The 115343-nt window shown below is 51.7% G+C and carries 107 protein-coding genes, 1 rRNA gene and 1 riboswitch (1 of these 109 running past the window's edge); of the genes, 79 read left to right on the top strand and 29 right to left on the bottom strand.

Features of this window, described 5'->3' with window-relative positions:
- Positions 1–199 carry the 3' portion of a hypothetical protein gene (locus D3P08_RS10425; RefSeq protein ID WP_119599637.1) on the top strand. The gene continues 107 nt to the left of window position 1, outside the view, so 199 of the gene's 306 nt are visible here — the last part of the coding sequence; its start codon lies off the left edge, out of view; it ends in the stop codon at positions 197–199.
- 2 nt (positions 200–201) lie between these two features.
- Here D3P08_RS10425 and gerQ read toward each other — a convergent pair whose 3' ends face one another.
- Positions 202–786 (bottom strand): spore coat protein GerQ, encoded by a 585-nt coding sequence (gene gerQ, locus D3P08_RS10420; protein WP_240647410.1) that lies wholly within the window; start codon positions 784–786, stop codon positions 202–204.
- A 458-nt stretch (positions 787–1244) separates the two neighbouring features.
- Between gerQ and cyoE the strand changes: the two genes are divergently transcribed.
- Together cyoE and D3P08_RS10410 are read left to right on the top strand one after the other, a co-directional pair.
- Positions 1245–2102, top strand: a complete 858-nt coding sequence (gene cyoE / locus D3P08_RS10415) for a heme o synthase (protein ID WP_119599636.1) — start codon at positions 1245–1247, stop codon at positions 2100–2102.
- Positions 2103–2133: 31 nt separating this feature from the next.
- Positions 2134–2742 (top strand): SCO family protein, encoded by a 609-nt coding sequence (locus D3P08_RS10410; RefSeq protein WP_119599635.1) that lies wholly within the window; start codon positions 2134–2136, stop codon positions 2740–2742.
- Here the strand turns inward: D3P08_RS10410 and D3P08_RS10405 are convergent.
- Complete coding sequence (locus tag D3P08_RS10405; protein ID WP_119599634.1) at positions 2739–3110, bottom strand: ribonuclease M5; 372 nt, start codon at positions 3108–3110, stop codon at positions 2739–2741. The genes D3P08_RS10410 and D3P08_RS10405 overlap by 4 nt on opposite strands.
- 349 nt (positions 3111–3459) lie before the next feature.
- Positions 3460–4623 (bottom strand): MFS transporter, encoded by a 1164-nt coding sequence (locus D3P08_RS10400; protein ID WP_119599633.1) that lies wholly within the window; start codon positions 4621–4623, stop codon positions 3460–3462.
- A 271-nt stretch (positions 4624–4894) separates the two neighbouring features.
- Between D3P08_RS10400 and D3P08_RS10395 the strand changes: the two genes are divergently transcribed.
- The 16 genes from D3P08_RS10395 (at position 4895) to D3P08_RS10320 (ending at position 22295) form a co-directional block, all read left to right on the top strand.
- A complete protein-coding gene (locus tag D3P08_RS10395; protein WP_119599794.1) occupies positions 4895–5344 on the top strand; it encodes a hypothetical protein in 450 nt (149 codons plus the stop codon).
- A gap of 40 nt (positions 5345–5384) precedes the next feature.
- Positions 5385–7505 (top strand): peptidoglycan D,D-transpeptidase FtsI family protein, encoded by a 2121-nt coding sequence (locus tag D3P08_RS10390; RefSeq protein WP_119599632.1) that lies wholly within the window; start codon positions 5385–5387, stop codon positions 7503–7505.
- Positions 7506–8209: 704 nt separating this feature from the next.
- Positions 8210–9133 (top strand): metal ABC transporter solute-binding protein, Zn/Mn family, encoded by a 924-nt coding sequence (locus D3P08_RS10385; RefSeq protein ID WP_147381798.1) that lies wholly within the window; start codon positions 8210–8212, stop codon positions 9131–9133.
- Between the two features lie 32 nt (positions 9134–9165).
- Positions 9166–9990: a metal ABC transporter ATP-binding protein gene (locus D3P08_RS10380; RefSeq protein ID WP_119599631.1), complete on the top strand. Its 825-nt coding sequence runs from the start codon at positions 9166–9168 to the stop codon at positions 9988–9990.
- A complete protein-coding gene (locus D3P08_RS10375) occupies positions 9983–10921 on the top strand; it encodes a metal ABC transporter permease (protein WP_119599630.1) in 939 nt (312 codons plus the stop codon). The genes D3P08_RS10380 and D3P08_RS10375 overlap by 8 nt, the downstream gene beginning before the upstream one ends.
- Positions 10918–11802 carry a metal ABC transporter permease gene (locus D3P08_RS10370; RefSeq protein ID WP_119599629.1) on the top strand — a complete coding sequence of 295 codons (885 nt, stop codon included), beginning with the start codon at positions 10918–10920 and terminating at the stop codon, positions 11800–11802. The genes D3P08_RS10375 and D3P08_RS10370 overlap by 4 nt, the downstream gene beginning before the upstream one ends.
- A gap of 203 nt (positions 11803–12005) precedes the next feature.
- Positions 12006–12761 (top strand): Cof-type HAD-IIB family hydrolase, encoded by a 756-nt coding sequence (locus tag D3P08_RS10365; RefSeq protein WP_119599628.1) that lies wholly within the window; start codon positions 12006–12008, stop codon positions 12759–12761.
- Between the two features lie 37 nt (positions 12762–12798).
- Complete coding sequence (locus tag D3P08_RS10360; RefSeq protein ID WP_240647409.1) at positions 12799–13293, top strand: DUF456 domain-containing protein; 495 nt, start codon at positions 12799–12801, stop codon at positions 13291–13293.
- Between the two features lie 32 nt (positions 13294–13325).
- On the top strand, positions 13326–14051 hold the full coding sequence (locus tag D3P08_RS10355; RefSeq protein ID WP_119599627.1) for a ThuA domain-containing protein: 726 nt from the start codon (positions 13326–13328) through the stop codon (positions 14049–14051).
- 15 nt (positions 14052–14066) lie between these two features.
- The gene (locus tag D3P08_RS10350) at positions 14067–15743 is read left to right on the top strand and encodes a putative polysaccharide biosynthesis protein (RefSeq protein WP_119599626.1); all 1677 of its coding nucleotides are present in this window, start codon (positions 14067–14069) and stop codon (positions 15741–15743) included.
- Positions 15744–15915: 172 nt separating this feature from the next.
- Positions 15916–17508: a copper amine oxidase N-terminal domain-containing protein gene (locus tag D3P08_RS10345; RefSeq protein ID WP_119599625.1), complete on the top strand. Its 1593-nt coding sequence runs from the start codon at positions 15916–15918 to the stop codon at positions 17506–17508.
- A gap of 33 nt (positions 17509–17541) precedes the next feature.
- Positions 17542–17889: a thioredoxin family protein gene (locus D3P08_RS10340; protein WP_119599624.1), complete on the top strand. Its 348-nt coding sequence runs from the start codon at positions 17542–17544 to the stop codon at positions 17887–17889.
- A 177-nt stretch (positions 17890–18066) separates the two neighbouring features.
- A complete protein-coding gene (locus tag D3P08_RS10335; RefSeq protein ID WP_119599623.1) occupies positions 18067–19002 on the top strand; it encodes a COX15/CtaA family protein in 936 nt (311 codons plus the stop codon).
- Positions 18999–20762: a UbiD family decarboxylase gene (locus tag D3P08_RS10330; protein WP_119599622.1), complete on the top strand. Its 1764-nt coding sequence runs from the start codon at positions 18999–19001 to the stop codon at positions 20760–20762. Before D3P08_RS10335 ends, D3P08_RS10330 begins: the two co-directional genes overlap by 4 nt.
- Positions 20763–20776: 14 nt before the next feature.
- Positions 20777–21490: a Cthe_2314 family HEPN domain-containing protein gene (locus D3P08_RS10325; protein ID WP_119599621.1), complete on the top strand. Its 714-nt coding sequence runs from the start codon at positions 20777–20779 to the stop codon at positions 21488–21490.
- 19 nt (positions 21491–21509) lie between these two features.
- Positions 21510–22295 (top strand): SDR family oxidoreductase, encoded by a 786-nt coding sequence (locus tag D3P08_RS10320; RefSeq protein WP_206098948.1) that lies wholly within the window; start codon positions 21510–21512, stop codon positions 22293–22295.
- A 58-nt stretch (positions 22296–22353) separates the two neighbouring features.
- Here D3P08_RS10320 and D3P08_RS10315 read toward each other — a convergent pair whose 3' ends face one another.
- Positions 22354–22599 carry a NifU family protein gene (locus tag D3P08_RS10315; protein ID WP_087570549.1) on the bottom strand — a complete coding sequence of 82 codons (246 nt, stop codon included), beginning with the start codon at positions 22597–22599 and terminating at the stop codon, positions 22354–22356.
- Between the two features lie 97 nt (positions 22600–22696).
- On the opposite strand from D3P08_RS10315, the gene D3P08_RS10310 reads away from it, so the two are divergent.
- Positions 22697–22966, top strand: coding sequence for a YuzB family protein (locus D3P08_RS10310; RefSeq protein WP_119599790.1), 270 nt, complete (start codon positions 22697–22699; stop codon positions 22964–22966).
- Between the two features lie 3 nt (positions 22967–22969).
- On the opposite strand, the gene D3P08_RS10305 is transcribed toward D3P08_RS10310, so the two are convergent.
- On the bottom strand, positions 22970–24037 hold the full coding sequence (locus tag D3P08_RS10305) for an NAD(P)/FAD-dependent oxidoreductase (protein WP_119599620.1): 1068 nt from the start codon (positions 24035–24037) through the stop codon (positions 22970–22972).
- Between the two features lie 63 nt (positions 24038–24100).
- Positions 24101–25204: an aminofutalosine synthase MqnE gene (gene mqnE / locus D3P08_RS10300; protein ID WP_119599619.1), complete on the bottom strand. Its 1104-nt coding sequence runs from the start codon at positions 25202–25204 to the stop codon at positions 24101–24103.
- Positions 25205–25422: 218 nt separating this feature from the next.
- Between mqnE and erpA the strand changes: the two genes are divergently transcribed.
- The 5 genes from erpA (at position 25423) to D3P08_RS10275 (ending at position 31253) form a co-directional block, all read left to right on the top strand.
- Positions 25423–25785: an iron-sulfur cluster insertion protein ErpA gene (gene erpA, locus D3P08_RS10295; RefSeq protein WP_119599618.1), complete on the top strand. Its 363-nt coding sequence runs from the start codon at positions 25423–25425 to the stop codon at positions 25783–25785.
- A 784-nt stretch (positions 25786–26569) separates the two neighbouring features.
- On the top strand, positions 26570–27307 hold the full coding sequence (locus D3P08_RS10290) for a response regulator transcription factor (protein ID WP_119599617.1): 738 nt from the start codon (positions 26570–26572) through the stop codon (positions 27305–27307).
- Complete coding sequence (locus D3P08_RS10285; RefSeq protein WP_240647408.1) at positions 27304–28401, top strand: sensor histidine kinase; 1098 nt, start codon at positions 27304–27306, stop codon at positions 28399–28401. The genes D3P08_RS10290 and D3P08_RS10285 overlap by 4 nt, the downstream gene beginning before the upstream one ends.
- Before the next feature lie 124 nt (positions 28402–28525).
- Positions 28526–29302, top strand: coding sequence for an ABC transporter ATP-binding protein (locus D3P08_RS10280; RefSeq protein WP_119599615.1), 777 nt, complete (start codon positions 28526–28528; stop codon positions 29300–29302).
- Positions 29277–31253 (top strand): ABC transporter permease, encoded by a 1977-nt coding sequence (locus D3P08_RS10275; protein ID WP_119599614.1) that lies wholly within the window; start codon positions 29277–29279, stop codon positions 31251–31253. The genes D3P08_RS10280 and D3P08_RS10275 overlap by 26 nt, the downstream gene beginning before the upstream one ends.
- Before the next feature lie 23 nt (positions 31254–31276).
- Here the strand turns inward: D3P08_RS10275 and D3P08_RS10270 are convergent, their stop codons facing one another.
- From D3P08_RS10270 to D3P08_RS10260, 3 genes are all read right to left on the bottom strand, one after another.
- Positions 31277–32023: a metallophosphoesterase gene (locus tag D3P08_RS10270; protein WP_162848424.1), complete on the bottom strand. Its 747-nt coding sequence runs from the start codon at positions 32021–32023 to the stop codon at positions 31277–31279.
- Between the two features lie 114 nt (positions 32024–32137).
- Positions 32138–33496 (bottom strand): sensor histidine kinase, encoded by a 1359-nt coding sequence (locus D3P08_RS10265; protein WP_119599612.1) that lies wholly within the window; start codon positions 33494–33496, stop codon positions 32138–32140.
- Entirely contained in the window at positions 33493–34191 is a 699-nt protein-coding gene (locus tag D3P08_RS10260; RefSeq protein ID WP_119599611.1) for a response regulator transcription factor, read from the bottom strand. The genes D3P08_RS10265 and D3P08_RS10260 overlap by 4 nt, the downstream gene beginning before the upstream one ends.
- A gap of 158 nt (positions 34192–34349) precedes the next feature.
- Between D3P08_RS10260 and D3P08_RS10255 the strand changes: the two genes are divergently transcribed.
- Together D3P08_RS10255 and D3P08_RS10250 are read left to right on the top strand one after the other, a co-directional pair.
- On the top strand, positions 34350–35828 hold the full coding sequence (locus tag D3P08_RS10255) for a multicopper oxidase family protein (protein WP_119599610.1): 1479 nt from the start codon (positions 34350–34352) through the stop codon (positions 35826–35828).
- A gap of 22 nt (positions 35829–35850) precedes the next feature.
- Complete coding sequence (locus tag D3P08_RS10250) at positions 35851–36063, top strand: DUF5957 family protein (protein ID WP_119599609.1); 213 nt, start codon at positions 35851–35853, stop codon at positions 36061–36063.
- Positions 36064–36095: 32 nt separating this feature from the next.
- Here D3P08_RS10250 and D3P08_RS10245 read toward each other — a convergent pair whose 3' ends face one another.
- Positions 36096–37244 carry a metallophosphoesterase gene (locus D3P08_RS10245; RefSeq protein WP_119599608.1) on the bottom strand — a complete coding sequence of 383 codons (1149 nt, stop codon included), beginning with the start codon at positions 37242–37244 and terminating at the stop codon, positions 36096–36098.
- 189 nt (positions 37245–37433) lie between these two features.
- Between D3P08_RS10245 and D3P08_RS10240 the strand changes: the two genes are divergently transcribed.
- From D3P08_RS10240 to sda, 3 genes are all read left to right on the top strand, one after another.
- Entirely contained in the window at positions 37434–39599 is a 2166-nt protein-coding gene (locus D3P08_RS10240; RefSeq protein WP_119599607.1) for a DNA topoisomerase III, read from the top strand.
- Between the two features lie 167 nt (positions 39600–39766).
- Entirely contained in the window at positions 39767–40441 is a 675-nt protein-coding gene (locus D3P08_RS10235) for a YheC/YheD family protein (RefSeq protein ID WP_119599606.1), read from the top strand.
- 295 nt (positions 40442–40736) lie between these two features.
- A complete protein-coding gene (sda, locus tag D3P08_RS10230) occupies positions 40737–40880 on the top strand; it encodes a sporulation histidine kinase inhibitor Sda (RefSeq protein ID WP_119599605.1) in 144 nt (47 codons plus the stop codon).
- A gap of 334 nt (positions 40881–41214) precedes the next feature.
- Here sda and D3P08_RS10225 read toward each other — a convergent pair whose 3' ends face one another.
- Positions 41215–42216 (bottom strand): NAD(P)/FAD-dependent oxidoreductase, encoded by a 1002-nt coding sequence (locus D3P08_RS10225; RefSeq protein WP_119599604.1) that lies wholly within the window; start codon positions 42214–42216, stop codon positions 41215–41217.
- Between the two features lie 335 nt (positions 42217–42551).
- On the opposite strand from D3P08_RS10225, the gene D3P08_RS10220 reads away from it, so the two are divergent.
- The 5 genes from D3P08_RS10220 to D3P08_RS10200 all read left to right on the top strand — a co-directional run bounded on the left by D3P08_RS10220 (position 42552) and on the right by D3P08_RS10200 (position 45397).
- On the top strand, positions 42552–43745 hold the full coding sequence (locus D3P08_RS10220; RefSeq protein WP_119599603.1) for an NAD(P)/FAD-dependent oxidoreductase: 1194 nt from the start codon (positions 42552–42554) through the stop codon (positions 43743–43745).
- Positions 43745–44002, top strand: coding sequence for a hypothetical protein (locus D3P08_RS10215; protein ID WP_119599602.1), 258 nt, complete (start codon positions 43745–43747; stop codon positions 44000–44002). The genes D3P08_RS10220 and D3P08_RS10215 overlap by 1 nt, the downstream gene beginning before the upstream one ends.
- Before the next feature lie 144 nt (positions 44003–44146).
- Positions 44147–44728 (top strand): TetR/AcrR family transcriptional regulator, encoded by a 582-nt coding sequence (locus D3P08_RS10210; RefSeq protein WP_119599601.1) that lies wholly within the window; start codon positions 44147–44149, stop codon positions 44726–44728.
- A 13-nt stretch (positions 44729–44741) separates the two neighbouring features.
- On the top strand, positions 44742–45083 hold the full coding sequence (locus D3P08_RS10205; RefSeq protein ID WP_119599600.1) for a DMT family transporter: 342 nt from the start codon (positions 44742–44744) through the stop codon (positions 45081–45083).
- Entirely contained in the window at positions 45083–45397 is a 315-nt protein-coding gene (locus tag D3P08_RS10200; protein WP_119599599.1) for a DMT family transporter, read from the top strand. The genes D3P08_RS10205 and D3P08_RS10200 overlap by 1 nt, the downstream gene beginning before the upstream one ends.
- 90 nt (positions 45398–45487) lie before the next feature.
- Here the strand turns inward: D3P08_RS10200 and hemQ are convergent, their stop codons facing one another.
- On the bottom strand, positions 45488–46234 hold the full coding sequence (hemQ, locus tag D3P08_RS10195; protein WP_119599598.1) for a hydrogen peroxide-dependent heme synthase: 747 nt from the start codon (positions 46232–46234) through the stop codon (positions 45488–45490).
- A gap of 198 nt (positions 46235–46432) precedes the next feature.
- On the opposite strand from hemQ, the gene D3P08_RS10190 reads away from it, so the two are divergent.
- From D3P08_RS10190 to D3P08_RS10160, 7 genes are all read left to right on the top strand, one after another.
- Positions 46433–46744: a YuiB family protein gene (locus D3P08_RS10190; RefSeq protein WP_119599597.1), complete on the top strand. Its 312-nt coding sequence runs from the start codon at positions 46433–46435 to the stop codon at positions 46742–46744.
- 114 nt (positions 46745–46858) lie between these two features.
- Complete coding sequence (locus D3P08_RS10185) at positions 46859–48379, top strand: replication initiation and membrane attachment family protein (RefSeq protein ID WP_119599596.1); 1521 nt, start codon at positions 46859–46861, stop codon at positions 48377–48379.
- A gap of 19 nt (positions 48380–48398) precedes the next feature.
- Positions 48399–49355 (top strand): primosomal protein DnaI, encoded by a 957-nt coding sequence (gene dnaI, locus D3P08_RS10180; protein ID WP_119599595.1) that lies wholly within the window; start codon positions 48399–48401, stop codon positions 49353–49355.
- Between the two features lie 358 nt (positions 49356–49713).
- Positions 49714–50835, top strand: a complete 1122-nt coding sequence (locus D3P08_RS10175; RefSeq protein ID WP_119599594.1) for a sulfate ABC transporter substrate-binding protein — start codon at positions 49714–49716, stop codon at positions 50833–50835.
- A gap of 33 nt (positions 50836–50868) precedes the next feature.
- Positions 50869–51705 carry a sulfate ABC transporter permease subunit CysT gene (gene cysT / locus D3P08_RS10170; protein ID WP_119599593.1) on the top strand — a complete coding sequence of 279 codons (837 nt, stop codon included), beginning with the start codon at positions 50869–50871 and terminating at the stop codon, positions 51703–51705.
- An 18-nt stretch (positions 51706–51723) separates the two neighbouring features.
- Entirely contained in the window at positions 51724–52587 is an 864-nt protein-coding gene (gene cysW / locus D3P08_RS10165) for a sulfate ABC transporter permease subunit CysW (protein WP_119599592.1), read from the top strand.
- Between the two features lie 12 nt (positions 52588–52599).
- Positions 52600–52842: a YezD family protein gene (locus tag D3P08_RS10160; protein ID WP_119599591.1), complete on the top strand. Its 243-nt coding sequence runs from the start codon at positions 52600–52602 to the stop codon at positions 52840–52842.
- 73 nt (positions 52843–52915) lie between these two features.
- Here the strand turns inward: D3P08_RS10160 and D3P08_RS10155 are convergent, their stop codons facing one another.
- The gene (locus D3P08_RS10155) at positions 52916–53062 is read right to left on the bottom strand and encodes a YqzM family protein (protein WP_119599590.1); all 147 of its coding nucleotides are present in this window, start codon (positions 53060–53062) and stop codon (positions 52916–52918) included.
- Between the two features lie 187 nt (positions 53063–53249).
- On the opposite strand from D3P08_RS10155, the gene uvrC reads away from it, so the two are divergent.
- Positions 53250–55082: an excinuclease ABC subunit UvrC gene (gene uvrC / locus D3P08_RS10150; RefSeq protein WP_170160266.1), complete on the top strand. Its 1833-nt coding sequence runs from the start codon at positions 53250–53252 to the stop codon at positions 55080–55082.
- Here uvrC and D3P08_RS10145 read toward each other — a convergent pair.
- Together D3P08_RS10145 and D3P08_RS10140 are read right to left on the bottom strand one after the other, a co-directional pair.
- Positions 55048–56685, bottom strand: coding sequence for a CPBP family intramembrane glutamic endopeptidase (locus tag D3P08_RS10145; RefSeq protein ID WP_119599589.1), 1638 nt, complete (start codon positions 56683–56685; stop codon positions 55048–55050). The genes uvrC and D3P08_RS10145 overlap by 35 nt on opposite strands.
- 136 nt (positions 56686–56821) lie before the next feature.
- Positions 56822–57715 (bottom strand): LysR family transcriptional regulator, encoded by an 894-nt coding sequence (locus D3P08_RS10140; RefSeq protein ID WP_119599588.1) that lies wholly within the window; start codon positions 57713–57715, stop codon positions 56822–56824.
- Between the two features lie 204 nt (positions 57716–57919).
- On the opposite strand from D3P08_RS10140, the gene D3P08_RS10135 reads away from it, so the two are divergent.
- The 5 genes from D3P08_RS10135 (at position 57920) to D3P08_RS10115 (ending at position 63476) form a co-directional block, all read left to right on the top strand.
- Positions 57920–58591: a succinate dehydrogenase cytochrome b558 subunit gene (locus D3P08_RS10135; RefSeq protein WP_119599587.1), complete on the top strand. Its 672-nt coding sequence runs from the start codon at positions 57920–57922 to the stop codon at positions 58589–58591.
- A 24-nt stretch (positions 58592–58615) separates the two neighbouring features.
- Positions 58616–60373, top strand: a complete 1758-nt coding sequence (gene sdhA, locus D3P08_RS10130; RefSeq protein WP_119599586.1) for a succinate dehydrogenase flavoprotein subunit — start codon at positions 58616–58618, stop codon at positions 60371–60373.
- A 2-nt stretch (positions 60374–60375) separates the two neighbouring features.
- Entirely contained in the window at positions 60376–61140 is a 765-nt protein-coding gene (sdhB, locus tag D3P08_RS10125) for a succinate dehydrogenase iron-sulfur subunit (protein ID WP_119599585.1), read from the top strand.
- A 177-nt stretch (positions 61141–61317) separates the two neighbouring features.
- Complete coding sequence (locus tag D3P08_RS10120) at positions 61318–62904, top strand: MDR family MFS transporter (RefSeq protein WP_119599584.1); 1587 nt, start codon at positions 61318–61320, stop codon at positions 62902–62904.
- A gap of 5 nt (positions 62905–62909) precedes the next feature.
- A complete protein-coding gene (locus D3P08_RS10115; RefSeq protein ID WP_119599583.1) occupies positions 62910–63476 on the top strand; it encodes a PadR family transcriptional regulator in 567 nt (188 codons plus the stop codon).
- A 60-nt stretch (positions 63477–63536) separates the two neighbouring features.
- On the opposite strand, the gene D3P08_RS10110 is transcribed toward D3P08_RS10115, so the two are convergent.
- The 6 genes from D3P08_RS10110 to D3P08_RS27860 form a co-directional block, all read right to left on the bottom strand.
- Positions 63537–63845: a winged helix-turn-helix transcriptional regulator gene (locus D3P08_RS10110; RefSeq protein WP_119599582.1), complete on the bottom strand. Its 309-nt coding sequence runs from the start codon at positions 63843–63845 to the stop codon at positions 63537–63539.
- Between the two features lie 360 nt (positions 63846–64205).
- A complete protein-coding gene (locus D3P08_RS10105; protein ID WP_119599581.1) occupies positions 64206–65051 on the bottom strand; it encodes a DMT family transporter in 846 nt (281 codons plus the stop codon).
- 182 nt (positions 65052–65233) lie between these two features.
- Entirely contained in the window at positions 65234–66043 is an 810-nt protein-coding gene (locus D3P08_RS10100; protein WP_119599580.1) for a histidinol-phosphatase, read from the bottom strand.
- 10 nt (positions 66044–66053) lie between these two features.
- Positions 66054–66956 carry a LysR family transcriptional regulator gene (locus D3P08_RS10095; protein WP_119599579.1) on the bottom strand — a complete coding sequence of 301 codons (903 nt, stop codon included), beginning with the start codon at positions 66954–66956 and terminating at the stop codon, positions 66054–66056.
- 89 nt (positions 66957–67045) lie between these two features.
- Positions 67046–67981, bottom strand: a complete 936-nt coding sequence (corA, locus tag D3P08_RS10090; protein WP_119599578.1) for a magnesium/cobalt transporter CorA — start codon at positions 67979–67981, stop codon at positions 67046–67048.
- 63 nt (positions 67982–68044) lie between these two features.
- Positions 68045–68170: a hypothetical protein gene (locus D3P08_RS27860; RefSeq protein WP_276311144.1), complete on the bottom strand. Its 126-nt coding sequence runs from the start codon at positions 68168–68170 to the stop codon at positions 68045–68047.
- Positions 68171–68367: 197 nt separating this feature from the next.
- Positions 68368–68474: riboswitch (SAM riboswitch) on the top strand.
- Between the two features lie 105 nt (positions 68475–68579).
- Between D3P08_RS27860 and metA the strand changes: the two genes are divergently transcribed.
- From metA to serC, 19 genes are all read left to right on the top strand, one after another.
- Positions 68580–69503: a homoserine O-acetyltransferase MetA gene (gene metA / locus D3P08_RS10085; protein WP_119599577.1), complete on the top strand. Its 924-nt coding sequence runs from the start codon at positions 68580–68582 to the stop codon at positions 69501–69503.
- A gap of 47 nt (positions 69504–69550) precedes the next feature.
- Positions 69551–70708, top strand: coding sequence for an aminotransferase class I/II-fold pyridoxal phosphate-dependent enzyme (locus tag D3P08_RS10080; RefSeq protein WP_119599576.1), 1158 nt, complete (start codon positions 69551–69553; stop codon positions 70706–70708).
- A 1346-nt stretch (positions 70709–72054) separates the two neighbouring features.
- Entirely contained in the window at positions 72055–73188 is a 1134-nt protein-coding gene (mqnC, locus tag D3P08_RS10075; RefSeq protein ID WP_119599575.1) for a cyclic dehypoxanthinyl futalosine synthase, read from the top strand.
- 146 nt (positions 73189–73334) lie between these two features.
- Complete coding sequence (locus D3P08_RS10070; RefSeq protein ID WP_119599574.1) at positions 73335–74270, top strand: putative sporulation protein YtxC; 936 nt, start codon at positions 73335–73337, stop codon at positions 74268–74270.
- Between the two features lie 398 nt (positions 74271–74668).
- The gene (thrS, locus tag D3P08_RS10065; RefSeq protein ID WP_119599573.1) at positions 74669–76603 is read left to right on the top strand and encodes a threonine--tRNA ligase; all 1935 of its coding nucleotides are present in this window, start codon (positions 74669–74671) and stop codon (positions 76601–76603) included.
- A gap of 66 nt (positions 76604–76669) precedes the next feature.
- Entirely contained in the window at positions 76670–77209 is a 540-nt protein-coding gene (locus D3P08_RS10060) for a 3D domain-containing protein (RefSeq protein ID WP_119599572.1), read from the top strand.
- A gap of 72 nt (positions 77210–77281) precedes the next feature.
- Positions 77282–77431 (top strand): hypothetical protein, encoded by a 150-nt coding sequence (locus D3P08_RS27280; RefSeq protein WP_162848423.1) that lies wholly within the window; start codon positions 77282–77284, stop codon positions 77429–77431.
- 121 nt (positions 77432–77552) lie between these two features.
- Positions 77553–78950, top strand: a complete 1398-nt coding sequence (locus tag D3P08_RS10055; RefSeq protein WP_119599571.1) for a methyl-accepting chemotaxis protein — start codon at positions 77553–77555, stop codon at positions 78948–78950.
- Positions 78951–79139: 189 nt separating this feature from the next.
- Positions 79140–80165, top strand: a complete 1026-nt coding sequence (liaF, locus tag D3P08_RS10050) for a cell wall-active antibiotics response protein LiaF (RefSeq protein WP_119599570.1) — start codon at positions 79140–79142, stop codon at positions 80163–80165.
- 7 nt (positions 80166–80172) lie between these two features.
- Positions 80173–81207: a sensor histidine kinase gene (locus D3P08_RS10045; protein ID WP_119599569.1), complete on the top strand. Its 1035-nt coding sequence runs from the start codon at positions 80173–80175 to the stop codon at positions 81205–81207.
- Positions 81204–81869, top strand: coding sequence for a response regulator (locus D3P08_RS10040; protein ID WP_119599568.1), 666 nt, complete (start codon positions 81204–81206; stop codon positions 81867–81869). The genes D3P08_RS10045 and D3P08_RS10040 overlap by 4 nt, the downstream gene beginning before the upstream one ends.
- 75 nt (positions 81870–81944) lie before the next feature.
- Positions 81945–82358: a YugN family protein gene (locus D3P08_RS10035; RefSeq protein ID WP_119599567.1), complete on the top strand. Its 414-nt coding sequence runs from the start codon at positions 81945–81947 to the stop codon at positions 82356–82358.
- Between the two features lie 169 nt (positions 82359–82527).
- Entirely contained in the window at positions 82528–84048 is a 1521-nt protein-coding gene (locus D3P08_RS10030) for a S1C family serine protease (RefSeq protein ID WP_119599566.1), read from the top strand.
- A gap of 75 nt (positions 84049–84123) precedes the next feature.
- Complete coding sequence (locus D3P08_RS10025; RefSeq protein ID WP_119599565.1) at positions 84124–84816, top strand: response regulator transcription factor; 693 nt, start codon at positions 84124–84126, stop codon at positions 84814–84816.
- A gap of 2 nt (positions 84817–84818) precedes the next feature.
- Positions 84819–86333, top strand: a complete 1515-nt coding sequence (locus D3P08_RS10020) for a sensor histidine kinase (RefSeq protein ID WP_338068715.1) — start codon at positions 84819–84821, stop codon at positions 86331–86333.
- 42 nt (positions 86334–86375) lie between these two features.
- Positions 86376–87344 (top strand): 4-hydroxy-3-methylbut-2-enyl diphosphate reductase, encoded by a 969-nt coding sequence (locus tag D3P08_RS10015; protein WP_119599564.1) that lies wholly within the window; start codon positions 86376–86378, stop codon positions 87342–87344.
- A gap of 180 nt (positions 87345–87524) precedes the next feature.
- Positions 87525–88589: a 3-deoxy-7-phosphoheptulonate synthase gene (gene aroF / locus D3P08_RS10010; protein WP_119599563.1), complete on the top strand. Its 1065-nt coding sequence runs from the start codon at positions 87525–87527 to the stop codon at positions 88587–88589.
- A 242-nt stretch (positions 88590–88831) separates the two neighbouring features.
- Positions 88832–90256: a type I glutamate--ammonia ligase gene (glnA, locus tag D3P08_RS10005; RefSeq protein WP_119599562.1), complete on the top strand. Its 1425-nt coding sequence runs from the start codon at positions 88832–88834 to the stop codon at positions 90254–90256.
- A gap of 253 nt (positions 90257–90509) precedes the next feature.
- Positions 90510–91595 (top strand): 3-phosphoserine/phosphohydroxythreonine transaminase, encoded by a 1086-nt coding sequence (serC, locus tag D3P08_RS10000; protein ID WP_119599561.1) that lies wholly within the window; start codon positions 90510–90512, stop codon positions 91593–91595.
- A 72-nt stretch (positions 91596–91667) separates the two neighbouring features.
- Here serC and D3P08_RS09995 read toward each other — a convergent pair whose 3' ends face one another.
- A complete protein-coding gene (locus D3P08_RS09995) occupies positions 91668–92387 on the bottom strand; it encodes a response regulator transcription factor (protein ID WP_119599560.1) in 720 nt (239 codons plus the stop codon).
- Positions 92388–92509: 122 nt separating this feature from the next.
- Here D3P08_RS09995 and trmL point away from each other — a divergent pair, with 122 nt between their 5' ends.
- From trmL to D3P08_RS09980, 3 genes are all read left to right on the top strand, one after another.
- Complete coding sequence (trmL, locus tag D3P08_RS09990) at positions 92510–92974, top strand: tRNA (uridine(34)/cytosine(34)/5-carboxymethylaminomethyluridine(34)-2'-O)-methyltransferase TrmL (RefSeq protein ID WP_119599559.1); 465 nt, start codon at positions 92510–92512, stop codon at positions 92972–92974.
- Positions 92975–93093: 119 nt separating this feature from the next.
- Complete coding sequence (locus tag D3P08_RS09985; RefSeq protein ID WP_206098947.1) at positions 93094–93342, top strand: AbrB/MazE/SpoVT family DNA-binding domain-containing protein; 249 nt, start codon at positions 93094–93096, stop codon at positions 93340–93342.
- A gap of 392 nt (positions 93343–93734) precedes the next feature.
- Positions 93735–94928 (top strand): aminotransferase-like domain-containing protein, encoded by a 1194-nt coding sequence (locus D3P08_RS09980; RefSeq protein WP_119599558.1) that lies wholly within the window; start codon positions 93735–93737, stop codon positions 94926–94928.
- Here the strand turns inward: D3P08_RS09980 and D3P08_RS09975 are convergent.
- On the bottom strand, positions 94912–95631 hold the full coding sequence (locus D3P08_RS09975; RefSeq protein WP_119599557.1) for a DUF2161 family putative PD-(D/E)XK-type phosphodiesterase: 720 nt from the start codon (positions 95629–95631) through the stop codon (positions 94912–94914). The two genes, D3P08_RS09980 and D3P08_RS09975, sit on opposite strands and share 17 nt — an antisense overlap.
- A gap of 239 nt (positions 95632–95870) precedes the next feature.
- On the opposite strand from D3P08_RS09975, the gene D3P08_RS09970 reads away from it, so the two are divergent.
- Together D3P08_RS09970 and D3P08_RS09965 are read left to right on the top strand one after the other, a co-directional pair.
- Positions 95871–97766 (top strand): PrkA family serine protein kinase, encoded by a 1896-nt coding sequence (locus D3P08_RS09970; protein ID WP_119599556.1) that lies wholly within the window; start codon positions 95871–95873, stop codon positions 97764–97766.
- Between the two features lie 126 nt (positions 97767–97892).
- Entirely contained in the window at positions 97893–98453 is a 561-nt protein-coding gene (locus tag D3P08_RS09965) for a YhcN/YlaJ family sporulation lipoprotein (RefSeq protein ID WP_119599555.1), read from the top strand.
- 61 nt (positions 98454–98514) lie between these two features.
- Here the strand turns inward: D3P08_RS09965 and D3P08_RS09960 are convergent, their stop codons facing one another.
- The 5 genes from D3P08_RS09960 to D3P08_RS09940 form a co-directional block, all read right to left on the bottom strand.
- A complete protein-coding gene (locus D3P08_RS09960; protein WP_147381793.1) occupies positions 98515–99045 on the bottom strand; it encodes a WGxxGxxG family protein in 531 nt (176 codons plus the stop codon).
- Between the two features lie 140 nt (positions 99046–99185).
- A complete protein-coding gene (locus tag D3P08_RS09955; RefSeq protein ID WP_119599553.1) occupies positions 99186–100280 on the bottom strand; it encodes a GerAB/ArcD/ProY family transporter in 1095 nt (364 codons plus the stop codon).
- A gap of 5 nt (positions 100281–100285) precedes the next feature.
- Complete coding sequence (locus tag D3P08_RS09950; RefSeq protein WP_119599552.1) at positions 100286–101473, bottom strand: Ger(x)C family spore germination protein; 1188 nt, start codon at positions 101471–101473, stop codon at positions 100286–100288.
- Positions 101460–102980 carry a spore germination protein gene (locus D3P08_RS09945; protein ID WP_119599551.1) on the bottom strand — a complete coding sequence of 507 codons (1521 nt, stop codon included), beginning with the start codon at positions 102978–102980 and terminating at the stop codon, positions 101460–101462. The genes D3P08_RS09950 and D3P08_RS09945 overlap by 14 nt, the downstream gene beginning before the upstream one ends.
- Before the next feature lie 289 nt (positions 102981–103269).
- Entirely contained in the window at positions 103270–104721 is a 1452-nt protein-coding gene (locus D3P08_RS09940; protein WP_119599550.1) for a SpoVR family protein, read from the bottom strand.
- A gap of 182 nt (positions 104722–104903) precedes the next feature.
- Here D3P08_RS09940 and D3P08_RS09935 point away from each other — a divergent pair, with 182 nt between their 5' ends.
- The 6 genes from D3P08_RS09935 (at position 104904) to D3P08_RS09910 (ending at position 113659) form a co-directional block, all read left to right on the top strand.
- Positions 104904–106172: a sensor histidine kinase gene (locus D3P08_RS09935; protein WP_119599549.1), complete on the top strand. Its 1269-nt coding sequence runs from the start codon at positions 104904–104906 to the stop codon at positions 106170–106172.
- Between the two features lie 163 nt (positions 106173–106335).
- Positions 106336–107844, top strand: a complete 1509-nt coding sequence (arfA, locus tag D3P08_RS09930; protein ID WP_119599548.1) for an arabinosylfuranosidase ArfA — start codon at positions 106336–106338, stop codon at positions 107842–107844.
- Positions 107845–107943: 99 nt separating this feature from the next.
- Positions 107944–108852, top strand: coding sequence for an ArsR/SmtB family transcription factor (locus D3P08_RS09925; RefSeq protein ID WP_420819029.1), 909 nt, complete (start codon positions 107944–107946; stop codon positions 108850–108852).
- A gap of 55 nt (positions 108853–108907) precedes the next feature.
- Positions 108908–110641, top strand: a complete 1734-nt coding sequence (locus D3P08_RS09920) for an ABC transporter ATP-binding protein (RefSeq protein ID WP_119599546.1) — start codon at positions 108908–108910, stop codon at positions 110639–110641.
- On the top strand, positions 110634–112481 hold the full coding sequence (locus D3P08_RS09915; protein ID WP_119599545.1) for an ABC transporter ATP-binding protein: 1848 nt from the start codon (positions 110634–110636) through the stop codon (positions 112479–112481). Before D3P08_RS09920 ends, D3P08_RS09915 begins: the two co-directional genes overlap by 8 nt.
- A 113-nt stretch (positions 112482–112594) precedes the next feature.
- Positions 112595–113659, top strand: a complete 1065-nt coding sequence (locus tag D3P08_RS09910) for an S-layer homology domain-containing protein (protein WP_119599544.1) — start codon at positions 112595–112597, stop codon at positions 113657–113659.
- A gap of 38 nt (positions 113660–113697) precedes the next feature.
- Here D3P08_RS09910 and glsA read toward each other — a convergent pair whose 3' ends face one another.
- Complete coding sequence (gene glsA, locus D3P08_RS09905) at positions 113698–114654, bottom strand: glutaminase A (RefSeq protein WP_119599543.1); 957 nt, start codon at positions 114652–114654, stop codon at positions 113698–113700.
- 424 nt (positions 114655–115078) lie between these two features.
- On the opposite strand from glsA, the gene D3P08_RS09900 reads away from it, so the two are divergent.
- A 16S ribosomal RNA gene (locus D3P08_RS09900) occupies positions 115079–115343 on the top strand; the annotation flags it as partial.

Raw genomic sequence — 115343 nt, 5'->3', positions numbered from 1 at the left:
CGAGGGAACGGATCAGCCTGGGTTATTCGTAGAAATCTGGCACGCGGATAATGAGGAGGAAGCGGAGCGGGTGAAGGAAGAACGTCTTGACGAACGTTCTCCCTGGTCCGCGCTGTCGCAATGGATATCGGGGGGGACGGCTAAGCTCCACGTATGGACCTTCAAACCGGTGTTGCCCAAAGCGACATTGGAATCGTAAGCTTAACCGCCGACTGGTGTGGATTGCGTCACAACCTGGCCTTGGAACGGATATTCGTAAGCGATAGGCTCATCAAATGTGACGTAATCAAGATTTAGCATGAGCAGAAGGAAACGCGTGCCCGTTGCGGGGTCGCTAATAATGATATGATCCCTGCCTGCCGCCTCAATAATTCCTTTGAAAATTTTGGCGTTCCATTCGCGATTGTTTTCATAGGTCATGTAGAATGTGGCGAGCTTACCGCGGTTGAGGCGCAAAATATTTTCGACGTAGGATTCTTCAATGGCCGGGAGCGTAGTGGCCATGCCGCCGCCCGGTGTAATTGCTCCGCTTGGCATTTGCGGAGGCGTAGCCGCTTGAGCCGCTTGGAAAGTGCCGCCCATTGCTCCCATTTGCATAGGAACCTGCCCTGCCTGAAATGCGCCTCCCATTCCTCCCGACTGTGTTACGGCAGCCGCGGCTGCAGGCAAAGCGGAGATCGTCGCCGCCCGCTGGTTGTCGTAAGGCAGCTCATAAGGATAATATCCGCCTCCGAAGCCGTAAGTGTGCGGTGTTTGAAGCTGTTGATTAAATCCATAATTCGTCATGCTGTTAATCCTCTCTTTCACGCGTGTGAGATGTTCCGTGAGGTGCACGGAATGTAAGAAACGGCTGGACAATCGCTTGCTGCGGGAATGTAGAAGCAGTGAGACTTAAAGCGGCCGCTTTTTCGTTAGATAAGGATTTCGCTCCACCAAGTCTTCAAAGAGCGTATGTTTTTTTCCGTATTCGCTATTATGACGGCCGTTGATAAGATCCCTTCACTTCCCCTCGCGATCCGTTTAATCAAGTAGGCGTTCGCCACATGGTTATTGTATTGACTGGGCGGGCGTTTGGTTACTAAAGAAATACAAATGAATTGTCACAATTTGAGTGTCGAATTATTGAACAAAGACGGCGAACGTTGTCACCGCTTTGTTTTTTCGGTATGATTAGATTCGATTCATCAATGAAATGGAAGACGTGCGTTCAGCGCGTCTTGTCGCATACTTAGGAGGCTTGCTTTGTGTTTAAGGATTTGATCGCGTTAACAAAACCGCGGCTCCTTCGTCTAAATATGTTTGCGGCGCTTGGCGGTTTTTGGGTGGCGTCCAAATGGGATCTTGATTATATGCTAATGATATGGATGCTGATCGGCTCGACCTTAACCATGGCATCCGCCACCGTCGTGAACAACTATTGGGACCGTGAATTGGATCAAAAGATGGAGCGCACCAGAAATCGCACGCTGCCGATGGGCAGAATGAAGCCTGGTGCCGTTTTGACATATGGCCTCGTGCTCGGAGTCGTCGGGATTGCCGTATTGTTCTTGCTCGTCCATCCGATTACCGGCTGGCTCGGCTTGCTGGGCTGGTTCGCCTATATCGTAATTTATACGATGTGGCTAAAGCGCTCCTCGACGTGGAGCACGTCGATCGGAGGCATTTCGGGCGCAATGCCTCCGGTTATTGGCTACTGTGCCGTAACGGGCGAGGTTGATGCAGGCGCTTGGATCTTATTTGCTTTCTTGTTTCTATGGCAGCCTGCGCACTTCTGGTCGCTCGCGATACGCCGCGTTGAGGAATACCGGGAAGCCGGGTTTCCGCTGCTGCCTGTCGTAAAAGGCGTCAAGCGGACGAAGCTGCAAATGATTCCGTATGTGCTGCTGCTGCTTCCAACCGTAGTGCTGCTATACGTGTACGATTATGCGGGCATTTACTTTTTGATCATATCCGCTGCTCTTAGCATTCTGTGGCTGATTCATACGGTTAGCGGAATATCGGCTAAGGATACGGAGAAATGGGCTAAAGTCAATTTTCTGATTTCTGTCAATTACCTGATGATTGTGTTTATCGCAATGATCCTTGATACGACAAGGGGCTAAACAGACATTCGTGAGGGAGGAAACAAGGGGAATGAGTTTTTTGAAGAAGCACGGCTTCAAAGTTGCCGTACTCGCTTTATGCGCGGCAATGGGCATTTATTTATTACTTACTTACGTTTGGAAACCAGAGGAACCGCTGCCGGTCGAGATGGCCGCGCCGGCTTTCGAAATGAATGATATTGACGGCAATCCTGTTTCATTAGAATCGACCAACGGCAAAGTCCGTATTATCTATTTCTACTTCGCCAATTGTCCGGATGTCTGCCCGCCGACCACTTTTATGCTGTCCGAAGTGCAGGAGAAGCTGAGGGAGCAAGGCAAGCTTGGCGATAAAGTGGAGCTTATCTCGATTACGTTCGACCCCGAGCGGGACACGCCTGAGGTGATCCGGGAGTTCGCGGAACGGACGTTTGTTGAATTCGACGGCTGGAGATTCCTGCGCGGCGAAGAGGAGGCTACGATAAAGCTCGCCCAGAGCTACGAGGTTCCTGTTATTAAGGATGAAGCGAGCCAATCGTTCAGCCATTTCAACGTCATTACGCTTGTCGACCAGGAAGGACAAATTCGCAAATGGATTAACGGCAGCGGCGAGGAGACGACAGCAGATTATATTGTAGAGCAGATCAACAGGCTGCTTTAAAATTCATCTTTGTTCCACATGGAAGCGGGATCCGGCGCAGGATATACAATATGCGCGTCGAGTCCCGCTTTTTCTAATTGCTGGATCAAATATTCCTCCGGCGTATGCTCCACGCCCGCATAGCCTCTTCGGGTATAGATATGCTCGGCATCGGGAAACACGTCGCGCAGCATGCCTCGAATCCGTTTGCCCGAGGAATCGTTGTCGGTGAAAATAAAGACGTCTCTGTCTCCGACCTCTCTGCGCAATTTCTCCAGCTGATCGGTTCCGGGCGTTCCAAATGTGCAGAAGATGGCTACGCCGTCGTCCAATACGCGCCGCAGCTTGCTTTTATCGTTTTTTCCTTCGACTACAATAACGTACTCCATCTTAATGACCCTCCCGTCACCAGTATTGTACCACCAAACCGCTAGCTTCAAAAATAAAACGGCCCGCATCGGCGGGCCGCTTCTATAAAATATAATCTCAATTAAAGGCTCACCAGAAGCCAGCGCATGCAATTACGACGAGCAGAATGAACAATACTAGGATCCCGACCACATTGTTGCCATGGAATCTGTCGGCAAAGTTTACGCCTGACATATTGGAGTCACCCCTCTCACAAATCATTCGACCTCAAACAGCTGCGCGCCGGTTAACCGGGCGGATTGCACTAGCCATTTGACACTATCCATACTATGAGCGGAGAGGATGTGTGCCCTGTGCGCTTACCTATTCTTATGAAAAATGGGTGTTTGGCGCCATCCGTCGCAGCCTGTAGAACGGAAGGAACATGAGCGCAAGCATCAACCCCAAAAATGCGATGTAGTAAGGGGATACGAAGTCTCGCAGCTGACCGGCTAGCATAGGTCCCAAAAAAGCGCCGACAGACGAGGCGATCGCCAGTATGGAGAAGGTTCGTCCATAGCGGGCGCCGCCGCTTAATTCGATCAGCAGCGTGGATAACGCCGGGAGCACGATTCCTTTCATCATTCCGATGCCAAGCAGCATAACGGGCAGAGGGAGCGGAACACCGGCCGCAATGCCGAAGTAGAGGATGGCCAAACAGACGGATCCGAGCGCCGTTCGGAAATAAGAAGGAATCCGGTTCAGAAACATCATGCTCAGCGTAATTAAGGCGCCAATGCTGATGACCGAAAACAAAAGGCCTGTCGTCATCATGGCTTCCTCGTTTTTTGCGAGCAGGGGCAGCTCGAATGATAAAATACCTTGGGCGCAGCTCAAGCCGACCGGCAGCAGGAAGACCGTCCAAGGGACCGTTTTCGCAGGCTCGGATTGGACAGGCTGCAGGGGCTGCGCAGCGGCATCTTTGATCGGGTTCCGATCCAGCTTACGGTTAATGTCCTTGATGAAGAAGAGCGCGCATAAAGCGGTTACGACAAGAACCCAACCCAGCAGGGTAAAGGCGACGCCAAAGCCGATTTTGGCTACGAGATAGGCGCCGGCCGCGGGAGAAACGACCGACGCAAGCGTATGAACGAGACCGTTGCCCGCCATCAGCTTGCCCTGCTGGACGCGGTCATCCGTAAGCCTCGCGAGCAGGGCGAGACAAGCGGGAGAGAGAAAGGCGAGAACGAAGCCGCTGATTGAGCGTAATAGAAGCAATTGCCACGGATCGGTCACATGAGATTGGAAGAGCAGCACGATACCTGCCGCAAGCAAGCTGAACACGATAAACAAGCGGCTTCCGAACCGGTCCACGCCATAACCGGCAATAAGGTTGCCGGGCAGATGCGTAATGGAGTACATCCCCATCATTAAGCCGATGAAGGAAGGCGCCGCGCCGATCGAGATCGCAAAAGGCGTTAAAATCGGATATTGCGCATGCAAATCAAAAAAAGCGACAAATAGAAATAAATAGAGCCAAACGGCGGTTCTCACAGGCGATCCTCCCAGCTTTTACCATGTCCACTTCAGAATTACAGGCTATCGAGCATACCTCGAACGTACAATTCTAACGGGCGATAGATCCAACCTCTTAATGCAATCATTCAACCTTTAATTTGCTGCGCTAGAGGTTATTATTACTAGTACGTGGGAATGGGACAGGATATACCTTCCTGACTTGGAAGTGAACGTTTACGGCCTATCTTTACTAGGCTATAATGTTTGATAATAGGACGCAGAAGGAGATATAATGGAGGGGTACATCATGGATTTTTTGGATTTTACGTCGTATGACACGGAGACGTGGACGACATTTTTGAAGGATAATTGGCTGGTCCTTGCGATCGGACTTATTGTATTGCTCATCGTTGTCCGGATTGTAAAGACAGTTATGAAATGGGCGATCGTTGCGATTGTTGTCATCGGCTTGGTGCTGTACAGCGGTTATTCGCTTGACGACGTGAAGGAAATCGGGACCAAAGTGATGGATAACGTCAAGGAAGAAGCGATCAGCGCGATGGTTGGCGACGCGGCGGAAGCGGAATATACCTTAAATGATGACGGCACGTATACCGTTAAATCGGACAGCATAGAACTGAAGGGTGAAGTCGGCTCGAGCGAGGTGCAGGTATCGCTGCACGGATCGCCGTTTATTACGCTTCAGCTGGAAGGCGTCATTCAGACCTTTATCGATCAAGCAAAAGAAAAAAGTTAGGCTGCAGGCTTAAAGCCTGCATGGGTGGGGAGTGAACGGCATGCAGGACGATCCGCAAAAGCGGGAGATTGATAACCGGCGGAATTTCTCGTTCCGTCTGAACTTTTTTTTCTTTATAACATTTGCGTTATTCAGTATGCTAATCGTCAGATTGGCTGTGTTGCAGTTTGTTGAGGGGCCTGCGCTTAATGCAAAAGGCGTCACGATCAGCACGCGGAATGATCAGATCCCTCCGATTCGAGGCAATATATATGACGCGGAGGGCTATCCGATTGCGTATTCGACTTCGACGCAGTCGCTCTATTACAGCCTTCAGCCTTCAACGAAGTCGAAGTCTTATGATGAAGCAGCAAGGGAAACGGCCGTAAAGCTTGCGGAGATCTTCAAGGAGTACGGAGATTCGGACAAAGTAATGACGGTAGACGATATTTTGTTTCAAATGGACTTGAATTTTTCGCGAAACGTATTGTCTGTGCCAAGACGGATTAAGTCGGGCTTAACGAATGCGGAGGTCGCTTACTTTATGGAGAACCGGTCGGATTTCACCGGTATCGAGATTATGGAGGAAAGCGTCCGTAACTATGATAAAAATTCGATCGCCGTACAGCTCGTCGGTTACTTGAAGAAGTACAAGGGCGTGCGGCTGGATAATGAGTTTTATAAGGCCAAAATGGGAGAAGAAGATCCAACTCTTCAATATTTGGAAGAGGAAGAGGTTGGACTCGACGGCCTTGAATTTATGTATCAGGATGTGCTCCGCGGTAAAAACGGCTTGAAGTCGTATCCGGTCAATAACAAGGAGCATATTATCGGCCCGATGCGTATAACGAATCCGGAGAAGGGCGCGAACTTGTATCTTACGATCGACAAGGACGTGCAGTTGAAAACGGAAGAAGCGATCATGAAGCATCTGGAAAAAATTCGTACGTCCAAGAACCGTTACGAATACGCGCCAGACGCGCAGACAGGCTTCGCTGTGGCGATGGAAGTGGATACTGGCAAGGTCGTCGCGATGGCGAGCATGCCGGATTATGATCCGAATATTTGGGCCGGCGGCAGCATCAGCGCCGAAGACTATAAAAACTTCGGACATGTGCTGTCGAACGGCACGATCCGGACGGTGTACGGACCGTATTCAGATGAAGAGCGGCCAAAACATCCATCCTCCATCGTTCCGCTTGGTTCGACGGTGAAGCCATTATCCGTTTTGATTGGACTTAACGAGAAGCTGTTTTCAACAACAACTCGGTATAAAGATACGGGCGCCTTCTACTTTGGTAAAGAAGGCTACCAAAGGAGAATCGGCAACTCGGAGGGCAAAGTATTCGGCAGCATCGACGGTGCGGGAGCTATCGCTAATTCCTCTAACCCGTTCATGGCCGCTATGGTCGGCAACAAGCTGGTTGCGCGCGGCACGGTAAACGGTAAGTCTGCCGTCGAGATTTGGGACAGCTACATGAAGCAATTTGGTCTCGGCGTTTCGACGGAAAGCGGGCTCCCTGGTGAGGTACTGGGCGTTATCGATTATTTCAATTCAGCAGAACGAGATAGTATGCAATCTGCGCTTGTATTTGCATCGTTTGGCCAGCAGGGCCGTTATACGACTCTTCAGCTTGCACAGTATGCCACTATGCTTGCGAATAGAGGCAAAAGAATGAAGCCTCAATTTGTAAATGAAATTAAAGATTCCGACGGCAATGTGGTCCAAAGCTTTAAGCCGGAAGTGCTCAATACGGTTGACTTTCCGGTAGAATATTGGGAGGAAATCGAAGCCGGTATGTCTCAAGTTAAAGTGCAGGGCTTCGAAGGCTTCCAGCACAGCTTCAATCGGAAGACGGGGACCTCTGAGCAGACGGTCGCGGGCGGAAAAATGGCAAATAACGCGGTATTTATCGCGTACGCGCCTGCCGACAAACCGAAGCTGGCCGTTGCGGTTGTCGTGCCGGACGGCGGCTTCGGCAGCTTCGGCGCGGCACCGATTGCACGACAAATCTTTGACGCGTACGACGCGGAGATCGGGCTTACCGGCACGCCGAATACGGCGCTTAAGAAATCCCTGGAGTCAGGAACAGAAGGCACCCCGCCGGGCTCGACCGGCACAGGAACAGAAAATTCGGCCACTCCGACTGGTCCGAATCAAACGAATACAGGAGCTCAATAAGCACGCGCAGCACTCAAGCTGAAGCTGTCCATGACATGTCGTCATGGGCAGCTTTTTTGTTTACGCCTCGTTACCGCTAGTGTTTGAACGATTAGTTGCGTGTAAAGTTCTTATTGGCTCGTTACTGTCAGCGACTGAACAATTAGTTGCGTGAGGCGTCGTTATTGGCTCGTTACTGTCAGCGTTTGAACAATTAGTTACGTGAAGCGTCGTTATTGGCTCGTCACTAGCAGCGTTTGATCATTTAGTTGCGTGTGGCGTCGTTATTGGCTCGTTACTGTCAGCGTTTGAACAATTAGTTACGTGAGGCGTCGTTATTGGCTCGTCACTAGCAGCGTTTGATCATTTAGTTGCGTGTGGCGTCGTTATTGGCTCGTTACTGTCAGCGACTGAACAATTAGTTGCGTGAGGCGTCGTTATTGGCTCGTTACTGTCAGCGACTGAACAATTAGTTGCGTGAGGCGTCGTTATCGGCTCGTTACTGTCAGCGTTTGAACAATTAGACACGTGCGGCCCGCTTAAATCACCGCATTTTGCAGGAAAAAGGGCGGCGTCAAAAAGAAATGTTGCACTATAGAAACTTTTTTGTATAATATTAAAAAAGAGGCGTTGATCTAAAATAGGTTGACCGATGCAAAAGTTGAAAATGGGAGGCGTATAAAGTGCGAAAAGGGAAGCGGGCCAATTCCGCGTTAAAAAGGTTGATGATGACGCTATTGTTTCTTTCTTTGGCAGTGTCTACGCTCGCTGGGTGCGGAGGGACGGCGCGAAATCCGGAAGCGGGCGGGAAGCTGAGAATTACCGCAACAACCGGCATGATCGCGGATGCTGTCTCGGAGGTTGGCGGAGAATTTGTGGAAGTGACGGGCCTAATGGGCCCTGGCATCGATCCCCATTTGTACAAAGCGTCGCAGGGCGATGTGAGAAAGCTCGATGACGCCGATGTCATTTTTTATAACGGTCTTCATCTCGAAGGCAAGATGGGCGAAATTTTCGAGCAGATGGAAAAATCAAAGCCCGTTGTTGCGGTTGCGTCTTACTTAAAGGAGGAGCAATTGATTACTGACCCGTCGGCAGCAGGCGGAGCAACGCATGACCCGCATATTTGGTTCGACGTCAAGCTGTGGATGTCCGCGGTGGAGGTGATCCGAGATACACTTGCGGAGAAGGATCCCGCACATGCGGATCAGTATCAAGCAAACGCCGAAGCGTATCTGAAGAAGATGGAGGAGCTGGACGCGTACGCCAAGGAGCAAATTGCGGCAATACCGGCGAATAGCAGAATATTAGTTACCGCGCATGACGCCTTCGGCTACTTCGGCAGGGCGTACGGCATTGAGGTTAAGGGCTTGCAGGGAATCAACACGATGTCGGAATACGGGTCGAAGGATGTAAGCGAGCTGCGCGATTTTCTGGTGGAGAACGGCATCAAGGCCGTATTTGTTGAATCGAGCGTATCCACGAAATCGATTGAATCCGTCATTGAAGGCGCGCGCGAGCTCGGGCATGAGGTGAAAATTGGCGGACAGCTGTTCTCGGACGCGATGGGAGACGCGGGTACGGAAGAAGGAACGTACCTCGGCATGGTTAGACATAACGTCGATACGATTGTAAAGTCGTTGAAATAGCTGTTCCGAATAACGCGAAGGGATGAGCGGATATGAGTCATGCAGCTAGCAATCTATACAAGGAGCAGGGGAATAAGCCCCCTCTCTCCGTCAGCGGGTTAAGCGCCGCTTACCAGAAAAAGCCCGTGCTTCGCAACGTTTCCTTTGAGGTGAAAGAAGGGGAGCTGATCGGCGTGATCGGTCCGAACGGGGCAGGGAAGTCGACCATGATCAAAGCGGCGCTTGGTCTTATTCCTACCATCGGGGGCGAAGTGCTGGTATACGGCAAGCCTTGCAAGGAGCAGCGCAAGCTGATCGGTTATGTGCCCCAGCGGGAATCCGTGGATTGGGATTTTCCGACGAACGCCCTTGATGTTGTGCTGATGGGAACATACGGCAGACTCGGATGGTTCGGTCGGCCGAAGGCGAAGGATAAGGCGCTGGCGCTTGAATGCTTGGAGAAGGTCGGCATGGGCGATTTCGCGGACCGGCAGATCAGCCAGCTGTCAGGAGGCCAGCAGCAGCGCGTATTTTTGGCGAGGGCGCTCGCCCAGAACGCGAAGCTGTATTTCATGGATGAACCGTTCGCGGGCGTCGACGCCGCGACGGAGAAGGCGATCATTACGCTGCTCCAGGAGCTGAAGAAGCAAGGGAAAACCGTTATCGTCGTCCACCACGACCTCGCGACCGTCCAGCAATATTTCGACTCCGTGCTGCTGCTGAACGTGGAGCTTCAGGCATTCGGGCCGACAAAAGATACGTTTACGAGAGAGCAGCTTCAGCGCACGTACGGCGGTCGGCTTGCGTTTCTGGACAGCAGCTTAACCGGAGAAGGCGCCGGAATAGCGGTGCCGAAAGGGGAGAGCGGCCATGAATAATATAACGGCTATGCTTTCCGACCCGAACATGCGCTGGATCTTGCTGGGCTGCATGCTTCTTGGCCTAAGCAGCGGCGTCATCGGCAGCTTCTCCTATCTTCGCAAGCAAAGCTTAGTCGGCGATACGCTGGCGCATGCGGCTTTGCCCGGCATTTGTATCGCTTTTATGCTGACCGGGGTGAAGTCGATCGGCGTCTTCCTGGTTGGCGCAGGTATAGCGGGGATGATCGCGACCTTCGGCATCGGGTATTTAACAAGACATTCCAAGCTGAAGCAGGATGCCGCGCTCGGCATTATACTTACGACCTTTTTCGGATTGGGCATTGTGCTTCTCACCTTTATCCAGCATGGCGATTACGGGAATCAATCCGGCCTGGATAAATTTTTGTTCGGGCAAGCGGCCGCAATGGTAGGCTCCGATGTCGTCACGATGTCGCTCATCAGCATTTTGCTAGTGACCATTTGCACGCTGCTGTTCAAGCAATTTAAGCTGATCTCCTTCGATCCCGGCTTCGCCCGGGGAATCGGATATCCCGTCGCTTTGCTGGAGCAGCTGCTCATGCTGTTAATGGTTATCGCGGTAGTGGCAGGCATTCAGGCTGTTGGAGTCGTCCTGATCTCCGCGATGCTTATAGCGCCGGCGGTATCGGCGAGGTATTGGACGAACAGCTTAAGCGCCATGATCGCATTATCGGGGTTATTCGGCGCGTTAAGCGGGGCGCTCGGCACGTGGATCAGCTCCTCCGTCTCCAGCATGCCGACAGGACCTGTGACGGTGCTCGCAGCAACCTTCTTTTTTATCGTGTCCGTGCTGTTTGGGCCCAAGCGGGGGATTGTTGCCAAACGCTTCATGAGCGCCCGCGTCAAAAAACGCTTTTTGCTGGAGAACGAGCTGCGCGCGGAGCGCATGAAAGGGGAGGCGGCGGGATGAGCGACTTTTGGATCTTGTTAACGGGCTCGTTAGTAGCCGCTTGCTGCGGAATCGTCGGCGTTTTCCTAGTCCTGCGCAAAATGGCCATGATCGGGGACGCGATCAGCCACTCCGTTATGCCGGGAATCGTTATCGCTTTTCTCATTAGCGGCTCCAGGGATTCGATGTTAATGATGTTCGCCGCGCTGGTGTTCGGGTTGATCACCGTGCTTCTGATCGGCTTGTTCCAGCGGAGCGGCATCCAATCCGACGCGTCGATAGGCGTGGTGTTTACAGCCTTATTCGCGATCGGCGTTATTCTCGTCAGCTTGTTTGCAAGGCAAGTGCATCTGGACCAGGACGCGATCCTATACGGAGAAATTGCATTCGTGCATTGGAATTTATGGGAAATCGGCGGGATGAGCTTGGGACCGAAGGCTGTCTGGCTGCTTGGCGTCACGCTTCTCGTCATCTCTTTGATCATCGGATTATTTTATAAGCAATTCAAAATCTGTTCGTTCGACCCGGCGCTCGCGGCGGCCATCGGTATTCCGGTCGCGTTTTTCCATTATCTGCTTATGGGGCTTGTATCGATGGCGACAGTCAGCTCCTTCGAGAGCGTCGGCGCCATTCTGGTCGTCGGGATGCTTATTGTACCGGCCTCAACGGCGTATCTATTGACCGAAAAGCTCGGGACGATGATCGCTTTAAGCATTGCAGCCGGCATTGTCAGCACGTTCATCGGCTATTCGGCTTCGATATGGCTGGACGCTTCGATTGCGGGCTGTATCGTATGCGCGGCAGGCTTGCTGTTCCTCGCCGCTTTCCTGTTCTCGCCTACGCAAGGATTAGTTGTCCGCAAGCTGCGCATGCGTTCGCTAGCCGTTTCGGAAACCCGCTAAAAGCGCTAGCGGTAACCAATAAAGATCGAGCCGTTTTTGCATCCGTCATCGCGGATGTCGGAAACGGCTTTTTCGCTGCTTCGTATTACCGAACGTCGTTACTTACCAATTGCTGTAAGCAGAAATTCAGATTCGTATGGTTTCCGGCTAAATTGTGTTAAAATAAGCTGTATGTTTAGGAACCGGGAAGGAGTCAGAACTGCATGACGAAATACAAACTGCTTGCGCTCGATATGGATGGAACGCTTCTTAACGAGCAGAGCGAAATCAGCTCCGAGAATGCCGAGTGGATAAAGCGTGCCATGGATGCGGGGGTAACCGTCAGCTTCTCCACGGGAAGAGGGTTTGTCAGCGCCCTGCCTTATGCGGAGCAATTAAACCTCGATACGCCGATGATTACGGTTAATGGCGGGGAGATCTGGACAAAGCCGCATGTGCTGTACAAACGGACGGAGCTCAGCTCCTACTATGTCCAGCGGCTTTATGAGCTTGCGAAAACCTATCCGGAAGTATGGTACTGGGCTTATACGACGGAGGCGATCTATAACAAAGAACGCTGGATCGACGAATCCGCCAGCTATGACTCGTACCATTGGCTGAAATTCGGCTATTACACCGAGGATCGAAGCGCGCTTGAGATGATTCTCGCCGAGGCGCAGAGCTGGGGCGCGCTTGAGATCAGCAATTCCTCGCCGAATAATATCGAGCTGAACCCGCAGGGCGTCTCGAAAGCAAGCGCGCTTAGGGATCTATGCGAGTGGATGGGGATCGAAATGTCGCAGGTCGTAGCGGCGGGAGACAGCCTGAACGATATTGCCGCTATTCGCGAAGCGGGCCTCGGCGTCGCGATGGGCAACGCTCAAGACGCGGTGAAGCAGGCGGCGGACGTCGTAACGCTTACGAACGACGAGCATGGCGTGGCGGAAATCATTAAACGATATGTGCTGCAGACAGAGTAAGGAACGGCAATTTGTAGCCTGAAGGGGAATAGCTGCTATGGATTTGACCTTGGATATTGTAGGATGGACGCTTGTTGTGCTCTTGTTCGTTATCGGAATGGCGGGCACCGTCTATCCGGTTTTGCCGGGAGCAGTCGCGATTTATTTAGCGTTTTTCGTATACGGATGGTTTTTTTCGTTCGGCGAATTCGACATTTTCTTCTGGATCTTGCAGACGATCATATTTATTGTTTTGTTTATCGCGGATTATGCGGTAAGCGCCTGGGGCGTCAAACGATTCGGAGGCACGAAGGCTTCCGTCTGGGGCAGCACGATCGGCTTGATCGCGGGACCTTTTGTTATTCCCGCCTTCGGACTTATTATCGGCCCTTTCGCGGGGGCGGTCATTGGCGAGATGCTGACCGGCGCAAGCTTCGAGAAGTCCTTGAAAGTAGGCTGGGGCTCGCTCGTGGGATTGTTTACCAGCGTGGTCGTGAAAATTATTTTGCAATCCGTTATGATAGTATTGTTCATACTATGGCTTGTATTCTAAAAATCAAACACAAACAAAGGCGGTAGAACACAATGGTGAAAGTAACGGTGTGGAACGAGTTTTTGCATGAAAAAGTACATGAGGAAGTAAAGGCGGTTTATCCGGACGGCATTCATAACGCACTGGCAAAAGGCATTGCGGCAGGCGACATCGAAGTGGCGACAGCTACGCTGGAGGAGCCGGAGCATGGACTTACCGAGGAGCGTCTGAACAATACGGACGTGCTGATCTGGTGGGGCCATATGGGGCATGACAAAGTGGACGACGCGATCGTCGAGCGCGTGCAGCAGCGCGTTCTGAACGGTATGGGTTTAATCGTGCTTCATTCGGGCCATTTCTCGAAAATATTCAAAAAGCTGATGGGAACGGGCTGCGATCTGAAATGGCGCGAGGCGGACGAGAAGGAGCGCATCTGGGTTGTCAATCCGGCCCATCCGATCGCTGCAGGCCTTCCAGAGTACATTACGCTGGAGCAGGAAGAGATGTACGGCGAGCACTTCGACATCCCTGCGCCTGACGAATTGATCTTTGTCAGCTGGTTCGAGGGCGGCGAGGTGTTCCGCAGCGGCTGCACGTTCAGCCGGGGACAAGGCAAGATTTTCTACTTCCGTCCGGGCCACGAGACGTATCCGACTTATTACAATCCGCAAATTTTGCAGGTTATTCAGAACGGCGTCCGCTGGGCAGCGCCATCCAACGCGGCTGCTCCGGTACGAGGTAACCATAAGCCGCTTGAGCCGATTAAAGGCAAAAAGTAAGGAGTCGTCCGCAACTTGTCCACGTTAAAGAAAGATTCCCTTATAAAAGGCACGCTAATATTAGCTGCCGCAGCGCTGGTAGCCCGATTTCTCGGGCTATTCCAGCGTATCCCGACCGACTATATGCTTGGAGACGAAGGGAATATCGCCTTCTCCGCCGCCAATCAGATCTATATGATCGTCTTGATGATTGCGACAGCGGGCTTCCCAAGCGCCATCAGCAAGATGGTATCGGAGCGCTACGCGCTGGGCAGACCGGATGAAGCCCAGCATGTATACCGCGCCGGCCTGCTGTTTGGAGCGGTTGCGGGCCTTGTGCTCGCAATCGCCTTATTTGCGCTTGCTCCTGTCTATGAGATCATTGTCCATAAGCCCGGCGTTGCGCTTGCGGTGCGGGCGATCGCGCCTGCGCTATTGTTTTTCCCGCTTATCGCGATGATGCGAGGTTACTTCCAAGGCCGTCAGATGATGTCCGCAGGCGGAACGTCGCAAATTGTCGAGCAATTTGTGCGAGTGATTTTGGGTCTGCTCCTGGGCTGGCTCGTGCTCGAGCTTGGCTGGGGGGACCGTTGGGCGGCAGCCGCCATTACATTCGGCAGCGTGTTTGGCGGAATCGCGGCTTTTACGGTTATGCTCCGTTTCGCGCGCAAGCTGAAGCGGCAGGATGCCGGCTCCGTCCGTTCTTATAATGCGGAGGCTTCGGCGGCGTTCATGCCGTCCCGACCAAGCCCTTACCGGAAAACGAACAAAGATTTGCGTTACCGCGCGATTTATAAAGAAATTATGCGCATGTCCATACCGGCACTCATTACATCGATTGCGATCAATTTCATCAATCTGTTTGACGTGACGTTTTTTATGCGGCTGACCGAGCGGTTCTATACGGAAGCGCAAGCGACGCTGGAGCTCGCGGATTACGGCCTAAAAACCGTATCCCTGGCAGGCATTCCTCCGATACTGGCGATCGCGTTAAGCTCGTCCATCATCCCGGTCATCTCATCGGCGTATTCGCTTAAAAAGATGGATGAGGTGAAGCGGCAAGCCTCGCTTGTCATGCGAATCGTTTGCTTCACCGGCGTTCCATTCGCGCTGCTTCTTACCGTCGCCGCTTATTCGATTACGGGGCTAATCTTTGTTGGGCCTAGCGGCAGCGGCGCTGTCGCCGCGATGTCAGCGGCTACCATATTGCAAATCACAATGATGACGTCCAACTCGATCCTGTACGGCATGGGGAAACCAAGGCTCTCCATGCGGCATACGATTATCGGACTTCTCTTGAAGGTCGTATTCAGCGTGGCGCTAGCGCCGTTCCTTGGCATTTACGGATTAATCATCGCATCGACCATCTGTTTTGCAGCCGTAACCTTCCAAAATCTTCACAATATCAACAAAGAAGTGAAGCTGGTTGTTCTCGGTAGACGCTGGCTGCCGTATTTGGCCGCTGTGGCGGTCTCTGCGCTTGCCGGGTGGGGTGCGGAATACAGCTTGCTGGCCGTAACGGAAGGCTGGCCTGACAAGCTGTCCTACCTTGTGGCGGCAGCAGCCGCGGCAATTGTCGTAGGCGGGCTTTATGCAGCACTGCTTCTAGCGTTCCGGGTCGTCACCCCAGAGGATGTCGCTTCATTCCCAAGGCCGCTTAGAGGGCCGATCAACAAGCTGCTCCGCGTGTTTCAACGAGGGGCTGCCGTATAAAAAATAAGCCCTCAGCCTTCACAAGCCATATGGACTTGCGGAGGCTTTTTTGTTCGGCTAATCGTCCGAATAGGTCCTCTCCAATCTTTTACACGCCAATCATTTACAATAGAAGAATCTCCTAGTACAATAAATCTGCTATTCCATTGGGAACGAAGGGGAGAGTTAGCGGATGAAGAAGGTAAAGGTGAGAAGGCTTGGTCTGTTCTTGCTTGCGATGATGCTGCTTATTGCGGCAGGCTGTCAGTCGGCAGGCGGTATTGATTTCAACCAAACGATTAAAAACTCGCTGGCTGTAACGGCAAGCGAAAGCAAAAGCACTTATGAATTCCAATTGGCGTTGAATGAGGAAGCGTTAGCCGAGTTCAGCGAGGACGAAGAGGAGCTTGAGCTGCTGAAGCTGCTTTCGCGTATGAAGCTGGAGCTTCATGAAACGAAGGTGCAGGATGCGACCCGAATGTCGATGACGGGCAGCTTGGTCCTTGGCGAGAATCAAGATACGAAGATCGGCTTCGCGATGCAAACGGACGAAAATACGCTCGTGATTGAGCTGGATGGCGCCAAAGAGCCGTTCACTTTCGACCTGACAGGCAAAACGATGATGGAGCAATACGGGCTTGAAGAGACGGAGCAGGAGGAGCCTGCGGTCAGCGAAGAAGCGATGACGAAGATCGGCCACGATATGCTGGATATTATCGGCGAGTACGGAATTAACAACCTTCCTAATCCGAAGGATCTGAAAATAACGCCGGGTACATACCCGATCGGCGGCGTAGACACGCAGTTGATGAAAGTGGAGTTCGCGATGGACGGCGAGGCGCTCTGGGCTTGGATTCGCCAGTATGTCGACGCTTTGATCGCAGACCGCGACGGCTTGGAAACGGCGGTTAAGGGTATATTAGAGTTACTCGAGTCGCAGCCGGGGCTTTGGGATGCGGTTGGCGAGATGGATCCGATTCAGGACGGCGTGCTGGATGCCCCGACAATCGACGAGGTTGCGGCGGAGACAGCCGATGCCATCGCAGAAGGCCTTGCCGATGTGAAAGACGAGCTGGACTACATGGAGGAAGAGGATCAGGAGTCGCTGAAGCTCATATTCGGCGAAGCGCTGCAGCTGAACGCGACCGTGTATATCGACCATAAGCTGGACATCCGGAAGCAGCAGTTCGAGCTGTCTTATTCCCCTGACGAACAGGCGGCGGAAGAGCTGATGCTTCCGTTTACGAGCCTCTCGCTTAAAACGGATAATGAACAGTGGAATGTGAACGGTGCCGTCGCGGCGGATAAACCGGTTGTAACGGAGAACGCGCAGCCGCTGGAGCAAATCGAGCAGGGCTACCAATTTATTAGTCTCATCGAAGAAGATTCGGACTTATACGACCTTCTTAAAAACAAGCTGCATATTACGCGTCAAACCTATGATTCATTCATGTATTATAATGAACCGATTGTTATGCCAGGTTATATTACAGTAGCGGCTGTTCGAGACATAGCGGACGCGTTCGGCGCGGAGGTCACCTATGATGCCAAAACAAAGCAAATCACGCTTTATGATCAGCCGACCGACACGACGATCGTCTTTACTTCAGGCAGCGACGCCGTGAAAGTCAACGGGCAGAACGAGATCTGGCCGACGACGGTGATCGTCATCGACGGGACGACTTACGTGCCTGCGCGCAGGCTGGCGGAGACGCTGGGCGCGGAGATCGAATGGACGGAGCTGTACGAGGATTACAAAACGTTGACGATTGAGCGTGAGCTGTAGTCGTTTTAACTTGAAGGGATAGGAGATGGCAGCATGAACAAATTGACTACCGACGCCGCATTCCGCGATGCGGTCGCAAGCGAGAACTTAACCATTGCGGTATTCAAAACAACCTGGTGCAAGGATTGCCATTTCATCAATCCGTTTATGCCGGACCTGGAGAAGCAATATGAAGGGCGCGCGAGGTTTTTCGAGATTGACCGCGACGAGCTTCCTGATCTTTGCTCCGAGCTGAACATCCTTGGCATTCCGAGCTTTATCGCGTTCCGTCAAGGGCAGGAGCTGATCCGATTCGTGAGCAAGCTTCGCAAGACAAGAGAGGAAATCGAGTCCTTTGTCGATAAGGCGATCGCCGTCAGCGAAACGCTTGCGAAATCATAATCCAGATGATGACCCGAAGTCCGTATGAAGCCGGCCGCAATCGCGCCGATTCATACGGGCTTTCCTTTTCACAATCTAGGAAAAACGCCGGAATCGTCACATTTTCAACATGGCTTTTGGCTCAGGTAATCGATATAATTGAAGGGTCATAATTAACGGGAAATTAGGTGATTTCATATGGTAACCGGCCGTTTTCGCGCGTTCGCCGTCGCGGCGTGCATCGGAATGCTTCTCGTACTGCTTGCCGGTGCGCTTGTCACAAATACGGAATCGGGCCGTGGCTGCGGCGATGATTGGCCGCTGTGCAACGGCAAATTTATACCCGCTTATACGTTTGAATCGATGCTGGAGTATTCGCATCGCGTCGTAAGCGGTCTTGAAGGGCTGCTTGTGCTCGGCGTGACGATCGCAACGTACAGAATGTACAGAAAGGACCGCAGCCGTTATAAGGAGCCGCATTATTACGCTTCCGCCGCGCTGCTGTTCACGATCGTACAAGCTTTGATGGGCGCGGCCGCGGTCATGTGGCCTCAATCTCCGCCTGTGCTGGCGATCCACTTCGGCATATCGCTTGTCGCCTTCGCAGCTACGATGCTGCTTGTCATCTGGACGTACCGGGCGAAGCACGGCAATGATACCAAAATGTTCGCAGTAGCGCCGTCGATTATGCCGCGCGCGCTATGGACCGCAATTTATTGCTATGTCGTCATTTATTTGGGCGCTTTTATCCGTCATACGGATTCAGCCGGCGGCTGTGAAGGATGGCCGCTGTGCAACGGTCAGGTCGTTCCCGAGCTGGAGGGCGCAACCGGCGCCGTCTTTATACACAGAGTCGCCGCGCTGCTGCTTGCAATTGCCGTTGTCGGCCTATATGTTCATATTAAGAAAGTAAGTCCGCGGGAAGCTGGACTTGCCAATGCGGCGCGCTGGGTCGTCATTCTGATTGTCGCTCAAGTGCTCAGCGGCGCTCTGCTTACGGAAACTGTAGGCGATGAGAGCATCTTTATTTTTACAAGCTTGCTGCACAATCTTATTATTGTGGCTTTATTCAGCCTGCTAATCGATATCGTCATTCGTTCGTGGCGATTTAGGGAAGGGCGTGCGAAAGCATGAGCTTTGCGAATTTGAGGGATTATTTAGAGGTTTTAAAGAGGGACGGCGACCTGAAAATCGTCGAAGCCCAGGTCGATCCGTATCTGGAGCTGGCGGAAATTCATCGCCGTGTCATTGAGCAGGAGGGACCGGCGCTGTTGTTCACGAATGTGAAGGGCAGCCCTTTCCCCGTCGTCACCAACTTGTTCGGGACAAGCCGAAGGGTCGATCTCGCGTTTGGCCCAAGACCGGAACAGATCATGAAGCAAATTATCGGGGCGACCGAACGGATCATGCCTCCTACGCTGAAGGCGCTGTGGGGAGAGAAGCAGCTCATTTTGGATATGATGAAGGTCGGCATGAAGGAGGTTCCGGCCTCCTCCGCTCCGATTCTTGGCACGCTCAAGAAAGAGCGGCCTCTCGCGGGATTGCCGGCGATTACAAGCTGGCAGGAGGACGGCGGACCGTTTATTACGCTGCCGCTTGTTTATACGGAAAGCATGACTTCGAAGAAAAAGCATAATCTAGGAATGTACCGCATGCAAATTTTCGATGATTCGACGACCGGCATGCATTGGCAAATACATAAAGGCGGCGGCTTCCATTATTATGAAGCCGAGCAGCGGAATGAAGCGCTGCCCGTTACCGTATTTCTCGGCGGGCCGCCGGCGTTGATCGCCTCCGCTATCGCGCCGCTGCCGGAGCATTTGCCGGAGCTGCTAATGGCTTCGCTTATACTCGGCGGCAAGCTTCCCGTCATTACAGACCCGCAGGGCGGACATCGTCTGCCGGCGGAAGCGGAGTTTGCGATCAGCGGCAAAGTGCCGCCTCATCTGCGCAGACCGGAAGGGCCGTTCGGCGATCACTTCGGCTATTATTCGTTAACCCATGATTTCCCTGTATTTGAGGTCGGTCATGTGTGGCACCGTAAAGATGCGATCTATCCCGCTACCATCGTAGGCAAACCAAGGCAGGAGGATTATTACCTCGGCGAATATTTGCAGCGGCTTCTCGCGCCAGCCTTCCCGATGGTTATGCCGGGGGTGAAGGAGCTGTGGGCCTACGCGGAAGCGGGCGTACATGCGCTGGCGGCCGCGGTGGTCAGAGAATCGTACTCGCGCGAAGCGTTGTCTACGGCATTCAGCATTCTAGGACAAGGCCAGCTCACGCTGACGAAATTCCTCATGCTGACCGATCAGCCGATCGATCTTTCGCGGTTCGATATTTTGCTGCAAACGGTGCTTGAACGGTTTAATCCGGCAACCGATTTGTTCGTCTTCGACGAAACCTCCCATGATACGCTGGATTATACAAGCGGCAAGCTCAACCACGGCAGTAAGGCCGTGATGCTGGGCGTTGGCGAACCGATCCGCAAGCTTCCATCCTCCTATACGGAGGGCGTTATCGAAGAAATCCGGAATGCTCAGGTATATTGCCCAGGCTGCCTAGTTGTATCGGGAGCGGATTATAAGTCCGAGCCGGAGCTGGCGTCGAGGCTTCTTGCCCGGCTGACGGAGCGGGGAACCGAATGGCCGCTTGTTATTTTGGTTGATGACGCCAATATCGCGTCCGGACAGACGTCGTTCCTATGGACGGTGTTTACTCGCTTTAATCCAGCGGACGATATTTATGCGAATGCGGAAGTGCGCAGACATCATTTCGGCTACAAGCTGCCGATCGTAATCGACGCGAGAATGAAGCCCGGGTATCCGGATGAGCTGTTCCCGCGCGAAGATATTGTGAAGCTTGTTGACAGTCGCTGGAGCGAATATAAGCTGTAGGGAGGAGGCGTTCGATGCTGCACTTCATGTTCGGTGAACAGGAGCGAACCCCGGATGGCGCTCTTGCAGAAACGTATGCGCTGATGGATCAATTTGCGGCAGGGCTCGCAAAGCGTATCCGCGGCGGACAAGATCCGGAGAAGAAGCTCCGCAAATTCGAAGTGTGGACGCTCGGCTTGCGGGCTTCCCTCCATGAACTGGAGCAGAGCCACTATGCGGCCTCCCGTTTTAAAGAAAAAATCGTGTCGCAATCGGTTGACGAAATGTCCGAGGAGGAGCGGCTGCATTACGCTCGCTACGTTTATTTTGATAAGAACGCCTTTATTCGGGTCTTCTCCCTTCTGGATAAGCTGGGAACCCTGCTGAACGAGCTGTTGGATATGCGCACGGAACGGATAAAGCCACATTTCTCCTACTATACGGTGCTAAGAAACATGAGGGAGCGCAATGCGCATCCGAAGCTGACATGGCGTCTGAACGATGTGAAGGAGCATTATAAGGAGTCGACGAACCGTCTCCGCAAACGAAGAAATACCGAAATTCATTATATGAATTCCGAGATGCAGGATGATTTGATTCAAAGCCAGCGTTTGTACGGCGAAGAGATCAAGCTGGAAAATATCGATCAGCAAGCGGAGGATTTAGCCCGATGCTTGCATATGTCGATCGAGTCGTTACGGCTTACGTTCCAGTATGCCTGCTCGCTATTGCGGCAGCATCATGTATAATCCCGGGAGAGGGTGAAATATGTTGGAGCTGAGAGGCAAAACGGCATTAGTGACCGGCAGCGCCAAAGGACTCGGCAAGCGCACGGCGCTGCAGCTTGCGGAGCAGGGCTGCAACCTGATTATCAATTATTTGGAGAGCGAGCAAGAGGCGCAGCAAGTGAAAGAGTCGATCGAACGGCTGGGCGTTAAGGCCATCACGGTACAAGCCGATATCGCGACGACCGAAGGCGCGCATAAGCTCGCCGACGAAGCGGAACGATGGGCGGGGGGCGTTGACATTCTTGTTAACAACGCAGGTCCGTTCGTCCGCAAGCGGAAGCTGTTCAGCGAATATGACGAGGAAACCATCATTCGTCTTATGAACGGCAATCTGCTAAGCGTCATGCTGCTCGATCACCGCTTGCTTCCGGGCATGAGGGAGAAAAAGTGGGGCAGAATCATTCATTTTGGCTTTGGACACGCGAATGAGGCGAGAGCTTGGCCTCACCGCGCGGTATACGCCGCGGCCAAAACAGGACTGGTCTCGTTCACCAAGTCGCTGGCGGTGGAGGAAGCGCCGTTCGGCATTACGGTCAATCTAATCGGACCGGGAGATATTCGCGGGGCGAATAAGGAGCGGTCGATCGAGGAAGCGGAGCACGAGCATGATCCGGAGTCCCCGCTTGGCCGGCCCGGCACGGGCGAAGATGTGGCGAGGGTAATTTTGTTTTTATGCCAAAAACAATCGAGCTTCCTTACGGGCAACGTAATTGACGTAACCGGCGGTTTTGATCCGATACGGGCCAATATAAAAGGCATGTTCTAAAAAAAGAGTCTTATCCTGCGGGAAGCAAGCTTCTCCGCGACGGATAAGACTCTTTGCGTTAAAATACTTGTACCACTTCGACAACGCCGTCTACTTCTTCAAGCAGGGCGCGTTCGATACCGGCCTTCAATGTAATCGTGGAGCTTGGGCAGCTGCCGCATGCGCCCATTAGGCGAAGCTTAACGATACCGTCCTCAACATCGACCAATTCTACGTCGCCGCCGTCGCGTTGCAGGAACGGGCGAAGCTTATCAAGCACGTCCAGAACTTCGTCATACATTGTTTCTTGTACTTGTTCACTCATTGCAATCCACTCCTTTCTCCCCTATTATAGTACAAAGCGAAGCAAATGAAAATGGTTCGCATTCCATAATTATTATAAAGTAAGGTGATCCTTCATGATAAAACCGATGATTGAATTTTGCGCCAGCAACATGCACCATGGAACGGATGAGATCATGAATCAGCTCGAAATGGACGATTCCGTCGAAGTGATCGAATACGGCTGCCTGGGCAATTGCGGCGAATGTTATTTAAAGCCGTACGCGCTTGTAGACGGCGAGATTGTAGCCGCCGACAGCGTAGCTGAGCTCAAAGAAAAAATTCAAGGAGCAATAGCCCGGCAAAAAGAGGACCGCGAAGCGCTGGATAAGCTGCTGGATCAATTATAAACTCTATCCCAGATGGTGCTTCGAGCGCCACAAGACGCCGCTTTTTACTAATCTTGGCACACGTCCTAATATCGGCGTATTCCCCATAATGCCGAATCCGCTCTTTTTGCCTAGGGAGCCAAGCACGCCTTTTAGTTTGATTCTTCCAAGGCGAGGCGTCTTGTTCTCCCACACCGCTCGAAGCACTTCCGCGATTTGTTTGCCTTGCGCGCCGGCGGCTTGACCGCTTGGCGAGAACGGCAGGGACGCGCAGTCCCCTACGATATAGACGTTGTTGTAGTCGGGCAGCTGATGATATTCATTGAGGATAAGACGTCCTTGCTTATCCTTCGGCAGCTGTATGTTTTGCACCAGCTCTACAGGCTGAATGCCCGCTGTCCAGACCGTAACGTCCGTATAAATCGGCTTTTCATTATTGCTGTCGTACAATATGCCCTGCTCCAACTTGTTCAGCTGTACATGACCGCGCATCTCAACATGATGCTCGATGAACCAATCCGCCACGTAGTCCTGCAGCTTGCCAGGGAATGCGGAAAGCACCTTCGGTCCACGGTCCAAAATGCGGATATTGAGATCGGGTCTGCTCTCCCGCAGCTCGGAAGCGACCTCGACGCCGCTTAGTCCGCCGCCCACAATGGTCACCTGACCATAAGGCTTAATGTCATTCAACAGCGCGTACGTTTTTCTAGCGGCGGAGAACGTCTGGATGCTTGTCGAGAATTGCTGCGCTCCTTCAATCCCGTGATATTTATCCGTACAGCCTAAACCGATGACGAGCCAATCGTAGGAGAGCGGGTCTTGTTCTTCGATGACAACAAGCTGATTTTCCATATCGACATCCAACACTTCGCCGTAAACAAGCTTCAATCGAGGGTCGGAAGGGAATTGTACCCGCAGGTCCTTATCCGATACGGTGCCGGCCGCAAGCGCGTAATATTCCGTTTTCAGCCCTTGGAAAGGCATACGGTCGACCAATGTAATCGTCACGTCCAGCGGCAGACGGTCTTCAAGCAGTTCATTAACAATCGCGGCGCCGCCGTAGCCGCCGCCCAAAATTACTAAATTTCTCATGAGGTTCCCCAGCTCCATGATTCATGATGTGTTTGTAGGTTGTGCTTACACCGTAAGGCTTAATCATTCATAAATTTTGATTTCGTTGTAGAAAGTATCCCTTTCAACAGGAATTCGTCCTGCGCCCTTAATCAGCCAAATTAAATCTTCGCGCGTAATGCCTTCCGGTGTCAGCGCGCCGGCCGCATGGCTGATTCTTTCTTTGACGATGGTTCCGTGAGCATCCGAAGCACCCATTGTAAGCGCGACTTGAGTCAATTGAACGCCGATATTAATGAAGTATGCTTTGATGTGCTGGAAATTGTCCAGCATCAGACGGCTGATCGCAATCGTCTTCAAATCTTCAAAAGCAGAGTTGCGTCTGCGAATGCCGGCTTTCGGATTGATCGGCTGCATCGACAGCGGAATAAAGACGAGGAAACCGCCAGTTTCATCCTGCAGCTCGCGAATTTGTATCAAGTGGCGGATCCGGTCTTCTTTCGATTCAATCGAACCGTACAGCATGGTGGTATGAGTGCGTAGGCCAAGCTTATGAGCGGTACGGTGCACTTCCAAATATTGCGAGACGTCAGCTTTGTCTACGCGCATTTTTTTGCGGTAATGATCAGATAATATTTCAGCGCCGCCGCCCGTCAGCGATTTCAGGCCGGCCTTCATCAGCTCTTCCAGCACTTCTTTGTAGCTGAGGCCGCTGATGCGGGAGAAGAAATCAATCTCCGCAGCCGTATACGCTTTGAGCGTGACGTCCGGATATTTTTCATTCAGTGCTTTCAGGGAATCAACATAGTACTGAAAAGGAACATGCGGATTATGGCCGCCGACGATGTGAAATTCGCGCACGCCGGGGTGAATATGCTGCTCGACGTATTCGATCATTTGGTCGCCAGACAGTGTATAAGCGCCCGGAGCGCCCTCATCCTTACGGAAGTTACAGAACGCGCAGTGCGCTTCGCATACATTGGTGAAGTATAAACTCATATTTTCGATAAAATAAACCTTTTTCCCGTTCTTGCGCAGCGCGACTTCATTCGCGAGCTGTCCAATCGTTAACAGGTCGTCAGATTCGTATAAGAATACGCCGTCTTCCAGCGAAAGACGCTGACCGTGACGCACTTTTTCGATAATTTGCTCCATTTGGCTATCATGCGCCTTGATGATCGTATGCATAAGAAGTCCTCCTTCGTAGGTCGTACGTTACGGTTAGTTTGTGAAAAAAAGAACTTGCGATAACGTTTAAAATTCCTGTAACCATTATAAACCTCACACGTAGCAGGGGCAACAAGAAAAGTAGCGGAAGCCGTCTGGTGGAAGCTGGAGTGCAGCCCTTGAGCAACCTGTAGATGTGGAGTATACTATGGATAAGTAAGTGAATGGAGGGTTGCAGAATGATTACAATCAGTGAATTGGCATCTGAAAAAATAAAAGAAATGTTGGAGCAGGAGGCATCGCCGGACTTGTTCCTTCGTGTTGGCGTAAAAGAAGGCGGCTGCAGCGGCTTCTCCTATGGCATGGGCTTTGACGACGAGGAGAAGGAAGGCGACCAGACGCTGGAAACGCAGGGCATTAAGGTCGTTGTCGATAACGACAGCATTAAATATTTGCGCGGACTTGTCATCGATTATAAAGAATCCGCAATGGGCGGCGGCTTTACGATCGAGAACCCGAACGCAAGCGTAACATGCGGCTGCGGCTCCTCGTTCCGCACGGCTACCGACGCAGGCAAGCCGGCTGAAGCTGGCGAGTGCTAATTAGCGAAAGCTCCAAATAAGGCAACGGCAACACCTCTCTCGTGATGCGGCTTCTGCTGCCCGCGAGGGAGGTTTTTGTTTTAGCCGCGTGTGGCGCAACTGTGTCTGGGGTGGCAGGTCAAGAGACATAAGCGCATGTGGCGTAACTAAATGTGTCTGGAGCGGCTAGTCGAGCGAATTAAGCGCGTGTGGAGTAACTAAATGTGCTCGGAGCGGCCAGTCTGGCGAAATAAGCGCGTGTGGCGTAACTAAATGTGTATGGGGTGGCAGGTCGAGCGAAATAAGCGCGTGAGGCGTAACTAAATGTGTCTAGAGCGGCAGTTCGAGCGAAATAAGCGCGTGTGGCGTAACTAAATGTGTCTGGGGTGGCAGGTCGAGCAAAATAAGCCCGTGTGGCGTAACTAAATGTGTCTGGAGTGGCCAGTCTGGCGAAATAAGCACGTGTGGCGCAACTAAATGCGCTAGAAACGGTCTGACCGTCGAGATAAGCACGTGTGACGTAACTAAATGCGCTAGGAGTGGCCTGTCTGGCGAAATAAGCACGTGTGACGTAACTAAATGTGCTAGAAACGGCCTGTCTGACGAGATAAGCACGTGTGACGTAACTAAATGTGCTAGAAACGGTCTGGCCGTCGGGATAAGCACGTGTGGCGCAACTAAATGTGCTCGGTGCGGCCGGTCGAATGAATTAAGCAAACCGCGCGATTGTTACCGGGCTCGCTGGTTTTGGATTATAATAGCGGAAGAGGTTGTCATAAGGGAATTATTGGGAGGCAGTTACGACATGTATCGGATCTTTATCGTTGAGGATGACAATAAAATAGCCGCGATACTAAAAAATAAGATGGAGCAGTACGGATACGAAGCGGCCGCCGCGACGGGATTCCGCGAGCTTATGCCGGAGCTTGAAGCTTATGATCCGCAGCTGGTTCTGCTCGATGTCAATTTGCCGTACTTTGACGGGTATTACTGGTGCCGGCAAATCCGTTTAAGGTCTAGCGTTCCGATCATCTTCATTTCCGCTCGCGCCGGCGAGATGGATCAGGTAATGGCCATTGAGAATGGCGGCGACGACTATATTACAAAGCCGATCCAGCTGGAGCTGCTGATGGCCAAAGTGCGAGGCGTGCTGCGCAGAGCTTACGGCGAATACGCGTCCGGCAAAGACGCAGATGAGCACCGAAGCGGCGCCATGACGAAAGCGGAGCTTTCGGCGGGCAATCTGAAGCTGCATCTGAGCCGCAATGAGCTGGAGTGGAACGGCAAACGCGTCGAGCTGACGAAAAACGAGGGGCTTCTGGCAGAATGTCTGATGAGTAATCCGGGAGAAATCGTGGCGAGAGAGACGCTGCTCGAGGCGCTCTGGGATGACGTGCAGTTTGTGGATGACAACACTCTCTCCGTGAACGTTACAAGGCTTCGGAAAAAGCTCGAGGAGCTCGGACTGGAGAAGGCGATCGAGACGATAAGAGGGCTAGGCTATAAGCTCACTACGGATCGCGCGTCCATGAGGGAAGAATGATGAAGGAACGAAGAAGAAAAGCTTTAATCCTTTTTTTGAGAGACCGTCTCCTGAATATCCTGCTTTTCATCATCGTAGTCGGTCTAGCTTGCGGTCTTTACTTGCTGGAAAACGCGAGATATCCGGGCTTGATCGAGACGGAAACGATTTATTATTTCATTTTGCTTACCTGTTTTCTTTACGCGGTGTGGCTGCTGATCGATTACATCAGACAGCGCTATTATTTCGATCAAATGTACGAAGCGTTAGAACGTTCGGATGATATCGGGGCCGCAACGATTATTCAAGCGATGGCGACGGAAGAGCAGAAGCTGGCTGCGCAGGTCATTCACGATCAGCATCGAACCTACTTGAACGAGCTGAATCGGCTTCGCCGGCAGCAAGAGCTGCATAACCACTTTGTGCTTCAATGGGTGCACCATATGAAAACGCCGGTATCGGTTATCGACCTGCAGCTTCAGGAATCGCGGAGACAGCCGCCGGCGGGCGAAGCGGAATGGCTGCAGCTCATGGACAGCATAAAGGAAGAAACGGAACGGCTGACAAACGGATTGGAGATGATGCTGCATACCGCCAGACTCGACAAGTTCGAGATGGACGTTCATCTCGCCAAGACGCCGCTCCACGAATTAGCCCGGAGCGTCGTCAATACGCATAAGCGGCTTTGCATCCGTTACTCCATTTTTCCGCGCGTCGAAGGAGAAGCTTACGTCGAGACGGACGGCAAATGGATGAGCTTTGTTATCAGCCAATTGGTCAGCAATGCGATTAAGTACAGCCGAAGCAAGCCTGGCTCGAAAACGCTCCTTTTTCGTATTTATGCCGTTGAAGACGGCGCCGTCAAGCTGGAAGTGGCCGATTCGGGAATCGGGATCGCTCAGCATGATTTGCCGCGCATCTTCGATCCATTTTTTACCGGAGAGAACGGAAGAGCGACCGGCGATTCCACAGGCATGGGGTTGTATTTGGCGAAGCAGGTATGTAACCGGCTTGGACACCTACTGAATGTCCAGTCGGAGCTCGGGGAAGGCACGACCTTCAGCATCACTTTCCGGCCCAGAGGCATCCACGTCATAGAATCTGCATACGGCTAGATGACAAAGTTGTAAGATAGCTTCCATGCATTGAAAGGCAAATCGATGGGTGAGCCGGCTCTCCGGATATATACTAAGGACATAGAGATGAAACACGACAGATTATCCGGGGAGGATTTCAACCATGAGTGTTCTAAAAGCGCAAGGGCTTGGCAAAATATATAGCAGTAAAGGCAACCTCGTATATAAGGCGCTTGAAAATATCGACTTGGAAGTAGAGTCCGGCGAATTTGTCGGCGTGATGGGCCCTTCGGGCAGCGGCAAAACAACTCTGCTAAACCTGCTGGCTACGATTGACCGCCCTACGTCCGGCACGATCGAAATTAACGGCGTCAATCCGACGAAGCTGTCCGATAATAAGCTGGCGTTATTCCGAAGACGCGAGCTTGGTTTCGTGTTCCAAGATTTTAATCTGCTGGACACGCTGTCGTTAAAAGAAAACATTATTATCCCGCTCGTAATGGACGGGATGTCGCCTAAGCTGATCGAGCAGCGGCTTACGCCGATCGCGGAAATGCTTCAGATCGAAGCGATTTTGGAGAAACGCACCTATGAGGTATCGGGCGGACAGAAGCAGAGAGCGGCGATCGCAAGGGCTATTATTCATAAGCCGTCGCTCGTGCTTGCGGACGAATTGACGGGCAACCTGGACTCCAAAGCGGCGAAGGACGTTATGGACGCGCTGAAGGAAATGAACGAAACCTTCAAGGCGACGGTTCTTATGGTTACGCATGATCCGTTCTCCGCGAGCTATTGCAAGCGCATTGTGTTTATTAAGGACGGCCGATTCTTCTCGGAAATTCGCCGAGGCTCCAACAGGCAGGCGTTTTTCCAGCAAATATTGGACGCGCTGAGCGTGCTGGGAGGGAATTTCGATGACGTTCCGTTCGCTCGCGCTTAGCAATGTTCGAGGGAATTGGCGGTCGTACAGCGCTTTTTTCCTCAGCAGCGTGTTTTCCGTTATGATTTTTTATATTTACGCGGCGTTTATTTATCATCCCGACGTGGTGAGCGGCCATATTTTGGCGGCGGGCAAGGTGCGGGAAGGCATGCAGCTTTGTCTCTATATCATCATTGTGTTTTCGTTTTTGTTCGTTCTGTATTCCAACTCGGCCTTTATTAAGACGCGAAAACAGGAGTTCGGTTTATTTTCCTTGTTCGGCATGACCAAGCTTCAGCTTCGCAGGCTCGTTATTTATGAAAATATCGTAATCGCCGGCTTTTCCATCGCGGTCGGAATCGGCCTCGGGGTCTTGTTCAGCAAGCTGTTTTTTATGGCGCTGGCGGCCCTGCTCGGGATGACGGACTCGATCTCGTTCGCGGCGCCTTTCAAAGCGGTATGGATGACGGCGGGAGGCTTCTTCGCTTTATTTTTTCTAATCTCTATATGGTCCGTTCTCCGGATGGGGCGTACGGAAATTATTGACCTATTGAAAGCGGCGCGCCAGCCCAAGGGCAAATTGATGTATTCACCTTGGCTCGTTGCGGTCGGGGCAATATGTCTGGGCGGGGGGTACGGAATGGCTCTGGTCATGGACAGTTATTCTTTTGTCCTGCTGGCCCTGCCGATTCTGGTCACGGTCATAATCGGCACTTATTTCCTCTTCACCCAGCTGAGCATTATCTTTCTTCGCTTCATCCAGAAGCGGAAAGGGTTTTATTACAAGCGGACGAATATGCTCATCTTTGCGCAGCTCGGCTATAAAATCAAAGACAACGCGCGGATCCTGTTTATCGTGTCTATCTTAAGCGCAGTCGTCATGACGGCTCTGGGCACTGTCTACATTATGCAGATTCAAGGCAAGCAGGATATGCTGGACAATTCGCCATACTCCCTTGCCTACGTGGAAAATGGTCTTCATTCGCATAACGTGATCGACCCGGACGAGATGCAGCGGATCATGAAAGAAGAGGGGCTTGTTGTCGAGCGTGAGGCGAAAGTGATCGGCTTTGGTCTAGACCGGTACTGGATTACATTCGAAGGCAACGATTCCGTGACTCTCGGCAATGGTCACGAAGAGGAGCTGGAATACCAGCCTAGCGCGATGGTCATTTCCGCTTCGGACTATAACAAGATGGCCGCCGATCAAGGAAAGCCGCCGATCGCGGTCGAAAGCGGAAAGCTTACCTTGCTGTATCCGAACTTTGACGATTCAACCTACGGAGCGGGGGTTGCGAGAGGGATTGTCAATGGCGAGAAGGTGGAGCTGCCGATATCGGGGTCCATCAGCGAACGGGTCATGAACAACTGGATGGATTCCAATAGCGTTACACTCGTTATGGATGACCTCAGTTTTGTCCGCTGGATGTCCGCCATACCGGAGGAGAAGCAGCGCGTGTTCTTCGGCTTCGAGCTTAAAAACTGGGAGAAAACGGCGCAAGCGGTAGAGAGACTGGATCAGCTCGTAACGCCTGGGATGGAGGGCGAGACGGACTTTGGCCGTCCGAGCCAATATGTGGACATGTCGCAGGTTGTCTCGCTTACGCTGTTCATCGGGATGTTCATCAGCCTGCTCTTTTTTATTGCGGCAGGCAGCATGATATATTTTAAGCTGTTTACGGAAATTCAGGAGGATCAGGCTCAATTCAAAGGCTTGTCCCGAATCGGCTTAACGAAAAACGAGATTCGGCGCATCGTGGTGACCCAGATCGGGATTATCTTTTTTATTCCTTGCATCGTCGGCATCTCTCACGCGTTGTTTGCGATGAGGTCGCTCGATAACATTATGAATACGTCCAATTGGTTTTATTCGTTTGTCGTTATCGGCATTTACGTGGGCATGCAGACGCTGTACTTCCTGCTCGCAAGCCGCAGTTATATGAAAAGCATGCTGCGCGGTTCCGCAGCCTGAACAAAGGACCGTCTTACTTGCCGTTACGGCAGCTGGAGACGGTCCTTCGCTGTCCCTATGCGGAAATCGCTGCTCTGGTAACCGGGCGACGTTGCGCATGAGTAGGTGCTGCCGCTATTCAGGTCAAGCAGCGTCAGGCGATAGCCGTGCTTGGAGCCCGTGTCGATACCGATTCTCCTGCCATCCGACCAGATCTGACCGGGTTCCCCGCCAAGCTTAAACGTTGGGGTATGGCCGAACATAACGCGGGTCCATATTGCGCCTTCCCGGTTGCTCTCATCTTGGTCGATCAGGGCAGCCAATTGGTCTAGCGGGTAGTTGAAAAACAATTCGCGCACCTCGGTCAGGTCGCGAACGCTTTGCTGCGTAAGCGGCACTCCCGGACGAATACCGGCATGGGCAAACAATATATGATTGTGGATGACGAACAAAGGCAGTGAAAGAATCCACTTCTCGTAACGGTTGACCTTGGAAGGAAGCGAGGATCTTCTTCGCCGGGAGCGGCTGCGGTCGGCCAAAGATGCCAGCTTCAGCTCCTGATTGCCGGGTATGGCAATAGCGCCGGACTCCGTCAGCTCGCGAACGAGGTCAAGCGTATCCCAGGAGACCGCGTTGTCGGCGTCAATATAATCGCCAAGCAGCAGCAGCTGGTCCCGGGAAGGATCATAGTTCGCATTTTGCAGCAGTCGAAGGAATCCGTCCTTGTATCCGTGGATGTCCGAAATGGCGAGTACCCGTTTGCCGTTATCCGGCAATATGACATGTTTCACTGGGATCGACAGCCTTTCTTGAAAAGTCTCTTGAACAATATATAACGCGGGAAGGCAACCGGTCTCGGCTGCTGCACGTGAGCGGTTGCCCTCCAAGGACAAATATACGGGTATTCATGAGACGGAAGCAGGGAGCTTCACGACAACCGTAGTGCCTTGCCGCAGCACGCTTTGCGCCTCGATGGTCCCGCCGTGCGCGAGGACCAGCTCTTTCGCGATGGCGAGACCAAGGCCCATGCCGCCGCTGTTGCGCGACCTGGCGCTGTCCGTACGATAGAAACGGTCGAAAATATGCGGCAGATGCTCGGCGCCGATCCCCTCCCCGGTATCGGCGATTCGGACAACAAGTTGTTTTCCCCGAATATCCTCCTCAAGCTCCGCCGTTACCTGAACGCTTCCGCCTGCTGGCGTGTACCGAATCGCATTGCCGATTAAGTTGAAAAATACTTGCGCCATTCGATGCTCGTCGAAAGAGACTGCAGCGTGAGCGGTCTTATCGGTGAAGGTTAGCCTTATGCTTCTATCATTCGCTTCCTCGGCGAATCGATCCAAAATTCGGCGAATCAAGCTCGGCAGGGAGCTCTCTCGTTTGTGAAGCGCAAGCTTCTTGGCTTCGGCGAGCGATAACAATTGGAGGTCGTCCACCAATTTTCTTAGGCGAATCAGCTCGTCTTGAAGGGGGAGCAGCTTATGCGGCTCAATCGCTTCCCCCGCCTGCTGAAGCAGCTCCATTTGACCTTGCAGAATTGACAGCGGAGTACGCAATTCATGCGCGACATCCGCAACCAGACTGCGCCGTGCCTCCTCTGCGCGAAGCAAATGCAGCGACATGGCGTTGAAGGACTCCGCAACCTTGCCGTATTCATCTCGGCTGAGGACAGGGGCCTGCGTGCCCAAGCCGCCTTCGCCTAACCGTTCAATCGCGGGCAAGAGGATGCGGAGCGGCGATGTAATCCGTTTGGCTACCAGAAATGCGGCAATCAGCGACACCACTAGCAGGCACAAGGAAAAGCCGATAAGGAGGACGGTGACCGAGCTGCTAATGCCAAGCTGAATCTTTCTGACATTGGCGGCCTCCGGATCGTAGTAATACAGGGTTCCGATCGTGGTGCCTTCATGCTTCAGAGCGCGTTTGAGGCCAAGTCCTCTGATCACCCCCATCTCTTCATTGCCGATTGTCAGCAGCCGCTCGCCGCTGTTCGATAGAAGCAGAATATCAGCCGCTTCCGCTCCGATTTCCGCCTTGTTAAGAATGACGTTACGGAGCTCCTCCCGATCGCCCCATTGCCCGCCGTTTGCTTCGTAATAGGTAATCAGCCGCTCTTCGATCGCCTGAATGTGCTCGCTGCGGTCCGCGATGTGAATGGATCTTAGCGCGCCGTTCACGATCAGAACGGTGACGAGAATCGTCAGCAGACTCATGCCGACGATTAAGCTGGTCATGGCCAGAAACAGCTTTTGTCTAACGCTCATTCCGCTGTTCCTCCGCCAAACCGGTAGCCGAAGCCGTATACGGTCTGGATGAAGGCAGGCGAAGAGGGATCATCCTCGATTTTTTTTCGGATTCGGCTAATATGCGCGTCCACCGTACGCTCGTCGTTCAGGAGATCGTCTTCCAGCGCGGCCTGCAGCAGTTGCAGCCTGCTGTAGACGATGCCCGGTCTTGCCGCCAGCGTAAGGAGGAGCTTAAACTCGGTCGGCGTCAGCATGAGGTCCGCCCCGCGTTTTCGCACCGAGCATTTCGATTCCGAGATTACCAAATCCCCTCTGCGCAGCTCAGCGGCAGGCTCATCGCCGGCAGCGCCCTCCAGCCTGCGAAGCACCGCCCGAATGCGGGCCAGCAGCTCCCGAAGCGAGAAAGGCTTCGTCAAATAATCATCGGCTCCGACCTCCAAACCGATAACTTTGTCCGTCTCCTCCGATCTAGCCGTCACCATGATGATGCCGGCCTTCGACGTCCGCCGCAGCTCGCGGCACACGTCAATCCCGTTCATCCCGGGCAGCATCCAATCCAGCAGCACCAGCGACGGTTTATGCTCCTTGGCCAGCCTGAGCGCGTCCAGCCCCGTCTCGGCCGTTATAACCGTATAGCCCTCCTGCTTCAGGAACGGCTCCATAAAGTCAAGCACCTTGCGCTCGTCATCGACAAGCAGCAGCGTCTGTGCCATTACTATTCCCCCAATCGCGATCAGCTCTACCCTGTATGTTAGTGAACGGGCTAACCTCCGTCAACTTTCACGCAATCCGTACATCATCGTCACAAGTTCACAACATCTTGCTGTTATGATAGGTCTCGTGAACAAGATTCAAGCAAGGAGTGAAAGAAATGGCGGCTAAAAAATCGGCGGCTAAAAAATCTCCGCTTCTGCGCATGGCTGCAATCGCGCTTATTATTGCGGCGCTGCCGCTTGTGACGGCTGCTTGCGGCTATTATAAGCTGAAATTCCCGGAAGAAATCAATATGGCGGATATGGGCGCCCATAGCGGGCATGCCCGCCATACGGACACGAATGGAGAGGCGGGAGGCGGGGCGGCCGCTGCTGCGTCCTGCGCGGATATGGCGGAACCGCCCTCCAACGCGCCTGTCCGTAAATTCGAATTAACCGCTCAAAAATCGGTTGTTGAGATCGGAGACGGCAAAACAGCGGAAGCGTGGACATTCGACGGGACGACCCCAGGTCCCGAGCTGCGGGTGAAGCAAGGCGACCGGATCGTCGTGAAGCTGACGAACAAGGATATCGAGAAAGGCGTCACCATTCATTGGCACGGTGTCGTGCTGCCATGCTCGCAAGACGGCGTGGCGGGCGTAACCCAAGACGCGGTCTGGCCGGGGGAGACGTTTACGTATGAATTTGTCGCGAAGCATTCCGGCACGTATTGGTATCATTCGCATCAGCAAAGCTCCGAGCAGGCGCAGCACGGTCTTATCGGAAGATTAATCGTCGAGCCGCGGCAAAGCGCGTTCGAGTACGACCTCGACTATGCCGTAACGATGCAGCAGCTGAATGGCAAGCATTGGCTGACGAACGGAAGCCGTAACGGGGCGAAGCTTGCGGCTCAGGCGGGGGACCGCGTAAGATTGCGCCTCATCAACAGCTCCAGCGCGGTGCAATGGATGGGGGTTGCGGGAGCGGACTTCCAAGTCATCTCGATGGACGGACAAGATTTGAACCAGCCGGGAACGCTTCGAAAGACTTGGATACCGATTGGAGGCGGTCAGCGGTACGATGTGCTGTTCACGATGCCAAGCAGCGGTAAGGTTCAAGTCTACAGCAAGCAGAAAAAGACGCTTTCGGTGACGGTTGGCGAAGGCGTCGAGCCCGGCAAGCTGGACAAAGACGCGCCGGTGTTTGACTTTACGGCATATGGCGAGCCGCTTGACGACGGCATAACGGCCGATATGAAATTCGACCGCACCTATGACCTTGTCCTTGGGCCTATCGACATTAACGGGAAACGATTCCATGAGATTCCGCCGATCATCGTTAGCGAGGGCGAATGGATCAAGATCAGGATCAAGCATAAGCTCGGAGAGGAGCATCCGATGCATCTGCATGGACATTTGTTTAAGGTGCTGACCAAAAACGGCGAGCCTTTATCCGGCAGCCCGATCTTTGCGGACAGCATTATGCTTTCGATGGGCGACGAGTACGAGGTCGCGTTCAAAGCGGATAATCCGGGATTGTGGATGGAGCACTGCCATAATCTTGAACACGCGGCGAACGGGATGTCGATGATGGTCAATTACGAAGGCGTCGATACGCCTTACCGCGTAGGCACCAAATCGGGCAACTTGCCTGACTAATCGTATAGAGGAGGACATTCTTATGTTGAAAAAAGCTCTGCTTTCCATCGCAGCTTTAATCGTCGGCTTTATCGCCGGCGTCATTCTTTCGGAAATACTGGCTGTCGCGGGTCTTGCGCTCATAGGACCTACGAGCTGGCTGGCGGGTCTTAAATTCGTGCCGTTCATTGTGGCCTCGTTCAGCGTCGCGGCGGTCTGGATTTGGCTGCCCGCCGGCAAAAAGGCTGTGAAATAAGAAGCTGCATGCGGAAGGAGCCGCCCCGAGGTCTAATGCGACCTTGGAGCGGCTCCTTTAAATTCGACCTCGATCTTCAGCACCTCGGAGCGGCTGCCGATCCGGATCGGCGGCCCCCAGAAGCCAAAGCCGGAGGAGACGATCGCGTGAAGGGCGCCTTTCTTTTTGTAGCCCCAATCCAGCTCGAATATCCTTCTCGTAATGAGGTGGTTCGGCGCCATCTGTCCCCGGTGCGTATGCCCGGAAAGGCTGAGGTCGATGCCGTTTTTTTCGGCCGCCTCCAGATCAGAGGGCTGATGGTCCAGCATAATGAGCGGAAGAGAGCTGTCCAGCGGTTCAACCAGCTCCGAAATCCTTTTACGTTCTCCCGCCGCTTTGTCTTTGCGCCCGATTACGATAAAGCTGTTATCGATCACCGCGGCTTCGTCCATCAGCAGCCGTATGCCGATCGCGTCAAGCGCCGCCCCGAATTCGGGAACCTTGCCGCCGATATATTCGTGATTGCCCGTCACGGCGAATACTCCGAGCGGGGCTTTCAACCGCTTCAGTACCGCCGGCATGCCCTTGCGAAGGAACGGAGCTAGATCATCGTCAAGAATATCGCCGGGAAGCAAAACGATATCAGGCCGAATTTCATCTATTTGACGAAGCAGCCTCTTCAAATGGCCTTTCCCGATTACGGTCCCGAGATGGAGATCCGAAGCCATGGCGATCGTAAGCTTGTTCTTGCTGCCTGCGGACTTTGGAATTTGCACATGATACGTTCGGATCACGGGCGACCATGCGTTTCGCGAGCCTGCGATGAGAATCGCCAGCAGCAGAAGCGCGGCCGCACCGCCGACGAGCGACAGATAAACCTCCGATGAGGCCCCACCCCATTTGAGAAGCAATCCTGTAAGATCCGCGATCGGACAAAGAATCAAGCCGTATTCGAGTATGGCGAGCCAATACGATCCGAGCAGCTTCAGCGGCTCCGCGATTCCTTTCATTGGAGTGGACTGCCCGATGCGGCCTGCAATGTAACCAAAAGCCAATATCGCGACAGCGGTCCAGTAAAGCGCCGGGTTCTCCCAGCCTGTCAGCTCCGACAGAAGGAGCCAGCCGTTCCATCCGACGTAGGCTGAAAGGGCGCTGTAGACGACTAGAAAACCGGCCAAAACCGGAATAAACCTAAGCTTCATTATAATACCGAGCTCCTTTTGCCATTAAAATGATGAGCCTACTATAGCATACAGGCAGCCGCGAGGGATATGAGCGATTTACGAACTCTATAAATGGAAGCTCGAGCAGACTTTGCAGGGAAATCGTTTGCGCGGCGGCACGCGCTATGGTATCTTGTCACCATAAAGAACGGAATGGGAGAGGATCGCATGAAAGCATTGGTGCTGGCGGAGAAACCCAGTGTCGCCAAAGAAATCGCGCGGGTGCTCGGCTGCACGGCCAAGCAGAAGAGCTATATGGAAGGTCCCGGTTATGTCGTGACATGGGCGCTCGGCCATCTAGTGACGCTTGCGGAGCCGGAGGATTATGACCCGAAATATAGAACCTGGAATTTGGAGGACCTGCCTCTGCTTCCGGCCAAAATGAATTTGAAGGTGATGAAGGAAACGTCTCATCAATTCCGCGCGGTATCGCAGCTTTGCAAACGAAGCGATATCGGCGAGCTGATTATTGCGACGGATGCGGGCCGGGAAGGCGAGCTTGTTGCGCGTTGGATTATGGAGCTTGTTTCTTGGCGCAAGCCGGTCAAGCGGCTATGGATTTCCTCGCAGACGGATGGGGCGATCAAGGAAGGCTTTAAGAAGCTGCGGCCGGGCAAGGAATACGACGCGCTGTATGCCTCAGCCGTATGCCGCGCCGAAGCGGATTGGCTCATTGGTCTTAATATTACGAGAGCGCTGACGAGCAAATACAACGCGCAGCTTGCGGCGGGACGCGTGCAGACGCCGACGCTGGCCATGCTGATGGAACGGGAGAAGGAGATTGCGGATTTTCAGTCCAAGCCCTTTTGGACGGTGGCGGCAAGCTTTGGCGCGTTCCAAGCGCAGTGGAGAGAGAAGGATGACCACGACGGCAGAGTGTGGGACCGGGAGCAGGCCGACCGCATTGCCGCAAAGGCCGGCGCCGCAGGCACCGCGAAGGTCGTGAAGCTAAGGACGGCCGAGCGGTCCGAACCGCATCCGCAGGCTTATGATTTAACGGAGCTGCAGCGTGACGCGAACAAACGGTTAGGCTTCTCCGCGAAGCAAACCTCCAATGTGCTGCAGAAGCTATATGAGGCGCACAAGCTGGTCACTTATCCCCGGACGGATTCCCGGTACTTGTCCAGCGATATGGTGCCAACGCTTAAGGGAAGACTGGAGAGCGTAGCGGTAGGGCCTTACGCGTCCCTAGCGCGCAAGCTGCTCCGCTCGCCGCTCTCCGTTACAAAGCGGATTGTGGACGACAGCAAAGTGACGGATCACCATGCCATCATTCCGACAGAGCAATTCGTCAATCTGAGCGCGTTAAGCAGCGACGAGCGCAGGCTTTACGATCTCATTGTGCGCCGGTTCATCGCCCTGTTCTACGGGCCTTACCGCTTTGATGAAACGAGCGTGACGCTGGAAGCCGGCGGCGAAAAATTTTACGCCAAAGGGAAAACAGAGAAGGATGCGGGCTGGAAAGAGGTTTATCAGGGCAGCGCTGCAGCATCCCTGGACGATGACGACGATGAGACGGAGGATGGGGCGGCGCGCGCAACGGGAGACAAGACGCCCGCCCAGCTGCTTCCCGCTCTCGCAATCGGCCAATCGTTAGCCGTGAAGAGCGCAGGCGTAAAGGAGCTAAGGACGCTGCCTCCCGCCAGATACACGGAAGCCTCCCTGCTAAGCCGGATGGAGAAGCATGGGCTTGGAACGCCGGCGACTCGTGCGGATATTATCGAGAAGCTTCTGTCGACCGATACGATTGAGCGCGTGCGAAATTCGCTTGTCCCTACCGGAAAAGGCAAACAGCTTCTGGAGCTCGTGGTTGATGAGCTAAGAAGCCCCGAGCTGACAGCGCGCTGGGAAAGCGAGCTGGAGCGTATCGCAAGAGGGCAAGGCGATCCGGCGGCGTTTATGCGGGGAATTCGCGAGCAAACGAAGAAGTGGATCGCTGAGGTGAAGGCGGAGACGAAAGAATATAAGCCGCATAACCTGACAAACTCGAGCTGTCCCGAATGCGGCAAGCGCATGCTTGAAGTAAAGGGCAAGCGGGGCAAGTCGCTTCAATGCCCGGACCGGGAATGCGGGTACCGCCGTTCCGCCGAGCCGGTTCTTCTGAACAAGCGTTGTCCGCAATGCCATAAGAAGATGGAGCTGCACGACGGCAAAGCGGGCAAATACGCGCAATGCCGCCCTTGCAACGTCATCGAGATGCTTGGCGACAAGGACGGAGGCCGTATGAACCGCAGAGAGCAGCAGAAGCTGGTTCAGCAGTTCAGCGACAATACCCCTTTGACCAACAGTTTAGCCGACAAGCTGAAGGCGGCGCTGGAGAAGAAGGGCGACTGATCGGTACAGGAAAGAAAGAATAGCGGGCAGTCCTTCATCCACTTTGGATAAGGGACTGCTTTTTTACTGCGCGCTCCCGGCTTCAGCCACCTGTCAATCATCCAAGAGTTTTCGCGGTTCCTTACATATGCTGTTAAGGAGAAGGCTTTTTGGAAAGGAGTGGATACATGTTGGCTGACCTTCAGGGGAGACAACTGGCTAGCAAATGGGCCAAGACGGAAGCGCTACTCTCCCACCCTGGAATTGCGGGCCATATTCCTCCAACAAGCAGATATTCGGTCGAGCAGCTGCGCCGGATGCTTGCGATGCACGGAATGGTTGTCCTTAAGCCGGTTGTAGGATCCGGCGGTTACGGGATCATTAAAGTGATGCGTTCTGGCCTAGGCTACTCATACGTTCATAAACGGAAGACCCGACATTTTGCAACCTTCGATGCGTTGACGAATGCGCTCCGAGGATGGACGAGCAAAAAGAGCTATTTAATTCAGAAGGGGATATGGCTTGCGACCGTGAACGGCAGACCTATCGATTATCGGGTAAAATACGTGAAGTCATGGAACGGCTGGGAATTCCGGGCGTTAGTCGGCCGTATCGCGAATCCCGGACTTTTTGTTACCAATCTCAGTCAAGGCGGGACGATGGTGCTGGCGGGAGAAGGGATTCGGGCTTCGCTTGGCCCTTCCCATGTGAAGGACAAGAAAAAGAAGATGAAGGACCTGACCGCGCTCGCAACTCGGGTGCTGGTTCAGCGTTATCCCGGACTTACGCAGCTCGGCTTCGATTACGGGATTGACCGGCAGGGGAAAATATGGCTGTTCGAAGTGAATACGCGCCCTCATTAAGGGATGGGAAGCGCCCTCGCTCATAAAGCGGGGTTTTTTTCATTTAATAGGGTTAAAATATTCCATTAATAGATTTTGAGATTGCAATTAAAGTTTTTTATTGATTTACCCTATATTCATGCATGTGGATAACCCTATCCACATTATCCATACCGAATCTGCTATATTTCGTCAATCTATGCACAGCCCATGCACAGTGTATCCACATGCCGCTGTGCATAATGGCGCCTGTTGTTTCGGTTCTAAAACGCGTGTACACTAAAAACTGTAAATCAGAGAGCGGGAGGTGAACCTTATGGAACAGTTGTCGGACGAGCTTTTGGTTGACACCTATTATGCGGCGGTCGAGTATAAGCTGGAGCCTGAATTTATTCGCATGTTAGCCGATGAGATGAGACGCAGAGGCGTTGAGTTGTCCCCGCGCAAGCATACGGCCTGACGGCAAGATTAGATTTGCGTAATAAACACTTCACTCGATTGATCACAGGCTGCGCAATAAAAAACATGACAGCACACAGCCTCTAATTGTATAGATGATGCAGACTGGACAGCATTTTGGAAGACTGGCTCGTAAGGCGCATACGGCCCCGTCCAATCGGACGACCGGCCCCAGTCCGTAAGCTCCCCGCCGCAGGACGAGCATGTGCCTTGATAGACGTTAAAGCCGTTGCATACGGGACAAAGCATAAGGGTACCCTCCTTGGCGCTTGAGATCGGCTGTCGATTCCGAAAAGCCAAGATTAGGATACCCTTATCCATTTTTATCATGCGCGTTACAGCTTCATGTTGCTGCTATGCCCAGGAGACAGCTTTGCGCTCGGATCGACATAAACTTTGGCGTTGTTGATCGCTGTCGGCGCCTCGCCGAATCCGACAGCAATAAGCTTTAGCTTGCCGGGATATGTCGTAATGTCGCCCGCCGCGAAGATGCCGGGAATATTCGTCTCCATGCGGGTATCGACCAAGATGGAGCCGCCTTGAATATCGATGCCCCAATTCGCAATCGGGCCGAGCGAGGAGACAAATCCAAAGTTAACGATCACATCGTCGACTTCAAGCTCCGTCTCTTCCTTCGTTTTAACGTCTGTCAGCGTAACCTTCGCAATGGCATCGTCGCCGTGAAGCGCCGTAATTTCGGTAGGCGTAATGACCTTCACGCTGGACTTCAGCAAATTCTCGACGCTGTGCTCATGGGCGCGGAACTTATCCCGCCGATGAATAAGCGTAACGCTTTGCGCGATCGGCTCCAGCATAAGCGACCAGTCTACGGCCGAATCGCCGCCTCCGCTTACGAGCACCCTTCTTCCTTTAAATCGATTAAGATCCCCGACAAAGTAGTGCAGGTTCTTCCCTTCGAATCGAGGGGCTTCCGGCAGCTCAAGCCGCCGCGGCTCAAACGCGCCGACCCCTGCCGTAATGATAACAGCTTTCGCGTAATGCGATTTTTTGTCGGTTACGACCTCGAACTTCCGCTCGTCATGCTTAATCACATTGACGACCTTCTCTTCCAGGCAAACCTCCGGCTTGAATAGACTGATCTGTTCTTTCAATCGGTCGACCAGCTCCTGCGCCGTAACCTTCGGGAAGCCGGCGACATCGTAAATATACTTCTCGGGGTATAGAGCGGCAAGCTGGCCTCCGAGCTGCGGCATGCTTTCTATAATTTTAACCGATGCTTGACGCATGCCGCCGTAGAAAGCGGCGAACATACCCGCTGGCCCTCCGCCGATAATAAGGATATCGACTTCCTGCACGGATTGATCAACGTTAGACACAAGCTGCACCTCCACCTTCGAATTCCTTATACGTAACCCATTATAAATCTTACCGAAGCAGGATGGAAATATTTATATTGTGCAGGACTCTAAAGTTTTTCGTATAAATTACCCTTGAACTTTTAATGAAAAGTCTGTAATATGTCTGATGTATATAAGATTGAATAAAGAGTTACAAAATGATGGCGGATGTTGTCAATATGTCCCGAAATGCGAAAACTTGCATATCGTGATAAAAATACTTAATAAAACGCAAACTCCATATTAAATATTATTTTTTATTCGGGTTTGTGTAATTTTTCACAAAGATAACTTAGAATGGATGGGATTCTGCGATGAGCAACATACCGAAAATAGTAATTCTCGGCGCCGGCTACGGCGGCGTGTTGACGGCTCTCCGTCTTCAAAAAGAACTAAATTATAATGAAGCGGACGTAACGTTGGTGAACAAGCATGACTACCATTATATTACGACGCATCTTCATATGCCTGCTGCAGGCACGGACAATCCAGAGAACGCGCGCGTCAGCATCTCCAAGCTGATTGATGAGTTCAAGATCGATTTCGTGAAATCGACAGTCGTTCAAATTCGCCCGCAAGACAAAAAAGTCATTCTGGAAGACGGCACGCTTTCGTATGACTATCTGGTCATCGGTCTTGGCGGCGAGCCGGAAACCTTCGGTATTCCTGGACTTGCTGAGCATGCGATGAACATTCGCAGCATCAACTCCGTTCGCCTGATCCGCGAGCATATTGAATATCAATTCGCGCGTTATAAGCGCGAGCCTCACCGCACAGACTATTTGACGTTTGTTGTAGGCGGCGCGGGCTTCACGGGCATCGAGTTTGTAGGTGAGCTGTCCGACCGTATTCCTGAGCTGTGCAAGCAGTTCGACGTTGATCCGACGCTTGTCAAGATCTATAACATCGAAGCTGCGCCAACGGCGCTTCCGGGCTTCGACCCTGAGCTGGTTGAATACGCAATGAACGTGCTGTCGAAAAAAGGCGTTACTTTCCGTATCGGCACGGCGATCAAAGAGTGCACGCCGGAAGGCGTTGTAGTCGGCGAAGGCGAAGAAATTAAATCCGCTACGGTCATTTGGACCGGCGGTATCCGCGGCAACCGCTTGATTGAAGAAGCGGGCTTTGAGACGATGCGCGGCCGCGTGAAGGTAGACGAGTTCCTTCGCTGCCCTGGCAACGAGAACATCTATATCGTCGGCGACAACTCGCTGATGTTTAATCCGGAAGGCCGTCCATATCCGCCGACAGCGCAAATCGCGATGCAGCAAGGCGTCGTTTGCGCGCACAATCTGGTGGCTTCGATTCGCAACCAGCCGCTGAAGACGTTCGTGTTCTCCAATAAAGGAACAGTAGCGTCCCTTGGCAAAGGCGAAGCGATCGGCATCGCGTTCGGCAAAAAATACAAAGGCCGGGTAGCCGCTTGGCTGAAGAAGCTGATCGACCTTCGTTATCTGTTCATTATTGGCGGCATCCCGCTGGTGCTACGCAAAGGTAAGTTTCTATAATGCGACACTGCAGCGTACAAGTCCGCGGATTATTGACGAGAGATGAGCTTGATCGTTACAATGCCTTAATGGAAGTGGGTTCCTACTTGGAATCTCAAACGCGATATGACTTGGCCTATACGGTGCAGAAGGAAGTTGATCTTCTCATCCAGCCCGCGATTGAACGGCTGAAGGATAAAGGGAGAGCCCGCGACAAGGCCACCCAAGAGTATCTGGAAGCAAAGGCGCAAGCTGCCGCGGAGGAAGATGAGGAATAGACGTTTCGAATAAATGATCCCAAGCGAACATCAAGTTTCGCTTGGGATTTTTTATGTCCGGCTTTGATGGCATTCCGTGCTATTGATAAGTTGGTGTAATTGTGGTTTAATAAACTGACGAACGTTCGTAAGGGAGGCGGCAGAATGACAGCTGAAAAAATTAGAGAAGTCGCGCTAAGCCATTTTACGCGAAATGGCTATGAAGGCGCCTCGCTAGCCGATATTTCCGCTGAAGTGGGCATTAAAAAGCAGTCCATTTACAACTATTTCAAAGGCAAGGACGAGCTGTTTCTTGCCGTTTTTAAGGACGCGGCCGCGAGGGAAATGCAATTTATCGAGCAGTATGTGAAAAGCAGCAGCGCGCTGCCGCTGGATAAGACGCTGTTTGGTTTTTTGAACGAATACAGAAAGAGGTACGAGCGGGAAGACGATACGAGATTTTTTCTGCGAATCGCTTTTTTTCCGCCCGCTCATCTTGAGAAGGAAATTGTAGATTTCAGCAATGCATACATCGACCGAACCGAATTTCTGCTCGTACCGCTTTTTGAAGCGGCCAAAAATAATGGCCAGATGCATCCCGATGTGTCCACCCAGCGAGCTTCCGCCGCTTTTAGCGCAGTCCTGGACGGCATGTTCGTTGAAATGCTGTACGGCAATATGGAACGTTCACTTAAAAGGCTCGACGCATCGTGGCACATCTATTGGCGTGGGGTACAGAACAGCTAGAGGAGGAATACGCATGAACCGCAGTTGGCTTTATATTTTTATTGGGGCAGTTTTTGAAGTTTTTTGGGTCATCGGCTTTAAGCACGCAGACGATCTGGCTGCATGGGCGGGGACGGTTGTCGCGTTAGCCGTTTCGTTTTATCTCATCATCGTTGCATCCGCCAAATTGCCGGTTGGTACCGTATATGCCGTCTTTACCGGACTCGGAACAGCCGGAACCGTAATCGCGGAGATGGTCTTTTTCGATGAACCCGTTCATTTGACGAAGCTTTTGTTGATCGCCTTGTTGCTGGCCGGCGTTCTCGGATTAAAGCTCGTCGGCGGTTCGTCCAATGAGAAGGAGGCGGCGCACTAATGGCTTGGATATCGTTACTACTGGCAGGCGTTTTTGAAGTTGTTGGCGTGCTCGGGATGAACCGGATTAAGCGCGACAATAACGCAAAGGCTTATCTTATCTTTTTAAGCGGCACGATTCTCAGCTTCGGGTTATTGAGCTTCGCTATGAGAAGTCTCCCGATGGGTACCGCCTACGCCATTTGGACAGGAATCGGCACGGTTGGCGGAGCGCTTCTGGGCATGTTTTTTTTCGGCGAATCGAAAGAGTGGCGCCGTATATTGTTTATAGCGATGGTGCTTGGCGCAGCCGTCGGACTGAAGCTTATTTCCTAAACGAATGTATGGAATAATAAAAGCAGCATGCTGTCTCTAGTTCTATCCGAACGGAGACGACATGCTGCTATTTTTGTGTTATGGCTTTTGTCAGATCTTCAAAAGAGCGTCGAACTTATCGCCGTCCAAGAAGTTGCCGACGTAGAAGTCGCCGAAATCGCCGAATCTTGCGCTCACTTCGTCAAAGCGCATTTCATAGACGAGCTTCTTGAACTGCAGCGCGTCATCCGCAAACAGCGTAACGCCCCACTCCCAATTGTCGAAGCCGACGGAGCCGGTAATGATCTGCTTCACTTTGCCGGCATATTTGCGGCCGATCATGCCGTGGCTGCGCATCATCTCGCGGCGCTCTTCCATGCTGAGCATGTACCAGTTGTCACTGCCGGAGCGGCGCTTGTTCATCGGATAGAAGCAGATATGCTTCCATTTCGGCAAGACCGGCTTCAGCCTCGCGACAACCTCCGGGTTCTCCATCGGGTCGGAGCCCGGCTGGCCCATATAATTACTCAGCTCGACAATACTGACGTAAGAATGAACGGGATATGTAAAGCTTGCGAAAGTCGTTTTGTTAAACGCGGTTTCGATTTCGTTAAGCTCCTCCAGCGTTTCGCGCAAATGCATAAATACAAAATCGGCTTTTTGCCCGACAATCGAATATACGGCCGTGCTGCCGAGCTTCTGCTCTTCCAGCTGGTTCCACTGATTCAGGAAGGTGTGCAGCTCGTCCAGCGCGCGCTTGCGTTCGCTCTCATCGGCAAGACGCCATGCCGTCCAGTCGACGCTGCGGAAATCGTGGAGGGCGTACCAGCCTTCCAGTGTTTGTGCGGCTTCGCTCATTTTCGTATAACTCCTTTCAGTCCCTTTAATTCAAGCTTCTATTATTGTAGCGAATGGGCGGTTGCGAAAGCAAATGGCGGTCTTGTGACAATTGTCGACTGTCAATTGACTTCGGATGCCGCTTTCATTAAACTAAAAAAAGTTAAGATTGCGCGTATACCGTACACATGGACGGACCTGCCTGAAAGGAGTATGGAAATGCCGGATTTACTCGTATATATTATTCAGACATGCGTGGCGACGGTGCTGTTTTTCGTCATGATGTTCGGAATCGGTTTTATATTGAATATGCTGCTTAAGACGACATGGTTTCCGATCATCCTCTTTTTTATCGTGTTGATCGGACTTGCGATTTGGTCGCCATGGGATGAAGCGTCGAATCCGACCTTTGATAATATCGGAGACTACACCATTATTTACTACATCCCGATTACCGGCGCGCTCATCGGGGCATACGTCAGCGGTTGGGCGATCCGGAAGCTTCGTCAGGGCGGCTACAAAATGTTCTAAAGGCATGAACGAAAAATCCCTCATTCGGGGGATTTTTCTATTTGTGCGGACCGCCAATCTTGTCGGAATTTGTGCTAGAATAATAGACAGAAAGTAAAGGATGGAGTCGGTGCGATGCGCATCAATCATATCATGCAGTTTACGGAACATCACCGTTATTACATATTCCGTGATTTCTCATTAAGCAGCCTGGATTATAAAATGCTGTCGCTCATCTACCAGCCGATGGTGGGTGCGTTTGCCATTTCGTTATTCCAGCAGCTGTATCACGGTATAGCAGAGGACCGCGCCGGTTATTCGGCTCTGGAGCCTCACCGCAAGCTGTTTCTGGGACTCGGCCTCGAAATGAATGAGAAAAGCCGCCGTTTTGTCATTGAACAAACCTCCAAGCTGGAGGCCGTAGGGCTGCTCGTGACTTCTCGATTAGGCGTACCGGAGCTTGCGGATGTCATCTATGAATATGAGCTGGTGAAGCCGCTGTCGCCTGCGGAGTTTTTCCGCAACATGCATCTGGCTATGCTGCTCCGGGATAAAGTAGGCAAATATGCGGTCATTGCGCTGCGGGAGTCCTTCGGAGCCAGCGAGCCCGATGAGCTTGCGCATGCCCAGCTGACGAAGGAAAATATTTCAGTGCCGTTTTACGAGCTGTTCAAGCTGAATATGCAGTCCTTCGACTCCGAGCTGGAGCAGGCGCTTACGGAGGTCGCGCCTTCGAGGCAAACGACCGCGAAGACGGAGATGGCTTCCGCGGGCATTCCGTACGGCGAGCTGATTCTCCGGTTCCCGCGCAATTCGGCGAACCGCCCGTATGTGGAGCGGCTGCGTAACGATGCGGAAGGACTCGCGCAAGTGAACTATGTGGCTTACAAATATAATCTGACTGTTGCGAATTTGTGCCGGCTGCTTGATGAAGACGGCGTGTTCAGTCCGAGCGGCGAGGTTAATATGGACGAGCTGCAGCTTCGGGCGAACCAGCTGTACAGACAGGATAAAAAGCGGGAAGGCGACCGTCAGCGCAAGCTGTCGAATACGGCTATGCGCGCCGACGAGCCTCTGGCGGCAGAGGATGAGCTGGACGAGGAATTCGAAGTGAAGGAGCAGGACTATTTGCCTGTTCCGAGTCAGCTCTCTGGGCGCTGTGACATTCAGCAATACAATATGCTGATGCGCAACGAGCCGCATACGAGATTTTTGAAGCGGTTTTTCCCCGGCGCGGTGCCGGATTGGGTGGACAATGTGTTCGAACGTATCGATTTGAATTACCGCTTGGCAGGCCCTGTTATTAATGTGCTGATTCATTATGTGCTGGGAGGAAGCGACAGCGCTCGGGTAACAAGAACGTTCATCGATGCCGTCGCGTCTAACATGCTGATGAAGGGAATTAACACATTCGAAAAAGCGGTGCACTACGTGCGGGAGCAAGCGCAGGTCGAGCAGGAGAAGGAGCGCCGCAAGGAATCCGGCGCGGGCGTAAGCGGAAGCAGAAGCGCCCCACGCGGCGGCGGGCACCGCGGCGGCGTTTCCCGAAAGCCGGCGATCCCGATCGTATCCGTCGATCAGCAAGCGGAGGCGATATCCGCCGAAGAGCTCGAGGAGCTCCGCAAGCTAGCAAGAAAGCTGGACGGCAAATCGTAAAGATAAGAGGTGAGGATGGATGGAATCGTTAGGCGAATTGATGAAATCTTGGTCAGGCGGCAAAGCCATGACCGAGCAAGCGGAGCAGAAGCTGGCCGAGCTTATGCGCGATCCTTTGATCGAGAAGTTCCGGAGCAAATATCCCGAAGTCGACGAGGAAGCGATTCGGCTTAATTTGAACCGCGTTCATCAGTATGTGAGAGAATATCGGAATTGCTCGCAGTGTCCGGGCTTGGATCTTTGCCCTAACGATTACGAGGGACACTACACGCTGCTTACGGCGGAATCGCTGAACGGCAGGACGCAGCTGTACGACCGTAAAGTGTCATGCAAAAAGTTCCTCGCCCGCAGAACGGAGGAGGCAGTGCGAAGCCGGATACGGAGCTTCTACGTGGATAACGCGGCGCTCCAGCGGGGATATGCCTCAGACGAGATCTTAACCAACGATTTGAAGCGAAGCAAGGCCGTCGGCCAAGTGCTCCGCTATATCGACCGGGCCAAGGAGAACGGGCTTGGATCGGAAGGACTGTATTTGACGGGACAGTTCGGTACGGGCAAAACCTTCTTAATGTGTTATTTGCTCCACGAGCTTGCGGAAGCGGGCTATTCGGGCGTCATTGTCTACATGCCGGACTTCGTCGAGGATTTGAAGGTGCTTATGCATGATCCCGCGAAGCTGAAGGAGACGGTCGAGATGATGAAGTCGACGGACCTTCTCATATTTGACGATATCGGCGCGGAAAACTTGAATCCCTGGGTTCGCGACCACGTCCTCGGCGCTATTCTGAATTACCGGATGGAGCGCAAGCCGACATTCTATACATCCAATTATGATTTGGACGCGCTGGAGCGCCATTTCAGTTTTACGAGCAAAGACGGGGACGAGCTCCATAAAGGGCAGCGGATCATGGACCGTATTCGGCCTTTTGTAGAGACGGTAATTGTCGCGGGGGAGAATAAACGGGGCAGGAAGTAGGGTTACCCAAATCCGGCCATTATACATGTATTGATTTTATGGTATGTACCAGCCACCTATTTTGAAATCCTGTGAATAGGCATTGATTTTTAGGAAAGGGAGCCACAGCGGCTTCGTTCGTAAAAATGGTGCTTGTTCGCGGGATTTTTTTATCGGTCGTCCAATTGCAATTATAAGGTGATCTTATAAGTCTCATTATTTTCTCTAAATTTCGTATTGACAGGAAATGGGCGACGCTGTTAATATGCTTACATAACCAACTAATCAGGTAGGAATAATGGATAAATGACCGGACGACCGGAGTGGATTTCATCCCTAACCTAAACAAACAAACACAAATATTAGGGGTGTGGTTTTGATGAAAAGAAGGATGGTTCGTCTTCATGCATTGATTTTATTTGTCGTATTGGCTGTAACGATTACCGCTTGCGGCGGCAATGGAAACGCGAATAACGGGAAGTCCGGCAATAATGGGGCAGCGCCGGCCGCCACGAATTCGGAAACAACCGCGGAAGCAAGCCCGGACGCGAAGGAAGAGCTGCCGCCGGTAAAACTGCTCAATGTATCCTATGATCCGACCCGCGAGCTGTATGAGGAGTTTAATCAAGCGTTTGCCGCGTATTGGCTGAAGGAGAAAAACCAGAAGGTCGAAATCGATCAATCGCACGGCGGCTCCGGCAAGCAGGCGAGGGCGGTGATCGACGGGCTCAAGGCGGACGTGGTGACGCTGGCTCTCGGCTATGATGTGGACGCGTTAAGAGAAAAGGACCTGCTCGACGAGAACTGGCAGCAGCAGTTCGAGCGCAACAGCTCGCCGTATACGTCCACGATCGTCTTTCTCGTTCGCAAAGGCAATCCGAAAGGCATTCAAGATTGGAATGACTTGCTGAAGGACGGCGTTGAAGTGATTACGCCAAATCCGAAAACATCGGGCGGGGCGCGCTGGAACTACCTAGCGGCTTGGGGCTACGCGCTGAAGCATAACAACAATGATGAAGAGGCCGCCAAACAATTCGTGAAAGAGCTGTTCCAGCACGTACCGGTATTAGATACCGGAGCCCGCGGTTCGACAACAACCTTTACGGAACGCGGCATTGGCGATGTGCTTCTCGCTTGGGAGAACGAAGCGTACCTGTCGATCAACGAGCTGGGCCCGGATAAATTCGATATCGTATATCCTTCCATAAGTATTCTGGCTGAGCCGCCGGTCGCCGTCGTTGACAAGGTAGTGGATGAGCGGGGCACGCGGGAAGTCGCGGAAGCTTACTTGCAATATTTGTACACCGAAGAAGGCCAGCGAATTGCGGGTAAAAATTATTACAGACCGACGAATGAGGCAATAGCGGAGGAGTTTAAGGACCAATTCCCGGCGCTTGAGCTGCTTACCATCGATCAGGACTTCGGCGGCTGGAACGAAGCGCAAACGAAACATTTTGCAGACGGCGGCATTTTTGACCAGATCTACACGCCGGGATCTTAAGGCTTATCCCCTAAAGAGCGGAGCTGACTTCACATGAAAGGTTCCAAAAAACGGAGCGTATTGCCGGGATTTCGTTTGTCGCTTGGATTTACTTTGTTTTATTTGAGCCTGCTTGTACTGATTCCGCTTGCGGGCATCTTTATAAAATCGTTTGAGCTCAGCTGGGCCGAGTTTTGGAGCGCGGTTACGAATCCAAGGGTTCTGGCGTCGTACCGCATCAGCTTCAGCACGGCCCTATGGGCCGGACTCATCAACGCCGTATTCGGGCTGCTGATCGCTTGGGTGCTGGTACGCTACCGTTTTCCAGGCAAAAAAATAATCGACAGCTTGATCGATATTCCGTTTGCGCTGCCCACAGCGGTGGCGGGGATCGCGCTGACAACGATCTATTCGAAGACGGGATGGATCGGCTCCTTGCTGGAGCCGCTCGGGATTAAGATCGCGTATACGCAGGCCGGCATAACCATTGCCCTTATTTTTATCGGACTTCCCTTTGTCGTACGGACCGTACAGCCCGTCCTGCAGGATCTGGAATCGGAGACGGAGGATGCGGCGGCGACACTCGGCTCGTACAGGTTCCGCACCTTCCGCAAAGTGATATTGCCCGGCATTATGCCGGCGCTTCTAACGGGATTTGCGCTCGCCTTCGCGCGCGGCATCGGCGAATACGGCTCGGTCGTGTTCATCTCCGGCAACATGCCGATGAGGACAGAGATTGCTCCGCTTCTTATTATGACAAAGCTGGAGCAGTACGATTACGCGGGCGCTACGGCCATCGCAGCTGTCATGCTCATTGTTTCTTTTATTCTTCTGCTTGTGATTAATCTGCTGCAATGGCGAATGCAGCGGAGGGCGGAAGCCAATGTGTAGGCATAGGAGGCGATCGAAATGGCTGGCGCAATAACCGTATTCGGATCGAAAGAGGAGATCAAGCGGCCGAAGCATAATACGGAGCATCCGGTTGTGCAGGGCCTACTGATCGGAGCCGCCTTATTGTTCATAGGTCTTGTTATTGTTTTGCCGCTCGTGACCGTTTTCGCGGAAGCGTTCAAAAAAGGCGCCGCCGTCTATTTCGAAGCGTTAAGCGAACCGGATGCCTTATCGGCGCTGAAGCTCACCCTGATTGTAGCGGTCATCGCGGTGCCGCTGAATACGATTTTTGGCGTCGCGGCAGCCTGGGTGATCAGCAAATTTAAGTTCCGCGGCAAAAACCTGCTCATTACGCTGATCGATCTTCCATTTGCGGTATCTCCGGTTATCGCCGGACTCATCTATATGCTGATGTTCGGCGCGCAAGGCTTTTTAGGCCCTTGGCTGGATGAGCAAGGCATTCAGATTATGTTTGCGATACCGGGCATTGTTCTCGCGACTGTCTTCGTTACGGTGCCCTTTGTTGCCAGAGAACTCATTCCGCTAATGCAGGCGCAAGGCGTTCAGGAGGAGGAGGCTGCCGCAAGCTTGGGAGCCAAAGGCTGGTCCATCTTCTGGCGGGTCACTCTTCCGAACATCAAATGGGGGCTGCTGTACGGCGTAATACTCAGCAACGCCAGAGCGATGGGAGAGTTCGGCGCGGTATCGGTCGTCTCGGGTCATATTCGGGGACAAACGAATACGCTGCCGCTGCATGTTGAGATTTTGTATAACGAATATCAGTTTTCAGCTTCCTTTGCGGTCGCGTCGCTGCTTGTTATGCTGGCTGTTTTAACATTGATCGTAAAAGCGATCGTCGAGTGGAAATCATCAGCTCATTAGGAGGGGATTCAAATGGCAAAGCCGCTTGTAATCGATGAGGTTTGGCAGGAACGGATTTTGAATCAAGTGAGCGGAATTCAGTACGGTCAAGTTATCATTACCGTTCATGACGGCAGAATCGTGCAAATCGATCGGACGGAAAGAGTCCGTTACGAGCAGTCGCCTGCGCAGAAGCAGGCGGCGGAACCGCTCAAAGCAGGCGGTGCCGGCAATCCGGTCGTCGATTCGACCAAAGATTTAAAAGCGGCTCAATAGCTTCATCAACGAAAAAAAGCTCCGCGCTGATCCGGCGAAATCGCCGAAGAGCGCGGAGCTTTTGTATCATCTGCTAGGAGATGACAAATTTCACGATAACCGCAACAGCGAATACTACGACCATGAAACCGAGCATGCCGCCAAAGCCTGCTACCACATCCATTAGGTCATGGCGCGGTTCTTCGTTAATGTGTTCGCGCGGATCTCTAACATTCTCCATCGTTGACGTCCTCCTTCAAAGCTTGCAGGGCAACCTTATCGCCGTAAGCGTTCGCTTCATATCTTTCAATAGTATACCCAAAGTTTCGAACAAATGTAAAGACGGAAGCGGTGACAATTGTAAGACAAAAGGTCGAACAAGTGTGCTACAATGTGTTTATGGCGGATTAGGAATGTGGAGGTGAGCCATGATGAAGGAACAGGAACAGCAGGTGAAGGAACATATTCGCAACAAGCTGGCGCTGCTTCCGGACAAATCGGGCTGTTACTTAATGAAGAATAAGGACGGCGTCATTATATACGTGGGCAAGGCGAAGGTGCTGAAGAACAGAGTCCGGTCTTATTTTATTGGCAGTCATAACGGCAAAACGCAGCGGCTGGTTTCGGAAATCGCCGACTTCGAGTTTATCGTGACCTCCAGCAATATGGAAGCGCTCATTCTGGAGTGCAACCTGATCAAGCAGCATCATCCCCGGTATAACGTATTGCTGAAGGACGATAAAACCTTTCCTTATATTAAAATAACGAACGAAAAGCATCCCAAGCTTGAAGTGACTCGCAGGATCGTTAAAGATAAAGGCAAGTATTTCGGGCCGTATCCGAACGCCTTTGCGGCTCAGCAGACGAAGAAGCTGCTGGACCGCTTGTATCCTCTGCGCAAATGCAACACGCTTCCGGATAAAGTGTGTCTCTACTATCATCTGGGACAATGCGTTGCTCCATGCGAATATGAGGTCGAGCCGCAAACCTATGAAACGATGATCTCCGAAATTACGAAATTTTTGAACGGCGGGGAGGATGTCGTTAAAGCGGAGCTGGAGCGTAAAATGCAGGCCGCAGCGGAAGCGCTCGAATTCGAAAGAGCGAAGGAGTTCCGCGATCAGATCGTTGCGATCGACGCCGTCATGGAGAAGCAGAAGATTACGATGACCGATGCGATGGACCGGGATATATTCGGCTACGCGGTCGATAAAGGCTGGATGTGCGTACAGATCCTGTACATGCGCAAAGGCAAGCTGATCGAACGCCACGGTACGACCTTCCCTTATTATGGTGAAGAATACGATGACTTCATGACGTTCGTGACGCAGTATTACAGCGATAACCCTGCGCTTCCGAAGCAAATTTTGCTGCCTCATCCGCCGGATGCCGACGCGGAGCATGAGGAGGAAGTGATGACGTCGCTTCATAACTGGCTGAAGGTGAAGGTGCATATGCCGCAGCGCGGCCGCAAAAGCGAGGTCGTCAGCATGGCGCAGGATAATGCGCGCGTTATGCTGGAGGAGAAGTTCCGTTTGATCGAGCGGGACGAAGAACGAAGCGTCAAAGCTTCGCAGTCGCTTGCGGAATGGCTTGGCCTTGCGCAGGTGCGCCGAATTGAAGCCTTCGATAACTCCAACATTCAAGGCACGAATCCCGTGTCCGCGATGGTGGTGTTCACGGACGGCAAGCCGGACCGGAAGGAATACCGCAAATATAAGGTGAAGACGGTAGAAGGGCCGGACGATTACGAAACGATGAGAGAAGTGATCCGAAGAAGATACGAACGCGTATTGAAGGAAGGTTTGTCGCGTCCGGATCTGATCGTCGTGGATGGAGGCAAAGGTCAAATCGCGGCTGCTCTCGATGTACTGGAGAATGAGCTTGGTCTCGATATCCCCGTATGCGGTCTCGTGAAGGACGCCAAGCATAAGACGGCCCAGTTGATGACCGGAGATCCGGCTGAGATTGTGCCGCTGCCGCGCGACAGCCAGGAGTTTTATTTGCTCCAGCGTATCCAGGATGAGGTCCACCGCTTCGCGATTACCTTCCACCGCGAGCAGCGGGCGAAATCGATGGTGGAATCGAAGCTGGACGGCATTCCCGGAGTCGGCGAGAAACGACGCAAGGCGCTGCTTAAGCATTTTGGCTCATTGAAGAAAATAAAAGAGGCCTCCGTCGAAGACTTCAGGCCTCTTTCCATCGGCGACAAGCTCGCCGGGCAAATTATTGCGGCTCTGCAGGACGAACCGTCGAATTAATCGGCAGGTTCGTCTTTTTTCTTTTGCTCCATTCTCGGAGAATGAAGGCAATAATGAGCGGCAGCAGGACGAACAATACGGAGGACGTAATATTGAGCGCGCCGCCCACCATGATCAGCGAGCTGCCTACCGCCACGCTGTTAAAGATCGCGTGCGTAAACATCGCGGTAATAAACCCGTATCGGACAAAGATAAAGCTGAACAGCAGACCGATGATCATCAGCTCAAACAGCCGGGTCGTGGACGGGTAGAACGGATACATGACGTGTCCGAGCGCCCAGAACAAGGTTGGCAGAATCGCTGCCGCGAACGTGTGCCGGAACCATCTGCGGAACAGACCGATGCCGAAGAACCGGAACACGGCTTCCTCCGAAATCGCCGCCGCCCATGCGAGCACCGGCATCAGCCACAGCGGAGTCATATTGTAAGGGGACATGGTGACGTCGCTGGCCCCCCATGTGCCGATCAGCTTTTCAAGCGCTAAAAAGATTAACGGCTGCAACCCGAGCATAATCGCAGCGAACAGATAGGACAGGCCCATGCTCCGCCAAACGTAGTCGCCGTAGCCCGGTTCCCTAAGGCGAGGCCATAACGCTCGGCCTTGCGCTTTCCATAACCCTTCGCCTGCGATAATCGAGAAATAGACCGATGCCGCCATTGCGATGGACAACAAAATCGTCGTAATAATGAGGGAAATCATGATGACAAAGCCGCTTCCCATACTCGTCTCGCCCTGCGATGCGAGAACCCCGTCCATCACGCCGAGATTCATGATGACATAGGTGACGAAGAAGACGGATGTCAGGATGATCCCGAACTTAAAGGACGAATATTGGCGGTATAGAATCGCGTATATAATAGCCAGTATGCCGAGCACAAAGCTCATCAGACCGTATCCGATACCTGTCAGCCAGCCGGCCAATGAATCCTGTTTCTCGACGTAACGTTTGTAATCGTCCGGCACAACAAAGGCCGGTTTGAATTTCGTTAGGACCGGGGTGTCTCCGATCAACTGGGTTTTCGCGTCGATGGACAGGCCTGCTTCGCCTATACGGTACCCGTCAAGGCTGACGGCGACGCCGTTGTTGTCATTGCCGGGCGAGACGCTGAGCTTGCCGTCCTGCCATTGTTTTTGACTGATGTAAGTCGTCACTTGCTCTTGCGTTTCTTCCGGGGACAGCGTCTCGCCGTACAAATAATAGCTCCAGCCGACGACTTCCTTATTATACATATGTACGTATACAAAGCCGTACTCTTCGCCGCCCGCGAACTCGAGATTCACTTGAAACGTATCAACCGGGAAGAGCTTATCGTATTTATCCTCATATTCATCAAGCAGCTTCTCCTTGGATAAATAACCGGCAAGCAGCTTGTCGGATTGATGCACGGCCCGCGCGGAGGATACCGTAAGTCCCGTTTGCTTCTCCGCTAACGCGATCGCCTGCTGCTCGGCTTCCTCCTTTGGAATCACTTTGCCCCCGTATTCGTGCTCATTCGTTTGGACAATGACCGGCACGATCTCTACACCGACAAAAACGATTAAAAGGATGATCGCGGCCAGTACATATTTTTTCCATTCCATCGGTTTAATAAGATCGATCATACTTCACCTCTACCTGTCAGAATTGCACAGCCTTACACTACCTTATCACATGGATGGGGAAATTATCCATCCTCTATATCTATAGTCATTCGTCTACGATAGGCAGTGGATTCGATAACCAATAAGATGGAAATAATTATAGGTAATTAAACTTTGCGGCAATCTCGGTTACGCATTGACGAATCGCCGGACTTAAGCCGGACGGGTCGATGTGGATAAGCGAGGTGGTGCGTTTCGTGTCCTCCAGCTCCCGAATCGGCACGACCATCAGATCGTTATCCGAAAGCAGCTGCTCGCGCAAATAAGACTTGGGCAGCAGTGTGCCGGCGCGGCAAGTATGAAGCAGCCTTAGAATCGCTTCGAAGGAGTCGATTTCCATACGCACGTCCGGCGAGATGCCGTGCATCTCGAACAGCTCGTCGGTTAGAATGCGGTACCAAGTGCCTTTGGAAAAAAGAATCATCGGCAGGCCGTTCAGATCGTGGATATGGAGCGAGCCCTTCTCCGTCATCAAATGCCCTCGGGGGACGACGAGCAGCAGGTGGTCGTCGAATAACGGAATGCATCGCAATGACGAATCCTCAATGCTGGACGCGACAATGCCGATATCTACTTTATGCTCTCTGACGAAAGTAATGATCTCATGCGTCTTGCCGGTAATGGCTTTTATGTCGTATTCCGGATGCGTAGACGTCAGCAGCTGGATGAGATCGGGCAGCGTCGTCTGCAAGGTCGTTAAGCTGGCGCCGATCGTCAGCGAGGTACGGCCTGTCGCTGTAAATTCGGAGACTGTCTGCAAATAGCTGCGATGCAATTGGCGCAGCTCCAGCGCGTATTCGTAAGTCAGCTGGCCGATCCGCGTCAGCTCCAGCCGTTTCCCGATCCGCCGGAACAGCTGGGCGCCGATTTCATCCTCCAGCTTTGCGAGCTTACGCGATAAGGCGGGCTGCGAGAGGTTCAACAGGGCGGAAGCTTTATTCATGCTGGACTGCTCGACAATGACCGTGAACACATGCAGCTCTTCGTACATAACCGTTCGCTCCCCTTATATCATTTTGTTATAAGAAATTATAAAAAATAAGCAATTCCATTATAAGATGAAAAGGAGTACGATGGAAGTGTGGCAAATGTGTGTCGACTTTTGTTGACGGGGGTACAGGCAAGCGTTACAATTTAGAATGGTTTGTTTCAACAAGGGAATGGGCAACTCACAGTCTTGAAAGGAGAAGGAAAAATGAAAGGAAATTCGTATTTCTCGCGCAAGCTGCACTCGCTCCTGGGGATTATTCCACTCGGCGGGTTTATTCTTGTGCACGCGCTTACGAACTACCAAGCGTTCGAGAGGGGTCCCGAAGGCTTCGCCAACGGCGTGCATACGATCAACAGCTTGCCGGTGCTGCCGGTGCTTGAAATTTTCGGCATCTATCTCCCGCTATTGTTTCACGGTATTTACGGCTTATACGTCGCTTACCAGTCGAATTCGAACACGGGGCGCTTTAAGTACGGGCGCAACTGGGCGTTCACGGCGCAGCGCATTACGGGCGTGATCACGTTCGTATTCGTGTTCTGGCATGTGTATCAGACGCGGATTCAAGTTTACCTGGGCAATATCACGCATGAGGAGCTTGGCTCGACGATGCACACTATCGCAAGCAGCCCGGTTATGTTCGTGCTGTATGTGATCGGCGTGCTTAGCGCGGTATTCCACTTCAGCAACGGTCTGTGGGCGTTCCTGGTCAGCTGGGGAATTACGGTGGGACCGAGAGCGCAGCGCATTTCTTCCTATATTTGCATGGGCGTATTCGTGCTCGTATCGGCCCTGTTTATTCTTTCCCTGGTAGCGTTCAGCGGCGACGAGTTCAAAGAAGCTGCAAACGCCGCTTTGACTTGGACGAATATTGGTTAGTTTGAAGACAAGGAGCGAAGCGAAATGGCAAAAAACAAAATCATCGTTGTCGGCGGCGGTCTAGCCGGCCTGATGGCGACAATTAAAGCGGCGGAGGCCGGCATTCATGTCGACCTGTTCTCCCTTGTGCCGGTTAAGCGTTCGCACTCCGTGTGCGCGCAAGGCGGCATTAACGGCGCCGTTAATACAAAAGGCGAAGGCGACTCCCCTTGGGAGCATTTTGACGATACGGTATACGGCGGCGACTTCCTCGCGAACCAGCCTCCGGTAAAAGCGATGTGCGAAGCGGCGCCAGGCATCATCCACTTGATGGACCGGATGGGCGTTATGTTCAGCCGTACGTCGGAGGGCTTGCTTGACTTCCGCCGGTTCGGCGGCACGAAGCATCACCGCACCGCGTTTGCGGGCGCAACGACTGGCCAGCAGCTGCTGTACGCGCTCGACGAGCAAGTGCGCCGCTGGGAATCGGCGGGTCTTGTTAACAAGTTCGAGCACTGGGAGTTTCTAGGCGCGGTAATCGACGACGACGGCGTATGCCGCGGCGTATCGGCGCAGGACCTGCGCTCGATGCAAGTGCATACGGTTCGCGCGGATGCGGTTATTTTGGCGTCTGGCGGTCCTGGCATTATTTTCGGTAAAACAACGAACTCCGTCATTAACACGGGTACGGCTGCATCGGCTGTATACCAGCAAGGCGTAAAATACGCGAACGGCGAGTTTATCCAAATCCACCCGACGGCAATTCCGGGCGACGACAAGCTTCGTCTCATGTCCGAATCCGCGCGCGGCGAAGGCGGACGCATCTGGACATACAAAGACGGCAAACCTTGGTACTTCCTGGAAGAGAAATACCCGGCTTACGGAAACCTGGTGCCTCGCGATATCGCGACTCGTGAAATTTTCTCCGTGTGCGTAGACCAGAAGCTCGGCATCAACGGCGAAAACATGGTGTACCTTGACCTGTCGCATAAAGATCCGAAGGAGCTTGACGTTAAGCTTGGCGGCATCATCGAAATTTACGAGAAGTTTATGGGCGACGACCCGCGGAAAATTCCGATGAAGATTTTCCCTGCGGTTCACTACTCGATGGGCGGCATGTGGGTTGACTACAACCAAATGACGAACATTCCTGGTTTGTTCGCGGCAGGCGAATGCGAATATCAATACCATGGCGCGAACCGTCTCGGCGCTAACTCGCTGCTGTCCGCGATTTACGGCGGTATGGTGGCCGGCCCGAAAGCGGTGGAATACATCAAAGGCCTCAAGAAATCGGCTGAAGACGTATCCTCTTCCGTATTCGACCGCGAAACGAAGCGTCATACGGAGAAATATAACCGAATTCTCGGCATGAACGGCACGGAGAATGCGTATGTCATTCATAAAGAACTTGGCGAATGGATGACGAACAACATGACGGTTGTTCGCTTCAACGATAAGCTGGAAGCAACGATCAACAAAATTAAAGAACTGAAACAGCGCTATAACAACATCAACATTAACGATACGGCGCAGTGGAATAACGCAGGTGTCGCCTTTACACGTCAGCTGTGGAATATGCTTGAGCTGTCCGAAGCGATGACGCTTGGCGCCCTCATGCGGAACGAAAGCCGCGGCGCGCACTACAAGCCGGAATTCCCTGAACGCAACGACGAAGACTTCATGAAGACGACGATCGCGGATTGGACGCCGGACGGACCGATGATTTCGTATGAAGACGTTGATGTCAGCCTTATTCCTCCGCGCAAACGCGATTACTCCACCGATAAGAAGAAAGGAGAATAATCATGGCCGAAACGACTGTCGCATCCAAAACCGTTAAATTTATTGTCTCGCGCCAGGATACGCCGGAATCCAAGCCGTATACGGAAGAGTTCGAAATTCCATACCGTCCGAACATGAACGTGATCAGCGGACTGATGGAAATTCAGCGTAATCCGGTTAAGGCGGACGGCTCCAAAACCTCTCCGGTATGCTGGGAGTCCAACTGCTTGGAGGAAGTGTGCGGCGCATGCTCGATGGTCATTAACGGCAAGCCGCGTCAAGCGTGCAGCGCCTTAGTCGACCAATTGGAGCAGCCGATTCGCCTTGAGCCGATGCGCACTTTCCCTGTCGTGCGCGACCTGGTAATTAACCGTGAGCGCATGTTCAACGCTTTGAAGAAAGTAAAAGCATGGATTCCGATCGACGGAACGTATGACCTGGGTCCAGGTCCGCGTATGGCCGAGACGAAGCGTCAATGGGCGTACGAGCTGTCGAAATGTATGACTTGCGGCGTCTGCTTGGAGTCTTGCCCGAACGTGAACGACCGGAACAGCTTTATCGGTCCGGCCGCGATCTCTCAGGTTCGCTTGTTCAACGCTCACCCAACCGGCGAGATGAACAAGGAAGAACGTCTGGAAGCGCTCATGACGGACGGCGGCATTGAGGGCTGCGGCAACTCGCAGAACTGCGTGCGCTCCTGCCCGAAAGGCATTCCGCTGACGACTTCCATCGCGGCGATGAACAGAGATACGACGAAGCATCTGTTCAAGAAATGGCTTACGAATTAAACAGCTGAATTTCCAAAACCCTCAAGCGGCGCTCGTCCGCTTGAGGGTTTTTTGGTTACAAAGGGGCAGCATCCTGAGGGAATATTTGTTTAAAATCAAATAAGACGGTTGTAAAATACTCAAATTTGAGTAAAATAACAGATGTGGTTTAGTTATGGACAGAAGGATGGGGAGAAAATGGATGCCAATAAAAGCAATGTCAAGCTTGTTGTAGCGGGCTTGCTGCTCGGTTTGTTTATGTCTGCGCTGGACCAAACAATCGTTTCGACGGCCATGACGACGATTATTAAGAAATTAGGCGGCTTTGAACATTTTATTTGGGTATATTCCGCCTACATGATTGCGATGGTTGTCGCAACGCCGATTTTCGGCAAGCTGTCGGATATGTACGGCCGAAGACGGTTTTTCCTGCTGGGGCTTTCGTTGTTCGTCATAGGATCGATTCTATGCGGCACGTCCCAGAACATGGAGCAGCTTATTATTTACCGCGCGATTCAAGGCATAGGCGGCGGCGCGATTATGCCGATTGTGTTTACGATTATTTTCGACCTCTTCCCTGCGGAGAAACGCGGCAAAATGATGGGACTCTTCGGCGCCGTATTTGGCATTTCCAGCGTATTTGGCCCGATTATGGGCGGCGCGATAACGGATTACTTCAGCTGGCGCTGGATCTTCTACATAAATGTGCCGATAGGCATATTGTCGTTTCTGTTTATTTGGCGCGCTTATCACGAATCCCGCAATACGCGAAAGCAGCACATCGATTGGACCGGCGCGATATTGCTGACCGCGTCGATTCTCTGCTTAATGTTCGGTTTGGAGCTTGGCGGCACGGAAGGCTGGGCCTGGGGGTCCGTTCAAACGATCTCGTTATTTGCAGGTACGGCCGTCTTTCTAGCGTTGTTTCTGTTCGCGGAGACAAAGGCGAAGGATCCGATTATTAAGCTTAGCCTCTTTGGCGAGCGTCTGTTCACCAGCAGTATGATGATCGGCTTGTTATATGGCGCTGTGATGATTGCAGGCGCAACCTATATTCCGATCTTTATCCAAGGCGTGTTTCATCAGTCCGCGACGGAGACGAGCACCGTTCTCATACCGATGATGCTTGGAGTCGTTGCCAGCAGTCAGATCGGGGGACGGATCGCGGGAAAATTCCCGTTCCGCAATATTATGCTTGTATCGGCCACTACGTTAACAATCGGTACGGTTTTGCTAGGCTTTGCGATGGATGCGGAGAGCAGCCGTCTGCTGATTACGTTGTATATGGTTATCGTTGGACTAGGCATCGGCGTGTCATTCCCGCTCATGAATATGTCGACGTTAAGCTCCGTTCCTCCTCAATATAAAGGCTCCGCGTCGTCGCTGATCACGTTTTTCCGGACAATCGGCTCGGCGCTTGGCGTAACGGTTTTTGGCGTGCTGCAGAAATCAAGCTTCCAGTCGGGCATCGAGCAGCTGCCGGGTATGGATCCGGGAGCGGCGGAGCAGGTGAAGGGCGGCCAGGCTTTACTTGATCCGGACGTGCAAGCGCAAATGGGCTTAACGCCGGACATTGTGAATGTACTGCTTGGCAAGCTGGCGGATTCCATCATTTACGTGTTTCAATGGAGCGTTATTTTGCCGATTGCGGCGTTTATTTTCGTGTTCCTAATGGGACGCGCGCGCCTCGAATCTTCGAACAGGCAAGGGGCCGGCGCCAAATCATCGCAGCAAGGCGATGCCCCGGCTAACCCGCTCACAGAGCCTTCTCCTCATAGGAGCTGAGCCGGATGTCGATGAAGCTGCTTGTGCTTGGGCTGCTAATTGAAAAAAATCGGCATCCCTACGATATCCGTCAAACGATTAAGGGGCGCAACTGGCATGTCGCCTTCAAAATCCGCGACGGCTCGTTATACTATGCCGTCGATCAAATGAGGGCAGACGGGCTGATAGAGGCGGCGGAGGTCATTCCTGTTCCGGGGGACAATAGGCCGGATAAAACGATATACCGCATAACAGAAAAAGGGAAGGCTTCGTTCTTGGAGCTGCTTCAAAAGCAGATGAACCAAACCGCATATCCGGAGCATCCGATCTTCTCGGCATTGCCCTTTGTATCGGTTGCGGATAAGGAGAAGACGATGACGCTTCTGGGCCGCCAGCTGGCGGCATGCAAAGCGCGGATTGAGTTAATGCGGGAGGTCGCCGAGCGGAAGGAAGGGGCTTTGCCAAGGGGCTCCGTTCATTTGATCCGGGGTATTCTACGCTTCAGTGAAGTGGAGAAGGAGTGGCTGGAGGAGATTATCGCAGAGGCCGAGTCCGGCCTTTTGTTCGAGCCAAAGCCTTTGGAAAAAAGCTAAAGTAGAAGTCGTGAACAAGTAAAAAGAACCGATGGGGCGCGGCCCTGTCGGTTCTTTTTATTACATCCAGTTTTCGCCCCATTTTTGAATGGATTCGATCACCGGCTGCAAGTCTTTCCCTTTTGGCGTAAGCTCGTATTCGATCCGAACGGGCATCTCTGGATACACCTGACGGATTACAATGCCCATCGTCTCCAGCTCTTTCATTCGGTCTGTTAGCATTTTGTCGCTCATTTCCGGAATTTGCTCTTTGATATCCTTAAAACGTTTCGGTCCGCCAAGCAATACCCGAATAATTCGTCCCGTCCATTTCTTACCAAGCAAATCAGCCGCTGCTTCATATCTTGGGCACATTGTCGAATAATCCAACAGAATCACCCCGCTTTTTGTAGTTCTATTGTATCATATGAACAAACTAAAAGTAAGTACATTTCAAGAAGTGAAATCATTTGGTGGAATTTGGAAAGCATGTGATGGAATTTCGGTTCTCGGCTTTTCGAATATGTTCTCAGACAGTTCTTAATTAACAATCGGCTCGTCTTTCGAAAGAAGCGAGCTTTCTTACCTGGTTCGGATGTTCGAACGGCATTCCTACAAGCGACGAGAAGCAGCAGGATAGCTGTTGCAGCAATTATTTAATGCACTTGTTCCCTCCCCTTATCTTGCCCCATTGTCCCATCGGAAAGTTAACGCTTTAATCCTTATGAAAGTTGCGGCTTTCCCTTAACTTTACAGCTTGATCACAATGAGACCCGCTAATAGGAAAAGGAAGGCCGCCCATTGAAGCATCGTGAGCCTTTCTTTATAAAAGAGGATGGAGCCAATGGCAACAACCAAGCTGTTGGTGGCAAAGATCGGGGCGGCCAAATTCGCTTGTCCCGTCGAAATCGCATAGGCGTATAATTGTAACCCTCCATAAGAGAACACTCCCGCAGCCAAGCCTAATTGCAGTCCGATACGATCAGAGGCGCGCTCACGCTGCTCCTTCGATGGGATCAAGAACCACAGCAGCGATAAAGCATAGGCAACGAAAAGAATGGGAGCGCTCGATAGTCCAAGCTCGTCGGTTACTTTGAGCCCGCCGTTGCGCAGAGCGAACATGACGATAGCGAGTCCGACGATGATAAACCATCGCTTCTCCTTGATGGACAGCGGTTCCTTTCGTTTATAGGCGATAAGAACAACCGCTAGCAGAAGCATAACGATGCCAACCGTCTGCATCAGGCCAAGCGGCTCGTCGTACCAGAACGTTGCCATCGCAACTACAAATACGATGTTCAAGTTCGTTAGCGGCGAGGTTAAGCTTGCCGGTCCATACTGCAGCGCCTTCATGAACAGAGCATTTCCCCAAGCGGAGCCTGCGCCGATCAGAATGCCAGCCAGCCATACGCCCGGCTGCAATACATCGTTCAGCCTCCCCTCGAACGCCGCATGAATGCCGAAGCCGGCCGCACCGGCGCCGTACAACCCAATGAGCAGCATCCGGGTGGAGCCGCCTTTCATTTGCGAAACCTTCATCCACCAGCCCGCAAGTCCAAATAAAAAAGCGCTGCCGATGGCCGTCAACAACCACATGATGCTCCACACTCCCGATTTGTTACACAAAAGTAATGATTCTGTTACTCCTTTAACACATCAGAGGGCTATTATAATAAGCAAGACCCCCTTTTTATATAACCATTTTGGACCTGCCGAGCGCAGGTCCGCTTTTTTTGTCCGAATAAAGAAGAGGAGGGACGCCCGGTCCCTCCTCCACTTTACAACGGCACAACGACTTGTTTTCTTTGCCGGTAGAAAACCCAGTGCGAGAATCCGATCTCTTTGAGCCGTTTGGCCACAAGCTCCCATTCGTCCCCAACCCGAGAAGGCTTATGCGCGTCCGAACCGAAGGTGACGTTAACGCCGAAGTGAAGAGCGCGCTCCAGAATTTCATCGGAAGGGTACCAGCCTCCGCAGTCTTTTGTGCTTCCGGACGTGTTAATCTCAATCGAAACACCGCATTCTCCTATCGTACGAAGAGCTTTGTCGATATGCTCGTGAGCAGGAATATCGGAGAAGGCGGGGTAGTAGCCTTTCATCGCGTCGATGTGGCCGAGAATGTCGAACATGCCGGTGCGGGCGGATTGCTCAATTAGCTCATAATAGCTTTTTTTCTCGTTAATATGGCCGGCTTCGTCCAGCTTTTTCCACCTATTGCGGTTGAAGATGCTCACGCCGCTGACCTGATGAACGGAACCGATTAAATAATCAAACGGAACGCCTTCATAGGCTTTGCGGTAAGCATCGATATGTTCAGGGAAATAGTCGGATTCCATGCCAAGAAGCACTTCAATCTTACCCGCGTATTTCTCCTTGAGGCGAAGCACCTCGTTAATGTAATTGGCGAAATCGCTTCTTGCCATCGCGATTCCCGGAGAAGGCTGATCCTCCGCGTGGTAAAAGTAGGGCGAGTGGTCCGAAATGCCGATAACCTGAAGACCTGCTTCGATTCCAGCCAGGATATAGTCCTCGATATTGCCGTCTGCGTGACCGCATCTGACATGATGAGTATGTAAATCGAATTTCATGGAATACCTCCTACTCGCTGCTAATAAATTGATGCTCAGGCATGCCCTTTAGATCGCTGAGAAATTGCCGCATCGCCGTATTGAGATAACGTCCCGATTTGTAGACGACGCCGACGGGATGCGTGGCTTCAAGCTCGGGCACTTTGATAAGCTTAAGCGTTCCAAGCTTGAGCTCGGTTGGGATCGAAAGCTTGGAGACAATCGCTGCGCCTAAATCGATCTCTACCATCCGCTTTACTTCTTCACTGCTGGAAAGCTCCATGACGATATTAGGCTGAATATTATATTGACGGAATATGCCGTCCACGAACCGTCGGCCAAGGGTGTCCGGCGCAAGCATGATCATGGGAACGTCCTTAAGTTTGTCGACCGTCGTGTGGGTTAAGCTGCTTAAAGGGTTTTCGGGAGATACGACTAGCTCGAACGTATCGTAATAAAGCACAGATGAGGCAATGTTCGGATTCTTCTCCGAAAGATAGGTTATGCCAACGTCCACGGAACCATTCTCGACGGAAGTCATCACTTGCGTGGAAGGCATCGTATGAATGGTTGTTTTAATTTGCGGGAATTGATTGTGGAAATACGATAAAACCCTAGGTAAAATTTGAATGGCAATCGATGAAGTCGTGCCTAACAAAATATGACCTTGCGGCGTATGATTGAGGTCATCGAGCTTTTGCTTCAGCTCTTCCACGATATCAAGTATGCGTTCCGCATGCTCCAGGAACACTTGGCCGTGATCGGTTAAAGTAACCGGCTGATTGCGGTCGATCAGGACGGTTTTGAATTCGTCCTCCAAGCTTTTGATTTGTGCGGAGACAGCCGGCTGCGTCAAGTTAAGAAGCTCGCCCGCTTTCCGGAAGCTCATCGTTTTGGAAATGGTGAGCAAGGTTTCAAGCTGACTGATGTTCATGTCCAGTATTCCCCCTTCCTGCATTAACTGGCCATATCATTAGTATATCCGATTGTATCCGTGCTCGGCAAAAAGAAAAGGAACGGCTGCTACAGCCATTCCTTCTTGCGAAATATATACAACATGCTGCAGCCGAGCACTAGCATAATGCCAAGCAGCACGTAAGCACCCCAGCTGGAGTGGACGAACGGCAAAATATCGAAGTTCATGCCGTAGATGCCCGTCAGGAAGGTGAGCGGCATGAATATCGTCGTGATCGCTGTAAAAACGCGCATAATTTCATTCGCTCGGCTGGAAAGACTGGACTGATACGCTTCCCGAAGGTTGCCCATCAGATCTCGGTACGTGTCGAAGGATTCCGCAATTTTGATCGCGTTCTCGTAAACGTCGCTGAAATACTTTTGCAGCTGATCGTCAATCAGCTTCAGCTCTTTTTTGTTCAAGGTAAAGACAACCTCGCGCTGCGGTCCGAGCACCTTTCTCACCCATAAAATCTCGCCGCGAAGACCGATGATTTCGTTCAGATGAGACTTCTTGGTATGCATGAGGATCGCTTCCTCCAGCGTTTCGATCCGCGTGTCGATACGGTCGCCGACAGAGAAATAATTGTCGACCACCAAATCGACCAAATAATAGAGGAATTGGTCAGGCCGGTTTACTTCTTGCTCCCATAAGATCGGCTTAAGCGAACGCAGCTCGTTAATTTTCTGTTTCGTAACGGTAATAATATAGTGCTTGCCAAGGAAAATGTTCAAGGCTCGAAGAAAAATTTCTTCATCGTCAAAGCGGATGCTGTTGAAGACAATAAAATAATGATTTTCATAAATTTCAATCTTTGGACGCTGCTCCTCTTCGTTCAAGCAGTCCTCCACAGCGAGGTCATGCATGCCGAACATGGGCTGCAGGATGGTCAAGTCGTCCACGTCCGCGTCAATCCAATAAAAGCCTTCCGTCGGCTCGATCAGCGTTTGCTCCAATTGTTCGACTGTCGTGAAAACGCCGTTTTTTACATGTCTGATTTTCATTCGCAGTTCTCCTCTCTGGTCTTGCAGGAGACTGCCGGCCAGGACATTGGCGAGTGTAACGGGTTAATAAGGCTTCCCCGCCAGCTTCGCGAGTGATGTCGAAGGACTAAGGGAGAAGCGCTCTCGCTTCATGCTGACCGACAGCGGCCTTATGCGGTTGGTTTCGGGCTTCGGTCGATCACCTTCCATGTCCTCTTACACTCCTTTTAATGTCGAATGAATGTCCCAATCCTTGTCTAGTATACTCCCGCTCAAGCAGAACATTCAAGCGAAAAATGGCTGCAGGGATCCCGGTTTAACAGTATATGCAAAGCAGGTTCTTGACGGGAATAACGGAATGATTTAAAGTAAAATTAATTGGAAACGCAATAATTGAATAGACTACTTTCTTATCAAGAGCAGGCGGAGGGACTAGCCCGATGAAGCCCGGCAACCGGCGTAATGAGCACGGTGCTAATTCTTGCGGAAACATAACGTTTCTGAGAGATGAGAGAGGCGGACAGCTTTCTTTCCGAGCAGACGACCTTTTCTCACGCAGAAGGGGTCTTTTTTATTGCTGACTTCTAATCATGACCTAACATTAGGAGTGTGATCGAAAGTGCCTATTAAAGTGCCAGACAACTTGCCGGCCAAAGAAATTTTGAGCAATGAGAACATATTTGTGATGGATGAAAGCGTCGCTTATCATCAAGACATTCGTCCTTTGCGCATAGCGATTCTGAATTTGATGCCGACCAAAGAAACGACGGAAACGCAGCTTCTGCGTCTCATCGGCAATACGCCGCTGCAGGTGGAGGTCGTGCTTCTGCATCCAAGGACGCACACGTCGAAGAACACGTCTGCGGAGCATCTGGAGTCGTTCTACAAAACGTTTGACGAGATTTCTCATCTGTATTTCGACGGCATGATTATTACGGGAGCGCCTGTGGAGCATTTGCCGTTCGAGGAAGTGAACTATTGGGATGAGCTGAAGGAAATTATGGAGTGGACCAAACGCCACGTGACTTCGACGTTCCATATATGTTGGGCCTCTCAAGCCGGCCTGTATCACCATTACGGCGTGCCGAAATATAACCTGGACCAAAAAGTGTTCGGCGTGTTCCCTCATACCGTAAGCGGAGATAAGCGAAACGTCCAGCTGCTCAGAGGCTTCGACGAGCTGTTTTTCGTCCCGCAATCCCGCCATACGGAGGTTAGACGGGAGGACATCGAGAAGATCGAAGCGCTTGAGATTTTGTCGGAATCTGCCGACTCCGGCGTCTATATCGTCGCATCGAAAGATGGCAAACAAATTTTTGTGACCGGTCATTCGGAGTACGATCCGGATTCGCTGAAATATGAATACGACAGAGATGTCGCGAAGGGCATGGACATTGCGCTTCCGCGCAATTATTTCCCGGGAGATAATCCTTCATGTATGCCGTTGTCTACGTGGAGAGCGCATGCGAACCTGCTTTTCTCCAATTGGCTTAACTATTATGTGTATCAGCAAACGCCTTATGAATTGGGCGCGGGCATCTAAATAATACGTACTTCATTATTTATCACTAGAGGAGTTGCTAATCTGAGATGAAAATCGAAAGTCAATTGGCTCAAATCGGTTCAGTAAAAGAACCTGTAACGGGTGCGGTCAGCTTCCCCGTTTATCAAGCGACGGCGTTCCGTCATCCTAAGCTTGGTCAAAGCACAGGCTTTGACTACGCCCGCACGAAAAGCCCGACAAGAGCCGTTTTGGAGGAAGCGATCGCTCAGCTGGAATCGGGGGACGCCGGTTTCGCGTGCAGCTCCGGAATGGCGGCTCTTCAAACGATATTCGCATATTTCAGCCAAGGCGACCATTTGATCGTATCGCTCGATTTGTACGGGGGCACTTACCGCCTGCTTGAGCGCATCATGTCCCGATTCGGCGTGACGGCTTCCTATGTGGATACGAATGATATCGACGGCATGTCTTCGCTGCTTCAGCCGAATACAAAGGCTGTGCTGATCGAAACGCCGACAAATCCTTTAATGATGATTACCGATTTGGAACGTGTATGCGCATGGGCGAAATCGAAAGGACTGCTGACGATTGTCGACAATACGCTGCTGACGCCTTTCCTTCAACGTCCGATTGAGCTCGGCGCAGACATCGTTATCCATAGCGCGACCAAATACTTAGGCGGACATAACGATGTGCTGGCGGGTCTGATCGTAACGAAAGGGGAAGAGCTGTCTCAGCAGATGGCGATCCTGCACAATTCGATCGGCGCCGTGCTTGGTCCGCAGGACTCCTGGCTGCTTATGAGAGGCATGAAGACGCTGGCGCTTCGCATGGAACGCCATCAATATAACGCGACAAAAATCGCGGAATATTTGTTAGAGCATCCTGCAATCGACGAAGTCTATTATCCGGCTCTGCCGCATCATCCGGGACACGATGTTCAGAACAAACAATCCTCCGGCAACACGGGTATCTTCTCGTTCCGTTTGAAGGACGCCCGCTACGTCGAGCCGATTCTGCGCCACATCAAGCTAATCGCGTTCGCGGAAAGCTTAGGCGGTGTTGAGTCGCTGATGACATACCCGGCGATGCAGACGCATGCCGACATCCCGGAGGAGATCCGGAAAGCGATCGGCGTCGACGACCGCCTGCTCCGTTTCTCCGTCGGCATCGAGCATATCGACGATCTTATCGCCGACCTCGACCAAGCGCTCAGCGCAGCGAAGCGCGAGCTGGAGGCGTAATCCAGAAAGCTGTACTGGCGATTTGTCAGTGCAGCTTTTTAACTTCAAATGGGACTTTGGGCTAGTGTCCAGTTGTGATTCTAGTTGTCTCGCTGTTCTGTTATGTGAGCTGTGCTCGAGCCAATTTAATCACGCCACACGCTGTTGTGAGCTGTGTTCGAGCAAATAGTTACGCCACACGATACTAAAGGCTTGGGTTGGGATGTGCTCAAGCAAATAGTTACGCCACACGATACTAATGGCTTGGAGTGAGGTGTGCTGGATTAAGTAGTTACGCCACACGACACTAATAACTTGTAGCGAGCTGTGTTCGAGCCAATAGTTACGCCACACGACACTAATAGCTTGGAGCGAGCTGTGATCGAGCCATTAGTTACGCCACACGATACTAAAAGCTGGGAGTGGGATGTGCTCAAGCAATTAGTTACGCCACACGATACTAATAGCTAGTAGCGAGGTGTGCTCGAGCAAATAGTTACGCCACACGATACTAAAAGCTGGGAGTGGGATGTGCTCAAGCAAATAGTTACGCCACACGATACTAAAAGCTGGGAGTGGGATGTGCTCAAGCAAATAGTTACGCCACACGACACTAATAGCTTGTAGCGAGGTGTGCTCGAGCAAATAGCTACGCCACACGACACTAATAGCTTGTAGCGAGCTGTGTTCGAGCCATTAGTTACGCCACACGATACTAATAGCTTGTAGCGAGGTGTGCTCGAGCAAATAGCTACGCCACACGATACAATAGCTAATAGCGAGTGCTCGAGCAAATAGCTACGTCAAAAGACACTAATAGCTTGTAGCGAGATGTGCTCGAGCCACTAGTTACGCTACACGATACTTTGAACGAGTAAGGTATAACGGCAAGGTAGAAGATGATTGTAAAGTTATGGACGGTTATAAGAAACGGAGCAGACGAATGTTCTGGAGAAGCGATAGCGTTCGCCTTTGTATCCGGATTCCGACCATTATCATATGTTCAAAGGAATCTGGATACAACAGCGATCGTAAGAACGTTCGACTGCGCAGTGACCGCGATAAAAGTGGGGATATGAGTTTAACTGCAGTTGGAAAACATTCGACTGCGCAGTGATCGCAATACAAGTGAGGTTATGAGTTTAACTGCAGTTAGAAAAGGAACGTTCGACTGCGCAGTGACCGCGATACAAGTGGGGTTATGAGTTTAACTGCAGTTAGAAGGAACGTTCGACTGCGCAATTGCATCATCGTTCACTTAACTTTCGTTATTTTGCCACTGGCTGGTGGGTGACGCGGTTTCTATATATATGATAGGATTAGATATTGCGGTATATTTTTGAATGATGATTAAGGAGGTCTTGCGGATGAGCGCGATAGACCGGATTTTGGACAAAGCTCTGCGCGGCGAGCGCATCGGGCTGGAGGAAGGAATGGAGCTGCTTGCTTCCGATCAGATCGAGAAGATGGGGCATACGGCTAACCAAATCATGCTGAAAAAGCATCCGGAGCCGATTACAACTTTCGTTGTAGGGAGAAACGTCAACTATACGAATATTTGCGACGTCTATTGCCGCTTCTGCGCCTTTTACCGGGCGCCAGGCTCGAAGGAAGGGTATGTGCTGGACGACGAGGTTATTTTAAATAAAATTCAAGAGACGGTCGATGTCGGAGGCACGGAAATTTTGATGCAGGGCGGCACCAATCCAAACCTGCCGTTCTCCTACTACTTAGATTTGCTGCGGAAGATTAAAGCAAGATTCCCGCAAATCACAATGCACTCCTTCTCCCCGGCGGAAATTCAAAAAATGAAGGTCGTTTCGGGACTATCGCTGGACGAAGTCGTTTCGCAGCTGCACGAAGCGGGCCTTGATTCCTTGCCAGGCGGAGGCGCTGAAATTTTGGACGACAGAACGCGCCGGAAGATCAGCCGCCTTAAGGGCTCTTGGACGGATTGGATGGATGTCATGAATTCCGCCCACCGTCACGGCATGAACACAACGGCAACGATGGTATACGGTCTTGGCGAGACAATCGAAGAACGCGCTCTTCATATCCTCCGCGTTCGCGATGAGCAAGACAGGGTGCTGGCGAACGGTTATCCGACGCCAGGCTTCCTCGCTTTTATTTCTTGGCCGTTCCAGCCTGACAATACGAATTTGAAGCTGGAGAAGGCGAAGCCCGAGGAATATTTGCGGATGGTGGCGGTCAGCCGCATTATGCTTGACAACATTGATAACTTCCAGTCGTCTTGGGTTACAATGGGACCGGAGATGGGCAAGCTGAGTCTCTCTTACGGCTGTAACGATTTTGGCAGCACGATGATCGAAGAGAACGTCGTGTCGGCGGCAGGAACAACGCATAAAGTCAATATCGATCTTATCCTTCAACTTATTCGCGAAGCTGGGAAAATTCCGGCGCAGCGGGATACCAAATATAATATTTTGCGGATGTTCGGCGACGCGGATAAAGCGGAACGCGATTTCGTCATGCAAAATTAATTTATTTGTAAAATACGGTTTAGGCGAAAGCTTAAACCGTATTTTTTTATGCAAATTCGCAGTCCGCCATCGCTTATGCCAAACTCTTCTTTGTATATACGCCGCCCGCTGACCATATACTGTAACGGAAAGAAAGGGGTGAGCGCATGGATTTGTTTACGGTAACACTGCCTTCAAATCGAAGTGAGTCGCTTCACACGCTTCGGATGCATCTGTCGGAGCATGCAAATGCCGAGTTACATAAAGCGGTGCAGGCAAGCGAAAAGGCATCTAGCGTGGAGTTTTATATAGAGGAACCGCAGCGAATTAAATGCAAGGCGAACCTGCCTCATTTTCAACTGAAAATGGATGGCCCAGTCGTCTATAGGGCCGCGGCCGACGTCATCGCAGAGTTTGTTGTGAAGGAGCTGGAGCCTGAGCTGCTTTCTTCGATTATCCGAAAGAAGTACAAAAATAACCCGTCCTTAGATGCGGCGATTATTGAGAAATATTGCTTTGAGCTGCTACACGGCAAGGAATGGGAATCGCTCGGCAGCCGGTTTCAGGATGCGGACCGCACGCGAAGAAAAAACAAAATAGCCGATGAGCTGGAGAAGTTTTTGCAAGAAGAAACGGTACTTAACCTGCACGGGTTTGTTACTTTCCGATTGTTGTCGTATCGAAGCGAGCTGGCGGAAATTGTAGAGTATGCGCTTGACGAGTACGTGCTCGATAAGCAGTACCAAGAATTTATTTCGCTGCTGAAATATTTCGTACAGCTTCAGGAGTCGAAGGTGCCGATCGTCCATTTGCTCCACAAAGGCGGCCACGAATTTACACTGTATAACGAGAGCTTTCAGACGCTTGAACCAAAGCCTCCCGCAGACCGGATTGTAGCGGAAATGCTGGAGACCGAAATGAATATCGAGGATATGGTGATCAGCTCCTTGATTTCGGTTTCGCCCAAACAAATTACGGTGCATACGAGGCATCCCGACATGCAAGTCATCCGCACCATTGAAACGATATTTGACGGGCGCGTCCACATTTGCGTCAAGTGCAACTCCTGCACGAGCTCGCTGGACGAGTTGATTCAGCCCTAAACCTAAAGCAACGTACTTGACCAACTTCGCGCATGGGGCTATAATGATGCCAATATCAATTTTTGAACAGCAATGACAGAAGACATGTATTCGACAGGAGCGCTTGGAGCAGAGAGAGGAACCTTGGCTGAAAGTTCCTTCCTGAACGCGGTCGAATGTACCCCTTCTGTAGCTGTACGGATGAACTCGCGTCTGAAGCAGCGATTGTAAGCCGTACCGGATATCTCCGTTATCAGATCGTTACGAGGACTGCTTTTCGGTCATGCATGTATGACCATAGCGCAGTTAAAGTAGGGTGGAACCACGAGTATACAAGCACTCGTCCCTTTCGCGGGACGCGTGCTTTTTTTGCGTCCTGCGCTTCGCTTGCAATTGAAGAATCGGGAGGATGAAGGAAAGTGAGCATCAAAGTAACATTGCCGGACGGCGCCGTAAGAGAGTATGAAGCAGGCATAACGATTGAAGAAGTGGCGGGCTCGATCAGTCCGGGACTGAAGAAAAACGCCATCGCGGGTAAGCTTGACGGGAAGGTTGTAGACGTCTACACGCCAATTGAAAAGGATTCGGCTGTTGAAATCGTAACGGTGGAATCGGCTGACGGCCTGGAGGTTTACCGCCACAGTACGGCCCATCTGCTGGCGCAAGCGCTGAAGAGGATTTACGGCCAAAAAACCGTCAAGCTTGGCATCGGACCCGTCATCGAAGACGGCTTCTATTATGACATCGATATGGAGCAGTCGCTAACGCCTGACGATCTTGAGAAGATCGAAAAGGAAATGACGAAGATCGTGAACGAAAATCTCGACATTCGCCGCAGGGTTGTCAGCCGCGCCGAAGCGCTGGAAATTTTTACAGAGCTTGAAGACAATTTGAAGATTGAACTGATTAACGATCTGCCGGAAGATTCCGTCATTACGCTCTATGATCAAGGCGAGTTTTTCGATCTTTGCCGCGGTCCGCATCTGCCTTCGACAGGCCGTATTAAAGCCTTTAAGCTGCTTAGCGTGGCTGGCGCTTACTGGCGCGGCGATTCCAAAAACAAAATGCTGCAGCGTATTTACGGAACAGCATTCCCGAAAAAAGCGCAGCTTGACGAGCATCTTCATTTCCTGGAAGAAGCGAAGAAGCGCGACCACCGCAAGCTGGGACGCGAGCTGAAGACCTTTACGTTCTCGCGCGAGGTTGGTCAGGGCTTGCCGCTGTGGCTCCCTAACGGAGCCAAAATCCGCAGAACGATGGAACGCTATATCGTCGATCTGGAAGAGCGTCTGGGTTACCAGCATGTGTACACGCCGGTACTTGCGAACGTCGAGCTGTACAAAATTTCCGGACACTGGGATCACTATAATGAGGATATGTTCCCGATCATGCAGATGGATAACGAAGAGCTGGTGCTTCGTCCGATGAACTGTCCGCATCACATGATGGTATTCAAAAGCGATATGAGAAGCTACCGCGATCTGCCTGTGCGCATTGCGGAGCTCGGAACGATGCACCGTTATGAGATGTCCGGTGCGTTGACCGGCTTGCATCGCGTTCGCGCGATGACGCTGAACGACGCGCATATTTTCTGCCGTCCTGACCAAATCAAGGATGAATTCTCGCGCGTCATTAATTTGATCCGCAAGGTGTACGAGGACTTCGGCATTAAGGAATACCGTTTCCGTCTGTCGTACCGCGATCCGAAGGATACGGAGAAATATTTCCAAAACGACGAGATGTGGGAAATGTCGCAGCGCATGTTGAGAGAAGTCGTTGAAGAGCTGGGACTGCCGTTCTTCGAAGCGGAAGGAGAAGCGGCCTTCTACGGTCCGAAGCTGGACGTTCAGATCAAGACGGCGCTTGGCAAGGAAGAGACGCTTTCGACGGCTCAGCTCGATTTCCTTCTTCCGGAGCGCTTCGAGCTCGAATACATCGGCGAAGACGGCAAAAAGCATCGTCCGGTCGTTATCCACCGCGGCATTATCAGCACAATGGAGCGCATGACCGCATTCCTGCTTGAGAACTTCGCGGGAGCGCTGCCGCTGTGGCTGTCGCCGGTACAAGCGAAGGTTATCCCGGTTTCGACTGCTTATGACGCTTACGCGCGCCAAGTCGCAGAGCAGCTGCAAGAAGCGGGTATCCGAGTGGAAAGCGATCTTCGCAACGAGAAGCTGGGCTACAAGATTCGCGAAGCGCAGCTGGAGAAGGCGCCGTATATGCTTGTCGTTGGCGAGAATGAAATGCAATCCGGCTCCGTCTCCGTCCGTAAACGCGGAGAGGGCGATATCGGCGCGAAACCGGTGTCCGAGCTAATTTCGTATCTGCAAGAGCAAATCGCATCCAAACAATAACAAAACTAGTCATGCATAAAGCTTGTGCCATCCGGGCAATATTCTCTTGAGGAGGAGTTTGCCCACATGGTTACAAGCTTTTTTGCAAGGAAAAGAATCTTTATCGCGCTGGCGCTGATGTGCTGCCTTGAGATTTCTGCCTTGCGCGGCGTTGCGGATGCAGCGGCATATCAAGTCATGGATGCAAGAACTTCGGCTCCCAATGTCATTGAGGTTGTGGCGACTGGCTATACGGCGGGCGTAGAATCAACAGGGAAAAAGCCGGGTGAGCCAGGCTATGGCATTACCTACTCCGGCGTGAAGGTGACGCGGGATCAAGTCTCGACGATTGCCGCCGACCCGAAGCTTTTCCCAATCGGAACGCTGTTGTATATACCCGGTTATGGATATGGAGTCGTCGCGGATATAGGCTCGGCTATTAAAGGAAACCGAATCGACCTTTATTTTGAAACGATAAGGGAAGTATATGAGCAGTGGGGCAAAAAAAAGGTCGAGGTTCAGGTGCTTAGGCGAGGTAACGGGAAGCTGTCTCAAGCTTGGCTAAACGACATTAATAAGGCCATTGAGGTCGGCAAACCGATTCCGCAAGCGTACCTGGAATCGTAGCCTTCGAAAGCAGGTTTTTGTATAAGAATTGGGTCACTTGCCATACTAAAGACGAACGGGGAGGTGACAACAATGGCGAAAAACAAAAACAACAAAACCGCTCAAAACAAGTATAACGCTGAATTTGCGGAAGAGTTCAACCAAAATAATGAAGCAGCTAACAACGCGGCTGCTAACCAAAAAGCGAACCAAGCTTTCCAAAACAATCAAAACCAACAATAGTATTCCATGCAGCACCATAAGCAGCAAATCAGGAGGAACCGTGCCGGTTCCTCTTTTCTTTTGCCGAATACTGGATTATAATGTGAGAAAAATTCACATAACCCGGAAGGGGCAATGCTTGATGGGGGCTATACGTTGGTTTAAGCGGGAAGCTTTGCATGATGACGTCAAACAACGCGAGGACGCGCAAAAGAAGATGACGCAGCTTCTGAATGAATCGGTTGTCATTTCGGACCAGCTGAACGCGGCTGTGGAGGAAGTGGACGGAACGATGCGACAGCTCACGGAAGTCGCAGACCGATCGGTTGCGCAAGAGCGCGCGCTCAGGCGGTCCAGCGCAGGAGCGATGCAGCGAATCGAGGAGGCGTTCTCTACGCTTCAGGAGGTCGCTTCCGCAGCTGAACAGATTAGCGGCGCCTCCTCAGAGCTGAGAAGCAAAAGCAACGAGACGAAACAAATCGTTCTTGATGTTTGCCGCTCTTTGTTGAGCACCGACGAAGTAATGAATGAGCTGAATGCGCAGAACCGGACAATGGAGCGGCATATTCGGAAGCTGATCGAGCATTCGTCTCATATCCATGAAATGAACGGACTTATACAGGACATCGTTTCCCAAACGTCACTGCTTGCCCTTAACGCCACGATCGAGGCGGCCCATGCCGGCGAATACGGCCGCGGCTTCGCCGTCGTTGCCGCGCAGATCAGGAAGCTGGCGGAGCAAAGCGGGGAGGCCGTGCGCAGATCCTCCTTATTAGTGGAGGAGATCGAAAGCGGCGTCAAGCTAGTTGTGCAAGCCGTTGACGAAGAAAAGCGCTTCGTAGAAAAAGGCGTTGCCGAGATGCAGACAACGAAAGAACGGATGGACGTTATTTTTACCAAAATATCCGAAGTGGATGAATGGGCCATACATACGGATAAGGCAAGCGCTCAGCAAACGGAACAAACGGGCAAAGCGACGGCCATGCTCAAGGAGGTTGTCGATTCCGTAAATGAAACGCTTATCAGCGTAGACGAGACGCTGAAGATGACCGAGACCCAGCGCGAACAAATCGTGAAGCTCGACCGCATCAAAGATAATTTAGGGCGTTCGTCGCGGGATTTGACCAAAGCAATCGATCATGTGGGCATTAAGCGCACGATCAGCCAGGCGCAAGGAAACGTGCCTGAGCTGCTGGATTGGCTCAAGACAGCTGCCGCCGAGACTGCTATAATCTCATTGCGGGCGGAAGATCATGCTAAGCGGCTGACAGAGCTGCTTAAGTCCAAGCCGGATATCGAAGCGATTTGGTCGAATCGCGAGGATGGCTCGTTCATTTTCTCTTACCCGGAAGCGGGCTTGCTAAACGCGAAAGGCCGGGAATGGTGGAAAAAGGCGATGACGGGCGAAGCCTTTCAATCGGATGTGTATGTATCCGCGATTACGAAGCAGTTATGTATGACCTTATCGGTTCCGATTCGTAATGAACAAGGACAAGTCATCGGCGTGATGGGAGCTGATATGTCCATTCAACAGCGATAAAGAATTCACCGCCGGCAGCAGCGTGTATGCCCGGCGGTTTTTGTCTGTATTCCCCTGAATTGGTAGTGATGAGGGAGTTCCTCGGTCTCTAGACCGAGGACAATTTCAATCGGTCGTCCCTTATGCGGATTTCGATTCATCGGTATACTTAGATTATTAAATTGTAAAAGGCATAAGGAGTTGTGCAGGATGAACAGACACTTTGCAAGCCGGCTCTTTACCGGTCTTGTTATCATTTCGTTGGGCGTGGCGTTCCTGCTCAGACAGCTCGGCTATATAGACTTTAGTATCGGAGAAATATTCTCGACCTATTGGCCGTGCATTCTCATTTATTTTGGGCTAACCTCCATGCTGGCAGGAAGGACTCACGGCGGATCCGGGCTATGGGGACTCATTCTCGTTGTGATCGGAGCTGTATTCCTCGGTAATAATTTAGAGATCACGACTTGGTCGATCGGGGATGTCATTCCGTTTCTCATCCCGATCATCATCATTTTTATCGGACTCCGCATGATATGGCAGCCCCGGTCCAAACCGCATTCGCCGCCGTCTGAGGATTGGAAGTCCTATCGTCCTTATCAGGACGACGCGCCGATTCCGCCTGCGCCGCCGCTGCATCCCGATCCAACGGGAGTCGATCTAGACGCGATGGAGCAATCCGGCCATGCGCAATCGCAATCGTCTGCAAGTGCGAAGAAGCAGGAGTACAAACAATACGGCAGCGGATATGAGCATGACCATGACGACGATTATGAGAAATACAAGAGAAAGCGCAAGCCGCGGAACAGCTGTGACGGACGCAAGGAGCATGTGGAGTGGTGGAACCATGATTCGAACGTTATCAATAAGTCCGGCTTCATCGGCGACATCCATATGGGACATGATTATTGGGAGCTGCGCCCGCTCAACATTTCGCATTTTATCGGCGATACGGTGCTTGATTTGACGAAGGCGCAAATACCGCTGGGCGAAACCAAAATCACGATATCGTCTTTCATCGGCGATGTGAAAGTATATGTGCCGAACGATTATGAGCTTGGCGTTCAGGTCGTGTCCACCTCATTCATCGGCGACGTCAAGGTACTGGGCCAACGGGAAGGCGGCATGTTCACCAATGTGAACACGAAATCGCCGAGCTACTCGGATGCGGATCGGAAAATTAAGCTCATCGTCAGCTCCTTTATCGGCGATACGCGCGTAACTAAGGTGGGGTGACGGCAACATGATGGTTCGTTTCTTGCGAAGCGGAAAGTGGGAATTGGTCGGCATATTCGTGATCGCTTCCGCTGTCACCGTTTTGCTATCGATTGTGGTATGGAACGCATTATCCGAGCATATGGGGGTATGGGAGGTCAAGCTTTGGATTGGCCTCCTCATCCTGCTCTTAAGCGGCGGCTTCGGCTACTGGGCGGCGCAGCGGTTCGGGCGAAGACTGGATACGCTTTATCTCTCGCTCAAGCAAATGGTGAACGGCAATTATGAGGTTCGCATTTCCGAAGAAGGCAATAATTCGTTCATCCAAATCTATCGGGAGTTTAACGAGCTTGCCGAGCAAATGGAAGAGAAAATGAAAGTGCTTCAGCGCATGGGTGAGGAGAAGGTGCTTACGGAAGCGGCGTCCAACGAAGCCGCGGTCCTCGAGGAAAGGAAGCGGCTTGCGCGTGACCTGCACGACACGGTCAGCCAGCAGCTGTTCGCGATCCATATGTGCGCTTCATCTTTGCCTAAGCTTCAGCAGGTCGATCAGGAGCGCGCGCTTTCCGTATTGGATCAGCTTATTCAAATGTCCAATCTCGCGCAGAAGCAAATGCGTAACTTCATTGCGCAGCTGCGCCCAATGGAGCTGGAAGGCCGGACGCTGCAGGAGGCGCTGGACAAGTGGTTTCCCGATTATTGCAGGCAGAACAATTTGCAGGGCTCCATGGAGTGGCGGCTGACGGAAAGATTGAGCGAAGCGAAGGAGCACCAGTTATTCCTGATCGTGCAGGAAGCTATGGCGAACGTCGTGAAGCATTCCGGCGCCGATCATGTGACGTTAACGCTTGCCGACACGGAGCGCCAAGTGGTCATGACCCTTGCCGATGACGGGCATGGCTTTAAGGCGGATGCCGTGAAAGCAGGCTCTTACGGGTTGTCCACCATGCAAGAGAGGGCGCAGAAGCTTGGGGGAACAGCCGACATCGTCAGCAAGGTCGGCAGCGGCACGAGAGTGAAGGTAACGATACCGAAAATGTACCGGGGAGAGCAGAACCGATGAACAGTTCCGATAAAATTAAAGTAATGATTGTCGATGATCATGATATGGTTCGAATCGGGCTTCGAACATATCTGATGCTGGAGCCGAGGCTTGACATCATCGCGGAAGCCGGCAACGGCAAGGAAGCGCTTCAGTGGCTGGAGGCTCGTAAGGAAGAGGAGCATCCCGATATTATTTTGATGGATATGATGATGCCGGAGATGGACGGGATTGAAGCGACCAGATCCGTTATGGCCAAATTTCCGGCAATCAAAATCGTGATGCTGACCAGCTTTTTGGAGGATGACAAGGTGTACGCCGCGATTGAAGCGGGAGCTGTCAGCTACGTGCTCAAAACGGTGTCCGCGGAAGAACTGATCTATGCCATCAACGGCGCGTTTAAGGGAATGCCGGTCATGACAGCGGACGTATCCCAAGCGCTTACGAGAGGTCTCAGACAACGCACGGCTCAGTCCGGCGATGAGGATTTGACGGAGCGCGAGAAGGAGGTTCTTCTGCTGATTGCGGACGGGTTGTCCAACAAAGAAATTGCGGAGGAGCTTCATATCAGCATCAAAACCGTTAAAACACATGTCAGCAACCTACTTATGAAATGCGAGATGGAAGACCGCACGCAGCTGGCGGTGCTCGCGCATCGCAAAGGCTGGGCCAAGCGCGCCTAGCTTAGTCATAAGGCATAACGGCATGACTCGGCGGACATACTACTTGTCATATGAGGAAAGTGGAGGTATGCCGTCATGATTCCTGTCTCATCCTCGATCGAGGGCATGGAGAAGAAATTTACGGAAATGCAGGCTCGGCTGGCAGAGTATCAATTTGCGCTTGGAGGCAACTGGGATTATCATGCCGGAAGCTTTGATCACGCGCTAGACGAAGAGAATAAGGTTTGGCTCAGGCTCCCGTTTCAAGTAACGGATGGCAATATAGACAGCGAATTATCCGAAAATAACGCTCAAATCAAGTTTGGGCAGCCGTACGTGCTGAAGCATCTTTATAATGAAGGCGAGGATCCTTCAGCTTCCGTTCGGGTGTTCGGGGCGTTGTTCGATCAATTCCAATCGCCCGTGAATCCGGACGCGGACATCGAACCGCGATGGGTGGAGCGAGCCAAGGAAAAAGTCAGGGTCATTGAGAGCGAAATCGCTCGTTAATACAGCAAAAGGAACGGCATGAATCAGCTCTCCCTGCAATTGGGGAGAGTTTTTTATGTTAGATTAAATTCCTTTTAAGTTTGTTTTAAGGTAGAATGTGCATGATAGAACTAATCAATAACAACCATTTAAATAGATCAAGGAAGTCATAAACGGAGGAGAACACAAAATGGATGATCAAAACAATAAAAAGGGTTATGACGATTTCTTCAAGCCGGAGGAACCGAAGCAGCCTGAACAGGAATTGAAGCCATCCTATTATTATTCGTACGGCCCCATGACCAACGATTCGCTGCAGCCTGCGCCTTCTGCTCCGCAAACAAGCAGTGAGGAAATCGGAGAAGCGTATAGCGGCCAAGCGGAGAACGAACAGCCACAGCCGCCTCAGCTGCGCACATTTTCGACGTCGGGTCCAGGCAAGCCCGCGTTCCAGGTAAGAGAAAAAAAAGGAACGTCGTTTAAATCCGTATTCATCTCCTTCTTGGCCGGCGTAGTCGTTGTAGGGGGACTGATGTATACGGCCGACGTGCGCAACTGGTTTACGCCAACGGTAGAAAGCGTAGCGACAACGCAGACTGAAAAGGGAGCATCCGGAGATTCCGCGGCAACTAGCGGCTCGACAGCGTCCATGGCGGCGGCGCGTCCCGATAATATCGCTCAGCTTTTTGAAACGGCGAGTCCAGCGGTTGTCAAGATCGAAACGTTTGTGAAACCGCAAACGAACCGCAGCGGCAGCAGCCTGTTCGACGATCCGTTTTTCCGCCAGTTTTTCGGGGATAACTATCCTGGCACGACGGATCAGCAGCAAGAGCAGGGCGGCGAGCTCCAGCAATCGGGTATCGGCACCGGATTTTTCTTCGATTCCACAGGCTATATCCTAACGAATCAGCATGTAATCGGCGATGCGGACGAAATTCGTATTACGGTGCAGGGGTACGATAAGCCATTTACGGCGAAGCTTCTTGGCTCCAGCTACGATCTCGACCTTGCGGTTGTAAAAATTGAAGGAGAGAAGGCTTTCCCTACTCTTCCGCTCGGCAGCTCGGATGACATCAATATCGGCGACTGGGTCGTGGCGATCGGCAATCCTTACGGTTTTGACCACACGATTACTGCCGGCGTTCTAAGCGCGAAGGAGCGTCCGATCGATATTCAGGACGCGAACGGCGAGCGGAATTACAAGCATTTGCTTCAGACGGATGCTTCCATTAATCCGGGCAACTCCGGCGGTCCGCTTCTGAATATAAAAGGCGAAGTGATCGGCATTAACACGGCCGTCAGCTCCCAGGCGCAAGGCATCGGCTTTGCGATTCCGACCAGCACGATAACGGAAGTGCTCGACAGCCTGAAGAACAACACGGAAATTCCGAAGGAGCCGGCGCCGTTCATCGGAGCGGAGCTGACTGACATGAATGAAGAGTTCGCGAAGCAGCTTGGCATTGAGGAGAAGGAAGGCGCGCTAGTCAGAAGCGTCTACTACAACTCCCCGGCTTATGTGGCCGGACTGAAGCAATACGACGTCATTGTAGGCGTTGAAGGCAAAAAGCTGAGCACGACGGACGCGTTGATCAAAGAAATTCAATCCCATAAGGTTGGCGAGGAAGTCGAGTTCAATATTATCCGCCAACAAGAAGAGATGACGATTACCGTCACGATCGGCGACCGGAACGCCTTCGGTTTGGAAGAATAAAAGAACGGGCGGCTATAAAAAGCGCAGAGCGAAAGCGTTCTGCGCTTTTTGTTAAGCGCGGAAGGGTGGACGAGGATGAGACCGCATATCGTAGTTGTTGACGATGACGACAAAATTATTTCGATGCTTCGCCGAAGTTTGGCTTTCGAAGGGTACGAAGTGACGACGGCCTCCAACGGTGCTGAAGGGTTAAAGAAGCTGCTGACGATCGAGCCGGATTTATTGATACTCGATGTCATGATGCCGCAGATTGACGGCTGGGAAGTATGCCGGCGCGTCAGGCAGGGTGGCAGCGCGGTTCCGATTATGATGCTGACGGCGAAAGATGACGTGATTGACCGCGTAAAGGGACTTGATCTTGGCGCGGACGATTATGTGGTGAAGCCGTTTGCTTTGGAGGAGCTGCTTGCGCGGGTAAGAGCGCTTCTTCGCCGTAAATCGGATAAGTTTGAGGAACAAGGCAGCCAGCTTTCATTCGAGGATTTGGTCCTCGATATGGATGCTCGCGAAGCGATCCGTTCCGGCAGAAGGATCGAACTGACGAGCAAAGAATATGATCTGCTGCTGCTCTTTATGCAAAACCCGAAGCGGGTGCTGACTAGAGACGCCATTATGGAGAAAATATGGGGCTTCGACTTCAGCGGGGAGTCGAATGTGCTGGAGGTTTATATCGCGATGCTGCGCCAGAAGCTGGAGGACGGCGGCGGCAAGCGCATCATTCAAACCGTGCGCGGCACTGGATATGTGCTTAGGGGAGAGGCAGGTTAAACATGATGTCCATACGGCTTCGCCTTACATTATGGTATTCGGGGCTGCTTGCGGTGACGCTGCTGGTGTTCGGAGTCGCAGTTTATATGTTTATCAATTGGAATACGTATAATGACCTGAAAGAGCAAGTTCGAAAAGACAGCGAGAGCATGCGAATTAACGCGATGATGTTTTTTAACACGCTTGATCTTAACGTTGAGGATCGCGGAATCCTTGACAAGGACGTATATATTCAGCTTGTTAACTATGAAGAAGGTAATGTAATCCGGCAATCCAGAAATTTAAAAACGATAAACGCCCTTATCCCGTTTCCTGAACATACAACCAATCCGGATCGGGCATTTGTCAAATATAAGCTGAATATCGAAGGCAAAGATTATAGCATGATCGTGTATCAACGGCCGATTGTTATCAATAACCAATTAGTCGGCCTTCTTCAAGTGGGAGCTATTCCTTATAATGAAGAGAAGTTTATGGACGGTCTTCGCACGACTTTAATTTTCGCCTCTCTCGCCGTCGTCCTCATCGCATTTACGGTCGGACTGCTGATCGCGCGCCAGGCGCTCCGTCCGATCGGGCAAGTCATTAGCGCCACACGCCAAATCGAGAAGGGCTCGGATTTGAGCGTTCGCATTCCTGCGAACGGACCGAAGGATGAAATCGGGCAGCTTGTCGATACGCTGAATACGATGTTAGCGAGGCTGGAGAAAGCCTACAACGAGCTTGACGAAGCCTATAAAGCGCAGCGCAGATTCGTCTCCGACGCGTCCCATGAGCTCCGTACGCCGCTTACGACGATCCGAGGCAATATCGATTTGCTGGAGAAAATGTGGTCGCGGGCCAAAGAGTCAGGCGCTTCGGCCGCGGGAGAAGGGCTGAGGCTGACGGCCGACCATTGGGAGATGTCGAGCGAAGCCATGTCCGATATCGCCGCCGAGGCGAAGCGCATGAGCACGCTGGTAGGCGATCTCCTTGCGCTTGCGCGCGCCGATGCGGGCTATGTCATGGAGAAGCAGTCCTTGCCGCTCCTTCCGCTTACGGAAGAAGTGGCGCGCAGAGCCGGCCTCCTTCCTAGGTCGGCGGATTGGAGAATAGGCGATCTATCGAAGCTTCGGGATGTTCACGTCTACGGCAATCACGATTACTTGCAGCAGCTGCTCTTCATCTTCATCGAGAACGCGTTCAAATATACGCCGAACGGCTATGTCGAGCTTCGGGCGGTCCGGAAGGATGGCCATATTGGCTGGATTATTGAAGATACGGGAATCGGCATGAATCCGGATGAGATTCCTCATATTTTCGACCGGTTTTACCGGGCTGACGAATCGCGGGGCGTTACGGTAGGAACAGGACTCGGCTTGTCGATTGCCAAATGGATCTTAGATGAGCACGGGGGCTCCGTTGAAGTCGTCACGAGAGAAAACGAGGGGACTACGTTTACGGTTTGGCTGCCGATAGACTTTTCCCGGCGGGACGATTCGACTATAATGGTAGAAGCAGACCATATAGAAGAATGATTGGCCTAGTGGATAGGAGTCTGCAAGAAAGCAGGTGCAACAATGGAAATTGTGAAAATATCGCCGAGAGGCTACTGCTATGGCGTTGTCGACGCGATGGTGCTCGCCTTGCAAACGGCTAAAAATTTGGATCTGCCCCGTCCAATCTATATTCTCGGCATGATCGTTCATAATGCGCATGTCACGGAAGCGTTCGAGAAAGAAGGCGTCATTACGCTGGACGGCGCGAATCGCCTGGAAATATTGGAGCAGATCGAAAAGGGCACGGTCATCTTCACGGCGCACGGCGTATCTCCGGAGGTTCGCGAGCGGGCGAGACAGAAGGGCTTGTCCGTTGTGGACGCAACATGTCCGGACGTTACGAAGACGCATGATCTGATCCGCGAGAAGACGGCGGAGGGCTATCATATCATCTATATCGGCAAGAAGGGCCATCCGGAGCCGGAAGGCGCAATAGGCGTTGCACCGGACCGCGTGCATCTCATCGAGAAAGAAGAAGAGATCGAGGGGCTTCAGGTACCGGAAGGCAAGATTATTATTACGAATCAAACAACCATGTCCCAATGGGATATCCGCCATATTATAAATAAGCTCCAGCAGAAATATCCGCATGCGGAAGTGCATAACGAGATTTGCTTAGCGACACAGGTGCGTCAGGAAGCGGTAGCGGAGCAGGCTGGCGCGGCCCAGCTTTGTATTGTAGTGGGCGACCCTAGAAGCAATAACTCGAACCGGCTGGCGCAAGTATCGGAAGAAATCGCTGGCGTGAAGGCGTACCGCGTCTCGGATGTGTCCGAGATTAAGCGGGAGTGGCTGGAGGGCATCGAGCGAGTTGCCGTCACTTCGGGCGCTTCTACGCCTACGCCGATAACGAAGGAAGTCATTGCTTACTTGGAGCAGTATGATTATCGCGATCCTTCGACCTGGGAACTGAAGCGGACGGTGAACATGAACAAACTGCTTCCGAACGTCCGGGTTAAATCAAGTGAAAGCAAGGAAACATCGGTTTAATTCATAATCATCGGCAAGACAGACGGGAGGCGTGTGCCTGCATTCCAGTCTGTCTTTTTTGTATGGAAGTGTTGACGATGGGGGATAAATCCGTTATAGTAACTTTAACAGATAAAAGCATAAAAGCTTAAAAGCCTAAAAGCTTAAAAGTGGAAAAGCATTTAAAGGGGAGAGATGGACATGATTGTCATTACAAAAAATAATGTGACCGACGAACGAATTAGGGAAATTGTCGCGTACATCGAAAATAACGGCGTGCAAGCACATGTGTCGAGGGGAACGGACCGTACGGTAATCGGCATTATCGGGAAAGCGGAGCCGACGCTCGCCGAGCATCTCCGGTCCATGAAAGACGTGGAGAACGTGATTAAGATATCGAAGTCTTACAAGCTGGCAAGCCGGGATTTTCATCCGGACGATACCGTTATCGAAATTAAGGGCGTTAAGATCGGCGGAAACAATCTGGTCGTTATGGGCGGACCGTGCGCTGTCGAGACGCCGGAGCAGATCGACGAGATCGCGAGGCTGGTGAAGGCCGCAGGCGGTCAAGTGCTGCGCGGCGGGGCTTTTAAACCGAGAACGGGACCTTACAGCTTCCAAGGTATCGGCATAGAAGGCCTCGCGATGATGGCCGAGGCGGGCAAGAAGCATGGTCTCTTGACGATTACGGAAGTCATGACGCCGGAGTACGTGGATGTATGCGCGGAATACGCGGATATTTTGCAGGTCGGCACGCGCAACATGCAGAACTTCGACTTGCTCCGTAAGCTCGGTACGATTCAAACGCCTGTCCTGCTGAAAAGAGGCTTCAGCGCAACCTATGACGAATTTTTGAATGCCGCTGAGTACATTCTCGCAGGCGGCAACCCGAACGTTATGTTATGCGAGCGGGGAATCCGAACGTTCGAAACTTACACGAGAAACACGCTCGATTTAAGCGCGATTCCGGTGCTGCAATCTCTCAGCCATCTGCCGGTTATATCAGACCCAAGCCATGGAACGGGCCGCCGCGAGCTGGTTGAGCCGATGGCGAAGGCGTCGGTGGCCGCAGGGGCGAACGGACTTATCATCGAGATGCACACGGATCCGGATAACTCCATGACGGGCGACGGTGTCCAGTCCTTATTCCCCGATCAGTTCGCGGCGCTGCTTAAAGATTTGGCCCTGCTCGCTCCAATTGTTGGCAAGCAATTTAACACGGAGAAAGCGCCGGCTGAAGCGTTTAAAGAATGGAAAGTCGTATAGCGAAAATGATGAATCCCGGTCTCCGATATTGGAGACCGGGATTTCACTTTGCAACGGGAAAACGCTATCATTGTGAACAGTTGTTCAAAAATGTAAGTATACCTGACATAGTGATAAAAAATACCTGACATAGCTATTGACGGAGCGGAATCGTAGTTTTATAATGACAACAAGGTTTGGAGCTAATGTTGAACGTTCAGTGCACAAACACAAGTTAATGTTCGGAAATGGAGGAAGTTTAGATGTCAGTTCAAAAAGTTTTGGAGCTAATTAAAGAAAACAACATTCAGTTTGTAGATTTCCGTTTTGTGGGTCTTAACGGCGGCGCGCATCACATTACGTTGCCTACAACAGAGGTGGACGCTGATACTTTCGTGAACGGCGTTGCTTTCGACGGTTCCTCGATCCCTGGATTCCGCGGTATCGAAGAGTCCGATATGGTTATGATGCCAGATACAGAAACGGCATATGTTGATCCATTCACCAGCCATCCTACTTTGAACATCATGTGTAACATCCACACTCCAGACGGCGAGCGTTATGACCGCGATCCGCGCAGCATCGCTCAGAAAGCTGAAGAATACCTGCAAACGACAGGTATCGGCACGACAGCATTCTTCGCTCCTGAATCCGAATTTTTCATTTTCGACGATGTTCGCTATGAAAGCTCGATGCATACTTCCTTCTTCTCGGTTGATTCCGAAGAAGCGGCTTGGAACACGAACCGCAAAGAAGAAGGCGGAAACCTTGGTTTCAAAGTTCCTGTAAAAGGCGGTTACGTGCCAGTAGCTCCGGTCGATTCCCAGCAAGATATCCGCAGCGAAATGGTTCGCCTGATGCAAGAATCCGGACTTCGCGTAGAACGTCACCACCATGAGGTTGCTACAGCGGGTCAAGCGGAAATCAACTTCCGTTTCGACACATTGACAAAAACAGCGGATAACCTTCTGAAATATAAATACATCGTTCATAACGTAGCTCGCCAATGGGGTAAAGTGGCAACATTCATGCCAAAACCATTGTTCGGCGACAACGGAAGCGGCATGCACGTGCATACTTCCATCTTCAACGGCGATACACCTTTGTTCTATGATAACAAAGAGTACGGAAACCTGAGCAAGCTGGCAATGAGCTATATTGCCGGTGTCCTGTACCACGCTCCGGCTCTGATCGCGATCACGAACCCGTCCACGAACTCCTTCAAGCGTCTGGTTCCTGGTTACGAAGCACCGGTTAACCTGGTATTCTCGAAGGGCAACCGTTCCGCAGCGGTTCGTATTCCGATCGCTGCCGTTACACCGAAAGGCTGCCGTATCGAGTTCCGTACGCCGGACTCCACAGCTAACCCTTACCTCGCATTCGCAGCTATGCTGCTTGCTGGTCTGGACGGCATCAAGAAGGGTCTTGACCCGGTTGCACTGGGCTACGGACCATTCGACAAAAACATCTACGACTTGCCGGAAGAAGAGAAGAAAGAAATCCGCAGCGTACCAGGCACGCTGGAAGAAGCGCTTGACGCTCTTGAAGCGGATTCCGCATTCTTGACGGAAAGCGGCGTATTCTCTCAGGACTTCATTGATAACTATGTAGCGTTCAAACGCCAAGAAGCGAAATCGGTAGCAATCCGCATTCATCCGCACGAATACAGCCTTTACTTCGGTTGCTAATCCAGAGCCGAACGGCAGAAGAAACGAGCCTTATACGGCTCGTTTCTTTTTATTTCATGAAATAGCAAGAGCGGGATTGTCAATGCGCCATGTAAGTTTCCTTACATGAGGCTTAAATCCGAATAATTAACGAAGTTTTAATTGTTTTTGTTCGACTTTCGGCTGATATTCGCGGTTATCTACTTGAAGAGACGGTGTAAACTTGCTATCATAACCATATCATGTACAAAGACAAGGGAGTGGGGACGACAGGATGACTAGAGCTTATAACTTTAACGCGGGACCGGCTGCTATTCCATTAGAAGTACTGCAGCAGGCGCAAGAGCAATTTGTTGATTTTCAAGGTGCCGGCATGTCCATTATGGAAATGTCGCATCGCGGAGCGATCTATGAAGGCGTTCATAACGAAGCACAGTCGCTGATGCGCGAATTGTTCGGCATTCCGGACAACTATCACGTTCTGTTCCTGCAAGGCGGGGCAAGCACGCAATTCGCGATGCTGCCGATGAATTTGCTTCAATCCGGCAAGCCGGCCGCGTATGTTCAGACAGGCGCATGGGCGGATAAGGCGATTAAGGAAGCGAAGCTGATCGGCGAGACCGTCATCGCGGCGTCCACTGCGTCCGACAATTATATGCGAGTGCCGGAGTTATCCGAAATTCAGGTGCCGGCGAACGCTTCGTATGTCCATATGACGTCGAATGAGACGATCGGAGGCACACAGTTCCAGTCGTTCCCTGCAACAGGCGATGTGCCGCTTGTGGCGGATATGTCCAGCGATATTTTGAGCCGTCCGATCGATATTAGCAAATTTGGCGTTATTTACGCGGGCGCGCAGAAAAACTTGGGACCATCCGGAGTGACGGTTGTTATTATTCGCGACGATTTGGCGAAGGACAATCCGAAAACAATCCCTGCCATGTTCCGGTACGAAACGCACGCGAAGTCGAACTCCCTGTACAATACGCCGCCATCGTTCTCGATTTATATGATGAACCTTGTGCTGAAATGGATTAAAGCGAAGGGCGGGGTCGCTCAAATCGAGCAGTTCAACCGCGACAAAACTAAGCTGATTTATGATGCGATTGACGGAAGCGGCGGATTCTACACAGGCTGCGCGCAGCCGCAAAGCCGCTCTGTGATGAACATTACGTTCCGTCTAGGCAGCGAGGAGCTGGAGAAGCAATTCATTAAAGAATCCGAGAAGGAAGGCTTTGTCGGATTAAAGGGTCATCGCGATGTAGGCGGCCTGCGGGCTTCGACCTATAACGCGGTTCCGCTCGAAAGCTGTCAGGCGCTTGCGCAGTTTATGGTCGATTTCCAGAAGCGCAACGGCTAATACCGGCATAAAGAAATAACCGCCCTAACCTTCTCGCAAGAAGGCAGGGCGGTCTTTCGTCTAAGCCTCTCTTTACGCAAGCGACGATTCGCCTGCTAATGCGGGCCCGTGCATTTTGTAGCCGACGTTCCTCACGGTCATAATGTACTCGGGCGTGCGGGCGTTTTTTTCGATTTTGTCGCGAAGATGGCTGATATGAACGTCGACGATCCGCGTGTCGCCAAGGAAATGATAATCCCAGACGCCGTGAAGCAGCTGCTGGCGGCTAAGCACCTTGCCCTTATGCTTGCAAAGGAAGAGTAGCAGTTCAAATTCCTTAGGCGTCAGCTCAATCATCTTGCCGTCCAAATAGACTTCGCGCTGCTCGGCGTGAACCTGCAGGCTGCCGATCGAATAGATGAGGTCCTCAGCCGCGCCAGGGAGCGTCTGAAGACGGCGAAAGATCGCTTGAATACGCGAGATAAGCTCCTGAGGACTAAAGGGCTTTGTCATATAATCGTCTGCGCCGTTGTCAAGACCGGCGATTTTATCCGTCACGTCTTGGAGCGCCGTCAGCATAATGATCGGTACAGCGTTGTTCTGTTTGCGAAGCTCCCGGCACACCTGAATGCCGTCCATCTTGGGCAGCATAAGGTCAAGGACAATCAAATCGGGGCGGAACGGCTTCAGCATGTCAAATACGGCTTCTCCGTCGCTCACGCATCTTACATCGTAACCTGCGAGCTTCAAATTAAATTCGATCAGCATGGAAATCGAAGGCTCGTCGTCCACGACTAGAATCTTTTTTCGCATCCGTTTAATCTCCTTTGCCTTCTAATTTAACGTTAATTATGAAGGCCGACGTTTTACAGCAGATTAACGGTGCGTAAACCGAATGTAAAATATCGATTGACTTAAGGTGGGATAAGCAGCAAATGGCATTTCATATCGTACTCGTAGAGCCGGAAATTCCGGCGAATACCGGCAATATTGCCCGCACTTGCGCGGCTACCGGCACGCATCTTCATCTCGTAAGGCCGCTTGGCTTCGATACGGATGACCGGACGCTTAAGCGCGCGGGACTGGATTATTGGCACTCGGTGAAGGTGCACTATCATGACAGCTTCCAAGAGGTGAGAGAAGCCTATCCGGACGCTGATTTTTATTATGCAAGCACAAGAGCGAAAAAAGTTTATTCGGATTTCAGCTACAAAGACGGCGATTTTTTCGTATTCGGCAAAGAAACGAAAGGGCTGCCGCAGGAGCTGATTGACGCCAACCTGGAAACCTGCATCCGATTGCCGATGACGGATGCCGTCCGCTCCTTGAATTTATCGAACTCCGCGGCCATCGTCGTGTACGAAGCGTTTAGACAGATCGGATTCGCGGGTCTCGAATAGTTTTTTGAAAAATTCGAAATTATTTGGTACAGAAGGAATTGCCTGCTCGGTGTCGAAACATTAATACTGCAAAGGTTTCTCAAGCTACTTACAAAATAGTCATAAAAGAGGTGAATCTGATGAAACCAGCAGGCGTAGTAAGAAAAGTGGACCAGCTCGGACGTATTGTTTTGCCGAAATCATTGCGTAAACGGTATTTAATGAACGAGGGAGACCCCGTTGAAATATTCGTTCAAGGCGACCATATCATTCTTGAGCGTTATCGTCCGAAGTGCGTCTTTTGCGGTTCGATGAACGAAGTTCGCGAATTTAAAGAGCGTTATGTATGCGGTGATTGCATGGGTGAAATGGGTCATTTGAAGCGATAGGCCGTTAGGGCGGCCGATCGCTTGACGATCGGCCCCCTAATACAAATGAAGCTTCCAATGACTAAGCGGCGCTTAGCATGGAAGCTTCATTTGTTTTCCTAATTGGCGGCGACAGCGATTAAAGACCTTTTGTCTTGTCGTCGTTGTAGGAGCTTGTCAGAATAGCCGTAATGAACAGAATAAACACAGTCATTACAATAACAAAGTTGATGGACATGAATTCGACACCTCCAGTTAACTATGCTTATTATAACCAACAAGTTTTAAAAAGAAAACTTTAAAAGTTGTGAACACATTGTTAACATGAAGGATATGAGTAGTAATAACAAAAGGGTGAAACGTAATGCTCATTAGATGAGATTACGCACTAACGACGTTTAGGGGGAACAGACATGGAGTACCGTTTTTCGAGTAAAGTTTCACAGCTCAAGTCGTCTGCGGTTCGGGACATCCTGAAGCTGACGCAAGGAAAGGATATGATCTCATTCGCCGGCGGTCTGCCTGCGGAGGAGCTGTTCCCGGTGGAAGCGGTTCGCGATGCGGCAAGCCGCATATTCGAAGGCGGCTCGGGGGCGCTGCAATACGGCTTGACGGAAGGTTATTTGCCGCTGAGAGAGCAGATTTGCAAGAGGATGGCCGTCAAAGGGATGCATGTCACGCCGGATGAAATGATCCTGACGACCGGGTCCCAGCAGGCGATTGATCTGCTGGTACAAGTTCTGACCGAGCCCGGAGATACGATCCTGGTGGAGAGACCGACCTACTTGGCGAGCTTGCAAGTATTCGCGATGCACGGGTTAAAGGTCGTTGCGGCGGAAAGCGATGAAAACGGCATAATACCGGAATCCGCCGAAGAGCTGATACGGGCGCATAAGCCGAAGCTGATGTACGCGGTGCCGACCTTCGGCAATCCTACAGGCCGAGTCTGGAGCCTGGAGAGAAGGAAGCGTATGCTCGAGCTTTGCCGGAATAACGATATGCTGGTTATCGAAGACGATCCGTACGGAGATATTAAGTTCGACGACGAACAGTTCCCTAGCCTCTTCTCGCTTGATGGAAAGGCCGAAAATAACCATGTCGTCTATACCAGCACCTTCTCGAAGACGGTAGCGCCGGCTCTGCGCACCGGCTGGGCGATCGGCGACAGCCGCGTCATCCGGATGGTTGCAAAAGCGAAGCAAGCCGCCGACCTGCATTCCAGCACGATGGACCAGCAGGTTCTGAGCCAATTGCTGAATCGCTTTGACTTGGATGGGCATATCGCTCTCATATCGAATGCCTATAAAGAACGGATGCTTGAAATGGAATCCTATTTAAGGCAAAGCCTGTCCCCGGAAGTAAGCTGGGTGACGCCGAGAGGCGGAATGTTCCTGTGGGTGGAGCTTCCTGAGGGGCTGGATGCTGAAGCGCTGCTTCGCTGCGCCGTTCAGAAAGGAGTCGCTTTTGTTCCCGGCAGCTCCTTCTATGCCGGCAGCCCGATGCGCAACACAGCGCGTCTGAATTTCACCCACAACAAAGGCGCGCGTACAGAAATGGGCGTCGCGCGCCTGGCGGAAGCGATTGGGGAATTTACGGTTCGAAGCTGACGATCCAATCCGCGATGACATCGCGGTATTGCGACAGCGCTTCTTCGCCGCTTGGCAGGAGGCCGTACTTGCCGCGATCGATACGCTGGAACCAGCCGTAATGGTTCGTGCGCATTAATTCGCCGCTTCGGCTGAAGCCGGTGGCGGCGGCCACGTCCCGGGGAGCGGAAGGGCCTCTCTTGTGCAGGACATAAGCGCAGCGAAGCGCCTTCTCCCGGTAAGCGGTAACGAGCTTGCGGCCGGAGCTGCCTCCGACATTATAGTCTCCGCTTCGTTCTTTAAATTCGAGGAGCAGCCTCTCCCTTCTGCGATGGCGGACGCCGCGGATGGGCGGATCTCCCGGCTGGCACAGCCATTCGATGACCGGCTCTTTTGTCTTGTAGAACGTAATCGTCATCAGGCCGAGACCCAGCATCCGGCACAGCTCCGTCAAATCGCCGAAGCGCTGGTTGTGGGCTCCTTTCTTCTTGCGGTTCCGTTCAACGGCCAGCACAACATCGCTATTCAATCGAAGACGTTCAATCCCTTGCAGCAGCAAGGCGAGATTGAACGTTTTTTTCATTTCAACAATAACCGTTTCGTTCCGGCTTGGATGTATAGCTACGAGATCGCAGTGCATCACTTCGCTTTTCACCTGAAAGCCTTGCTTCTCGTAATAACGTTTGATCGGTTCATACAGTTCTTCTTCACGGTTGACAGCCACTTGAAGTCACTCCTCTCCCAAGCTGCGGCTGATATCTATGGCATCATTATAACAGAGGACTTACATCGGTTGTCGAGATTTGCGGTATCGCGTTAAAAAATTGTGGGCAATTTCCGGGTGGAATAAGCATAGTTATGTAATACTTCACTAATCAGTAAGGACCGAAAGGTCATTGGTCGTATTGGATCCCGGGCGGAGAAGCAAGAGCGGAAAGCGGAAGCGATGGGAGGAGGCACAGCATGGACATTTTTAAGCGGATATCGGAATATCAGGCGGAAGGCGAGAGGCTGGCGTGGACTGGAAGCTTCAAGGATTACATCGAGCTGCTGAGGAAGGATCCCTCCCCGGCTATGACCGCGCATGCTCGCGTATATGAGATGATCGAGTCCTATGGCGTCGAGGAGGTCGGCGGCCGCAAGATCTATAAGTTTTTTGAGCAGGAGATCTTCGGTCTGGACCGCGCTGTGGAGAAGCTGGTCGAGGAGTACTTTCACTCCGCGGCTCGCAGGCTGGATGTGCGCAAGCGCATCTTGCTGTTAATGGGACCGGTCAGCGGTGGCAAATCGACGATCGTCACCATGCTCAAAAAAGGATTGGAACGATTCTCGCGAACGCAGAAGGGCGCCGTTTATTCCATTAAAGGTTGTCCGATGCATGAAGAACCTCTGCATCTTATTCCTCATGAATTGAGGCCTGAAATCGAGAAGGAACTGAATGTCAGAATCGAAGGCAATCTATGCCCTTCTTGTCAGATGAGATTGCAGACCGAGTATAAGGGAAATATCGAGGATGTGATGGTGGAGCGCGTATTCATCTCCGAGGATAACCGGGTAGGCATCGGCACCTTCAGTCCGTCGGATCCGAAATCGCAGGATATCGCGGATTTGACGGGCAGCATCGACTTCTCCACCATAACCGAATACGGCTCCGAGTCCGACCCGCGCGCGTACCGGTTCGACGGCGAGCTTAACAAGGCGAACCGCGGGCTGATGGAGTTTCAAGAGATGCTGAAATGCGACGAGAAGTTTTTGTGGAACCTCCTTTCCTTAACGCAGGAAGGGAACTTCAAAGCGGGCCGTTTCGCGCTTATCAGCGCAGACGAACTGATCGTGGCGCATACGAATGAGTCGGAATATAAGTCGTTTATTAGCAACAAGAAGAACGAAGCGCTGCAGTCGCGGATGATCGTCATGCCGATTCCTTATAATTTGAAGGTGTCCGAGGAAGAGAAGATATATTCGAAGCTGATTTCCCAAAGCGATATGCGCCACATTCATATTGCGCCGCATGCGCTTCGGTCGGCAGCGATTTTCTCTATTTTGACAAGGCTGAAGGAAACGAAGAAGCAGGGCATGGATCTTGTGAAAAAGATGCGGATGTACGACGGACAGGAGGTTGAAGGCTTTAAAGAGGCCGACCTCAAGGAGATGCAGAACGAGTATATTGAGGAGGGCATGTCGGGCATCGATCCGCGGTATGTCATCAACCGGATATCGAGCGCGCTTATCAAGCACGATATGCAGTGCATCAACGCCCTGGATGTGCTAAGGGCTTTGAAGGATGGGCTTGATCAGCATCCGTCCATCACGAAGGAGGAACGCGAGAGATATTTGAATTTCATTTCGATTGCCCGTAAGGAATACGACAGCATTGCGAAGAAGGAAATTCAAAAGGCGTTTGTTTATTCCTTCGAGGAGTCCGCTCGCACGTTGTTCGAGAACTACTTGGACAATATCGAAGCGTATTGCAACTGGGCCAAAATCAAGGATCCGTTAACCGGGGAGGAGATGGATCCGGATGAAAGACTGATGCGGTCCATCGAGGAGCAGATCGGCGTCTCCGAAAACGCAAAAAAAGCGTTCCGCGAAGAGATCCTGATACGGATTTCGTCTTATTCTCGAAAAGGCAAAAAGTTCGATTTCACCAGCCATGAACGGCTTCGCGAGGCGGTAGAGAAAAAGCTGTTCGCGGATTTGAAGGATATCGTCAAAATCACAACATCGACAAAAACACCGGATGAAAGCCAGCTGAAACGGATAAACGAAGTGACCAAACGGCTGATTGACGAGCATCAGTATTGTCCGGTATGCGCCAACGAGCTCCTCCGCTACGTAGGAAGCCTGCTTAACCGGTAATAACAAAAATAAAGCCTTCGCTTGCTCATAAAAGCGGAGGCTTTATTTTCTTGCCTTCGAGGCCAATTCGATGCATATTTCATGCTCCTTCGTACATGTTAATGCATATACGGAGGTGCTTAATGGATGAAAACCCGGGTATCGTTAACGCTGTCGGCGCTGCTGCTGTGCGGCGGATTGAGCTTGGCAAGCGGATGTGGAAACGGGAATGCGGATAATCAAAACAACGGAATGGAAGCGCGAGGCGTAAGACCCAATGCGCTGACGCCTTCAAACCATACTCCGCCCGGCGGTTATAAGGCGACACCAGATGATCGTAACCAAATGCCGGGTACTGTCCAAAACGGGACAAACCAAGGCGCGCGTGTAAATGAAGCGCAGCTTGCTCATATCGCGGAACAGGTCCCAGGCGTCGAACGGGCAGATGTCGCGATGAATGGAACGGATGTGCTGGTCGGTATCGAGTTAGACAACTCAGGCAGCCGGGGTATTGTCGAGAAGCGGGTTACCTCGGCGTTATATTGGCAATATGGGGAGTACCGCTATCATGTGACCACCGATGAAGACCTGCGGTCAAAAATTAAGTCCATCAGCGGACGTAAAAACGGCGGCTATAACGCTCTAATGTTTGACCGGGATATTCAATCGCTGGCTAGTCAAATTGATCAGCTCACGACAAGGCGGTAATGAAAAACCTTCAGGTCTGAAACCTGAAGGTTTTTCAATCTAATGCGATCGAACCGTTCGATTAAGCGCGGTTACGGTCTTTGTTTCTCATTCCGGCAAGACCGATAAGTCCAAGCAGACCCAGCCAGCCCCAATCCATGCCGTCATTATCTCTAGCTGCGGTTGTTGTCGCGTTTGTGCGGTAGCCGTTTGTTCGCAGAGAATTCGCACGATTCGTATTGTTGTCCATGCGGTTCATATTTGTACGGTACCCGTTATAATCAGCAACACCGTATGTGCGTGTACCCATGCGGTCCGTTGTGCGGTCTACGCCGTTGGCAATGCCTGTAGTTGCGCGGTTAACGCCGGTTGCAACGCCGTTAGTAACGTCGTTTACGCCATTGGCTACACCGTTTGTCACATTGTTAACGCCATTTGCAAGACCTCGTGTTGTGCTGGTAACACCATTTGCTACGCGGTCAGCCATCGTATTGTCATCCCGATTGGTCATCGTCGCGTTTCCGGAAGGCGTTCCTGCGGCATAAGCGGCTGGCAGCGTGAAGGCAAACGTGAAGCATGTGAAGATAATGGCCATTAGACTAGCTTTTTTCATGTGCTTTTTACATCCCCTTCAGAGTTATTTGACTTCCGCCTTATGTTTGTCCGAAACGAAATCGGATATGCAGGAAGCCGCAGCTCGAAGGGGTGGTAAATGTAGTGCATCGGCTTGTACATCTAATGATAACCGGCTTATCAAGACCGGGACAGCTTACGCCTGAACAGTTTCCCGAATGTCCAAAGGATAATTGGCAGCAGGAACGCGATCGGCAGCGAGATAAGCGGCCATTCTTTCTCCGTGAATGAAATGGCGCGAAGATGATCGAGGACGAGCCAATACCCAAAAGCTCCTAGCGCGAGACCGGCTGGAATTAACATTGGACGATAATCCTTTACTCCGAATATTTTCGAAAGAGCATGCGCGGAACAATATAAGCTCATCATGATTTGAATTAGAGAGGATGTAGAGAATAAAGCGATCATGATCAACTCGTAGCGGTGAAGGAAAATTCCGATATGCGCGCCTCTTGCCAAGTGCATACAGGAGACGATATACTCCGCCGTCACAGGAGCGGATAGAACCGCAGCTTCCAATATAGGCCACATCGTAATCGCGATACAGGTTAGAATCATGCCGCTCCATCCTGCTTTAACCCACTTCTCCGATTGTTTAACCATTGGAAGGATCATCCCGGCCATCACCGTCGCAAGTGCCCAATCGGTATCGTAATGACGGCTTGCCCAGGACGTCTGGATAAATCCCTTCTCCATTACCGGACGAAGATTATGGATATCGAATTCGCTGAGCGAACCAGTCAGGAGTAAAATATTCAAGCAAACGACGGCAAAAGCGCCGACCAATGCCATTCTTGCCATAACCTCCAGCCCATGGAAGCCTCCGAATATCCCGACAATTAACGCCACGACAATGAATAAATATATAGGCGCTTCCGGGAGAAAATAATCTTTAAAATGATAGATGAAAGTGACCATAATGGGGCCAAAAGAGAAGAGGAAAAAGAGAAAAATAACAAAGGCGACGATTTTACCGGCCCATTTCCCTAATAGCGCTTCAGCGAACCCAATGAAATTTTGATCGGGCAGCTTTTGAAGAATGGCGGCGGTCAGGATCATCATGACGATGCCTTGCAGTGTTCCCAGTATCGTCGCGATCCACATGTCATGCCCGATTTCTCTCGCCAGGCTTCCTTGTGTAACGCCGATTGCTTTTGCATAAATGATCGTCATGATTAACGCGACAAACATGCCGTTTGTTATTTTTACTTTCATCCTTCTTAACCTCTCGGGATTTTCTTTTTTGTTATTTTCAACACAGCGCTTGTTAGTTCTGCTCTGGAATCGATTGTGATCTGAACCTGTGGAAAAATGTCTTCCCAGTCGTCTCGAATCCTCCGCCACTCGCTCGGGTATTCATTCTCATAAATTTCCCCCAGCTTCAATATGTCTACTTTGTACTTCTTCTGAGCGGCTGCAAGGAGCGACTCTATTTGTTCTTTGACGCGGTTTCCCATCTGTTCCTCTAAATAGCCTCTCATTTCATTAAAAGTGGCGAGGCAGCCGGATTCCGACAATTCAACTCTCGAGCTTACATCGACATGAAAGGATGGCACACTGCCGCTGGCGATAGGCTTCACATGCAGGCTTTGGCTTTTAACTTCGAGCGTAGCGTCTTGATTAGGCAAATCCGGACATGTAATAACTTCAATCCCGGAATCCACATTTTCGATAAATAAAAGAAGAGCTCTGGACTGCGCGCGGTTAAGCCAGCCAACCATCTTATCATGCTTGAAGACCGCCGTTCCTGACAGCTCAATTTGCTTTAACGATCCGAATTCCTCGGGTTTTTTATTCGATATCCCTCGGTTTTTCAGTTCCAATCTCGCGAGCACGGGATGGGTATATTCATTTAAATAGCTCTCCTGCAGTCTCGTCATATTTGTTCGAGGCGCCTCCGACACGATCTCGTTGTACCGGAACAGCTTATCGACGGCTTCGCCCGGCACGACCTCTAGTCCGGTTATCGTGGATACAACCTCGCTTGCGGGATTAGGCGTGGCGGCAATCCAGGTGTTCATTCGCAGCTCTGGATTTCGCGTAAAAAAATCAATCATATCGGCGATGCCGGCCCTCGCAAATTTTTCATTGATCACAATAATGAAGTTATGCGCCCAATAAACCCGGCGCGACGAAAAACGCGCCAAATTCCGAATCGCTTCAAATATGGTTTTGCCTTCCGCCTGTACGGAATAGATGGGCTCGCCTGTTCCTCCTGCTGGCGCGCCGGTTTGTCCTCTCGCATCCGCCGGGCGGACAACTTGAACGGTTACTCTTACGCTGTTCGGGCTGCTCCCTTGATCGATCCCTACTGCGGAGACGAGCGCCAACTCATTAATTTGTCTTTTGCCGCAGCCGGAAAGCAGCGAAATAACGAGAATCACAATAAAGATTTTATTCACCTTCATGTCGTTCCTCCGAGGTAGATGGCGGTTTTGGCTTTTGCCCGGCTCCCAGCCTCCGCAACTCGCCTGAAGCTGTGCGCGGCCTTTTAACCATTGCCCACCAAGGCACGCGGACCAAAATATCTTTATGCTCTGACGCGCTGAAGGGGGCGATGGGAGAGAAGAAGGGCTCTCCGAATGACCGAATGGACAAGACGTGAATCATCACCATAAAAAATGCGCAGGTAAAGCCTAGCAGTCCCATCGTCCCCGAAGCGATGAGCATCGGAAAACGAAGCAGCCGGATGGAGAAGGAGGTGGAGTAACTTGGAATCGCAAAGGAAGAGATACCGGTTATGGCGATAATGATGACCATAAAAGGGCTGATCAGCCCCGCTTGAACGGCAGACTGGCCGATAATGAGCGAACCGACGATGCTGACCGCTTGTCCGACGGGCTTAGGCATGCGAAGCCCGGCTTCCCTCATGAGCTCGAAGGCGAGCTCCATAATAAGCGCTTCAAACAATACGGGAAACGGAACGACCTCCCTCCCCGAAGCAATGGTGAAGGCAAGACGGGTCGGAATCATTTCCTGGTGGAAGGAGATGAGCATGACATACGCCGACGGAAGGAGAACGCTCGTTAGAAACGCGAAATAACGAAGCATCCGAAAGAAGGTTCCCATCCAGAAATTATTGTAGTAATCATCCGGAGCTTGCAGTTGCTCCCAAAAGTATGACGGCATGATAAGCGCGAACGGCGTATTATCAACAAGAATGGCCGCTCTCCCCTCCAATAACGCGGCGGAAACCTTGTCGGGCCGTTCCGTAGACTGGATCGTTGAGAAGGGGGATAAGGGCGCGTCTTGGATGAGCTCCTCAATGTAGCCGCTTTCCAGCACGCCGTCGATTTTGATCCTCGACAGCCGGCTTTTTATTTCTTCAACCAAGCCTTTTTTAACTGTTCCGTTTAAGTAAGCGATATTGATAGATGTGTTTGTTTTATCTCCAATTGTCATCTCATCGAATCGAAGGTCGGGATTTTTAATCCTTCTTCGGATGTGCGATGTATTCGTTCGGATATCTTCCGTAAATCCGTCACGAGGACCGCGGACGACATTTTCGGTAGAAGGCTCTTCTACGCCTCTCTTGTCCCAGCCTTTGGTCTCGACCAAGAGATATTCCTTATAGCCGTCTAATAAGACTAAGGTATCCCCGCTTAAAATGCCTTTGATTCCATCATTAATCTTCGTTTTCGTCTCGACGCTCGTATTCAGAATGAGGGAGCGGCTTATAGCTTGAATCGTACGGTTTCCTGACGCATCCTGATGCTCTCCAAAAACAGCAAATGAACGGACAATGGTTGATACCTGGTCCGTATTCGCAAGACCTGCCGCAAAGAAGCAGACCCCTTTCAGCTGGCCAAAGGAAAATTCTCTTTTATTTATATCAGCACTGTCACCGAGGATAGCAGAAATAATGTTGGTGTTCTCCGCTAATGAATCCGTGATGTCTTTCTCCAAATTATCCATACTTGTCCACCTATGCTTGAATATGATTCCAGCTTTCCCGACTACACTATATATCATTCACAGGTCATTGGGGGTCAGCGGATGGATTTTTATAAATCGTGGATTTACACGCACGTTCTGAATGAGGCGTGGTTTATGTGGGGGATTGTCGTGGTCTTTTTAGGAGGAAATTTGCTTTTCCCCGTTTGGGTCATGTTGTTGTTAGGGAATAAGCCGCTGCTTCGGAAGAGAAGGAAAAATGTTTGAAAAACAGAACCCCTCCTGAGGTTTCTCAGAAGGGGTATCGGGGCTAGACGAATTTTCGGCTTGTTTTTTTGCCGTCGCAGCTGAACACGATTTTTTTGTCCTCGACAACGGTTTCCAAATGAACGTTTTTCCCCCAGAGCTGCACGACATAAGGCAGCGTGCGCTCCACATATTTCAGATCGAGCTCCGTGCCTTCATATTGATGCGCAAGATACAGCTCGCCCGTTCGGTTGAAATCGCCGTCCTTCACGTACAGGCTCGGGAAACCGCCGTTCACCTTCGAATATACAAGCTGGTCGCGAATGTTTTCCCAGGATTTATCGGTAATTTTCCATTCGGGGCCTTTCTTTTCGAAGATGTACAGATCCAAGTCGTCCACTAGCTGCTTCGTCAAATAATTGCGGAGAAACGAGATGTCGGAATCGAATTCCCGCACCTCGAATATTTTTTCCCGGCCTTTGCCCGGCACGCGTCCGAACCGCTCCTGCTCCTCCTTCGTCGGATTGTCCCAGCGCCGCTCGATGTCCTCGAATATTTTCAAGCCGAGGTAATAAGGATTCAAGCTGTGCCGGGAGGGGACAACAACGGAGGAATTCAGCTTGGCGAACTCGATGGTCTCATCGCTCGTCAAATCCATCTCGCGGATAATGCGCTGGTGCCAGTAGGAGGCCCAGCCTTCGTTCATAATTTTGGTCTCGATTTGCGGCCAGAAATAGAGCATTTCGTCGCGCAGCATAGACATGATGTCGCGCTGCCAATCCTCAAGGATCGGAGAATATTCCTCGATAAACCAGACGATGTCCTTCTCCGGCCTCGGAGGGAACCGCTTCAACTCGGCCGCTTCGGCTTCCGCCCTCGCTTTGGCCTCCGCGACCGCCTCCGTGTCCAAATCCCATAGGTCGTCATATGCGCCTTGAAACGATGTTTGCGCTGCGGACGATTGCTCTTTCTGGCTCATTTCGATATAACGTTTCTTATCGAGCTGATAAGGCTTAATAAGCGTCGGATCGACATGCTCTTGAATCGCAAGGATGGCATCGATAAATTTTTCCACTGCCTCCGACCCGTACTGCATCTCATATTGATGGATGCGGTCGGCGGTCGCTGACATGCTCTCCACCATATTGCGGTTCGATACGCTGAACCTGGCATTGTTTTTAAAGAAATCGCAATGGGCAAGAACATGGGCTACGATCAGTTTATTTTGGATTAAAGAATTGCCTTCAAGCAGAAAGGCGTAGCACGGATTCGAGTTGATGACGAGCTCGTATATTTTGCTGAGCCCGAAGTCGTACTGCATTTTCATTTTATTGAAGGTTTTGCCGAAGCTCCAATGGCTGAATCTTGTAGGCATCCCGTAAGCGCCGAAGGTATAAATGATGTCAGCCGGGCAAATCTCGTAGCGCATTTGATAGAAGTCCAACCCGAAGCCCTGTGCGATTTCCGTTATTTCGTCGATCGCGCGCTCCAGCTCGCGAATCTCGTCTTGGGTCATATTGACGTCCCCCTCCGCACTCTGTAAATCACGATTCATACCATTTATATGCGGGAGGAAATAAGGTTATGTGAATCCGCCGCAATGTCCAAGCGAAGGAGGAGAAGCGCGATTGCTGTCGAAATATCGATAGGAATATGGAAAATGGTGCTATTGGACTTTTAAGGAAGGGATGACCTTTATTGATTCAATCGGTCGTGTTTCCGCTTGTGAACGGATGGCTGTACATGGCGGGTACCTGTATGGTCTATTTAATCCTGCTTCCTCAATTAAGAGTCGGAGCTCATCTAAGGCAGTTCATCTTTTTGTGCATCGGGGCCGCCATGCTGATCATCCACTTAACGTTAGATAAGACGAGCCCATTCATTTATGCCCTTCAGCTGGCGCCCGCTTATCTGCTTTTGTCTATGTATGTGAGCTTATGGGTTAGCGCCGCCAGCCTCGCCATTATCGGATTGAGCGGCTATTTCATGCTTGGCGTGAGCGGGTCCGCGTTTGCAGCTGCCGGTGTGGCACTGATTATAATGGGGGGATGCTATGAACGAAAGCTTCAGTGGAAAGCGCCATGGCGGCTCTACCTGTACGGGGCCATCTCCGTTTTCCTCTATTTAAGCCTGTACATTGGCATCGATTGGGCGCAAGGCGGAGAATTGCTGAAGATGCCGGTTCACGAGATAATCGCCATCGTCGTGTCTTCCATAGCAGGCTCGCAGCTTATCCTCTTTCTTTATCAATTTGTGAAGAAGCAAGCGAAGATGATCGGCGAGCTCATTTTATCGGAAAAATATCAGTCCGTCGGGCAGCTTGCCGCCTCCATATCCCATGAAATTCGAAATCCGCTCACCACCGCGCGGGGGTTCCTTCAGCTGATGAATATGGACAAGCTGTCGAAAGAGCAGTTCGAGCGTTACCGCAAGTACGCGTACGAAGGATTGGACCATGCCAGTCATATCATTACCGAATATTTGAACTATTCGAAACCGAATAACGAAACGGCTAAGCCGCTTCATGTCAAACAAGAAATTGAAAGCGTTGTCCAGTGGCTGCATGCGTATTCCGTCGAAAAAAACGTCACCATCATCACCCATCATATGTCGGAGCGGGACCCTTACGTCCAGGCAGAGCCGAAGCAATTTCAGCAATGCTTGCTGAATATTATGAAGAACGCAATCGAGGCGATGCCGGACGGCGGTTTACTGACGGTGCAATCGCGGCTTGTTCAAGATCAAGTGCAAATCTTAATTCGGGATACGGGTATCGGGATGAGCGCGGAGCAGCTCAAGAGGATCGGCAAACCGTATTTTACGACCAAAGAAAGCGGCACGGGCCTTGGATTAATGGTTGTGATGAGTTTAGTAAAAGCGATGAACGGAAAAATATTATTCCGAAGCAAGCTGAATCAAGGAACGATATGCGAGATCCATCTGCAGCAGGTTGCCCGGGAGGAATAGGAGCCATTGCAAGCAATGGTTCTTTTTTTATTATTATGGATTTATATATACATTAACTCTACATACAATAAAATAGCTATTGAATTAATTCGTTGAGTCGTGATACATTGGAAGCAGGAAAAGGTTTGCGAATCAAGCACATGTTCAGGGGAGGAATGAAGGTATGCTTCAACAAGCGAAAATGACGGTGGATAAAGATTTTGTGGTCGGTGACGTAGACGATCGGATCTACGGTTCGTTTATTGAACATTTGGGCAGAGCGGTCTACGGCGGCATTTACGAGGCTGATCATCCGACAGCGGACGAGCAAGGCTTCCGTCAGGATGTTCTAAAGCTCGTCCAAGAGCTGCAGGTTCCGATTGTCCGTTATCCCGGCGGAAATTTTGTATCCGGTTACAACTGGGAGGACGGAGTTGGTCCCGTTGCCGATAGACCGAGAAGACTGGAGCTGGCTTGGAGAACGATCGAGCCGAACTGGTTCGGGTATAACGAATTTATCGATTGGTGCAAAAAGGCCGGCACAGCGCCTATGATGGCCATAAATCTTGGCACAAGAGGGATTGACGACGCGCGGAATTTGATCGAATATTCGAATCATCCGTCGGGCTCTTATTGGAGTGATCTGCGCAGGTCGCATGGCTACGAGAAGCCTCATGACGTTAAAACATGGTGCCTGGGCAATGAGATGGACGGCCCTTGGCAGATCGGCAGCAAAACGGCGGTTGAGTATGGCCGCTTGGCGAATGAGACGGGGAAAGTCATGAAATTGGTAGACCCGACCATCGAGCTCGTTGCGTGCGGAAGCTCCGCCAAAGGCATGCCTACCTTCCCGGAGTGGGAATCCACCGTTCTTGATTTGGCCTATGATGTCGCGGACTACATATCCATTCATCAATATTACGGAAATCCGAAAAAAGATACGCCGAATTTCCTTGCGCAATCGGTCGGCATGGATCAATTTATCCAAACCGTTATTTCCACTGCGGACTACGTACAAGCGAAAAAACGGAGCAAGAAAAAAATTAACCTGTCCTTCGATGAATGGAACGTCTGGTTCCATTCCAATGAGCAGGACCGCAAGCTGGAGCCGTGGACAATTGCCCCTCCTCAATTGGAGGATGTGTACACGCATGAAGACGCGCTTGTAGTCGGCTGCATGCTGATCAGTTTGCTGAAGCGGGCTGACCGCGTGAAGATGGCTTGTCTGGCTCAGCTAGTTAATGTTATCGCGCCGATTATGACGCGTAACGGCGGACCTGCGTGGAAGCAGACCATTTTTTACCCGTTCCTGCATGCAAGCTTGTTCGGACGCGGCAAAGTGCTGGTGCCGCTTGTGAAATCGGACAAATACGATAGCAGCGAATATACCGACGTGCCTTATTTGGAAGCGATCGCGGTGTATGCGGAGGAGAAGGAAGAAGTGACCGTATTTGCCGTGAACCGCAGCTTGGATGAGTCGCTGCCGCTTCAAGTGGATCTTCGCAGCTTCGGGACAGGCCGAGTCATCGAACATATCGTGCTGGAGCATGAGGATGTGAAGGCGGTCAATACGGAGGAAGCTCCGGATCGCGTTAAGCCGCATAACGGCGGTAATGCCAGCGTGACCGAGAACGGACGAATTGAAGCGGTTCTTGCCAAAGCGTCCTGGAACGTCATTCGAGTTAAGCTGTAAGTTAGTCAAATAGCATGGGGTGCCCAAGAACGGCAATACGCCGCTTTTGCGGCACCTTCTTTTGTATTATGATAAAAGTGGAAAGGAAGTGCGCAATTGATACAAGCGAGCACGGATAAGAAATGGCTGCCGTTATATGAAGCGCTGGCTAGCGAGGCGCGGCTGTCCATACTGGACTTGCTGGCGGAGAAAACGATGAACGTTAAGGATCTTGCTGCCGCTCTCGGTCTTAGCAGCGCGATCGTTACGATGCATATCCGGAAGCTGGAGGCTGCGGGACTGGTCTCAACGCGTATGGTCCGCAAGGATGGCGGTACGCATAAGATGTGCGAATTATCGGAGGAGTCGATAAAAATTGAGCTCCCTAGACTTGAGACGGCGCTTAAGTCGCATGAGATTCATGTGCCTGTAGGCCATTACACGTCCTTTGAGGTGTATCCGACCTGCGGGATCGCGACGAAGGAGAAGGTTATCGGCCAATTCGACGACCCGCGGTTTTTTCTAGAGCCGGAACGGATGAACGCGGGTATTTTATGGTTTGGACATGGATTTGTCGAATATAAAATACCAAACTATTTGGTGCCGGGACAAAGGCCGGTTGCATTGGAGATCGCGCTGGAGCTCGGCTCCGAGGCGCCCGGCACGAATGAGCATTGGCCTTCCGACATCAGCTTCGAGCTCAATGGCGCGCCGATCGGAACATGGACCAGCCCTGGAGATTTCGGGCAGACGCGCGGGAGATATTCGCCGGATTGGTGGCCGAACTGGGTGAATCAGTACGGCCTTCTTAAGCTGATCCGCATTCAGGAGAACGGCACGTTTTTGGACGGGCAGCCGTTGTCCGGCATTTCCCTGCCTGATATTATGCAGGACCGGAACGGCTGGACGTTTCGAATTGCCGTGAAGAAGGAGGCGGCTCATGTCGGAGGGGTCACCCTGTACGGGAGCGGCTTCGGCAACTATAACCAAGATATTTTGTTCAAAATCATCTATGAAGCGACCAGCTAGCTTGAAGGCCGCTTAAAGCATTCATCATCGGATAAGCAAAGGAGGTCTAAAGCTTTTGCGGACGGTATTTTCTTATCTCAAAACCTACCGGGCGGCAGCGTTCATCGCGATCTCGCTTATGCTCGTCGAGCTGGCTTTGGAGCTTGCGCAGCCGTATTTGATGTCCAAAATCATCGACGAAGGCATACGTGCAAGCAATCTTGACGTTGTATATCGTTGGGGCGGATTTTTAGTGCTCTTCTCTTTCGTCGCGTTCGCTGCCGGCATACTGAGCTCCTTTTACGCCGCCCACGTCAGTCAAAGCTTTGGCTTTGATCTGAGGGAAAAGCTGTACGGAAAGGTGCAGGCGTTCTCGTTCGCTAATTTTAATCAGTTTCCGGAATCGTCCCTTCTTACCCGGTTAACGAACGACGTTACTCAGCTGCAGAATACCGTGTTCATGGGACTTCGCATTATGCTGCGGGCGCCTCTTCTCGTTATAGGCAGCGTCATGATGGCTTTTATCGTCAACCCCATGCTTGCGGTGTGGTTCGCGGCCGCTATACCGTTCCTCGGTCTTTTTCTGCTGTGGGTGATGAGACTTGGAGAGAAGCTGTTTCGAGCGGTGCAGCAGGGACTGGATGACGTCAATGGCGTCATGCAGCAAAATTTGATCGGCATGCGGCTGATTCGTGTTTTCGTTCGGATGAAGCTGGAGTCTAAGCGCTTCGCCGGCTACAGCCAGGTGCTTATGGATCGGACGGTCGCGGCGCTTCGTTTGACCGAGCTGACTATGCCGGTTATTTTGCTTGTCATCAACGCAACCGTTATCGCCGTACTTTGGGTTGGCCGTGCGCAGCTTGATATGAACGGGGCAACCGTCGGCGATATCGTGGCCATTGTCAACTATGCCACCCGCACATCCGGCGCGCTCTCTCTTATGTCGATGATCGTCGTGAACTTCTCCCGCGCGCGGGCTTCGGCACAGCGGATGGAGGAGGTTCTGCTTACCGAAATCGATTTGAAGGATGCTGAAACGGATACGAGCTCGGATGGAACTAAACCAAACGGCAGTATTACGTTTAAGAAGGTGTCCTTTCGTTATCCGGACACGGATTCAGCCGTTCTGAACGACATCAGCTTCAAGGCTGAACCAGGCGAGACGATCGCCATCATGGGCGCAACCGGCTCAGGCAAAACGTCCATGCTGCAGCTGATCCCTCGGCTTTACGACGCGGAGGAAGGGACGGTCGAAGTCGGCGGCTTAGACAGCCGGCTTTGGAAGCTCGAGCGGCTGCGGAATCATATCGGCTACGTGCCTCAGGAGATTATGCTGTTTACCGGCTCAGTGGCCGACAATATAAAATGGGGCAAAGACAACGCCAATATGGATGAGATTATCGACGCAGCCAGAAAAGCTCAAATTCATGAGACGATTATGAAGCTGCCTCAGCAGTACGATACGATCGTCGGACAGAAAGGGGTAAACCTGTCCGGCGGCCAGAAGCAGCGGCTAACCATAGCGAGAGCGCTGGTGCGCAAGCCGGAAATATTGCTGCTGGACGATTGCACAAGCGCGCTCGACGTGCAAACCGAAAATGCGCTTCTTGCAGCGCTGAAAGAGGTTCGCTGCACGACGCTGCTCATTACCCAGAAGATCAGCTCCACCTTGAACGCGGACCGGGTGCTGCTCCTGGATGACGGCAAGCTCATTGCAAGCGGCACGCATGAGGAGCTGCTCCGAACCTCGAGTCTCTATCGCAAAATTTGCGACTCTCAGTACCGGAAGGCAGGTGTAACCCATGCTTGAAAGCTGGAAGGAGCCGTTTCGTTATCCTCGTCTGGAGCCGCTTCAAGGGAAGGCAGGCATTCCGCCGGAAGCGGGTTCGGCTTCAAAGAAGAAAACAAAGGCCAAAGACGCGAAGAGTACGCTTAAGAGACTGTGGTCTTATTTGATTTTTCATAAATGGAAGCTGTCGGCGGTCATGGCTATGATTGTGCTCAGCACCGCATTATCCTTGCTCGGGCCGTATTTAGCGGGGACGGCAATTGATCATTTTATCGCGACAAAAAGCAGCGGATTTATTCCCTTTCTGATCGGAATGGCCGTCGTCTATGCGCTTCATGCGCTTACCATGTGGCTTCAGAACATTTGGATGATCGGCATTGCGCAAGATACCGTGCTCCGAATGCGGACCGATCTGTTTAATCATCTGCATCGGCTGCCTATTCCGTTTTTTATGAAAAGACAGCACGGCGAGCTGATGAGCCGGGTCACAAACGATATTGAAAATGTGAGCTCCTCGCTGAACAGCTCGTTTATTCAAGTATGCTCAAGCGGATTGCTGTTAGTTGGCATTGTGGGTGTCATGCTGTCTCTAAGCCCTTTGCTTACATTGCTTACTTTTATGGTGATCCCGCTTATGATGGTAGGCATGAAGTGGATTACTTCCCGCACAAGCCGGCTATTCAAAGTCCAGCAGCGCAATTTAGGCGAACTGAACGGCTTTGTCGAGGAGACGCTGTCCGGCCAGCGCATCGTCAAAGCGTTTTCGAGGGAAGCGGCGGTGATCGAAACATACCGCGAACTGAACACGCGGATCCATTTGTCCGGTTTTTGGGCGCAGGCCATTTCCGGATTTATCCCAAAGCTGATGAACGGATTAAACAATTTAAGCTTTGCGTTAATCGCGGGCGTCGGCGCGCTGTTAGCGATGAACGGTTCGAGCGTGACCGTCGGCGTTATCGTCATCTTTGCGGAGTTCGCCAGACAGTTCACGCGCCCTCTAAATGATTTGGCGAACCAGTGGAACACGCTCTTGTCTGCCATTGCAGGCGCGGAGCGGGTGTTTCAAATTTTAGATGAAGAGGTCGAAGCGAGCGATGAAGGTCGCGCCGGGGAACTCGAACGCGTGGAGGGCAGGATCGATTTTGAGGAAGTATCGTTCGCTTACGGGGAAGGTCCATTGACCCTTCGCGGCATCCGTTTTACGGCGAACCCCGGCGAGACCATCGCCTTTGTCGGTCCGACTGGGGCAGGTAAAACAACGATAATTGGTCTCCTGTGCAGATTTTACGAGCCGAAATCGGGAGTCATAAAAATTGACGGCGAAGATATCCGGAAATACCGCCGCGACAGCTTACGGTCTCAGATGGCCTTTGTACTGCAGGACCCGTTTTTGTTTGAAGGAACGATTAGAGAAAATATCCGTTACGGACGGCTGGAAGCAACCGATCAAGAGGTAGAGGAGGCGGCTAAGCTGGCGAACGCGCATTCCTTCATCACGCGGATGAGGGGCGGCTATGAAGCCAGGCTGAAGCTGGATGGCGGGGGAATCAGCCAGGGGCAGAAGCAGTTGATCGCCATCGCGCGCGCGATACTGGCGGATCCTTCAATCCTCGTATTGGACGAGGCGACGAGCAGCATCGATACCGTGACGGAGATCAAGATTCAAGAGGCGCTGCAGCGCTTGATGAAAGGGAGAACTAGCTTCGTTATTGCCCATCGGTTAAATACGATACAACAAGCGGATCAGATCGTCGTTCTGCAGGACGGCGAAGTTTCCGAGCTTGGATCGCATGCACAGCTTGTGCAGCAAGACGGGTTTTACAGCAAGCTGGTGAAAGGGCAAATCGAGCTGCAGCCTTAGCTCTTTAGGGCTGCCGACAGCCTGGAATCCCTGATTTTGCCGCTAGTTCGAGTCTTGAAGTTCTGTTATCCTTCACTTTGAGCCAATAGACATCAGGATGAAGGGAGACTCGCATGAAGAAGTTCAATTTCGCAATGGTTGCTTTGCTTGCTGCAACGCTTGCGGTTCTGCCACTGCGCATGGAGCCTGCCAAAGCAGCTGAAGAGTCCGATTGGAGTATGTACTTTCCGACCGATATAGACGGCCATTGGGCTTATGATGAGCTTGATAATTTTGTTGTCGCTGATTTGATGAAAGGGTATAAGGATTCGAAAGGCGTTGTTACGATTAAACCGGATAAAAGCGTTACTCGCGCGGAGTTCGTCGCGCTGCTTGTTCGGGCGCTTGGTCTGACCAGCAATGAGTCGGGCAAAACGTTTTCGGACGTAGAAACGGATCAGTGGTATTATGAGCCGGTTCGAATCGCAAGCTCGCTGGGCGTAGTCAATGGTGTCAGCGACTCGGAATTTGGACCGAACAAGCTGATTAACCGCGGAGATATCGCAACGATGATCGTCCGGGCATTTGATGATACCGTAGCCTTTGACTCGAGCTCAAAAGCGCTGCCGTTTGGGGACGTTCCTTCCTATTATGCTGCTTCTTCCATTAAGGCTGCCTATCTTGCCGGAATCGTAAATGGGATAACGGATAAAGCATTTAAGCCGTTTGCAAATGCGAAGCGGGCCGAAGCTGCAGTCATGCTGCAGCGTGCGTTGAGCTTGCAGAAAACCCAACTGCCGGATGACGGGATGCTGAAAACCATCGTTCTGCAATCTGATAGGGTGGAATACGACGCGATTAACAACGACGGTCTGCAGTCGCTGAACGCGAATTATTCGAATTATTTTACCGCGTTCCAGCTCTCTGCAAATCGCGCATATGGAGATGTTCTGAAAAATATTGATTCAGAAGGCTATACCATGAAAGCGGAGGAGACCTCTGCAAGAAAGCTGGACGTTACCTTTTCAACGAATCGTTTTGCGATTGTGAGCTCGACAGGCGGCGCTTATCGCTTTTCTTATTCATTAGATGGCGAAGAAGCGGTTCAGAATCAATCGAATGACGGATTGTATTATATGAAGAAGATGGAAGATAACAGCTGGAAAATATACGCGGTCTACCAAGAAACCGTTCAATAAGGAAGAAGACAAGCCTCGCGCTTGTCTTCTTTTTTGGATTAGAACAAACTCCAGTCCATCTCCTTCGACATCGTTTCTAATAAATGAACGCCTGCAATGCTGTTTCCTTTTGCATTTAGAGACGGCCCGACGACGCCGATGCCATACCGGCCAGGCACCATGGTGAGGATACCGCCGGCGACGCCGCTTTTTGCAGGGAGTCCGACTTCGATTGCAAACTCGCCGGATGCGTTATACATACCGCAAGTAACCATAAATGTTTTAGCAATCTGCACATACCTTCTTGGAATGAGATTTACGCCAGTGATGGGGTCCGTACCGTCGAAAGCGAGCACAAGCGCCATGCGCGCAAGGTCTTTGCACTGCACTTGGATGGAGCAATGACGGAAATAAACGTCAAGCACATCGTTTACATCGCCTTCTAGAACTCCGTTATCTTTAAGGAAATAGGCCATCGAACGATTGAGATCCGCTGTCTCGGCCTCCGATTCATAGACTGCCTTATCTACAGATAAAGAGTCGTTGTTGGCTAAGGTGCGGAAAAATTGCAGCGTGCGGTCCGCTTTCTCTTTTGTGCTTCCCCCCGCAATAAGGGAAGAGATCACGATCGCTCCTGCATTGATAAGCGGGTTGAACGGGATGCCCGGCTGGACAAGCTCAAGCTTCAGCATGGAATTGAAATTGTCTCCCGTCGGCTCCATTCCGACTTTATCGAACACCGCTTTTTCTCCGTTGTCCATCAGCGCCAGCAGGAGCGTAAATATTTTTGAAATACTTTGCATCGTAAACGATAAACCACAGTCCCCGCCGGAGACGCTTTTGCCGGATGCGTCCATGAGATGGATGCCCAGCGCCTGCCGCGGGGCGTGCGCTAACTCGGGTATATAGGAAGCAACCTTCCCTTTATCGCACAGCTGTTTACTTTCCTCGAGCCAGACAGGCAACCGGTTTTGTACCAATGAGAGCTCATCTTGTTTAAAAAGTTGGTCGGACATGTTGACACATCCTTTTAGTTTCGGTATATTTACGGATAGTTTATCCCATTTCGCCGGCGGAAAAAAGACGCCTTTGAATAATAGACGTAAAGTCAAAAACTTTTTTTGAAAAAGTGCTTGACCATTAGCCTGGTGACATGGTATATTCTAATTCCGGGCCGAGAAACAGCGGTTCGAAAATAAAAAATGAATCGAAACATAAATTACCAGTTGATTTAAAACTTCGATTCATGATATATTATAAGTCCGGCCACGAAATACTTGGGTCGGCAACGAAAGAAAAGATTGTTCTTTGAAAACTGAACAACGAGCGAAACTGCCCTGTTAATTCGGTAACGAGTTAATAGATATAAGAAGTTTACGTACTCGGCTTTAGCCGATGCGAAAAGCTTCAAGCAACAAACGTAATGAGCAATCAAACACTTTTATGGAGAGTTTGATCCTGGCTCAGGACGAACGCTGGCGGCGTGCCTAATACATGCAAGTCGAGCGGAGTTATTCCTTCGGGGATAACTTAGCGGCGGACGGGTGAGTAACACGTAGGTAACCTGCCTGTAAGACCGGGATAACATTCGGAAACGAATGCTAATACCGGATACGCGAGTTGGTCGCATGGCCGACTCGGGAAAGACGGAGCAATCTGTCGCTTACAGATGGACCTGCGGCGCATTAGCTAGTTGGTGAGGTAA

This window comes from Paenibacillus nanensis (assembly GCF_003583765.1).
In the GTDB taxonomy this organism is placed as follows: Bacteria; Bacillota; Bacilli; order Paenibacillales; family Paenibacillaceae; genus Pristimantibacillus; species Pristimantibacillus nanensis.
The sequence above is the reverse complement of the archived record's forward strand: the minus strand, read 5'-3'. Positions and strand labels throughout refer to the sequence as shown.

What these genes read in the sequence shown, in the direction of transcription:
- gerQ (WP_240647410.1), bottom strand. Translation starts at nt 786, where the DNA reads ATGACGAATTATGGATTTAATCAACAGCTTCAAACACCGCACACTTAC.
- D3P08_RS10410 (WP_119599635.1), top strand. Translation starts at nt 2,134, where the DNA reads ATGAGTTTTTTGAAGAAGCACGGCTTCAAAGTTGCCGTACTCGCTTTA.
- D3P08_RS10405 (WP_119599634.1), bottom strand. Translation starts at nt 3,110, where the DNA reads ATGGAGTACGTTATTGTAGTCGAAGGAAAAAACGATAAAAGCAAGCTG.
- D3P08_RS10395 (WP_119599794.1), top strand. Translation starts at nt 4,895, where the DNA reads ATGGATTTTTTGGATTTTACGTCGTATGACACGGAGACGTGGACGACA.
- D3P08_RS10390 (WP_119599632.1), top strand. Translation starts at nt 5,385, where the DNA reads ATGCAGGACGATCCGCAAAAGCGGGAGATTGATAACCGGCGGAATTTC.
- D3P08_RS10385 (WP_147381798.1), top strand. Translation starts at nt 8,210, where the DNA reads ATGATGACGCTATTGTTTCTTTCTTTGGCAGTGTCTACGCTCGCTGGG.
- D3P08_RS10380 (WP_119599631.1), top strand. Translation starts at nt 9,166, where the DNA reads ATGAGTCATGCAGCTAGCAATCTATACAAGGAGCAGGGGAATAAGCCC.
- D3P08_RS10375 (WP_119599630.1), top strand. Translation starts at nt 9,983, where the DNA reads ATGAATAATATAACGGCTATGCTTTCCGACCCGAACATGCGCTGGATC.
- D3P08_RS10370 (WP_119599629.1), top strand. Translation starts at nt 10,918, where the DNA reads ATGAGCGACTTTTGGATCTTGTTAACGGGCTCGTTAGTAGCCGCTTGC.
- D3P08_RS10365 (WP_119599628.1), top strand. Translation starts at nt 12,006, where the DNA reads ATGACGAAATACAAACTGCTTGCGCTCGATATGGATGGAACGCTTCTT.
- D3P08_RS10360 (WP_240647409.1), top strand. Translation starts at nt 12,799, where the DNA reads ATGGATTTGACCTTGGATATTGTAGGATGGACGCTTGTTGTGCTCTTG.
- D3P08_RS10355 (WP_119599627.1), top strand. Translation starts at nt 13,326, where the DNA reads ATGGTGAAAGTAACGGTGTGGAACGAGTTTTTGCATGAAAAAGTACAT.
- D3P08_RS10345 (WP_119599625.1), top strand. Translation starts at nt 15,916, where the DNA reads ATGAAGAAGGTAAAGGTGAGAAGGCTTGGTCTGTTCTTGCTTGCGATG.
- D3P08_RS10340 (WP_119599624.1), top strand. Translation starts at nt 17,542, where the DNA reads ATGAACAAATTGACTACCGACGCCGCATTCCGCGATGCGGTCGCAAGC.
- D3P08_RS10335 (WP_119599623.1), top strand. Translation starts at nt 18,067, where the DNA reads ATGGTAACCGGCCGTTTTCGCGCGTTCGCCGTCGCGGCGTGCATCGGA.
- D3P08_RS10330 (WP_119599622.1), top strand. Translation starts at nt 18,999, where the DNA reads ATGAGCTTTGCGAATTTGAGGGATTATTTAGAGGTTTTAAAGAGGGAC.
- D3P08_RS10325 (WP_119599621.1), top strand. Translation starts at nt 20,777, where the DNA reads ATGCTGCACTTCATGTTCGGTGAACAGGAGCGAACCCCGGATGGCGCT.
- D3P08_RS10320 (WP_206098948.1), top strand. Translation starts at nt 21,510, where the DNA reads ATGTTGGAGCTGAGAGGCAAAACGGCATTAGTGACCGGCAGCGCCAAA.
- D3P08_RS10315 (WP_087570549.1), bottom strand. Translation starts at nt 22,599, where the DNA reads ATGAGTGAACAAGTACAAGAAACAATGTATGACGAAGTTCTGGACGTG.
- D3P08_RS10305 (WP_119599620.1), bottom strand. Translation starts at nt 24,037, where the DNA reads ATGAGAAATTTAGTAATTTTGGGCGGCGGCTACGGCGGCGCCGCGATT.
- mqnE (WP_119599619.1), bottom strand. Translation starts at nt 25,204, where the DNA reads ATGCATACGATCATCAAGGCGCATGATAGCCAAATGGAGCAAATTATC.
- erpA (WP_119599618.1), top strand. Translation starts at nt 25,423, where the DNA reads ATGATTACAATCAGTGAATTGGCATCTGAAAAAATAAAAGAAATGTTG.
- D3P08_RS10290 (WP_119599617.1), top strand. Translation starts at nt 26,570, where the DNA reads ATGTATCGGATCTTTATCGTTGAGGATGACAATAAAATAGCCGCGATA.
- D3P08_RS10285 (WP_240647408.1), top strand. Translation starts at nt 27,304, where the DNA reads ATGATGAAGGAACGAAGAAGAAAAGCTTTAATCCTTTTTTTGAGAGAC.
- D3P08_RS10280 (WP_119599615.1), top strand. Translation starts at nt 28,526, where the DNA reads ATGAGTGTTCTAAAAGCGCAAGGGCTTGGCAAAATATATAGCAGTAAA.
- D3P08_RS10275 (WP_119599614.1), top strand. Translation starts at nt 29,277, where the DNA reads ATGACGTTCCGTTCGCTCGCGCTTAGCAATGTTCGAGGGAATTGGCGG.
- D3P08_RS10265 (WP_119599612.1), bottom strand. Translation starts at nt 33,496, where the DNA reads ATGAGCGTTAGACAAAAGCTGTTTCTGGCCATGACCAGCTTAATCGTC.
- D3P08_RS10260 (WP_119599611.1), bottom strand. Translation starts at nt 34,191, where the DNA reads ATGGCACAGACGCTGCTGCTTGTCGATGACGAGCGCAAGGTGCTTGAC.
- D3P08_RS10255 (WP_119599610.1), top strand. Translation starts at nt 34,350, where the DNA reads ATGGCGGCTAAAAAATCGGCGGCTAAAAAATCTCCGCTTCTGCGCATG.
- D3P08_RS10250 (WP_119599609.1), top strand. Translation starts at nt 35,851, where the DNA reads ATGTTGAAAAAAGCTCTGCTTTCCATCGCAGCTTTAATCGTCGGCTTT.
- D3P08_RS10245 (WP_119599608.1), bottom strand. Translation starts at nt 37,244, where the DNA reads ATGAAGCTTAGGTTTATTCCGGTTTTGGCCGGTTTTCTAGTCGTCTAC.
- D3P08_RS10240 (WP_119599607.1), top strand. Translation starts at nt 37,434, where the DNA reads ATGAAAGCATTGGTGCTGGCGGAGAAACCCAGTGTCGCCAAAGAAATC.
- D3P08_RS10235 (WP_119599606.1), top strand. Translation starts at nt 39,767, where the DNA reads ATGTTGGCTGACCTTCAGGGGAGACAACTGGCTAGCAAATGGGCCAAG.
- sda (WP_119599605.1), top strand. Translation starts at nt 40,737, where the DNA reads ATGGAACAGTTGTCGGACGAGCTTTTGGTTGACACCTATTATGCGGCG.
- D3P08_RS10220 (WP_119599603.1), top strand. Translation starts at nt 42,552, where the DNA reads ATGAGCAACATACCGAAAATAGTAATTCTCGGCGCCGGCTACGGCGGC.
- D3P08_RS10215 (WP_119599602.1), top strand. Translation starts at nt 43,745, where the DNA reads ATGCGACACTGCAGCGTACAAGTCCGCGGATTATTGACGAGAGATGAG.
- D3P08_RS10210 (WP_119599601.1), top strand. Translation starts at nt 44,147, where the DNA reads ATGACAGCTGAAAAAATTAGAGAAGTCGCGCTAAGCCATTTTACGCGA.
- D3P08_RS10205 (WP_119599600.1), top strand. Translation starts at nt 44,742, where the DNA reads ATGAACCGCAGTTGGCTTTATATTTTTATTGGGGCAGTTTTTGAAGTT.
- D3P08_RS10200 (WP_119599599.1), top strand. Translation starts at nt 45,083, where the DNA reads ATGGCTTGGATATCGTTACTACTGGCAGGCGTTTTTGAAGTTGTTGGC.
- hemQ (WP_119599598.1), bottom strand. Translation starts at nt 46,234, where the DNA reads ATGAGCGAAGCCGCACAAACACTGGAAGGCTGGTACGCCCTCCACGAT.
- D3P08_RS10190 (WP_119599597.1), top strand. Translation starts at nt 46,433, where the DNA reads ATGCCGGATTTACTCGTATATATTATTCAGACATGCGTGGCGACGGTG.
- D3P08_RS10185 (WP_119599596.1), top strand. Translation starts at nt 46,859, where the DNA reads ATGCGCATCAATCATATCATGCAGTTTACGGAACATCACCGTTATTAC.
- dnaI (WP_119599595.1), top strand. Translation starts at nt 48,399, where the DNA reads ATGGAATCGTTAGGCGAATTGATGAAATCTTGGTCAGGCGGCAAAGCC.
- D3P08_RS10175 (WP_119599594.1), top strand. Translation starts at nt 49,714, where the DNA reads ATGAAAAGAAGGATGGTTCGTCTTCATGCATTGATTTTATTTGTCGTA.
- cysT (WP_119599593.1), top strand. Translation starts at nt 50,869, where the DNA reads ATGAAAGGTTCCAAAAAACGGAGCGTATTGCCGGGATTTCGTTTGTCG.
- cysW (WP_119599592.1), top strand. Translation starts at nt 51,724, where the DNA reads ATGGCTGGCGCAATAACCGTATTCGGATCGAAAGAGGAGATCAAGCGG.
- D3P08_RS10160 (WP_119599591.1), top strand. Translation starts at nt 52,600, where the DNA reads ATGGCAAAGCCGCTTGTAATCGATGAGGTTTGGCAGGAACGGATTTTG.
- D3P08_RS10155 (WP_119599590.1), bottom strand. Translation starts at nt 53,062, where the DNA reads ATGGAGAATGTTAGAGATCCGCGCGAACACATTAACGAAGAACCGCGC.
- uvrC (WP_170160266.1), top strand. Translation starts at nt 53,250, where the DNA reads ATGATGAAGGAACAGGAACAGCAGGTGAAGGAACATATTCGCAACAAG.
- D3P08_RS10145 (WP_119599589.1), bottom strand. Translation starts at nt 56,685, where the DNA reads ATGATCGATCTTATTAAACCGATGGAATGGAAAAAATATGTACTGGCC.
- D3P08_RS10140 (WP_119599588.1), bottom strand. Translation starts at nt 57,715, where the DNA reads ATGTACGAAGAGCTGCATGTGTTCACGGTCATTGTCGAGCAGTCCAGC.
- D3P08_RS10135 (WP_119599587.1), top strand. Translation starts at nt 57,920, where the DNA reads ATGAAAGGAAATTCGTATTTCTCGCGCAAGCTGCACTCGCTCCTGGGG.
- sdhA (WP_119599586.1), top strand. Translation starts at nt 58,616, where the DNA reads ATGGCAAAAAACAAAATCATCGTTGTCGGCGGCGGTCTAGCCGGCCTG.
- sdhB (WP_119599585.1), top strand. Translation starts at nt 60,376, where the DNA reads ATGGCCGAAACGACTGTCGCATCCAAAACCGTTAAATTTATTGTCTCG.
- D3P08_RS10120 (WP_119599584.1), top strand. Translation starts at nt 61,318, where the DNA reads ATGGATGCCAATAAAAGCAATGTCAAGCTTGTTGTAGCGGGCTTGCTG.
- D3P08_RS10115 (WP_119599583.1), top strand. Translation starts at nt 62,910, where the DNA reads ATGTCGATGAAGCTGCTTGTGCTTGGGCTGCTAATTGAAAAAAATCGG.
- D3P08_RS10105 (WP_119599581.1), bottom strand. Translation starts at nt 65,051, where the DNA reads ATGTGGTTGTTGACGGCCATCGGCAGCGCTTTTTTATTTGGACTTGCG.
- D3P08_RS10100 (WP_119599580.1), bottom strand. Translation starts at nt 66,043, where the DNA reads ATGAAATTCGATTTACATACTCATCATGTCAGATGCGGTCACGCAGAC.
- D3P08_RS10095 (WP_119599579.1), bottom strand. Translation starts at nt 66,956, where the DNA reads ATGAACATCAGTCAGCTTGAAACCTTGCTCACCATTTCCAAAACGATG.
- corA (WP_119599578.1), bottom strand. Translation starts at nt 67,981, where the DNA reads ATGAAAATCAGACATGTAAAAAACGGCGTTTTCACGACAGTCGAACAA.
- D3P08_RS27860 (WP_276311144.1), bottom strand. Translation starts at nt 68,170, where the DNA reads ATGGAAGGTGATCGACCGAAGCCCGAAACCAACCGCATAAGGCCGCTG.
- D3P08_RS10080 (WP_119599576.1), top strand. Translation starts at nt 69,551, where the DNA reads ATGAAAATCGAAAGTCAATTGGCTCAAATCGGTTCAGTAAAAGAACCT.
- mqnC (WP_119599575.1), top strand. Translation starts at nt 72,055, where the DNA reads ATGAGCGCGATAGACCGGATTTTGGACAAAGCTCTGCGCGGCGAGCGC.
- D3P08_RS10070 (WP_119599574.1), top strand. Translation starts at nt 73,335, where the DNA reads ATGGATTTGTTTACGGTAACACTGCCTTCAAATCGAAGTGAGTCGCTT.
- D3P08_RS10060 (WP_119599572.1), top strand. Translation starts at nt 76,670, where the DNA reads ATGGTTACAAGCTTTTTTGCAAGGAAAAGAATCTTTATCGCGCTGGCG.
- D3P08_RS27280 (WP_162848423.1), top strand. Translation starts at nt 77,282, where the DNA reads ATGGCGAAAAACAAAAACAACAAAACCGCTCAAAACAAGTATAACGCT.
- D3P08_RS10055 (WP_119599571.1), top strand. Translation starts at nt 77,553, where the DNA reads ATGGGGGCTATACGTTGGTTTAAGCGGGAAGCTTTGCATGATGACGTC.
- liaF (WP_119599570.1), top strand. Translation starts at nt 79,140, where the DNA reads ATGAACAGACACTTTGCAAGCCGGCTCTTTACCGGTCTTGTTATCATT.
- D3P08_RS10045 (WP_119599569.1), top strand. Translation starts at nt 80,173, where the DNA reads ATGATGGTTCGTTTCTTGCGAAGCGGAAAGTGGGAATTGGTCGGCATA.
- D3P08_RS10040 (WP_119599568.1), top strand. Translation starts at nt 81,204, where the DNA reads ATGAACAGTTCCGATAAAATTAAAGTAATGATTGTCGATGATCATGAT.
- D3P08_RS10035 (WP_119599567.1), top strand. Translation starts at nt 81,945, where the DNA reads ATGATTCCTGTCTCATCCTCGATCGAGGGCATGGAGAAGAAATTTACG.
- D3P08_RS10030 (WP_119599566.1), top strand. Translation starts at nt 82,528, where the DNA reads ATGGATGATCAAAACAATAAAAAGGGTTATGACGATTTCTTCAAGCCG.
- D3P08_RS10025 (WP_119599565.1), top strand. Translation starts at nt 84,124, where the DNA reads ATGAGACCGCATATCGTAGTTGTTGACGATGACGACAAAATTATTTCG.
- D3P08_RS10020 (WP_338068715.1), top strand. Translation starts at nt 84,819, where the DNA reads ATGATGTCCATACGGCTTCGCCTTACATTATGGTATTCGGGGCTGCTT.
- D3P08_RS10015 (WP_119599564.1), top strand. Translation starts at nt 86,376, where the DNA reads ATGGAAATTGTGAAAATATCGCCGAGAGGCTACTGCTATGGCGTTGTC.
- aroF (WP_119599563.1), top strand. Translation starts at nt 87,525, where the DNA reads ATGATTGTCATTACAAAAAATAATGTGACCGACGAACGAATTAGGGAA.
- glnA (WP_119599562.1), top strand. Translation starts at nt 88,832, where the DNA reads ATGTCAGTTCAAAAAGTTTTGGAGCTAATTAAAGAAAACAACATTCAG.
- serC (WP_119599561.1), top strand. Translation starts at nt 90,510, where the DNA reads ATGACTAGAGCTTATAACTTTAACGCGGGACCGGCTGCTATTCCATTA.
- D3P08_RS09995 (WP_119599560.1), bottom strand. Translation starts at nt 92,387, where the DNA reads ATGCGAAAAAAGATTCTAGTCGTGGACGACGAGCCTTCGATTTCCATG.
- trmL (WP_119599559.1), top strand. Translation starts at nt 92,510, where the DNA reads ATGGCATTTCATATCGTACTCGTAGAGCCGGAAATTCCGGCGAATACC.
- D3P08_RS09985 (WP_206098947.1), top strand. Translation starts at nt 93,094, where the DNA reads ATGAAACCAGCAGGCGTAGTAAGAAAAGTGGACCAGCTCGGACGTATT.
- D3P08_RS09980 (WP_119599558.1), top strand. Translation starts at nt 93,735, where the DNA reads ATGGAGTACCGTTTTTCGAGTAAAGTTTCACAGCTCAAGTCGTCTGCG.
- D3P08_RS09970 (WP_119599556.1), top strand. Translation starts at nt 95,871, where the DNA reads ATGGACATTTTTAAGCGGATATCGGAATATCAGGCGGAAGGCGAGAGG.
- D3P08_RS09965 (WP_119599555.1), top strand. Translation starts at nt 97,893, where the DNA reads ATGAAAACCCGGGTATCGTTAACGCTGTCGGCGCTGCTGCTGTGCGGC.
- D3P08_RS09960 (WP_147381793.1), bottom strand. Translation starts at nt 99,045, where the DNA reads ATGAAAAAAGCTAGTCTAATGGCCATTATCTTCACATGCTTCACGTTT.
- D3P08_RS09955 (WP_119599553.1), bottom strand. Translation starts at nt 100,280, where the DNA reads ATGAAAGTAAAAATAACAAACGGCATGTTTGTCGCGTTAATCATGACG.
- D3P08_RS09950 (WP_119599552.1), bottom strand. Translation starts at nt 101,473, where the DNA reads ATGAAGGTGAATAAAATCTTTATTGTGATTCTCGTTATTTCGCTGCTT.
- D3P08_RS09945 (WP_119599551.1), bottom strand. Translation starts at nt 102,980, where the DNA reads ATGGATAATTTGGAGAAAGACATCACGGATTCATTAGCGGAGAACACC.
- D3P08_RS09940 (WP_119599550.1), bottom strand. Translation starts at nt 104,721, where the DNA reads ATGACCCAAGACGAGATTCGCGAGCTGGAGCGCGCGATCGACGAAATA.
- arfA (WP_119599548.1), top strand. Translation starts at nt 106,336, where the DNA reads ATGCTTCAACAAGCGAAAATGACGGTGGATAAAGATTTTGTGGTCGGT.
- D3P08_RS09915 (WP_119599545.1), top strand. Translation starts at nt 110,634, where the DNA reads ATGCTTGAAAGCTGGAAGGAGCCGTTTCGTTATCCTCGTCTGGAGCCG.
- D3P08_RS09910 (WP_119599544.1), top strand. Translation starts at nt 112,595, where the DNA reads ATGAAGAAGTTCAATTTCGCAATGGTTGCTTTGCTTGCTGCAACGCTT.
- glsA (WP_119599543.1), bottom strand. Translation starts at nt 114,654, where the DNA reads ATGTCCGACCAACTTTTTAAACAAGATGAGCTCTCATTGGTACAAAAC.